The sequence below is a fragment of the Paraburkholderia sp. UCT2 genome (assembly GCF_014397665.1).
In the GTDB taxonomy this organism is placed as follows: domain Bacteria; phylum Pseudomonadota; class Gammaproteobacteria; order Burkholderiales; family Burkholderiaceae; genus Paraburkholderia; species Paraburkholderia tuberum.
Map to the genome: position 1 here is coordinate 1 of NZ_VZQO01000012.1, position 112382 is coordinate 112382.

General features: G+C 63.0%; 118 protein-coding genes, 5 tRNA genes, 1 pseudogene and 1 riboswitch (1 of these 125 running past the window's edge). Of the genes and pseudogenes, 106 read left to right on the top strand and 18 right to left on the bottom strand.

The features are described from left to right. Positions 1-180 precede the first annotated feature (180 nt). From F6X39_RS12040 to dsbD, 49 genes are all read left to right on the top strand, one after another. Positions 181-266: transfer RNA gene (locus F6X39_RS12040), tRNA-Tyr, on the top strand. 39 nt (positions 267-305) lie between these two features. Next, positions 306-379 (top strand) — tRNA-Gly (locus F6X39_RS12045). Positions 380-395: 16 nt separating this feature from the next. Beyond that, a tRNA-Thr gene (locus tag F6X39_RS12050) sits at positions 396-470 on the top strand. A 62-nt stretch (positions 471-532) separates the two neighbouring features. Next, entirely contained in the window at positions 533-1723 is a 1191-nt protein-coding gene (gene tuf / locus F6X39_RS12055) for an elongation factor Tu (RefSeq protein ID WP_090802167.1), read from the top strand. 64 nt (positions 1724-1787) lie between these two features. Continuing rightward, positions 1788-1863, top strand: a tRNA-Trp gene (locus tag F6X39_RS12060). A 34-nt stretch (positions 1864-1897) separates the two neighbouring features. After that, on the top strand, positions 1898-2278 hold the full coding sequence (gene secE, locus F6X39_RS12065; RefSeq protein ID WP_187616808.1) for a preprotein translocase subunit SecE: 381 nt from the start codon (positions 1898-1900) through the stop codon (positions 2276-2278). 1 nt (position 2279) lies between these two features. After that, positions 2280-2837, top strand: coding sequence for a transcription termination/antitermination protein NusG (nusG, locus tag F6X39_RS12070; protein ID WP_075303275.1), 558 nt, complete (start codon positions 2280-2282; stop codon positions 2835-2837). Between the two features lie 161 nt (positions 2838-2998). Next, complete coding sequence (rplK, locus tag F6X39_RS12075; protein ID WP_008922976.1) at positions 2999-3430, top strand: 50S ribosomal protein L11; 432 nt, start codon at positions 2999-3001, stop codon at positions 3428-3430. Continuing rightward, entirely contained in the window at positions 3431-4129 is a 699-nt protein-coding gene (rplA, locus tag F6X39_RS12080) for a 50S ribosomal protein L1 (protein WP_184065453.1), read from the top strand. It begins immediately after the preceding gene. Between the two features lie 304 nt (positions 4130-4433). Continuing rightward, complete coding sequence (rplJ, locus tag F6X39_RS12085; RefSeq protein WP_062129470.1) at positions 4434-4937, top strand: 50S ribosomal protein L10; 504 nt, start codon at positions 4434-4436, stop codon at positions 4935-4937. 63 nt (positions 4938-5000) lie between these two features. Further along, a complete protein-coding gene (gene rplL, locus F6X39_RS12090; protein WP_018420143.1) occupies positions 5001-5378 on the top strand; it encodes a 50S ribosomal protein L7/L12 in 378 nt (125 codons plus the stop codon). Between the two features lie 369 nt (positions 5379-5747). After that, positions 5748-9854 carry a DNA-directed RNA polymerase subunit beta gene (gene rpoB, locus F6X39_RS12095; protein ID WP_184040838.1) on the top strand — a complete coding sequence of 1369 codons (4107 nt, stop codon included), beginning with the start codon at positions 5748-5750 and terminating at the stop codon, positions 9852-9854. 21 nt (positions 9855-9875) lie between these two features. Next, the gene (gene rpoC / locus F6X39_RS12100) at positions 9876-14114 is read left to right on the top strand and encodes a DNA-directed RNA polymerase subunit beta' (RefSeq protein ID WP_187616809.1); all 4239 of its coding nucleotides are present in this window, start codon (positions 9876-9878) and stop codon (positions 14112-14114) included. A gap of 230 nt (positions 14115-14344) precedes the next feature. Continuing rightward, positions 14345-16192, top strand: a complete 1848-nt coding sequence (gene recQ / locus F6X39_RS12105; RefSeq protein ID WP_187616810.1) for a DNA helicase RecQ — start codon at positions 14345-14347, stop codon at positions 16190-16192. A 218-nt stretch (positions 16193-16410) separates the two neighbouring features. After that, positions 16411-16791 carry a 30S ribosomal protein S12 gene (gene rpsL / locus F6X39_RS12110; RefSeq protein WP_006053290.1) on the top strand — a complete coding sequence of 127 codons (381 nt, stop codon included), beginning with the start codon at positions 16411-16413 and terminating at the stop codon, positions 16789-16791. A gap of 181 nt (positions 16792-16972) precedes the next feature. Beyond that, complete coding sequence (gene rpsG / locus F6X39_RS12115) at positions 16973-17443, top strand: 30S ribosomal protein S7 (RefSeq protein WP_006053291.1); 471 nt, start codon at positions 16973-16975, stop codon at positions 17441-17443. 131 nt (positions 17444-17574) lie between these two features. After that, complete coding sequence (fusA, locus tag F6X39_RS12120) at positions 17575-19677, top strand: elongation factor G (protein WP_184065462.1); 2103 nt, start codon at positions 17575-17577, stop codon at positions 19675-19677. A 48-nt stretch (positions 19678-19725) separates the two neighbouring features. Then, positions 19726-20916 (top strand): elongation factor Tu, encoded by a 1191-nt coding sequence (gene tuf / locus F6X39_RS12125; protein WP_090802167.1) that lies wholly within the window; start codon positions 19726-19728, stop codon positions 20914-20916. 127 nt (positions 20917-21043) lie between these two features. After that, a complete protein-coding gene (gene rpsJ, locus F6X39_RS12130) occupies positions 21044-21355 on the top strand; it encodes a 30S ribosomal protein S10 (protein WP_006998489.1) in 312 nt (103 codons plus the stop codon). 201 nt (positions 21356-21556) lie between these two features. Continuing rightward, on the top strand, positions 21557-22216 hold the full coding sequence (gene rplC / locus F6X39_RS12135) for a 50S ribosomal protein L3 (protein ID WP_090805499.1): 660 nt from the start codon (positions 21557-21559) through the stop codon (positions 22214-22216). Beyond that, positions 22216-22836 (top strand): 50S ribosomal protein L4, encoded by a 621-nt coding sequence (rplD, locus tag F6X39_RS12140; protein ID WP_090802165.1) that lies wholly within the window; start codon positions 22216-22218, stop codon positions 22834-22836. The genes rplC and rplD overlap by 1 nt, the downstream gene beginning before the upstream one ends. Continuing rightward, positions 22833-23147, top strand: coding sequence for a 50S ribosomal protein L23 (gene rplW, locus F6X39_RS12145; RefSeq protein WP_008923345.1), 315 nt, complete (start codon positions 22833-22835; stop codon positions 23145-23147). Before rplD ends, rplW begins: the two co-directional genes overlap by 4 nt. Before the next feature lie 2 nt (positions 23148-23149). After that, a complete protein-coding gene (gene rplB, locus F6X39_RS12150; protein WP_184065465.1) occupies positions 23150-23977 on the top strand; it encodes a 50S ribosomal protein L2 in 828 nt (275 codons plus the stop codon). Between the two features lie 10 nt (positions 23978-23987). Next, positions 23988-24263: a 30S ribosomal protein S19 gene (rpsS, locus tag F6X39_RS12155; protein ID WP_006998484.1), complete on the top strand. Its 276-nt coding sequence runs from the start codon at positions 23988-23990 to the stop codon at positions 24261-24263. 12 nt (positions 24264-24275) lie between these two features. Beyond that, positions 24276-24605, top strand: coding sequence for a 50S ribosomal protein L22 (rplV, locus tag F6X39_RS12160; protein ID WP_004199272.1), 330 nt, complete (start codon positions 24276-24278; stop codon positions 24603-24605). Positions 24606-24616: 11 nt separating this feature from the next. After that, complete coding sequence (rpsC, locus tag F6X39_RS12165; protein WP_012434570.1) at positions 24617-25423, top strand: 30S ribosomal protein S3; 807 nt, start codon at positions 24617-24619, stop codon at positions 25421-25423. Positions 25424-25425: 2 nt separating this feature from the next. Continuing rightward, a complete protein-coding gene (rplP, locus tag F6X39_RS12170; protein ID WP_008923342.1) occupies positions 25426-25842 on the top strand; it encodes a 50S ribosomal protein L16 in 417 nt (138 codons plus the stop codon). A 10-nt stretch (positions 25843-25852) separates the two neighbouring features. Next, entirely contained in the window at positions 25853-26047 is a 195-nt protein-coding gene (gene rpmC / locus F6X39_RS12175) for a 50S ribosomal protein L29 (RefSeq protein ID WP_007180130.1), read from the top strand. Then, positions 26044-26316 carry a 30S ribosomal protein S17 gene (gene rpsQ, locus F6X39_RS12180; RefSeq protein ID WP_007180129.1) on the top strand — a complete coding sequence of 91 codons (273 nt, stop codon included), beginning with the start codon at positions 26044-26046 and terminating at the stop codon, positions 26314-26316. Before rpmC ends, rpsQ begins: the two co-directional genes overlap by 4 nt. A 290-nt stretch (positions 26317-26606) precedes the next feature. Then, positions 26607-26975 (top strand): 50S ribosomal protein L14, encoded by a 369-nt coding sequence (gene rplN, locus F6X39_RS12185; RefSeq protein ID WP_006998478.1) that lies wholly within the window; start codon positions 26607-26609, stop codon positions 26973-26975. Positions 26976-26984: 9 nt separating this feature from the next. Then, positions 26985-27293 (top strand): 50S ribosomal protein L24, encoded by a 309-nt coding sequence (rplX, locus tag F6X39_RS12190; RefSeq protein WP_184035555.1) that lies wholly within the window; start codon positions 26985-26987, stop codon positions 27291-27293. Positions 27294-27309: 16 nt separating this feature from the next. After that, the gene (rplE, locus tag F6X39_RS12195) at positions 27310-27849 is read left to right on the top strand and encodes a 50S ribosomal protein L5 (protein ID WP_090802163.1); all 540 of its coding nucleotides are present in this window, start codon (positions 27310-27312) and stop codon (positions 27847-27849) included. Between the two features lie 7 nt (positions 27850-27856). Next, on the top strand, positions 27857-28162 hold the full coding sequence (rpsN, locus tag F6X39_RS12200; protein WP_090802162.1) for a 30S ribosomal protein S14: 306 nt from the start codon (positions 27857-27859) through the stop codon (positions 28160-28162). Between the two features lie 14 nt (positions 28163-28176). Further along, positions 28177-28572 (top strand): 30S ribosomal protein S8, encoded by a 396-nt coding sequence (rpsH, locus tag F6X39_RS12205; RefSeq protein WP_006052216.1) that lies wholly within the window; start codon positions 28177-28179, stop codon positions 28570-28572. An 18-nt stretch (positions 28573-28590) separates the two neighbouring features. Next, positions 28591-29121: a 50S ribosomal protein L6 gene (gene rplF, locus F6X39_RS12210; RefSeq protein ID WP_018420154.1), complete on the top strand. Its 531-nt coding sequence runs from the start codon at positions 28591-28593 to the stop codon at positions 29119-29121. Positions 29122-29133: 12 nt separating this feature from the next. Further along, a complete protein-coding gene (gene rplR / locus F6X39_RS12215; RefSeq protein WP_134169729.1) occupies positions 29134-29499 on the top strand; it encodes a 50S ribosomal protein L18 in 366 nt (121 codons plus the stop codon). A gap of 14 nt (positions 29500-29513) precedes the next feature. Then, on the top strand, positions 29514-30032 hold the full coding sequence (gene rpsE / locus F6X39_RS12220) for a 30S ribosomal protein S5 (protein WP_184065468.1): 519 nt from the start codon (positions 29514-29516) through the stop codon (positions 30030-30032). An 11-nt stretch (positions 30033-30043) separates the two neighbouring features. Beyond that, the gene (gene rpmD, locus F6X39_RS12225) at positions 30044-30226 is read left to right on the top strand and encodes a 50S ribosomal protein L30 (RefSeq protein ID WP_008923335.1); all 183 of its coding nucleotides are present in this window, start codon (positions 30044-30046) and stop codon (positions 30224-30226) included. A 29-nt stretch (positions 30227-30255) separates the two neighbouring features. Beyond that, a complete protein-coding gene (rplO, locus tag F6X39_RS12230) occupies positions 30256-30690 on the top strand; it encodes a 50S ribosomal protein L15 (RefSeq protein WP_075303261.1) in 435 nt (144 codons plus the stop codon). Positions 30691-30736: 46 nt separating this feature from the next. Then, positions 30737-32083, top strand: coding sequence for a preprotein translocase subunit SecY (gene secY / locus F6X39_RS12235; RefSeq protein WP_090802158.1), 1347 nt, complete (start codon positions 30737-30739; stop codon positions 32081-32083). 8 nt (positions 32084-32091) lie between these two features. Then, complete coding sequence (gene infA / locus F6X39_RS12240) at positions 32092-32310, top strand: translation initiation factor IF-1 (RefSeq protein ID WP_004521905.1); 219 nt, start codon at positions 32092-32094, stop codon at positions 32308-32310. A gap of 20 nt (positions 32311-32330) precedes the next feature. After that, complete coding sequence (gene rpmJ / locus F6X39_RS12245) at positions 32331-32447, top strand: 50S ribosomal protein L36 (RefSeq protein ID WP_004199844.1); 117 nt, start codon at positions 32331-32333, stop codon at positions 32445-32447. A 41-nt stretch (positions 32448-32488) separates the two neighbouring features. Then, positions 32489-32854 carry a 30S ribosomal protein S13 gene (gene rpsM, locus F6X39_RS12250; protein ID WP_013589830.1) on the top strand — a complete coding sequence of 122 codons (366 nt, stop codon included), beginning with the start codon at positions 32489-32491 and terminating at the stop codon, positions 32852-32854. A gap of 28 nt (positions 32855-32882) precedes the next feature. Further along, entirely contained in the window at positions 32883-33287 is a 405-nt protein-coding gene (rpsK, locus tag F6X39_RS12255) for a 30S ribosomal protein S11 (RefSeq protein WP_006052224.1), read from the top strand. Positions 33288-33434: 147 nt separating this feature from the next. Continuing rightward, positions 33435-34058, top strand: a complete 624-nt coding sequence (gene rpsD, locus F6X39_RS12260) for a 30S ribosomal protein S4 (protein WP_013090752.1) — start codon at positions 33435-33437, stop codon at positions 34056-34058. Between the two features lie 124 nt (positions 34059-34182). Continuing rightward, positions 34183-35160 carry a DNA-directed RNA polymerase subunit alpha gene (locus F6X39_RS12265; protein WP_007730697.1) on the top strand — a complete coding sequence of 326 codons (978 nt, stop codon included), beginning with the start codon at positions 34183-34185 and terminating at the stop codon, positions 35158-35160. 192 nt (positions 35161-35352) lie between these two features. Further along, positions 35353-35745 (top strand): 50S ribosomal protein L17, encoded by a 393-nt coding sequence (rplQ, locus tag F6X39_RS12270; RefSeq protein WP_013090750.1) that lies wholly within the window; start codon positions 35353-35355, stop codon positions 35743-35745. A 189-nt stretch (positions 35746-35934) separates the two neighbouring features. Then, positions 35935-36267, top strand: coding sequence for a divalent-cation tolerance protein CutA (gene cutA / locus F6X39_RS12275; protein WP_410450093.1), 333 nt, complete (start codon positions 35935-35937; stop codon positions 36265-36267). Beyond that, complete coding sequence (gene dsbD, locus F6X39_RS12280) at positions 36260-38140, top strand: protein-disulfide reductase DsbD (RefSeq protein WP_187616811.1); 1881 nt, start codon at positions 36260-36262, stop codon at positions 38138-38140. Before cutA ends, dsbD begins: the two co-directional genes overlap by 8 nt. A 121-nt stretch (positions 38141-38261) precedes the next feature. Here the strand turns inward: dsbD and hemB are convergent, their stop codons facing one another. After that, the gene (gene hemB / locus F6X39_RS12285) at positions 38262-39260 is read right to left on the bottom strand and encodes a porphobilinogen synthase (protein WP_184065475.1); all 999 of its coding nucleotides are present in this window, start codon (positions 39258-39260) and stop codon (positions 38262-38264) included. Between the two features lie 278 nt (positions 39261-39538). Then, on the bottom strand, positions 39539-40201 hold the full coding sequence (yihA, locus tag F6X39_RS12290; RefSeq protein ID WP_018420165.1) for a ribosome biogenesis GTP-binding protein YihA/YsxC: 663 nt from the start codon (positions 40199-40201) through the stop codon (positions 39539-39541). Positions 40202-40421: 220 nt separating this feature from the next. Here yihA and F6X39_RS12295 point away from each other — a divergent pair, with 220 nt between their 5' ends. The 5 genes from F6X39_RS12295 to msrQ all read left to right on the top strand — a co-directional run bounded on the left by F6X39_RS12295 (position 40422) and on the right by msrQ (position 46531). After that, positions 40422-41075 (top strand): c-type cytochrome, encoded by a 654-nt coding sequence (locus F6X39_RS12295; protein ID WP_184036008.1) that lies wholly within the window; start codon positions 40422-40424, stop codon positions 41073-41075. Between the two features lie 118 nt (positions 41076-41193). Then, a complete protein-coding gene (locus F6X39_RS12300) occupies positions 41194-43404 on the top strand; it encodes a cytochrome c biogenesis protein ResB (protein WP_187616812.1) in 2211 nt (736 codons plus the stop codon). A 4-nt stretch (positions 43405-43408) separates the two neighbouring features. Beyond that, positions 43409-44617 (top strand): c-type cytochrome biogenesis protein CcsB, encoded by a 1209-nt coding sequence (gene ccsB / locus F6X39_RS12305; RefSeq protein WP_187616813.1) that lies wholly within the window; start codon positions 43409-43411, stop codon positions 44615-44617. Between the two features lie 206 nt (positions 44618-44823). Further along, entirely contained in the window at positions 44824-45819 is a 996-nt protein-coding gene (msrP, locus tag F6X39_RS12310) for a protein-methionine-sulfoxide reductase catalytic subunit MsrP (protein ID WP_187616814.1), read from the top strand. Between the two features lie 10 nt (positions 45820-45829). Then, positions 45830-46531, top strand: a complete 702-nt coding sequence (msrQ, locus tag F6X39_RS12315) for a protein-methionine-sulfoxide reductase heme-binding subunit MsrQ (protein WP_187616815.1) — start codon at positions 45830-45832, stop codon at positions 46529-46531. A 111-nt stretch (positions 46532-46642) separates the two neighbouring features. On the opposite strand, the gene lysA is transcribed toward msrQ, so the two are convergent. Together lysA and lptM are read right to left on the bottom strand one after the other, a co-directional pair. Beyond that, positions 46643-47905, bottom strand: coding sequence for a diaminopimelate decarboxylase (gene lysA, locus F6X39_RS12320; protein ID WP_187616816.1), 1263 nt, complete (start codon positions 47903-47905; stop codon positions 46643-46645). A gap of 9 nt (positions 47906-47914) precedes the next feature. Then, entirely contained in the window at positions 47915-48259 is a 345-nt protein-coding gene (gene lptM, locus F6X39_RS12325) for an LPS translocon maturation chaperone LptM (RefSeq protein ID WP_184035642.1), read from the bottom strand. 35 nt (positions 48260-48294) lie between these two features. Here lptM and cyaY point away from each other — a divergent pair, with 35 nt between their 5' ends. Beyond that, a complete protein-coding gene (gene cyaY / locus F6X39_RS12330) occupies positions 48295-48615 on the top strand; it encodes an iron donor protein CyaY (protein ID WP_090802140.1) in 321 nt (106 codons plus the stop codon). Positions 48616-48709: 94 nt separating this feature from the next. Here the strand turns inward: cyaY and F6X39_RS12335 are convergent, their stop codons facing one another. Then, a complete protein-coding gene (locus tag F6X39_RS12335; RefSeq protein WP_187616817.1) occupies positions 48710-51106 on the bottom strand; it encodes a penicillin-binding protein 1A in 2397 nt (798 codons plus the stop codon). A 270-nt stretch (positions 51107-51376) separates the two neighbouring features. On the opposite strand from F6X39_RS12335, the gene pilM reads away from it, so the two are divergent. The 7 genes and pseudogenes from pilM (at position 51377) to F6X39_RS12370 (ending at position 58805) form a co-directional block, all read left to right on the top strand. Then, on the top strand, positions 51377-52366 hold the full coding sequence (gene pilM, locus F6X39_RS12340; RefSeq protein ID WP_187616818.1) for a pilus assembly protein PilM: 990 nt from the start codon (positions 51377-51379) through the stop codon (positions 52364-52366). Then, positions 52363-53049, top strand: a complete 687-nt coding sequence (locus F6X39_RS12345) for a fimbrial assembly protein (RefSeq protein WP_187616819.1) — start codon at positions 52363-52365, stop codon at positions 53047-53049. Before pilM ends, F6X39_RS12345 begins: the two co-directional genes overlap by 4 nt. Then, positions 53046-53977, top strand: a pseudogene (locus F6X39_RS12350) (hypothetical protein). The gene F6X39_RS12345 and the pseudogene F6X39_RS12350 overlap by 4 nt, the downstream one beginning before the upstream one ends. Further along, on the top strand, positions 53974-55707 hold the full coding sequence (gene pilQ, locus F6X39_RS12355; RefSeq protein ID WP_187616820.1) for a type IV pilus secretin PilQ: 1734 nt from the start codon (positions 53974-53976) through the stop codon (positions 55705-55707). The pseudogene F6X39_RS12350 and the gene pilQ overlap by 4 nt, the downstream one beginning before the upstream one ends. 114 nt (positions 55708-55821) lie before the next feature. After that, a complete protein-coding gene (locus tag F6X39_RS12360) occupies positions 55822-56373 on the top strand; it encodes a shikimate kinase (protein ID WP_090802131.1) in 552 nt (183 codons plus the stop codon). Beyond that, the gene (gene aroB, locus F6X39_RS12365; protein ID WP_187616821.1) at positions 56373-57458 is read left to right on the top strand and encodes a 3-dehydroquinate synthase; all 1086 of its coding nucleotides are present in this window, start codon (positions 56373-56375) and stop codon (positions 57456-57458) included. Before F6X39_RS12360 ends, aroB begins: the two co-directional genes overlap by 1 nt. 144 nt (positions 57459-57602) lie before the next feature. Beyond that, a complete protein-coding gene (locus tag F6X39_RS12370; RefSeq protein ID WP_316251682.1) occupies positions 57603-58805 on the top strand; it encodes a deoxyguanosinetriphosphate triphosphohydrolase in 1203 nt (400 codons plus the stop codon). A 102-nt stretch (positions 58806-58907) separates the two neighbouring features. Here F6X39_RS12370 and F6X39_RS12375 read toward each other — a convergent pair whose 3' ends face one another. Both F6X39_RS12375 and F6X39_RS12380 read right to left on the bottom strand, forming a co-directional pair. Then, on the bottom strand, positions 58908-59288 hold the full coding sequence (locus tag F6X39_RS12375; protein ID WP_013090729.1) for a YqjD family protein: 381 nt from the start codon (positions 59286-59288) through the stop codon (positions 58908-58910). A gap of 367 nt (positions 59289-59655) precedes the next feature. Continuing rightward, the gene (locus F6X39_RS12380; RefSeq protein ID WP_187616823.1) at positions 59656-60381 is read right to left on the bottom strand and encodes an OmpW/AlkL family protein; all 726 of its coding nucleotides are present in this window, start codon (positions 60379-60381) and stop codon (positions 59656-59658) included. A gap of 187 nt (positions 60382-60568) precedes the next feature. On the opposite strand from F6X39_RS12380, the gene F6X39_RS12385 reads away from it, so the two are divergent. The 3 genes from F6X39_RS12385 to F6X39_RS12395 all read left to right on the top strand — a co-directional run bounded on the left by F6X39_RS12385 (position 60569) and on the right by F6X39_RS12395 (position 67906). After that, entirely contained in the window at positions 60569-61276 is a 708-nt protein-coding gene (locus F6X39_RS12385; RefSeq protein WP_013090727.1) for a transposase, read from the top strand. Positions 61277-61628: 352 nt separating this feature from the next. Continuing rightward, positions 61629-66332: a glutamate synthase-related protein gene (locus F6X39_RS12390; protein ID WP_187616824.1), complete on the top strand. Its 4704-nt coding sequence runs from the start codon at positions 61629-61631 to the stop codon at positions 66330-66332. Between the two features lie 104 nt (positions 66333-66436). Then, positions 66437-67906: a glutamate synthase subunit beta gene (locus F6X39_RS12395; RefSeq protein WP_184035664.1), complete on the top strand. Its 1470-nt coding sequence runs from the start codon at positions 66437-66439 to the stop codon at positions 67904-67906. A 196-nt stretch (positions 67907-68102) separates the two neighbouring features. Here the strand turns inward: F6X39_RS12395 and F6X39_RS12400 are convergent, their stop codons facing one another. Together F6X39_RS12400 and F6X39_RS12405 are read right to left on the bottom strand one after the other, a co-directional pair. Further along, the gene (locus F6X39_RS12400; protein WP_187616825.1) at positions 68103-69368 is read right to left on the bottom strand and encodes a D-amino acid dehydrogenase; all 1266 of its coding nucleotides are present in this window, start codon (positions 69366-69368) and stop codon (positions 68103-68105) included. 27 nt (positions 69369-69395) lie between these two features. Further along, a complete protein-coding gene (locus F6X39_RS12405; RefSeq protein ID WP_187616826.1) occupies positions 69396-70655 on the bottom strand; it encodes an MFS transporter in 1260 nt (419 codons plus the stop codon). 353 nt (positions 70656-71008) lie between these two features. On the opposite strand from F6X39_RS12405, the gene F6X39_RS12410 reads away from it, so the two are divergent. Continuing rightward, positions 71009-71884 (top strand): tyrosine-protein phosphatase, encoded by an 876-nt coding sequence (locus tag F6X39_RS12410; protein ID WP_187616827.1) that lies wholly within the window; start codon positions 71009-71011, stop codon positions 71882-71884. A 191-nt stretch (positions 71885-72075) separates the two neighbouring features. Here the strand turns inward: F6X39_RS12410 and F6X39_RS12415 are convergent, their stop codons facing one another. Then, the gene (locus tag F6X39_RS12415; protein ID WP_187616828.1) at positions 72076-73383 is read right to left on the bottom strand and encodes an ATP-binding protein; all 1308 of its coding nucleotides are present in this window, start codon (positions 73381-73383) and stop codon (positions 72076-72078) included. After that, a complete protein-coding gene (locus F6X39_RS12420) occupies positions 73380-74120 on the bottom strand; it encodes a response regulator (RefSeq protein WP_018420192.1) in 741 nt (246 codons plus the stop codon). The genes F6X39_RS12415 and F6X39_RS12420 overlap by 4 nt, the downstream gene beginning before the upstream one ends. A gap of 392 nt (positions 74121-74512) precedes the next feature. Between F6X39_RS12420 and F6X39_RS12425 the strand changes: the two genes are divergently transcribed. From F6X39_RS12425 to F6X39_RS12440, 4 genes are all read left to right on the top strand, one after another. Beyond that, positions 74513-74704, top strand: a complete 192-nt coding sequence (locus tag F6X39_RS12425; protein ID WP_262414690.1) for a hypothetical protein — start codon at positions 74513-74515, stop codon at positions 74702-74704. Between the two features lie 54 nt (positions 74705-74758). Continuing rightward, positions 74759-74917, top strand: coding sequence for a DUF6726 family protein (locus tag F6X39_RS12430; protein ID WP_187616830.1), 159 nt, complete (start codon positions 74759-74761; stop codon positions 74915-74917). Between the two features lie 3 nt (positions 74918-74920). Then, positions 74921-75634 (top strand): hypothetical protein, encoded by a 714-nt coding sequence (locus F6X39_RS12435; protein WP_187616831.1) that lies wholly within the window; start codon positions 74921-74923, stop codon positions 75632-75634. A 121-nt stretch (positions 75635-75755) separates the two neighbouring features. Next, complete coding sequence (locus F6X39_RS12440) at positions 75756-76427, top strand: flagellar basal body L-ring protein FlgH (protein ID WP_187616832.1); 672 nt, start codon at positions 75756-75758, stop codon at positions 76425-76427. 94 nt (positions 76428-76521) lie between these two features. On the opposite strand, the gene F6X39_RS12445 is transcribed toward F6X39_RS12440, so the two are convergent. The 5 genes from F6X39_RS12445 to F6X39_RS12465 all read right to left on the bottom strand — a co-directional run bounded on the left by F6X39_RS12445 (position 76522) and on the right by F6X39_RS12465 (position 81330). Beyond that, positions 76522-77265 carry a response regulator gene (locus tag F6X39_RS12445; protein WP_187616833.1) on the bottom strand — a complete coding sequence of 248 codons (744 nt, stop codon included), beginning with the start codon at positions 77263-77265 and terminating at the stop codon, positions 76522-76524. A 101-nt stretch (positions 77266-77366) separates the two neighbouring features. Next, on the bottom strand, positions 77367-78035 hold the full coding sequence (locus F6X39_RS12450; protein ID WP_187616834.1) for a hypothetical protein: 669 nt from the start codon (positions 78033-78035) through the stop codon (positions 77367-77369). A gap of 64 nt (positions 78036-78099) precedes the next feature. Then, the gene (locus F6X39_RS12455) at positions 78100-78573 is read right to left on the bottom strand and encodes a hypothetical protein (protein WP_187616835.1); all 474 of its coding nucleotides are present in this window, start codon (positions 78571-78573) and stop codon (positions 78100-78102) included. 205 nt (positions 78574-78778) lie between these two features. Then, positions 78779-79582, bottom strand: coding sequence for an SDR family NAD(P)-dependent oxidoreductase (locus tag F6X39_RS12460; RefSeq protein ID WP_090802109.1), 804 nt, complete (start codon positions 79580-79582; stop codon positions 78779-78781). Continuing rightward, on the bottom strand, positions 79579-81330 hold the full coding sequence (locus F6X39_RS12465) for an ABC transporter ATP-binding protein/permease (protein WP_187616836.1): 1752 nt from the start codon (positions 81328-81330) through the stop codon (positions 79579-79581). The genes F6X39_RS12460 and F6X39_RS12465 overlap by 4 nt, the downstream gene beginning before the upstream one ends. A 431-nt stretch (positions 81331-81761) precedes the next feature. Next, positions 81762-81885: riboswitch (TPP riboswitch) on the top strand. Positions 81886-82106: 221 nt separating this feature from the next. On the opposite strand from F6X39_RS12465, the gene F6X39_RS12470 reads away from it, so the two are divergent. From F6X39_RS12470 to tatC, 28 genes are all read left to right on the top strand, one after another. Continuing rightward, a complete protein-coding gene (locus F6X39_RS12470; RefSeq protein WP_184035725.1) occupies positions 82107-83243 on the top strand; it encodes an FAD-dependent oxidoreductase in 1137 nt (378 codons plus the stop codon). Positions 83244-83302: 59 nt separating this feature from the next. After that, a complete protein-coding gene (gene thiS, locus F6X39_RS12475; protein WP_026225709.1) occupies positions 83303-83500 on the top strand; it encodes a sulfur carrier protein ThiS in 198 nt (65 codons plus the stop codon). A gap of 107 nt (positions 83501-83607) precedes the next feature. Continuing rightward, entirely contained in the window at positions 83608-84423 is an 816-nt protein-coding gene (locus F6X39_RS12480) for a thiazole synthase (protein ID WP_184052290.1), read from the top strand. Next, positions 84420-85523: a thiamine phosphate synthase gene (thiE, locus tag F6X39_RS12485; protein WP_184065558.1), complete on the top strand. Its 1104-nt coding sequence runs from the start codon at positions 84420-84422 to the stop codon at positions 85521-85523. Before F6X39_RS12480 ends, thiE begins: the two co-directional genes overlap by 4 nt. A gap of 91 nt (positions 85524-85614) precedes the next feature. After that, positions 85615-86439 carry an ABC transporter ATP-binding protein gene (locus F6X39_RS12490; RefSeq protein ID WP_222945202.1) on the top strand — a complete coding sequence of 275 codons (825 nt, stop codon included), beginning with the start codon at positions 85615-85617 and terminating at the stop codon, positions 86437-86439. Next, a complete protein-coding gene (mlaE, locus tag F6X39_RS12495) occupies positions 86436-87203 on the top strand; it encodes a lipid asymmetry maintenance ABC transporter permease subunit MlaE (RefSeq protein WP_018420057.1) in 768 nt (255 codons plus the stop codon). Before F6X39_RS12490 ends, mlaE begins: the two co-directional genes overlap by 4 nt. Before the next feature lie 90 nt (positions 87204-87293). Beyond that, on the top strand, positions 87294-87824 hold the full coding sequence (gene mlaD, locus F6X39_RS12500) for an outer membrane lipid asymmetry maintenance protein MlaD (RefSeq protein ID WP_187612918.1): 531 nt from the start codon (positions 87294-87296) through the stop codon (positions 87822-87824). A gap of 19 nt (positions 87825-87843) precedes the next feature. Further along, entirely contained in the window at positions 87844-88824 is a 981-nt protein-coding gene (locus tag F6X39_RS12505) for a VacJ family lipoprotein (RefSeq protein ID WP_187616838.1), read from the top strand. A 114-nt stretch (positions 88825-88938) separates the two neighbouring features. Then, the gene (locus tag F6X39_RS12510) at positions 88939-89571 is read left to right on the top strand and encodes a phospholipid-binding protein MlaC (RefSeq protein ID WP_187616839.1); all 633 of its coding nucleotides are present in this window, start codon (positions 88939-88941) and stop codon (positions 89569-89571) included. Continuing rightward, on the top strand, positions 89568-89888 hold the full coding sequence (locus F6X39_RS12515) for a lipid asymmetry maintenance protein MlaB (RefSeq protein ID WP_184035744.1): 321 nt from the start codon (positions 89568-89570) through the stop codon (positions 89886-89888). The genes F6X39_RS12510 and F6X39_RS12515 overlap by 4 nt, the downstream gene beginning before the upstream one ends. 190 nt (positions 89889-90078) lie before the next feature. Continuing rightward, on the top strand, positions 90079-91011 hold the full coding sequence (locus tag F6X39_RS12520) for an ABC transporter ATP-binding protein (RefSeq protein WP_187616840.1): 933 nt from the start codon (positions 90079-90081) through the stop codon (positions 91009-91011). After that, positions 91008-91772 carry an ABC transporter permease gene (locus F6X39_RS12525; protein ID WP_187616841.1) on the top strand — a complete coding sequence of 255 codons (765 nt, stop codon included), beginning with the start codon at positions 91008-91010 and terminating at the stop codon, positions 91770-91772. Before F6X39_RS12520 ends, F6X39_RS12525 begins: the two co-directional genes overlap by 4 nt. A 15-nt stretch (positions 91773-91787) precedes the next feature. Further along, complete coding sequence (locus F6X39_RS12530; protein ID WP_008918725.1) at positions 91788-92027, top strand: BolA family protein; 240 nt, start codon at positions 91788-91790, stop codon at positions 92025-92027. A 111-nt stretch (positions 92028-92138) separates the two neighbouring features. Further along, the gene (gene murA / locus F6X39_RS12535) at positions 92139-93401 is read left to right on the top strand and encodes a UDP-N-acetylglucosamine 1-carboxyvinyltransferase (RefSeq protein WP_187616842.1); all 1263 of its coding nucleotides are present in this window, start codon (positions 92139-92141) and stop codon (positions 93399-93401) included. Continuing rightward, positions 93398-94099, top strand: a complete 702-nt coding sequence (gene hisG, locus F6X39_RS12540; protein ID WP_187616843.1) for an ATP phosphoribosyltransferase — start codon at positions 93398-93400, stop codon at positions 94097-94099. Before murA ends, hisG begins: the two co-directional genes overlap by 4 nt. 58 nt (positions 94100-94157) lie before the next feature. Beyond that, positions 94158-95492: a histidinol dehydrogenase gene (gene hisD, locus F6X39_RS12545; protein WP_187616844.1), complete on the top strand. Its 1335-nt coding sequence runs from the start codon at positions 94158-94160 to the stop codon at positions 95490-95492. A gap of 243 nt (positions 95493-95735) precedes the next feature. Further along, the gene (gene hisC / locus F6X39_RS12550; RefSeq protein ID WP_187616845.1) at positions 95736-96806 is read left to right on the top strand and encodes a histidinol-phosphate transaminase; all 1071 of its coding nucleotides are present in this window, start codon (positions 95736-95738) and stop codon (positions 96804-96806) included. Positions 96807-96921: 115 nt separating this feature from the next. After that, positions 96922-97509, top strand: coding sequence for an imidazoleglycerol-phosphate dehydratase HisB (gene hisB, locus F6X39_RS12555; protein ID WP_013090696.1), 588 nt, complete (start codon positions 96922-96924; stop codon positions 97507-97509). A gap of 161 nt (positions 97510-97670) precedes the next feature. Next, complete coding sequence (hisH, locus tag F6X39_RS12560; RefSeq protein ID WP_184035773.1) at positions 97671-98312, top strand: imidazole glycerol phosphate synthase subunit HisH; 642 nt, start codon at positions 97671-97673, stop codon at positions 98310-98312. 181 nt (positions 98313-98493) lie between these two features. Further along, a complete protein-coding gene (gene hisA / locus F6X39_RS12565) occupies positions 98494-99246 on the top strand; it encodes a 1-(5-phosphoribosyl)-5-[(5-phosphoribosylamino)methylideneamino]imidazole-4-carboxamide isomerase (RefSeq protein ID WP_090802089.1) in 753 nt (250 codons plus the stop codon). A gap of 245 nt (positions 99247-99491) precedes the next feature. Continuing rightward, positions 99492-100265 carry an imidazole glycerol phosphate synthase subunit HisF gene (gene hisF / locus F6X39_RS12570; protein ID WP_090802088.1) on the top strand — a complete coding sequence of 258 codons (774 nt, stop codon included), beginning with the start codon at positions 99492-99494 and terminating at the stop codon, positions 100263-100265. A gap of 1 nt (position 100266) precedes the next feature. Beyond that, the gene (gene hisI, locus F6X39_RS12575) at positions 100267-100677 is read left to right on the top strand and encodes a phosphoribosyl-AMP cyclohydrolase (protein ID WP_090802086.1); all 411 of its coding nucleotides are present in this window, start codon (positions 100267-100269) and stop codon (positions 100675-100677) included. Next, entirely contained in the window at positions 100674-101069 is a 396-nt protein-coding gene (locus tag F6X39_RS12580; protein ID WP_187616846.1) for a phosphoribosyl-ATP diphosphatase, read from the top strand. The genes hisI and F6X39_RS12580 overlap by 4 nt, the downstream gene beginning before the upstream one ends. A 90-nt stretch (positions 101070-101159) precedes the next feature. Next, a complete protein-coding gene (locus F6X39_RS12585) occupies positions 101160-101555 on the top strand; it encodes a DUF4870 family protein (protein WP_184035804.1) in 396 nt (131 codons plus the stop codon). 93 nt (positions 101556-101648) lie between these two features. Beyond that, positions 101649-102014: a histidine triad nucleotide-binding protein gene (locus F6X39_RS12590; protein ID WP_184035806.1), complete on the top strand. Its 366-nt coding sequence runs from the start codon at positions 101649-101651 to the stop codon at positions 102012-102014. Between the two features lie 268 nt (positions 102015-102282). After that, a complete protein-coding gene (tatA, locus tag F6X39_RS12595) occupies positions 102283-102528 on the top strand; it encodes a Sec-independent protein translocase subunit TatA (RefSeq protein ID WP_187616847.1) in 246 nt (81 codons plus the stop codon). A 48-nt stretch (positions 102529-102576) separates the two neighbouring features. Then, positions 102577-103119 (top strand): Sec-independent protein translocase protein TatB, encoded by a 543-nt coding sequence (gene tatB / locus F6X39_RS12600; RefSeq protein ID WP_184070590.1) that lies wholly within the window; start codon positions 102577-102579, stop codon positions 103117-103119. A 34-nt stretch (positions 103120-103153) separates the two neighbouring features. After that, positions 103154-103939, top strand: a complete 786-nt coding sequence (gene tatC / locus F6X39_RS12605; RefSeq protein WP_184035812.1) for a twin-arginine translocase subunit TatC — start codon at positions 103154-103156, stop codon at positions 103937-103939. A 90-nt stretch (positions 103940-104029) separates the two neighbouring features. On the opposite strand, the gene F6X39_RS12610 is transcribed toward tatC, so the two are convergent. Beyond that, on the bottom strand, positions 104030-105250 hold the full coding sequence (locus F6X39_RS12610; RefSeq protein WP_187616848.1) for a Do family serine endopeptidase: 1221 nt from the start codon (positions 105248-105250) through the stop codon (positions 104030-104032). Positions 105251-105269: 19 nt separating this feature from the next. On the opposite strand from F6X39_RS12610, the gene F6X39_RS12615 reads away from it, so the two are divergent. From F6X39_RS12615 to F6X39_RS12650, 8 genes are all read left to right on the top strand, one after another. Further along, the gene (locus tag F6X39_RS12615) at positions 105270-106016 is read left to right on the top strand and encodes a Nif3-like dinuclear metal center hexameric protein (RefSeq protein ID WP_187616849.1); all 747 of its coding nucleotides are present in this window, start codon (positions 105270-105272) and stop codon (positions 106014-106016) included. Between the two features lie 220 nt (positions 106017-106236). Continuing rightward, the gene (gene petA, locus F6X39_RS12620; RefSeq protein WP_187616884.1) at positions 106237-106857 is read left to right on the top strand and encodes a ubiquinol-cytochrome c reductase iron-sulfur subunit; all 621 of its coding nucleotides are present in this window, start codon (positions 106237-106239) and stop codon (positions 106855-106857) included. Further along, positions 106857-108236, top strand: coding sequence for a cytochrome b (locus F6X39_RS12625; RefSeq protein ID WP_187616850.1), 1380 nt, complete (start codon positions 106857-106859; stop codon positions 108234-108236). Before petA ends, F6X39_RS12625 begins: the two co-directional genes overlap by 1 nt. Positions 108237-108259: 23 nt before the next feature. Further along, positions 108260-109015 carry a cytochrome c1 gene (locus F6X39_RS12630; RefSeq protein WP_187616851.1) on the top strand — a complete coding sequence of 252 codons (756 nt, stop codon included), beginning with the start codon at positions 108260-108262 and terminating at the stop codon, positions 109013-109015. A 95-nt stretch (positions 109016-109110) separates the two neighbouring features. Beyond that, positions 109111-109722 carry a glutathione S-transferase N-terminal domain-containing protein gene (locus F6X39_RS12635; RefSeq protein ID WP_006052302.1) on the top strand — a complete coding sequence of 204 codons (612 nt, stop codon included), beginning with the start codon at positions 109111-109113 and terminating at the stop codon, positions 109720-109722. A gap of 66 nt (positions 109723-109788) precedes the next feature. After that, positions 109789-110286, top strand: coding sequence for a ClpXP protease specificity-enhancing factor (locus tag F6X39_RS12640; protein WP_187612902.1), 498 nt, complete (start codon positions 109789-109791; stop codon positions 110284-110286). 19 nt (positions 110287-110305) lie between these two features. Further along, positions 110306-110381, top strand: a tRNA-Thr gene (locus F6X39_RS12645). A 429-nt stretch (positions 110382-110810) separates the two neighbouring features. Next, positions 110811-111935: a methyltransferase gene (locus F6X39_RS12650; protein ID WP_187616852.1), complete on the top strand. Its 1125-nt coding sequence runs from the start codon at positions 110811-110813 to the stop codon at positions 111933-111935. Positions 111936-111950: 15 nt separating this feature from the next. Here F6X39_RS12650 and F6X39_RS12655 read toward each other — a convergent pair whose 3' ends face one another. Continuing rightward, positions 111951-112382, bottom strand: the final stretch of a protein-coding gene (locus F6X39_RS12655) for a TIGR03862 family flavoprotein (protein WP_187616853.1). It continues 840 nt past the right edge of the window; the window shows 432 of its 1272 coding nt (coding positions 841-1272); the start codon falls outside the window, past its right edge; it ends in the stop codon at positions 111951-111953.

Consider the following 112382-nt stretch of genomic DNA (forward strand, 5'->3'; position numbering starts at 1 on the left):
TGTGAAAGTAGGTAATCGTCAGGCTCCCCCCCAGTCAGAAACCCCACCCGCCGCGGTGGGGTTTTTGCGTTTACGGACGGCTAACAGTCAATCACTATATAAATGAGAGCGTTGGGATCGGAACGGTCAAGCAGCCCTTGACAAAGAGACATTGTTCCCCCATAATCGTCAGTTCTCTGCGGAGGGGTGCCCGAGTGGCTAAAGGGGGCAGACTGTAAATCTGTTGGCTTACGCCTACGTTGGTTCGAATCCAACCTCCTCCACCAGAATGCAAGATGTAGCAGTTGTTGGGAATCCATGATCCTGCGGGTGTAGCTCAATGGTAGAGCAGAAGCCTTCCAAGCTTACGACGAGGGTTCGATTCCCTTCACCCGCTCCAGCAACACAGAGGTAGCGCCCATGTGGCTCAGTGGTAGAGCACTCCCTTGGTAAGGGAGAGGTCGGCAGTTCGATCCTGCCCATGGGCACCAGAAGTAATCGGTGATTGTTTGCGCCCGGCGCAACGTACGGAAAATCCTCTTAGGAGTCGAAAATGGCCAAGGGTAAGTTTGAGCGGACCAAGCCGCACGTGAACGTGGGCACGATCGGTCACGTTGACCACGGCAAGACCACGCTGACGGCAGCGATCACGACGGTCCTGACGCAGAAGTTTGGCGGCGAAGCGAAGGCGTACGACCAGATCGACGCGGCGCCGGAAGAAAAGGCGCGTGGCATTACCATCAACACCGCGCACGTCGAGTACGAAACGGCTAACCGCCACTACGCACACGTCGACTGCCCGGGCCACGCAGACTACGTGAAGAACATGATCACGGGCGCGGCGCAGATGGACGGCGCAATCCTGGTGTGCTCGGCTGCCGACGGCCCGATGCCGCAAACGCGTGAGCACATCCTGCTGGCGCGTCAGGTTGGCGTTCCGTACATCATCGTGTTCCTGAACAAGTGCGACATGGTGGACGACGCCGAGCTGCTGGAACTTGTCGAGATGGAAGTTCGCGAACTTCTGTCGAAGTACGACTTCCCGGGCGACGAGACGCCGATCATCAAGGGTTCGGCCAAGCTGGCGCTGGAAGGCGACAAGGGCGAGCTGGGCGAGGTAGCGATCATGAACCTGGCCGATGCGCTGGACACGTACATCCCGACGCCGGAGCGCGCGGTTGACGGTGCGTTCCTGATGCCGGTGGAAGACGTGTTCTCGATCTCGGGTCGCGGCACGGTGGTGACGGGTCGCGTCGAGCGCGGCGTCATCAAGGTTGGCGAGGAAATCGAGATCGTCGGTATCCGCGCAACGGCCAAGACGACCTGCACGGGCGTGGAAATGTTCCGCAAGCTGCTCGACCAGGGTCAGGCAGGCGACAACGTTGGTATCCTGCTGCGCGGCACGAAGCGTGAAGACGTGGAGCGTGGTCAGGTTCTGGCCAAGCCGGGTTCGATCAACCCGCACACGCACTTCACGGCTGAAGTATACGTGCTGAGCAAGGACGAAGGCGGCCGTCACACGCCGTTCTTCAACAACTACCGTCCGCAGTTCTACTTCCGTACGACGGACGTGACGGGCTCGATCGAGCTGCCGAAGGACAAGGAAATGGTGATGCCGGGCGACAACGTGTCGATCACGGTGAAACTGATCAACCCGATCGCGATGGAAGAAGGTCTGCGCTTCGCAATTCGCGAAGGGGGCCGTACGGTCGGCGCTGGTGTCGTCGCCAAGATCATCGAGTAACGCCAGAGAGTTCTCGATAATCGGTTGTATCGGGGTTGGCGGTGTCGTCAACCCCAAATGGTTTAGGGGTATAGCTCAACTGGCAGAGCGTCGGTCTCCAAAACCGAAGGTTGGGGGTTCGATTCCCTCTGCCCCTGCCAACTATCGCGCCGTAGTGGCGCTTGTTAAGGTGTTATGGCGAATCCTTCCGTCGAAACTGTAAATGCATCCGGCGACAAGTTGATGTTGATCGCAGGTGTGTTGCTGGTCTTGGCCGGGTTCGTGGGGTTCTTCTGGCTTAATGGCCAGGAATGGTACATCCGCGGAGCCGCCTTGGCTGTTGGTGCGATCGCGGGTGTCGCAGTCGGTCTTCTCTCGGCGCCTGGCAAGGGTTTCATCGCTTTCGCCAATGACTCATACAAAGAGGTCCGCAAGGTAGTTTGGCCGAGTCGCAAAGAGGCGACCCAAACAACACTCGTGGTCTTCGGCTTCGTAGTCGTGATGGCTATCTTCCTCTGGGTTTGTGATAAATCCATTGAGTGGGCGATTTTCTCGGCGATTCTGGGTTGGAAATGATATGAGTGATACTCCGGCATCCCCGAGCGGCAAACGTTGGTACGTAGTGCACGCATATTCCGGTATGGAGAAGAGCGTGCAACGAGCGCTTCAGGAGCGCATCGAGCGGGCTGGTATGCAGGATCAGTTCGGCCAGATCCTCGTTCCAACGGAAGAGGTTGTTGAGGTAAAGGGCGGTCACAAATCAGTAACCGAACGTCGTTTCTTCCCGGGCTATGTTTTAGTCGAAATGGAAATGACAGACGAAACGTGGCATCTCGTGAAAAATACGGCGAAGGTGACCGGCTTCGTCGGCGGGGCGCGTAATCGGCCGAGCCCGATCTCCCCTAGGGAAGTTGAAAAGATCATGTCGCAGATGCAGGAGGGCGTGGAGAAGCCGCGTCCGAAGACCCTGTTTGAGGTAGGCGAGATGGTGCGCGTGAAAGAAGGCCCGTTCACAGATTTCAACGGCAGCGTCGAAGAAGTGAACTACGAAAAGTCGCGAGTCCGTGTTTCCGTTACAATCTTCGGCCGCGCAACGCCGGTCGAGTTGGAATTCGGCCAAGTCGAAAAGTTGTAGTCTAGATTTTATGGAACGCACGGCTAGGTGCGTTCCGTATTTCGCGCTTACGGTCCGCGTAATGGCCGTTGAGGAGCGTAACTAGCCAGTTTGTCGGCGAACACGCGCTACTACTCACTGAGCGTCCGCCCGTAAGGCGGCGTTCCACAAAGGTTCTCGAAATGGCAAAGAAAATTATCGGCTTTATCAAGCTGCAGATTCCTGCAGGTAAAGCCAATCCGTCGCCGCCGGTTGGTCCGGCGCTGGGTCAGCGCGGCCTGAACATCATGGAGTTCTGCAAGGCGTTCAACGCGCAGACTCAAGCGATGGAACCGGGTCTGCCGATTCCTGTCGTGATCACGGCATTCGCGGACAAGAGCTTCACGTTCGTTCTGAAGACGCCGCCGGCTACGGTTCTGATCAAGAAGGCAGCGAAGCTCGACAAGGGTTCGAGCAAGCCGCATACCGACAAGGTCGGCAAGATCACCCGCGCTCAAGCTGAAGATATCGCCAAGACCAAGATGCCCGATCTGACGGCTGCTGATCTGGACGCAGCGGTTCGTACGATCGCTGGTAGCGCCCGCTCGATGGGCATCACCGTGGAGGGCGTGTAAATGGCTAAGCTTTCGAAGCGTCTGCAAGCATTTGCAGCCAAAGTGGATCGTCAGAAGCTGTACCCGATCGAAGACGCTCTGTCGCTCGTGAAGGAATGCGCAAGCGCGAAGTTCGACGAGTCGATCGACGTCGCCGTGCAACTCGGCATTGACGCAAAGAAGTCGGATCAAGTGGTTCGCGGCTCGGTCGTGCTGCCCGCTGGTACCGGTAAGTCGGTCCGCGTCGCTGTGTTCGCGCAGGGCGAAAAGGCTGAGCAGGCTCGTGCCGCTGGTGCTGACGTCGTCGGTATGGAAGACCTGGCCGAACAGGTCAAGGCCGGGAACCTGAACTTCGACATCGTGATCGCTTCGCCGGACACGATGCGTATCGTCGGTACGCTCGGGCAGATTCTCGGCCCGCGTGGCCTGATGCCGAACCCGAAGGTTGGCACGGTCACGCCGGACGTCGCGACCGCGGTCAAGAACGCCAAGGCTGGTCAGGTGCAATTCCGTGTCGACAAGGCCGGCATTATCCACGCAACGATCGGCCGCGCTTCGTTTGAACCGGTAGCACTGCGCAACAACCTGAATGCGCTGATCGAAGCGCTGCAGAAGGCGAAGCCGGCAACGAGCAAGGGCGTGTATCTGCGCAAGGTCGCCCTGTCGAGCACGATGGGTGTTGGTGTTCGTGTCGACCAGACGTCGATCGCTGCCCAGTAATGAATTTTCGCCGCTCCGGCGCGAGTTGGGGCGGCTTTTAAGGGCTTTGGGCGGTTGCGAGGTGGCAGTCTGCATCGCGCGACCGGTTGTCAAAGACCGTTGGTGGGCACGCAGCAAGTAGGCGGGCCCTTAATGTAAAGCCAACGCAGATGGCGAACCCGAAAAGGTTTTGTAGTGATGAAGCCGTTGGATGTCTGTAGCGATACGGATTTTTGACGGTCGAAATACTCCTGACTGGTCGGACGCCGTTATTGAATGCGGTACACAAGGCGCACGCTGCGTGTATCGAATCTGGAGGTTAACCGTGCCACTAAACAAAGAAAGCAAGCAGGCCGTCGTCGCTGAGGTTGCCGCGCAAGTCGCGAAAGCTCAGACCGTGGTTCTGGCTGAGTATCGTGGAATCGCGGTTGGCGATCTGACCAAGCTGCGCGCGAAAGCGCGTGAGCAACAGGTTTACCTTCGCGTGTTGAAGAACACGCTGGCGCGTCGCGCCGTCGAGGGTACCCCGTTTGCTCCGCTGGCAGAGCAGATGACTGGCCCCCTGATCTACGGCATCTCGGAAGATGCGATTGCTGCTGCTAAGGTCGTCAATGACTTCAGCAAGAGCAATGACAAGTTGGTCATCAAGGCTGGTTCCTACGAAGGCAAGGTGATGGACAAGGCTGGCGTGCAAGCGCTGGCAAGCATCCCGAGCCGCGAAGAACTGCTCTCCAAGCTGTTGTACGTTATGCAGGCACCTGTTTCTGGCTTCGCGCGCGCTCTGGCCGCGCTGGCAGAAAAGAAGCAAGGCGAAGAAGCCGCTGCGTAATGCACTTCAGTCGAGCGTGATTGATCGCTGGCTGTATCCGAATTCAATTTAGGAGTATTTCAAATGGCAATCGCAAAAGAAGACATCCTCGAAGCCGTAGGCTCGATGTCGGTTCTGGAACTGAACGAGCTGGTCAAGGCATTCGAAGAAAAGTTTGGCGTCTCGGCAGCTGCTGTTGCAGTGGCTGGCCCGGCAGGTGCAGCCGGCGGCGCTGCTGCTGCTGAAGAGCAGACCGAATTCACGGTCATCTTGGCTGAAACCGGTGCAAACAAGGTTTCGGTCATTAAGGCTGTTCGCGAACTGACGGGTCTCGGCCTGAAGGAAGCGAAGGATCTGGTCGACGGTGCACCGAAGCCCGTTAAGGAAGCGGTGCCCAAGGCTGCTGCTGAAGAAGCCAAGAAGAAGTTGGAAGAAGCCGGCGCGAAGGTTGAAATCAAGTAAGCTTCAACGCGCTGTGCGAAGGCTGGCGGTTTTTCACCGCCGGCCTTTTTGTGCTTTGTGGAGGACGCGTTTTTGCGGGCGTATGCCGGCAGGAATGTGATTCCCAGAAGCCAAAGAAAAACGCCCACGGTAATTTTGACCGGCATTTCTCTTTGTCTTCTGAAGCGACTGCAGAAGGCAAGTTTGGTCGGGTAGCGGGCAACACAGGCATCCGCTGCCGTCAGCCAGCGGTTGGTAGCGGCCAACCACCAAGCTTCTAGGCTCGTTCAAGCCATCGGACGGCCATCGGGTCTCAGTCGGTGAACACTCGGGTTGTCTCATCAAGGTATCCTGCCTCGACAACTATGCCCGCCGTGATTCGGAGATCGTATGCAATATTCCTTCACCGAGAAGAAGCGTATTCGCAAGAGTTTTGCGAAGCGCCCCATCGTTCACCAAGTACCTTTCCTGCTGGCAACCCAGCTTGAATCATTCAGCACGTTTCTGCAAGCAGATACGTCATCTACGCAACGCAAGCCGGAAGGCTTGCAGGCCGCGTTTACTTCCGTTTTTCCGATCGTTTCGCACAACGGCTTCGCGCGCCTTGAGTTCGTCAGCTACATGCTGTCGCCGCCGGCATTCAACATCAAGGAATGCCAGCAGCGCGGTCTGACGTACTGCTCGGCGCTGCGCGCCAAGGTGCGTCTGGTGCTGCTCGACAAAGAATCACCGAGCAAGCCGGTCGTCAAAGAAGTGAAGGAACAGGAAGTGTACATGGGCGAAATCCCGCTCATGACGCCGACCGGTTCGTTCGTCATCAACGGCACGGAACGTGTGATCGTTTCGCAGCTGCACCGTTCGCCGGGTGTTTTCTTCGAACACGACAAGGGCAAGACGCACAGCTCGGGCAAGCTGCTGTTTTCGGCACGTATCATTCCCTACCGTGGCTCGTGGCTCGACTTCGAGTTCGACCCGAAGGACGTGCTGTACTTCCGCGTCGACCGTCGTCGTAAGATGCCGGTCACGATCCTGCTAAAGGCCATCGGCCTGACGCCGGAACAGATCCTCGCAAACTTCTTCGTGTTCGACAATTTCACGCTGATGCCGGAAGGCGCGCAGATGGAATTCGTGCCGGAGCGTTTGCGCGGTGAAGTCGCGCGCTTCGATATCACGGACCGCGATGGCAACGTGATCGTCCAGAAGGACAAGCGGATCAACGCAAAGCACATTCGCGACCTCGATAACGCGAAGACCAAGTTCATCTCGGTGCCGGAAGATTATCTGCTCGGCCGCGTGCTCGCGAAGAACGTGATCGACGGCGATACGGGTGAAGTCATCGCGAACGCCAACGACGAAATTACCGAATCCGTGCTCGAAAAGCTGCGCGAAGCGAAGATCAAGGACATCCAGACGCTCTACACGAACGATCTGGACCAGGGTCCGTACATCTCGTCGACGCTGCGTATCGACGAAACGGCCGACAAGATGGCCGCACGTATCGCGATCTACCGCATGATGCGTCCGGGCGAGCCGCCGACCGAAGAAGCGGTCGAGGCACTGTTCAACCGTCTGTTCTACAGCGAAGAAGCGTACGACCTGTCGAAGGTGGGTCGTATGAAGTTCAACCGGCGCGTCGGCCGTGATGAAATCGTCGGTCCGATGACGCTGCAGGACGACGACATTCTCGCGACGATCAAGATCCTCGTCGAGCTGCGCAACGGCAAGGGCGAAGTGGACGACATCGACCACCTCGGCAACCGTCGTGTGCGCTGCGTCGGCGAACTCGCTGAGAACCAGTTCCGCGCGGGCCTCGTGCGTGTCGAACGTGCTGTGAAGGAACGCCTCGGCCAGGCCGAAAGCGAAAACTTGATGCCGCACGACCTGATCAACTCGAAGCCGATCTCGTCGGCGATTCGCGAGTTCTTCGGGTCGTCGCAGCTGTCGCAGTTCATGGACCAGACCAATCCGCTGTCGGAAATCACGCACAAGCGTCGTGTTTCTGCACTAGGCCCGGGCGGTCTGACTCGTGAGCGCGCAGGCTTCGAAGTCCGCGACGTGCACCCAACTCACTACGGCCGTGTGTGCCCGATTGAAACGCCGGAAGGTCCGAACATCGGTCTGATCAACTCGCTCGCTCTGTACGCGCACCTGAACGAATACGGCTTCCTCGAAACGCCGTATCGCAAGGTGGCGGACGGCAAGGTGACCGACCAGATTGACTATCTGTCGGCGATCGAAGAAGGCCGTTACGTGATCGCTCAGGCGAACGCGGCGGTGGCCGACGACCGCACGCTGACCGACGAACTCGTGTCGTCGCGTGAAGCGGGCGAAACGCTGATGGTCACGCCGGACCGCATTCAGTACATGGACGTGGCGCCGTCGCAGATCGTGTCGGTCGCAGCTTCGCTGATTCCGTTCCTCGAGCACGACGACGCGAACCGCGCATTGATGGGCTCGAACATGCAGCGTCAGGCCGTCCCGTGTCTGCGTCCGGAAAAGCCGGTCGTCGGTACGGGCATCGAACGCACCGTGGCGGTCGACTCGGGCACGACGGTTCAGGCACTGCGTGGCGGTGTGGTCGATTACGTCGACGCAGGCCGTATCGTGATTCGCGTGAACGACGACGAAGCGGTCGCGGGTGAAGTCGGCGTCGACATCTACAATCTGATCAAGTACACGCGTTCGAACCAGAACACGAACATCAACCAGCGTCCGATCGTGAAGATGGGCGACAAGGTTGCGCGCGGCGACGTGCTGGCTGACGGCGCATCGACCGATCTGGGCGAGCTCGCGCTCGGCCAGAACATGCTGATCGCGTTCATGCCATGGAACGGCTACAACTTCGAAGACTCCATCCTGATTTCGGAGAAGGTCGTTGCGGACGACCGTTACACGTCGATTCACATCGAAGAACTGAACGTCGTTGCACGCGACACGAAGCTCGGACCGGAAGAAATCACGCGCGACATCTCGAATCTCGCCGAAGTGCAGCTTGGCCGTCTCGACGAGTCGGGCATCGTGTACATCGGCGCGGAAGTCGAAGCGGGCGACGTGCTGGTCGGCAAGGTCACGCCGAAGGGCGAAACGCAACTGACGCCGGAAGAAAAGCTGCTGCGCGCGATCTTCGGTGAGAAGGCGTCGGACGTGAAGGACACGTCGCTGCGCGTGCCGTCGGGCATGAGCGGCACCGTGATCGACGTGCAGGTATTCACGCGTGAAGGCATCCAGCGCGACAAGCGCGCGCAACAGATCATCGACGATGAACTGAAGCGCTATCGTCTCGACCTGAACGACCAGCTGCGTATCGTCGAAGGTGATGCGTTCCAGCGTCTCGCGCGCATGCTCGAAGGCAAGGTCGCGAATGGCGGTCCGAAGAAGCTCGCGAAGGGCACGAAGATTGAGCGCGCTTACCTCGAAGATCTGGACCACTACCACTGGTTCGACATCCGGCTCGCGGATGAAGAAGCAGCGGCACAGCTCGAAGCGATCAAGAACTCGATCGAAGAGAAGCGTCACCAGTTCGACCTCGCGTTCGAAGAGAAGCGCAAGAAGCTCACGCAAGGCGACGAACTGCCGCCGGGCGTGCTGAAGATGGTCAAGGTGTATCTGGCGGTGAAGCGCCGTCTGCAGCCTGGCGACAAGATGGCAGGCCGTCACGGTAACAAGGGTGTCGTGTCGAAGATCGTGCCGATCGAAGACATGCCGTACATGGCCGACGGCCGTCCGGCTGACGTTGTTCTGAACCCGCTCGGCGTGCCGTCGCGGATGAACGTGGGTCAGGTTCTCGAAGTGCATCTGGGTTGGGCCGCGAAGGGTCTCGGCTGGCGTATCGGCGAAATGCTGCAGCGTCAGGCGAAGATCGCTGAACTGCGCGAATTCCTGATCAAGATCTACAACGAATCGGGCCGCGCCGAAGAGCTGGACAGCTTCAGCGACGACGAAATCCTCGAACTGGCGAAGAACCTGCGCGAAGGCGTGCCGTTCGCAACGCCGGTGTTCGACGGTGCGACGGAAGAAGAAATGTCCCGCGCGCTGGATCTGGCGTTCCCGGACGACATCGCTGAAAACCTCGGCATGACGCCGTCGAAGAACCAGGTGCGGCTGTTCGACGGTCGCACGGGCGAGATGTTCGAACGTACGGTGACGGTCGGCTACATGCACTACCTGAAGCTGCACCACCTGGTCGACGACAAGATGCACGCGCGTTCCACGGGCCCGTACTCGCTCGTCACGCAGCAGCCGTTGGGCGGTAAGGCGCAGTTCGGTGGCCAGCGTTTCGGTGAAATGGAAGTGTGGGCGCTCGAAGCGTACGGCGCATCGTACGTGCTGCAGGAAATGCTGACGGTGAAGTCGGACGACGTGACGGGCCGGACCAAGGTTTACGAGAACCTGGTCAAGGGCGATCACGTGATCGATGCCGGCATGCCTGAGTCGTTCAACGTGTTGGTGAAGGAAATCCGGTCGCTCGGTATCGATATCGACCTGGACCGGAACTAATCGGACTACTGGAGAGAAGCGATGAAAGCTTTGCTCGATCTATTCAAGCAAGTCCAACAACCTGAAGTTTTCGACGCGATCAAGATCGGTCTGGCCTCGCCGGACAAGATCCGTTCGTGGTCGTTCGGTGAAGTCAAGAAGCCGGAAACCATCAACTACCGCACGTTCAAGCCGGAGCGCGATGGTCTGTTCTGCGCGAAGATTTTCGGTCCGATCAAGGACTACGAATGCCTTTGCGGCAAGTACAAGCGCCTGAAGCACCGCGGCGTGATCTGCGAGAAGTGCGGCGTCGAAGTGACGCTCGCGAAGGTGCGTCGTGAGCGAATGGGCCACATTGAGCTGGCCTCGCCGGTCGCGCACATCTGGTTCCTGAAGTCGCTGCCGTCGCGTCTGGGCATGGTGCTCGACATGACGCTGCGCGACATCGAGCGCGTGCTGTACTTCGAAGCATACGTCGTGATCGATCCGGGCATGACGCCGCTCAAAGCGCGGCAGATCATGACCGAAGAGGATTACTACAACAAGGTCGAGGAATACGGCGACGAATTCCGTGCCGAGATGGGCGCGGAAGGTATTCGCGAACTGCTGCGCGCGATCAACATCGACGAGCAGGTCGAGCTGCTGCGCACGGAGCTCAAGAACACCGGCTCGGAAGCGAAGATCAAGAAGTACGCGAAGCGCCTGAAAGTGCTCGAGGCGTTCCAGCGTTCGGGCATCAAGCCGGACTGGATGGTCCTCGAAGTGCTGCCGGTGCTGCCGCCGGAACTGCGTCCGCTCGTCCCGCTCGACGGCGGCCGTTTCGCGACGTCGGACCTGAACGACCTGTATCGCCGCGTGATCAACCGTAACAACCGGTTGAAGCGCTTGCTCGAGCTGAAGGCGCCTGAAATCATCGTCCGCAACGAAAAGCGGATGCTGCAGGAAGCCGTCGACTCGCTGCTCGACAACGGCCGTCGCGGCAAGGCGATGACCGGTGCGAACAAGCGTCCGCTGAAGTCGCTCGCGGACATGATCAAGGGTAAGGGCGGTCGCTTCCGTCAGAACCTGCTCGGTAAGCGTGTCGACTACTCGGGCCGTTCGGTGATCGTGGTCGGCCCGACGCTGAAGCTGCATCAGTGCGGTCTGCCGAAGCTGATGGCGCTCGAACTGTTCAAGCCGTTCATCTTCAACAAGCTCGAAGTGATGGGTGTCGCTACCACCATCAAGGCTGCGAAGAAGGAGGTCGAGAACCAGACACCGGTGGTGTGGGACATCCTCGAAGAGGTGATCCGCGAACATCCGGTCATGCTGAACCGTGCGCCGACGCTGCACCGTCTCGGCATCCAGGCTTTCGAGCCGGTGCTGATCGAAGGTAAGGCAATCCAGCTGCATCCGCTCGTTTGCGCGGCGTTCAACGCCGACTTCGACGGTGACCAGATGGCCGTTCACGTGCCGCTGTCGCTCGAAGCGCAGATGGAGGCGCGCACGCTGATGCTCGCCTCGAACAACGTACTGTTCCCGGCTAACGGCGATCCGTCGATCGTGCCGTCGCAGGATATCGTGCTCGGCCTGTACTACGCGACGCGTGAAGCGGTGAACGGCAAGGGCGAAGGCCTGACGTTCACGGGCGTGTCGGAAGTGCTGCGCGCGTACGAGAACAAGGAAGTCGAACTGGCCTCGCGCGTCAACGTGCGGATCACCGAAATGGTCCACAACGAAGACAAGTCGGAAGGCGCGCCGACGTTCGTGCCGAAGATCACGCTGTATGCGACCACGGTTGGCCGCTCGATCCTGTCGGAAATCCTGCCGCCGGGTCTGCCGTTCTCGGTGCTGAACAAGCCGCTGAAGAAGAAGGAAATCTCGCGTCTGATCAACACCGCGTTCCGCAAGTGCGGTCTGCGTGAGACGGTGATTTTCGCCGACCAACTGATGCAGTCGGGCTTCCGTCTGGCAACGCGCGCTGGTATTTCGATTTGCGTCGACGACATGCTCGTACCGCCGCAGAAGGAAACCATCGTTGGCGACGCCGCGAAGAAGGTGAAGGAATACGACCGTCAGTACATGTCGGGTCTCGTCACTGCGCAGGAGCGCTACAACAACGTGGTCGACATCTGGTCGGCGACGTCGGAAGCGGTCGGCAAGGCAATGATGGAGCAGCTGTCGACGGAACCGGTCACGGACCGCGACGGCAACCAGACGCGTCAGGAGTCGTTCAACTCCATCTACATGATGGCGGACTCAGGCGCTCGTGGTTCCGCGGTTCAGATCCGTCAGCTGGCCGGTATGCGCGGTCTGATGGCGAAGCCGGACGGCTCGATCATCGAGACGCCGATTACGGCGAACTTCCGCGAAGGTCTGAACGTGTTGCAGTACTTCATCTCGACCCACGGTGCACGTAAGGGTCTGGCTGATACGGCACTGAAGACCGCGAACTCGGGTTACCTGACGCGTCGTCTCGTCGACGTGACGCAGGATCTGGTCGTCGTCGAGGAAGATTGCGGCACGTCGAACGGCGTGGCGATGAAGGCGCTCGTGGAAGGCGGTGAAGTGGTCGAAGCGCTGCGTGACCGTATCCTGGGTCGCGTCGCCGTGGCTGACATCGTCAACCCGGAATCGCAGGAAACGCTGTTCGAAGCGGGCACACTGCTCGACGAAGACGCGGTCGAAGACATCGAACGCCTCGGCATCGACGAAGTGCGCGTGCGCACGCCGCTGACCTGCGAAACGCGCTACGGTCTGTGCGCGGCCTGCTACGGTCGCGACCTCGGCCGCGGCTCGCTGGTGAACGTCGGCGAAGCGGTCGGCGTGATCGCGGCGCAGTCAATCGGTGAACCGGGCACGCAGCTCACGATGCGTACGTTCCACATCGGTGGCGCGGCGTCGCGTGCGGCGGTGGCATCGTCGGTCGAAGCGAAGTCGAACGGTACGGTGCGTTTCACGTCGACCATGCGTTACGTCACGAATGCGAAGGGCGAGCAGATCGTCATCTCGCGTTCGGGTGAAGCGATGATCACCGACGATCACGGCCGCGAGCGCGAGCGTCACAAGGTGCCGTACGGCGCCACGCTGCTGCAGCTCGACGGTGCGCAGATCAAGGCTGGCACGCAACTGGCCACGTGGGATCCGATGACGCGTCCGATCATCACCGAGTACGGTGGTACGGTGAAGTTCGAGAACGTCGAGGAAGGCGTGACGGTCGCGAAACAGATCGACGACGTGACGGGTCTGTCCACGCTCGTCGTGATCGACGTGAAGCGTCGTGGTTCGCAGGCGTCGAAGACGGTGCGTCCGCAGGTCAAGCTGCTAGATGCGAACGGCGAGGAAGTGAAGATCCCGAACACCGAGCACTCGGTGCAGATCGGCTTCCAGGTCGGCGCGCTGATCACCGTGAAGGACGGTCAGCAGGTGCAGGTCGGCGAAGTGCTCGCACGTATCCCGACCGAATCGCAGAAGACGCGTGACATTACCGGTGGTCTGCCGCGTGTGGCGGAACTGTTCGAAGCACGTTCGCCGAAGGACGCGGGTATCCTGGCGGAAGTCACGGGTACGACGTCGTTCGGTAAGGACACGAAGGGCAAGCAGCGTCTCGTTATCACGGACCTCGAGGGCAACCAGCACGAGTTCCTGATCGCGAAGGAAAAGCAGGTTCTGGTGCACGATGGTCAGGTCGTCAACAAGGGCGAAATGATCGTCGACGGACCGGCGGATCCGCACGACATCCTGCGTCTGCAGGGCGTCGAGGCGCTGTCGCGCTACATCGTGGACGAAGTGCAGGACGTGTACCGTCTGCAAGGCGTGAAGATCAACGACAAGCACATCGAAGTGATCGTGCGCCAGATGCTGCGCCGCGTGCAGATTTCGGACAACGGCGACACGCGTTTCATCCCGGGCGAACAGGTCGAGCGGTCGGACATGCTCGACGAGAACGACCGTATGATCGCGGAAGACAAGCGTCCGGCAACGTACGAAAACGTGCTGCTCGGTATCACGAAGGCGTCGCTGTCGACCGATTCGTTCATCTCCGCGGCGTCGTTCCAGGAAACGACCCGCGTGCTGACCGAAGCGGCGATCATGGGCAAGCGCGACGACCTGCGTGGCCTGAAGGAAAACGTGATCGTCGGCCGCCTGATTCCGGCCGGTACGGGTCTCGCGTTCCACAAGGCGCGCAAGAGCAAGGAACTGGCCGACCGCGAGCGTTTCGATCAGATCGCAGCGGAAGAGTCGTTCGAATTCGGTACGCCCGAAACGCCGGCTGCCGAACAGCAACACTCGGGCGAGTAAGTGCTGGCGGCGCAAGCCGCCTTGCCTCACGAGCCACGAAAAAAAGGCCGCTCAGTTTCGACTGAGCGGTTTTTTTTTGCTCTTTTTTGCGCGTGCATGGGTGCGACGTGCCGGAGCAGTCCTAGGCCCGATGGCTAACGTTGTCGCAAAGCGCGGGCGCGGCACGAATGGGTTGGTAAAATTCGTCTCACCGCCTGCGTGCCGTTCCTTTCGCCGTCTCTCTCAAATACATGTCCCGACCGCTCGAAATCCTCAATGAAGTCTTTGGTTATCCCGCGTTCAGAGGGCAGCAGGGCGAAATTGTCGAGCACGTCGCCGACGGTGGCGATTGCCTTGTGCTGATGCCGACGGGCGGCGGCAAATCGCTGTGCTATCAGATCCCGTCGCTGGTGCGGCGCGAATGCGGCTTTGGCACCGGCATCGTGGTGTCGCCACTGATCGCGCTGATGCAGGATCAGGTGGCCGCGCTGACCGAAGTCGGCGTGCGGGCCGCGTACTTGAACTCAACGTTGTCGAGCGCGGAGGCGGTGGCCACCGAGCGGGCGCTCCGCGACGGCGACATCGATCTGCTCTACGTCGCACCGGAGCGGCTGATGACGCCGCGCTTCCAGGAACTGCTCGAACGCACGCGCATCGGTCTTTTCGCGATCGACGAAGCGCACTGCGTGTCGCAATGGGGACACGATTTCCGGCCCGAATATATTCAGCTGTCGGTGCTGCACGAGCGCTTTCCGAATGTCCCGCGCATCGCGCTGACGGCGACCGCCGACGCGATCACGCGCGACGAAATCATCCACCGTCTCGCGCTCGAAGATGCGCGCGTGTTCGTGTCGAGTTTCGATCGGCCGAACATCCGCTATCGCATCGCCGAAAAAGACAACGCGCGCACGCAACTGCTCGACTTCATCCGCGCCGAGCATACGAAAGCCGACGGTACGACCGACGCGGGCGTCGTTTATTGCCTGTCGCGCCGCAAGGTCGAGGAAACCGCGGAGTGGCTGAAGGAAAAGGGCATGCGCGCGCTGCCATACCACGCCGGCATGGAGTTCGAGGTGCGCCAGAAACATCAGGAGATGTTCCAGCGCGAGGAAGGCATCGTGATGTGCGCGACGATTGCGTTCGGCATGGGCATCGACAAACCCGACGTGCGGTTCGTCGCGCATCTGGATTTGCCCAAGAGCGTGGAAGGGTACTACCAGGAGACCGGCCGCGCGGGCCGCGACGGACTGCCGTCGAACGCGTGGATGGCCTACGGGCTCGGCGACGTCGTGCAGCAGCGCAAGATGATCGACGAATCCGAAGCAGACGACGCGCACAAGCGGGTCCAGACCGGCAAGCTCGACGCGCTGCTCGGTTTGTGCGAAACGGCGACTTGCCGGCGGGTGCGCCTGCTCGCGTACTTCGGCGAAACGAGCCAGCCGTGCGGCAACTGCGACAACTGCCTCGAGCCGCCGCCGACCTGGGATGCAACGCGCGAGGCTCAGATGGCGCTGTCGTGCGTGTTTCGCGCGCAGCGTGCGAGCGGCTTTCATTTCGGAGCCGGACACCTGATAGATATTTTGCGTGGCAACCGCAGCGAAAAAATCCTGCAGCGCGGCCACGAGAAGCTGACCACGTTCGGTATCGGCGCGGCGCTCGGTGAGCCGGAGTGGCGTGCGATCTTTCGCCAACTCGTCGCGTTCGGTTACCTGACGGTCGACCACGAGGGCTTCGGTTCGCTCGTGCTGACGGAGGCGAGCAAGCCGGTGCTCAAGGGCGAGCAGAAGGTGACGATGCGTCGCTACGTCAAGCCGACACGCACGCGTCAATCGTCGGGTCGTACGAGCGAGCGCGCCGATCCGACCATTGGCATGGGCCCTCGCGAGCGGGCCCGCTGGGAGCGTCTACGCATGTGGCGCACAGAAACCGCGAAGAGCGACGGAGTGCCGGCTTATGTGATTTTCCATGACGCGACGCTCGCGGAAATCGCCCGTCTCGGCCCCAATTCAATCGACGATCTGCGCGGGATTCCGGGCATGGGGGCGCGTAAACTGGACCGTTTCGGCTACGAATTGCTGCACGTCGTAGCGGCAGACTGACGTCGTCTGGCTGTTTAGCCGGATTGACAGGGGCGAAACACCGCAACCTGTTGACTCCCTTAGTATTTTCGGAATATTATGTTAGGTTCCGGTTCTTGGAATGCCTACGCGCAACTTCAGTTCGTGCGTGAGCGGGCCAGCCGGAAGTTCGATGCGCGGGCGTTTCTGCTTTGCCCGGAAACCGATGCGTCGATTTTGTTCAATTTCAGGAATAATCAATGCCAACCATCAATCAACTGGTTCGCAAAGGCCGCACGTCGGAAACGACGAAGAGCAAGAGCCCGGCTTTGCAGGACTGCCCCCAGCGTCGCGGCGTGTGCACCCGTGTGTACACCACGACACCGAAGAAGCCGAACTCGGCACTCCGTAAGGTCGCCAAGGTTCGTCTGACGAACGGCTTCGAAGTCATTTCGTACATTGGTGGCGAAGGCCACAACCTGCAGGAACACTCGGTCGTGCTGATTCGCGGCGGCCGTGTGAAGGACTTGCCGGGTGTGCGTTACCACATGGTTCGCGGCTCGCTGGATACCCAGGGCGTCAAGGATCGTAAGCAGGCTCGCTCGAAGTACGGTGCGAAGCGTGCCAAGGCTGGCAAGTAATTTAGCCGGTCGATCGTAGTTTCAGGTCGCCTGCAAAGGCGGTAATAGCGATGGTGCCGGAATCGCCGGTGCTATCGAGTAAGTGGTCACCCGACCAGGCTGGTTAGTCTTACGGATGAATCGGGTTAGTTGGTGGCCGCGGGGCTGTAAACAGCTCCAACTGAAAAGTAAAGGAAGAAACATGCCGCGTCGTCGCGAAGTCCCCAAGCGGGAAGTGTTGCCGGATCCGAAGTTTGGCAACGTTGATGTAGCAAAATTCATGAACGTGCTGATGCTCTCCGGCAAGAAGTCGGTTGCCGAGCGTATCGTGTACGGCGCTTTCGAACAGATCCAGACCAAGGGTGGCAAGGACCCGCTGGAAGTGTTCACGGTGGCGCTCAACAACGTCAAGCCGGTGGTCGAAGTGAAGAGCCGCCGCGTTGGTGGTGCGAACTATCAGGTTCCGGTCGAAGTGCGCCCGTCGCGTCGTATGGCATTGGCGATGCGTTGGCTGCGTGAAGCCGCGAAGAAGCGCAGCGAGAAGTCGATGGCCCTGCGTCTGGCAGGTGAGCTCTCCGAAGCGGCCGAAGGCCGTGGCGGCGCGATGAAGAAGCGCGACGAAGTTCACCGGATGGCAGAAGCCAACAAGGCGTTCTCGCACTTCCGTTTCTAAGCTTCCCCACCCCGGGTTTAGCGGAAAACGGAAAGAAATTCCGGGCGGGTGCGCTTCAAAGGCGCCTCGCCCGTTTGTGTTACAGCGCGATGGGCATCTCTCGCATCGCGTCATCCCAATAGAGGATCAAAGTGGCTCGCAAGACTCCTATCGAGCGCTACCGTAACATCGGTATTAGCGCTCACATCGACGCCGGCAAAACGACGACGACCGAGCGCATTCTGTTCTACACGGGCGTGAACCACAAGATTGGTGAAGTTCACGACGGCGCTGCCACCATGGACTGGATGGAGCAGGAACAGGAGCGCGGCATCACGATTACTTCCGCTGCTACCACGGCGTTCTGGAAGGGCATGGCGGGCGACCGCGCCGAACACCGCATCAACATCATCGACACCCCGGGTCACGTCGACTTCACGATTGAAGTCGAGCGCTCGATGCGCGTGCTCGACGGCGCGTGCATGGTGTACTGCGCTGTGGGCGGCGTGCAGCCCCAGTCGGAAACCGTGTGGCGTCAGGCTAACAAGTACAAGGTTCCCCGTCTCGCGTTTATCAACAAGATGGACCGTACCGGCGCGAACTTCTTCAAGGTCTACGACCAGCTCAAGCTGCGTCTGAAGGCGAACCCGGTTCCGGTCGTCGTGCCTATCGGCGCGGAAGAGAACTTCACGGGCGTCGTCGATCTGATGAAGATGAAGGCGATCATTTGGGACGACGCGTCCCAAGGCACCAAGTTCTCGTACGAAGACATCCCGGCAGAGCTCGTCGACACATGCAACGAATGGCGTGAAAAGATGGTCGAAGCCGCGGCGGAAGCGAACGAAGACATGATGAACAAGTACCTCGAGTCGGGTGAGCTGACCGAAGAGGAAATCATCAAGGGTCTGCGCGACCGTACGATCGCCTGCGAAATCCAGCCGATGCTGTGCGGCACCGCGTTCAAGAACAAGGGGGTGCAGCGCATGCTGGACGCCGTGCTCGACTTCCTGCCGTCGCCGGTCGACATCCCGCCGGTTACCGGCGAGCTGGAAAACGGTGAAAAGGGTGAGCGCCGCGCTGCTGACGACGAAAAGTTCTCGGCACTGGCATTCAAGATCATGACCGACCCGTTCGTCGGCCAACTGATCTTCTTCCGTGTCTACTCAGGCGTTGTGAATTCGGGCGACACCCTGCTGAACGCGACCAAGGACAAGAAGGAACGTCTGGGCCGTATTCTGCAGATGCACGCGAACCAGCGCGAAGAAATCAAGGAAGTGCGCGCAGGCGACATCGCCGCTGCGGTCGGCCTGAAGGACGCGACCACGGGCGACACGCTGTGCGATCCGACGAGCCCGATCGTGCTCGAGCGCATGGTTTTCCCGGAACCCGTGATTTCGCAGGCTGTTGAGCCGAAGACGAAGCCGGACCAGGAAAAGATGGGTCTGGCCCTGAACCGTCTGGCGCAGGAAGATCCGTCGTTCCGCGTTCAAACGGACGAAGAATCGGGTCAAACCATTATTTCGGGCATGGGCGAGCTCCACCTGGAAATTCTGGTCGACCGGATGAAGCGTGAGTTCGGCGTCGAAGCAACGGTTGGCAAGCCGCAGGTGGCTTACCGCGAAACGATTCGCGGCAAGGCGGAAGACGTTGACGGCAAGTTCGTCAAGCAGTCGGGTGGTCGCGGCCAGTACGGTCACGCGGTCATCACGCTCGAGCCGAACGAGCAAGGCAAGGGCTACGAGTTCCTGGACGAGATCAAGGGCGGTGTGATTCCGCGTGAATACATCCCGGCAGTCGACAAGGGTATCCAGGAAACGCTGAAGGCCGGCGTGCTGGCGGGCTTCCCGGTCGTGGACGTGAAGGTTCACCTGACGTTCGGTTCCTACCACGATGTCGACTCGAACGAAAACGCGTTCCGCATGGCCGGTTCGATGGCGTTCAAGGAAGCGATGCGCAAGGCACAGCCGGTCATCCTCGAACCGATGATGGCTGTCGAAGTCGAAACGCCGGAAGACTACATGGGCAACGTGATGGGTGACCTCTCTGGCCGTCGCGGTATTGTTCAGGGCATGGATGACATGGTTGGCGGCGGCAAGATCGTTCGCGCCGAAGTGCCGCTGTCGGAAATGTTCGGCTACTCGACGTCTCTGCGTTCGCTGACGCAAGGCCGTGCAACGTACACGATGGAGTTCAAGCACTACGCTGAAGCTCCGCGTAACGTGTCGGAAGCGATCATCAACGCGAAGTCGAAGTAATCGCGCGGCAAAGTCATTCAACGATTAACTTTCTGAAAGAAGAGAAACATGGCTAAAGGTAAATTCGAGCGGACCAAGCCGCACGTGAACGTGGGCACGATCGGTCACGTTGACCACGGCAAGACCACGCTGACGGCAGCGATCACGACGGTCCTGACGCAGAAGTTTGGCGGCGAAGCGAAGGCGTACGACCAGATCGACGCGGCGCCGGAAGAAAAGGCGCGTGGCATTACCATCAACACCGCGCACGTCGAGTACGAAACGGCTAACCGCCACTACGCACACGTCGACTGCCCGGGCCACGCAGACTACGTGAAGAACATGATCACGGGCGCGGCGCAGATGGACGGCGCAATCCTGGTGTGCTCGGCTGCCGACGGCCCGATGCCGCAAACGCGTGAGCACATCCTGCTGGCGCGTCAGGTTGGCGTTCCGTACATCATCGTGTTCCTGAACAAGTGCGACATGGTGGACGACGCCGAGCTGCTGGAACTTGTCGAGATGGAAGTTCGCGAACTTCTGTCGAAGTACGACTTCCCGGGCGACGAGACGCCGATCATCAAGGGTTCGGCCAAGCTGGCGCTGGAAGGCGACAAGGGCGAGCTGGGCGAGGTAGCGATCATGAACCTGGCCGATGCGCTGGACACGTACATCCCGACGCCGGAGCGCGCGGTTGACGGTGCGTTCCTGATGCCGGTGGAAGACGTGTTCTCGATCTCGGGTCGCGGCACGGTGGTGACGGGTCGCGTCGAGCGCGGCGTCATCAAGGTTGGCGAGGAAATCGAGATCGTCGGTATCCGCGCAACGGCCAAGACGACCTGCACGGGCGTGGAAATGTTCCGCAAGCTGCTCGACCAGGGTCAGGCAGGCGACAACGTTGGTATCCTGCTGCGCGGCACGAAGCGTGAAGACGTGGAGCGTGGTCAGGTTCTGGCCAAGCCGGGTTCGATCAACCCGCACACGCACTTCACGGCTGAAGTATACGTGCTGAGCAAGGACGAAGGCGGCCGTCACACGCCGTTCTTCAACAACTACCGTCCGCAGTTCTACTTCCGTACGACGGACGTGACGGGCTCGATCGAGCTGCCGAAGGACAAGGAAATGGTGATGCCGGGCGACAACGTGTCGATCACGGTGAAACTGATCAACCCGATCGCGATGGAAGAAGGTCTGCGCTTCGCAATTCGCGAAGGGGGCCGTACGGTCGGCGCTGGTGTCGTCGCCAAGATCATCGAGTAACATCGACGATTGCTGTAGCAGTCTGTAGCGCCCGGGCTCGGGCACTCGCTCTGCGCGAGCGTCCGAGCCTACGTTCTTTTTCTAATCGGCGGTGCAATATCGCCTCGCTCTTTTCAAGGAATTTGTCATGCAGAACCAGAAAATCCGCATTCGCCTGAAGGCTTTCGACTATCGCCTGATCGACCAATCGGCAGCTGAAATCGTCGATACGGCAAAGCGGACTGGCGCGATTGTTCGTGGTCCCGTACCCCTGCCGACCCGCATTCAACGCTTCGATATCCTGCGTTCGCCGCACGTCAACAAGACCTCGCGTGACCAGCTCGAAATCCGCACCCACCAGCGTCTGATGGACATCGTTGACCCGACGGACAAGACCGTCGACGCGCTCATGAAGCTGGATCTCCCGGCTGGCGTGGACGTTGAAATCAAGCTGCAGTAAGGCTTCCAGCCCTTGCCCGGCCACCCGGGCAACGCTAAGTCATTGATTGCTTGCGGAAAACGAAAAGGCTCGCTATACTGTTGAGCTTTTCGCGCATTTGCGTAAAAAAGTCGGCGTCCTGCAGCATGGTTTCATGCCCGAAGCGGTGCCGGCATTTTGTAAATTAGCCCCGACCAATCGCAGTCGGGAATGGAGAAAACGATGAGCCTTGGACTCGTAGGTCGCAAGGTTGGTATGACCCGTATCTTCACGGCTGAAGGGGATTCAATTCCCGTCACCGTGCTGGACGTGTCCGACAACCGCGTGACGCAGATCAAGACTGTTGAAACCGACGGCTACACGGCCGTGCAGGTTGCCTTCGGTACGCGCCGTGCATCCCGCGTGACGAAGCCGTTGGCAGGTCATCTCGCCAAAGCCGGTGTTCAAGCCGGTGAAATCCTCAAAGAATTCCAGATCGATGCCGCTAAGGCTGCCGAACTGTCGAGCGGCGCCGTGGTTGGTCCCGAGCTGTTCGAAGTGGGCCAGAAGGTCGACGTGCAAGGCGTGTCAATCGGTAAAGGCTACGCCGGTACCATCAAGCGTTATAACTTCTCGTCTGGCCGTGCATCACACGGTAACTCGCGCTCGCACAATGTGCCGGGCTCGATCGGTATGGCGCAGGATCCGGGTCGTGTTTTCCCGGGTAAGCGCATGACCGGTCACATGGGTGATGAGAAGGTAACGGTGCAAAACCTCGAAATCGCTCGTATCGATGCTGACCGCAAGTTGCTGCTGGTCAAGGGCGCCGTTCCGGGTGCGAAGGGTGGCAAGGTATTCGTTACGCCGGCCGTGAAGACGCGTGCCGTGAAAGGAGCGAAATAATGGAACTTAAGCTCCTGAATGCCAATGGTCAGGAAAGTGCAGGCGTTAGCGCGTCGGACGTCGTGTTCGGCCGCGACTACAACGAAGCCCTGATTCACCAGGTGGTGGTTGCGTACCAGGCGAATGCCCGTAGCGGCAACCGCGCGCAGAAGGATCGTGAGCAGGTCAAACACACGACCAAGAAGCCGTGGCGCCAGAAGGGTACGGGCCGCGCCCGTGCCGGTATGTCGTCGAGCCCGCTGTGGCGCGGCGGTGGCCGTATTTTCCCGAATTCGCCGGAAGAAAACTTTTCGCACAAGGTCAACAAGAAGATGCATCGTGCAGGTCTCTGCTCGATCTTCTCGCAGCTGGCCCGCGAAGGCCGCATCTCGGTGGTCGATGAGTTGACGCTCGAAGCGCCGAAGACGAAGCTGCTGGCCGAAAAATTCAAGGCGATGGGTCTCGATTCCGTGCTGGTGATTACCGACACGGTTGACGAAAACCTGTACCTCGCGTCGCGCAACCTCGCCCACGTGGCGGTTGTGGAGCCGCGTTACGCCGACCCGCTGTCGCTGATCTACTTCAAGAAGATCCTGATCACGAAGGCTGCGGTCGCCCAGATCGAGGAGTTGCTGTCATGAGCGAGATTCGCAAGAACGATCATCGTTTGATGCAGGTCCTGCTCGCGCCGGTGGTCTCCGAAAAGGCGACGCTGGTGGCCGACAAGAACGAACAGGTTGTGTTCGAAGTCGCGCCGGATGCCACGAAGCAGGAAGTGAAAGCTGCAGTCGAGCTGCTGTTCAAGGTGGAAGTCGATTCCGTCAACGTGCTGGTCGCGAAGGGCAAAGCCAAGCGCTTTGGTCGCTTCATGGGCAAGCGCAAGGACGTGAAGAAGGCGTACGTCTGCCTGAAGCCCGGCCAGGAAATCAACTTTGAAGCGGAGGCCAAGTAATCATGGCAATCGTGAAAGTTAAGCCGACTTCGCCGGGTCGCCGCGCGATGGTCAAGGTGGTCAACAAGGAACTGCACAAGGGCAAGCCGTTCGCAGCGCTGCTCGACACGCAGTCGTCGACCGCCGGCCGTAACAACAACGGTCACATCACCACGCGTCACAAGGGTGGTGGTCACAAGCATCACTATCGTGTCGTCGACTTCCGTCGCACGAAGGATGGTATTCCCGCAAAGGTCGAGCGTCTCGAGTACGACCCGAACCGTAGCGCGAACATCGCGCTGGTTCTGTACGCAGACGGCGAGCGCCGCTACATCATCGCTCCGAAGGGTATTGCCGTCGGTCAACAGCTGATGTCGGGTTCGGAGGCGCCGATCCGCGCAGGTAACACGCTGCCGATCCGCAACATCCCGGTCGGTACGACGATTCACTGCATCGAAATGCTGCCGGGCAAGGGCGCGCAAATGGCGCGTTCGGCGGGTACGTCGGCGATGCTGCTGGCTCGCGAAGGCATCTACGCGCAGGTTCGTCTGCGTTCGGGCGAAATCCGCCGCGTTCACGTTGAATGCCGCGCAACGATCGGTGAAGTAGGCAACGAAGAGCATAGCCTCCGTCAAATCGGTAAGGCTGGTGCGAACCGCTGGCGCGGTATCCGCCCGACGGTGCGTGGCGTTGCAATGAACCCGGTCGACCACCCGCACGGTGGTGGCGAGGGCAAGACTGCGGCAGGCCGCGATCCGGTGAGCCCGTGGGGCACGCCGACGAAGGGCTATCGCACCCGCAGCAACAAGCGCACGACGAGCATGATCGTCCAGCGCCGTCACAAGCGTTAAGGAGTAGGCAATGGCACGTTCTATTAAGAAAGGTCCGTTCTGCGACGCCCATTTGCTGAAGAAGGTTGAGGCGGCTGCAGCATCGCGTGACAAGAAACCGATCAAGACCTGGTCGCGTCGCTCGACGATCCTGCCGGACTTCATCGGCCTGACGATCGCCGTTCACAACGGCCGTCAACACGTTCCGGTGTATGTCACGGAAAACATGGTCGGCCACAAGCTTGGCGAGTTCGCACTGACCCGTACGTTCAAGGGACACGCGGCCGACAAGAAGGCCAAGAAATAAGGGGCAATCAAGATGGAAGTGAAAGCAATTCATCGCGGTGCCCGCATCTCGGCGCAGAAAACGCGCCTTGTGGCTGACCAGATCCGCGGTTTGCCGGTCGACAAGGCGCTGAACGTTCTGACGTTCTCGCCGAAGAAGGCTGCGGGGATCGTGAAAAAGGTCGTGCTGTCGGCGATCGCGAATGCGGAGCACAATGAAGGCGCCGATATCGACGAGCTCAAGATCAAGAGCATCTACGTCGACAAGGCAGCATCGCTGAAGCGTTTCACCGCGCGCGCTAAAGGCCGCGGTAACCGCATCGAGAAGCAATCCTGTCACATCACTGTGACGGTCGGGAATTAAGGGGTCATACGATGGGACAGAAGATTCATCCGACTGGCTTCCGTTTGGCCGTCAGCCGCAATTGGGCTTCGCGTTGGTACGCGAACAACAACAATTTCGCGGCGATGTTGCAGGAAGACATCGGTGTTCGTGAATACCTGAAGAAGAAGCTGAAGAACGCGTCCGTCGGCCGCGTTGTGATCGAGCGTCCTGCAAAGAACGCGCGTATCACGATTTTCAGCTCGCGTCCGGGTGTCGTGATCGGCAAGAAGGGTGAAGACATCGAACTGCTGAAGTCCGAGCTGCAAAAGCGCATGGGCGTTCCGGTTCACGTCAACATCGAAGAAATCCGCAAGCCGGAAACGGACGCGCAACTGATCGCTGATTCGATCACGCAACAGCTCGAGCGCCGGATCATGTTCCGCCGCGCGATGAAGCGTGCGATGCAGAACGCGATGCGTCTGGGTGCTCAAGGCATCAAGATCATGAGCGCTGGCCGTCTGAACGGTATCGAAATCGCCCGTACGGAATGGTATCGCGAAGGTCGCGTGCCGCTTCATACGCTGCGTGCGGATATCGACTACGCAACGTCGGAAGCAAAGACGACGTACGGCATCATCGGCGTGAAGGTGTGGGTCTACAAGGGCGACACGCTCGGCCGCAACGACGCACCGGTGGTCGAAGAAGTCGCCGAAGAAAAGCGTCCGCGCCGCAATGCACGTCCGGGTGGCGATCGCCGTCCGCGTCGTGATGGCGAAGGTGGTGGCCCGGCAGGTGCACGCCGTGGCGCTCCCCGACGTGCTGGCGGTGCCGGCGGCGACGGGAAGACTGGAGAATAACGATGCTGCAACCGAAACGCAGAAAGTATCGCAAAGAGCAGAAAGGTCGTAACACCGGCGTTGCTACCCGCGGCAACGCGGTGTCGTTCGGTGAGTTCGGCCTGAAGGCTGTCGGTCGTGGCCGTCTGACCGCGCGCCAGATTGAAGCGGCGCGTCGTGCAATGACGCGTCACATCAAGCGCGGTGGCCGCATCTGGATCCGGATCTTCCCGGACAAGCCGATCTCGACCAAGCCGGCGGAAGTGCGTATGGGTAACGGTAAGGGTAACCCGGAGTACTACGTCGCTGAGATTCAACCGGGCAAGATGCTGTACGAAATGGACGGCGTAACCGAAGAACTGGCGCGCGAAGCGTTCCGTCTGGCTGCAGCGAAGCTGCCGCTGAAGACGACGTTTATCGTGCGTCAGCTCGGCGCCTAAGGAGCAAATGATGAAGGCTTCCGAACTTCACCAGAAAGATCAGGCCGCGCTCAACAAGGAGCTGTCGGACCTGTTGAAGGCGCAATTCGGCCTGCGCATGCAACTCGCGACCCAGCAGCTCACGAACACGAGCCAGCTGAAGAAGGTCCGTCGCGACATCGCGCGTGTGCGGACCGTCCTGACTGAGAAGGCGAACCAGAAATGAACGATAGCGTAAAAACCTCGCTCAAGCGGACGCTGGTCGGCAAGGTCGTCAGCAACAAGATGGACAAGACGGTTACCGTGCTGGTCGAGCACCGCGTGAAGCACCCGATCTACGGCAAGTACGTCGTGCGGTCGAAGAAGTACCACGCGCATGACGACGCGAACACCTACAACGAGGGTGACCTCGTTGAAATCCAGGAAACTCGTCCGATTTCGAAGACGAAGGCTTGGGTTGTGGCTCGCCTGGTCGAGGCTGCTCGCGTCATCTAATGTCGCAAAGCTGTAGAAGTAGTTGAAATCGCAGTAAGTTTCGCTTGCAAGACCGAGATTATTTGATATAATTTCGGTCTTCCCTCTTTGTGGGAGCCCCGTCGCGGGCGAAGTTGGTGGGGGAAGCGGTTCGGGCGCCAGCCCAGACCGAAGGATTCACCGGATTGCGATGGCGGGTTTCGTTTGCCGTCGCTGCTGTTCTAACCCAAGCAGCCGATCGGCTGACGGGACCAAGACTGACCGGGAAGCGCCATGGTGGCGTGACCGGATTAAGTTGGGAAAGATAAACCATGATCCAGACCGAAACTCGGCTTGAAGTGGCCGACAACACGGGTGCACGTGAAGTCATGTGCATCAAGGTGCTCGGCGGCTCGAAGCGTCGTTATGCCAGCATTGGCGACATCATCAAGGTGACTGTCAAAGAGGCAACGCCGCGCGGGCGCGTGAAGAAAGGCGAAATCTACAACGCCGTGGTGGTTCGCACCGCCAAGGGCGTGCGTCGTCAGGACGGCTCGCTGATCAAGTTCGACGGCAACGCGGCTGTGTTGCTCAATACCAAGCTCGAACCGATCGGTACCCGTATTTTTGGGCCTGTCACGCGCGAGTTGCGTAGCGAACGATTCATGAAGATCGTTTCGCTGGCGCCTGAAGTGCTGTAAGGAGTCGCGATGAACAAGATTCGCAAGAGTGACGAAGTTATCGTCATCACCGGCAAAGATAAGGGCAAGCGTGGCGTGGTGCTGGCCGTTCACGGCGAGACCGTGACTGTCGAGGGCATCAACCTCGTCAAGAAGCACGTCAAGCCGAACCCGATGAAGGGTACGACGGGCGGCGTGGAAGCCAAGACGATGCCGCTGCAAATTTCGAACGTCGCATTGGTGGACGCGAATGGCAAGCCATCGCGTGTAGGCATCAAGGTCGAAGGGGGCAAGAAGGTCCGTTTCCTGAAGACGACCGGTGCCGTACTGAGCGCCTGACGCTGCGGAGTAAAAAATGGCTCGTTTGCAAGAGTTTTACAAAGAGAAGGTTGTACCCGGCCTCATCGAGAAGTTCGGTTACAAGTCCGTGATGGAAGTGCCGCGCATCACCAAGATCACCCTGAACATGGGCCTTGGCGAAGCCGTTGCTGACAAGAAGATCATCGAAAACGCCGTTGGCGATCTGACGAAGATCGCGGGCCAGAAGCCGGTGATCACGAAGGCACGCAAGGCAATCGCTGGCTTCAAGATCCGTCAGGGCTATCCGATCGGTGCAATGGTCACGCTGCGTGGCCAGGCAATGTACGAATTCCTGGACCGTTTCGTGACGGTTGCGCTCCCCCGTGTGCGCGACTTCCGTGGCGTGTCGGGCAAGGCGTTCGATGGTCGCGGCAACTACAACGTCGGTGTGAAAGAGCAGATCATTTTCCCCGAAATCGACTACGACAAGATCGACGCACTGCGTGGGCTGAACATCAGCATCACGACGACTGCGAAGACTGACGACGAAGCAAAGGCTCTGCTCGCCAGCTTCAAGTTCCCGTTCAGAAACTGAGGTTACCGTGGCTAAACTGGCACTGATCGAACGTGAAAAGAAGCGTGCTCGCCTCGCCGCCAAGTACGCTCCCAAGCGTGCAGCATTGAAGGCAATCATTGGCGATACGAGCAAGTCGGAAGAAGAGCATTACGCAGCACGCCTGGAACTGCAGCAACTGCCGCGAAACTCTAACCCGACCCGTAAGCGCAACCGTTGCGCAATTACCGGTCGTCCGCGCGGCACGTTCCGTAAATTCGGGCTGGCGCGTAACAAGATTCGCGAAATCGCGTTCCGCGGCGAGATCCCTGGCCTGACCAAGGCGAGCTGGTAATAGGAGAAACATAAATGAGCATGAGTGATCCTATCGCCGATATGCTGACTCGCATCCGCAATGCGCAGATGGTCGAGAAGGTTTCGGTGACTATGCCCTCGTCGAAAGTCAAGGTTGCGATTGCGCAGGTCCTGAAGGACGAAGGTTATATCGACGATTTCGCAGTGAAGTCCGAAGGTGCGAAGTCGGAATTGAACATCGTGTTGAAGTATTACGCTGGCCGTCCGGTCATCGAGCGCATTGAACGCGTCTCGAAGCCTGGTCTGCGTGTGTACCGCGGCCGTAACGACATCCCCGTGGTCATGAATGGCTTGGGCGTGGCAATCGTGTCGACGCCGAAGGGCGTGATGACGGACCGCAAGGCACGTGCAACGGGCGTTGGCGGCGAAGTCATCTGCTATGTCGCTTAAGGCCGAAAGGAGAGAAACATGTCTCGAGTAGGTAAGAGCCCAATCGCGCTGCAAGGCGCGGAAGTGGCCCTGAGCGCCGACAGCATTACTGTCAAGGGTCCGCTGGGTACGATTTCGCAGGCTGCCAACAGCCTCGTGAAGGTAGTGAACGACAGCGGCACGCTGAAGTTCGAGCCGGTCGATGAAAGTCGCGAGGCGAATGCGATGTCGGGCACGATGCGCGCGCTGGTTGCGAACATGGTGCACGGCGTGACGAAGGGTTTCGAGCGCAAGCTGACGCTGGTCGGCGTCGGTTACCGCGCACAAGCGCAAGGCGACAAGCTGAACCTGTCGCTGGGTTTCTCGCACCCGGTGGTGCACCAGATGCCGGCTGGCGTCAAGGCAGAAACCCCGTCGCAAACCGAAATCGTGATCAAGGGGATCAACAAGCAACAAGTCGGTCAAGTCGCTGCAGAAGTGCGCGGCTACCGCCCGCCGGAGCCCTACAAGGGCAAGGGCGTGCGTTACGCCGATGAGGTTGTGATCCTCAAAGAAACGAAGAAGAAGTAAGGGTGCGCAATCATGGATAAGACTCAATCTCGCCTGCGCCGCGCTCGTCAGACGCGTATCAAGATCGCTGAGCTGCAGGTCGCGCGTCTCGCCGTGCATCGCACGAACACGCACATCTATGCGCAAGTGTTCTCGCCGTGCGGCACCAAGGTGCTCGCTAGCGCGTCGACGCTCGAAGCCGAAGTGCGTGCGCAACTGGCCGATCAATCGGGAAAGGGCGGCAACGTTGCTGCTGCAACCCTGATCGGCAAGCGCATTGCAGAAAAGGCTAAGGCTGTCGGCATCGAATCCGTCGCCTTCGACCGTTCGGGTTTCCGTTACCACGGCCGCGTGAAAGCGCTGGCTGACGCGGCGCGCGAAGCCGGACTCAAGTTCTAAGGGAAGAATTCGTCATGGCAAAGATGCAAGCTAAAGTTCAGGCTGACGAACGCGACGACGGCCTTCGTGAAAAAATGATCGCGGTTAACCGCGTGACCAAAGTCGTGAAGGGTGGCCGTATTCTCGGCTTCGCTGCACTGACCGTGGTTGGCGACGGTGATGGCCGCGTCGGTATGGGCAAGGGCAAGGCGAAGGAAGTGCCGGTCGCTGTCCAGAAGGCGATGGAACAGGCTCGCCGCAACATGTTCAAGGTGCCGTTGAAGAACGGTACTTTGCAACACGAAGTGCACGGTAAGCACGGCGCATCGATGGTCCTCCTCGCTCCGGCGAAGGACGGTACCGGCGTCATCGCAGGCGGCCCGATGCGCGCCGTGTTCGACGTGATGGGCGTGCAGAACGTTGTGGCCAAGAGCCACGGCTCGACGAACCCGTACAACCTCGTTCGTGCGACGCTCGATGGTCTGCGCAAGCAGTCCACGCCGGCCGACATCGCTGCGAAGCGTGGCAAGTCCGTCGAAGAAATTCTGGGCTAAAGGTGGACACCATGTCTGATAAAACTGTCAAGGTCCAGCTCGTCAAGAGCCTGATCGGCACCCGTGAATCGCACCGTGCAACGGTGCGTGGCCTGGGCCTGCGCCGACTCAACTCGGTTAGCGAGTTGCAGGATACGCCGGCTGTGCGCGGCATGATCAACAAGGTTTCGTACCTCGTTAAGGTCATCAGCTAAGCGGCTGACCAGGACTCAAGGAGTTGATAATGGAATTGAATAACCTGAAGCCGGCCGAAGGCGCGAAGCACGCAAAGCGCCGCGTTGGTCGCGGCATCGGCTCCGGCCTCGGCAAGACCGCTGGCCGTGGTCACAAGGGTCAGAAGTCGCGTTCGGGCGGCTTTCACAAGGTTGGCTTTGAAGGCGGTCAAATGCCGCTGCAACGTCGCCTGCCGAAGCGTGGCTTCACCTCGCTGACGAAGGAATTCGTCGGTGAAGTACGTCTCTCGGATCTGGAGAAGCTGCCGGTCGACGAAATCGATCTGCTGGCTCTCAAGCAAGCCGGCCTCGTCGGCGAGCTGATCCGTAGCGCCAAGATCATTGCAACGGGCGAGCTCAAGCGCAAGGTCGTTGTGAAAGGTCTGGGTGCGACGAAGGGCGCACGTGCTGCTATCGAGGCAGCCGGTGGCTCTTTTGCCGAGTAACGCGCGAGTTAATTGCCGTCACTAGCACTTGCATCGGAGAAGGTACTTGGCTAACAGCCCGAGTCTCGCAAAACCCGGTCGCAGCGCGGCGAAGTTTGGCGATTTGCGCCGGCGAGCAGTGTTCCTGCTGCTGGCGCTAGTCGTCTACCGTATCGGCGCGCATATTCCGGTGCCGGGTATCGACCCGGACCAACTGGCGAAACTGTTCCAAAGCCAGTCGGGCGGCATCCTTGGCATGTTTAACATGTTCTCGGGTGGCGCACTTTCGCGGTTCACGATTTTCGCGCTGGGGATCATGCCGTACATTTCGGCGTCGATCATCATGCAGTTGCTGGCGATTGTTTCGCCGCAGCTCGAAGCGCTGAAAAAGGAAGGGCAGGCAGGTCAGCGAAAGATTACGCAGTACACGCGGATCTTCACGGTTGTGCTGGCGACGTTCCAGGCGTTCGGTATTGCCGTCGCTCTGGAAAATCAGCCGGGCCTCGTGATCGATCCGGGGATGGTATTCCGCTTGACGACGGTCGTGACGCTGGTGACCGGCACGATGTTCCTGATGTGGCTGGGTGAGCAGATCACGGAGCGCGGGCTTGGCAACGGTATCTCGATCATCATATTCGGCGGTATTGCGGCGGGTTTCCCGAACGCAATCGGTGGTCTCTTTGAACTGGTGCGAACCGGCTCGATGAGCATCATCTCGGCGATTATCGTCGTCGCGCTGATTGCTGCTGTGACCTATGTGGTGGTGTTCATCGAACGCGGCCAGCGCAAGATACTTGTGAATTATGCGAAGCGGCAGGTGGGCAACAAGATTTACGGCGGCCAGTCTTCGCATTTGCCGCTGAAGCTGAATATGTCGGGCGTGATTCCACCGATCTTCGCATCGTCGATCATTCTCTTCCCGGCAACTATCCTGAACTGGTTCAGTTCGGGTTCGCGTACCAGCTGGTTCGCAGACACGTTGCACAACGTTGCCGAAGCCCTGAAGCCCGGTCAACCGGTGTACGTGTTGCTGTACGCGTTGGCGATCGTCTTCTTCTGCTTCTTTTACACTGCACTGGTGTTTAACAGCAGGGAAACGGCCGACAACCTGAAAAAGAGCGGCGCTTTCGTCCCAGGTATCCGCCCGGGCGATCAGACGGCGCGATATATCGACCGCATCCTCACGCGTTTGACGCTTGCCGGTGCGATCTACATCGTGTTCGTTTGCCTGCTGCCTGAATTTCTGGTGCTACGCTGGAACGTGCCGTTTTATTTTGGTGGAACGTCGCTGCTGATCATTGTCGTCGTCACAATGGATTTCATGGCGCAGGTGCAGTCGTACGTTATGTCGCAACAGTATGAATCGCTGCTGAAGAAAGCTAATTTCAAAGGCGGCGGCGTCCCGATGCGTTGAAAGGACTTATGGCCAAAGACGATGTTATCCAGATGCAGGGCGAAGTAATCGAGAACCTGCCTAATGCTACCTTCAGGGTGAAGCTGGAAAACGGCCATGTCGTGTTGGGACACATATCCGGCAAAATGCGGATGCACTACATCCGGATCTTGCCGGGCGACAAGGTGACGGTTGAATTGACGCCTTACGATCTGTCGCGTGCGCGGATCGTGTTCCGGGCGAAGTGATTTGAAAAAAGGGTAATATCATGAAAGTGATGGCATCGGTTAAGCGCATTTGCCGCAATTGCAAGATTATCAAGCGCAAAGGCGTTGTGCGCGTGATTTGCAGTTCTGATCCGCGCCACAAACAGCGTCAAGGCTGAACGCCGCGCTTTTGCTTGCGCTTTTTGTTTGAGGAAAAACAATGGCTCGTATCGCAGGGGTTAACATCCCGAATCACCAGCATACTGAAATCGGCCTGACGGCTATTTACGGTGTCGGTCGCACGCGCTCGCGCGACATTTGCGTCGCTGCTGGTGTGGCATTTTCGAAGAAGGTCAAAGACCTGACTGACGCAGACCTCGAAAAGCTGCGTGAAGAAGTCGGCAAGTTCATCGTTGAAGGCGATCTGCGCCGTGAAACGACGATGAACATCAAGCGCCTGATGGATCTCGGCTGCTATCGTGGCGTGCGGCATCGTAAGGGTCTGCCCCTGCGCGGCCAGCGTACGCGTACGAATGCCCGTACGCGCAAGGGTCCGCGTCGTGCAGCGCAATCGCTGAAGAAGTAAGCGGAACTGACAGTTACAGGAAAACGTAATGGCTAAGGCTTCGAACAACTCCGCGGCGCAACGCGTTCGCAAGAAGGTCAAGAAGAACGTCGCCGAGGGCGTGGTTCACGTTCACGCGTCGTTCAACAACACCATCATCACGATCACCGACCGTCAAGGCAACGCGCTTGCCTGGGCAACGTCGGGCGGTCAGGGCTTCAAGGGTTCGCGTAAGTCGACTCCGTTTGCAGCTCAGGTCGCAGCTGAATCAGCTGGCCGCGTGGCGATGGAATACGGCGTGAAGAACCTCGAAGTGCGGATCAAGGGCCCCGGTCCTGGCCGGGAATCGGCGGTGCGCGCGCTGCATGGTCTTGGCATCAAGATCACCGCGATCTCCGACGTGACGCCGGTCCCGCATAACGGCTGCCGTCCGCCGAAGCGTCGTCGTATCTAAGACGCTGGTATTTCGAGCGCCTGTTCCCGCCTTGCGCGGTGGCGGGCTGCGCGTGTTATTGAATTGACTAAGCCCACCGTTCGACTCAAAGGGTTCGGACTAGCGCGAGTGGAAGCATTCGCGTGATAAATCACAGAAGGAATCAACGTGGCACGTTATATCGGCCCCAAGGCCAAGCTGTCCCGCCGGGAAGGCACTGACCTCTTCCTGAAGAGCGCGCGCCGTTCGCTCGCTGACAAGTGCAAGCTTGACAGCAAGCCCGGCCAGCACGGCCGTACCTCGGGCGCACGTACGTCCGACTATGGCACTCAGCTGCGCGAGAAGCAAAAAGTAAAGCGTATCTACGGTGTCCTCGAGCGCCAGTTCCGTCGCTACTTCGCTGAAGCAGACCGCCTGAAGGGCAACACGGGTGAGAACCTGCTGCAACTGCTCGAATCGCGTCTGGACAACGTCGTGTATCGCATGGGCTTTGGCTCGACGCGCGCTGAAGCACGTCAGCTCGTTGGCCACAAGGCAATCACGGTGAACGGCGTCGTAACGAACATCCCGTCGATGCAGGTGAAGGCTGGGGACGTCGTCGCCGTGCGCGAACAGAAGCGCAAGCAGGCTCGCATCATTGAGGCGCTGTCGCTCGCTGAGCAAGGCGGCATGCCGAGCTGGGTCGCGGTCGACGCGAAGAAGTTCGAAGGTACCTTCAAGCAGAAGCCGGAACGCAGCGACATCGCTGGCGACATCAACGAAAGCCTGATCGTCGAATTGTATTCGCGGTAATCGGATTGACGGCCGGGGCGCCCTGATTGCGTTGCGCAAGGGGGCGTCTCGGCTGTTTATTTTCAGGTTGTTACCGGTCAGCCTTATCGGTGTAACGAGCCGAGGGTATTGAAAAGGAAAACCTATGCAAACCAGTTTGTTGAAGCCCAAGATTATTGCAGTTGAATCGCTTGGCGAAAGCCACGCGAAAGTGGTCATGGAGCCGTTTGAACGCGGTTATGGCCACACCTTGGGCAACGCGCTTCGGCGCGTGCTGTTGTCGTCGATGGTGGGCTATGCCCCGACCGAGGTGACGATTGCAGGCGTCGTGCACGAGTATTCGACGCTCGACGGTGTACAAGAGGATGTGGTCAACCTGTTGTTGAACCTGAAGGGCGTCGTCTTCAAGCTGCATAATCGTGACGAAGTGACGGTTACGCTGCGGAAGGAAGGCGAAGGCGTGGTCACGGCCGGCGATATCGAACTCGCACACGATTGCGAAGTCATCAATCCCGATCACGTGATTGCGCATCTGTCGAAGGGCGGCAAGCTCGACGTGCAGATCAAGGTCGAAAAGGGCCGCGGCTATGTGCCGGGCAATGTGCGTCGTTACGGTGAAGAGTCGGCCAAGATCATCGGCCGGATCGTGCTGGACGCCTCGTTTTCGCCGGTTCGTCGCGTGAGCTACGCGGTCGAAAGCGCTCGCGTCGAGCAGCGCACCGACCTCGACAAGCTCGTGATGAACATCGAGACCAACGGTGTGATTTCGCCGGAAGAAGCGATCCGACAATCGGCGCGCATTCTGGTCGATCAGTTGTCGGTGTTCGCGGCGCTGGAAGGTACCGAAGCAGCGGCGGAAGCGCCGTCGCGCGCACCGCAGATCGATCCGATCCTGCTGCGTCCGGTCGACGATCTCGAACTGACGGTTCGTTCCGCGAACTGCCTGAAGGCCGAGAACATCTACTACATCGGCGACCTGATCCAGCGTACCGAGAACGAACTGCTCAAGACTCCGAATCTGGGTCGCAAGTCGCTGAACGAGATCAAGGAAGTTCTGGCATCGCGTGGGCTGACGCTCGGCATGAAGCTCGAAAACTGGCCGCCGGCTGGTCTCGACAAGTAAGCGGACAACTCGGTCGGGTGTGGACCCGCGAATTGCACCGCTGTACTGTACTGGCAAAGGCGCGGATTTTCCTTTAAAATCCGCGTCTTGTCTTTTGTCACTACCGGCCCGTGCGCTCACTGTTTGTAGTCGATGCTGCAGAACGAGTGCGATAGAAGAGCTGGACCAAAACTTTGAACTGAAGGAATTAACATGCGTCACCGTCATGGTCTGCGGAAACTGAACCGCACGAGCAGCCACCGTTTGGCAATGCTCCGTAACATGTCCAACTCGCTGATCGAGCACGAAGTCATCAAGACCACGCTGCCGAAGGCCAAGGAACTTCGTAAAGTCGTCGAGCCGCTGATCACGCTCGGCAAGAAGCCGTCGCTCGCAAACCGTCGTCTGGCGTTCAACCGCCTGCGCGATCGTGACTCGGTCACGAAGCTGTTCGACGTGCTCGGCCCGCGCTACGCAAACCGTCCGGGCGGCTACCTGCGCGTGCTGAAGTTCGGCTTCCGCGTTGGTGACAACGCGCCGATGGCACTGGTCGAACTGCTCGACCGTCCGGAAGTTGAAGAAACGGAAGTGCAAGAAGCTGAGTAAGCTTTCTGCTTCGACAAAAAGCCAGGCGCATCGCCTGGCTTTTTTGTTTTCTGCGGCGGATTTTTCATTGATAGCGAAAGCTGCTTCGCAGTGACCAAATGTCGCGGCCGCACCGCGTGGCGCCCTGCAGGGCGACAGGGCCAGGTGATACGATATCGGGATCGAAATCCTGCGCCGCCGGAGCTTGGTGTGAGTGTGAATGTGACCTTGATGCTGACAACGGTGCCGGATGCGGCCGGCGCTCAAAAGCTCGCAGCCGACGCGCTCGCCGCTCGCCTTTGCGCGTGCGTCACCCAGCTAGGCAGCGTGCAGTCGAGCTATCACTGGCAGGGCGCGATCGAAACCGCGCAGGAAATCCAGCTGCTGTTCAAGACCAGCGCCGCTCGCGCGCTCGAACTGGAGCAATACATTCAGGCTCACCATCCCTACGGCACGCCGGAAATCCTCTCATGGCAAGCGACGGCCTCCGCCGCCTACGGCCAGTGGATCACTGCTGAAACCCAACGCCCTGTTCATGTTTAACGGTCTCGACCGGCGCGCGCGCGCTGCGCTGCGCACTGCATTCTTTCTGCTCGGCTGTGTGTTCCTCGCGCAAGTCGCCACGCTCGCGCGCGCCGCGGACGACTTCCTCGACCCGTCCGTCGCGTTCCGGTTCAGCGCGACCGAGGCCCCCGGCCAAGTCGTCGTCACCTACAAGATTGCGGACGGCTACTACATGTACCGCGAGCGCTTCGCGTTCGCGACCCGCAACGGCACGGCGACGCTTGGCGAGCCTGAACTGCCAGGCGGTCATGTGAAGTTCGATCAGACATTCAACAAGAATGTCGAGACGTATCGCAACGAGCTGACGATTCGTATTCCGGTCAAGCAGGCTGCCGGACCGTTCGATCTTGCGGTGACGTCGCAGGGCTGCGCCGACGCGGGCATCTGCTACCCCCCGATGGAGCGCGTGTACCACGTGAGCAGCGAGGCGCTGCAGCTGGCTGGCAGCGGGGCGGCGACCCCAACCGCGCAACAGTCCGCCGCCACTGACGACGAACCTTGGTACGAACGCGCCACCAGCGCCGATTACGCGCAGTCGCTGCTGCAGCGTGGCGGTTTTTTTGCGATCGTCGGGCTTTATTTCGTTGCCGGCGCCATTCTGAGCTTGCTGCCGTGCTCGTATCCGATGATTCCGATTCTGTCGGCGATCATCATCGGTGAGGGAGCGCGCGTCACGCGCAGGCGTGGCTTCGCGCTGTCGTTCGCGTATGTAGTCGGGATGGCGCTCGTGTACACGGTGCTGGGTGTCGTGGCGGCACTCGTCGGGCAGAGTCTCGGCGCATGGCTGCAGAACCCGTGGGTGCTCGGCGCGTTCGGCGGCCTTCTGACGATTTTCGCGCTGCTGCTGATCGCCGGTGTGGATCTCGAACTGCCGCCGCGCTGGCGCGATCGCATGTCGAGCGCGTCAGCGGGACGCTCGGGTGGCAAATTTGCCGCGGTCGCCGTGATGGGCGCGCTGTCGGCGCTGGTGGTCGGCGCCTGCATGACCGCGCCGCTTTTTGCGGTGCTCGCGTTCATCGCGCATACCGGCAACGCCGTGCTCGGTGGCGCGGCACTGTTCTCGATGGGCATCGGGCTCGGGCTGCCGCTGCTGATCATTGGCCTCGGCGCGGGTACACTGCTGCCGCGCGCGGGCAAGTGGATGGACAGCGTAAAAGTGTTCTTTGGCGTCGTTCTGCTGGCCGCGGCGCTGTGGATTGTTTGGCCGGTGCTCGGCGGGGCGGCGTCGATGCTGTTGAGCGCCCTCTGGCTGCTGATCGCCGCGGTTGCGCTCGGCCTGTTTTCCAAGTCGGTTGCGGGCGCCTCGATATGGCACCGGCTTGGGCGGGCGGTCGGCGTCGTGATGACGGTTTGGGCAGCCGCGCTTCTAGTTGGCCTCGCGGCGGGATCGTTGGATCCGCTGCGACCGCTGGCGGTGCTCGCGGCTCGCGTCGGCAATCAGGCGAGCATCGCGAAGGATGGCTCCAGCGCGGCCGCGCCGGCGCCGCAAAGCGATTTGACGTTCGCGCCGGTACGTTCATCGGATCAGCTCGACCAGGCCGTCAAAACGGCGGCGCAGCCAGCCATGCTCGATTTTTACGCGGACTGGTGCGTGAGCTGCAAGGAGATGGAAAAACTCACCTTCAGAGACCCGCGCGTTCAGGCGAAGCTGAAGCAGATGAATCTGCTGCGCGCCGACGTCACTGCGAACAATACCGACGACCAGGCGCTGCTCAAGCGCTTCAATCTGTTCGGGCCGCCGGGGATTATTTTTTTCGATCAGGGTGGCAAGGAAGTGTTGCGGGTGGTCGGCTACGAATCGGCGGATAAATTCCTGCGCACACTGGATCGGGTGAGTGCGTCGGGGGTGTAATAAGGCCACGGGGCATTGCAAGACCGCCGCTTCGCAAACGGCAGCACAAAAAAACGGAGGCGAAACCCTAAGGTTCGCCTCCGTTTGTTTCTCGACGGCCGCGCGCTAAACCGCGCCTGGCTTACTTCTGCGAACGCAGGATCTTCGCGGCATCCAGCGCGAAATACGTCAGCACGCCGTCCGCGCCTGCACGCTTGAACGCGAGCAGCGATTCCATCATCACCTTGTCGTGATCGAGCCAGCCATTCTGCGCGGCGGCCTTCAGCATGGCGTATTCGCCGCTTACCTGGTACACGTAGGTGGGGAACTGGAACTCGTCCTTCACGCGACGCACGATGTCCAGATACGGCATGCCCGGCTTGACCATCACCATGTCCGCGCCTTCGTTGATGTCGGCCTGCACTTCGCGCAGCGCCTCGTTGGAATTTGCCGGGTCCATCTGGTAGGTCATCTTGTTGCTCTTGCCGAGGTTCGTCGCGGAACCGACGGCATCGCGGAACGGGCCGTAGAACGCCGAAGCGTACTTCGCCGCGTACGCCATGATGCGCGTGTGGATGTGGTCCTCGCTCTCGAGCATTTCGCGGATCGCACCAATGCGTCCGTCCATCATGTCCGACGGCGCGACGATGTCGACGCCGGCTTCCGCCTGCGCACGAGCCTGCTCGACGAGGATCTCGACGGTTTCGTCGTTGATCACGTAGCCGGCTTCGTCGAGCACGCCGTCCTGACCATGGCTCGTATACGGATCGAGCGCCACGTCGGTGAGCACGCCGAGCTCCGGAAAATTCTTCTTCAACTCACGCACCGCGCGCGGGATCAGGCCCGCCGGGTTGGCCGCTTCACGGCCTTCGGGTGTTTTCAGCGAGGGCTCGATCGCGGGAAACAGAGACAACACCGGCACGCCCAGTTCGACGCACTGCCCGGCGACGCCCATCAGCAGATCGACCGACACACGCTCGACGCCCGGCATCGACGGCACGGCTTGCCGCACGTTGGTTCCCTCGACGATGAACACGGGGTAAATCAGATCGTTGGTCGTGAGGATGTTTTCGCGCATCATGCGACGCGAGAAGTCGTCGCGGCGCATGCGGCGCGGACGGTAGTGAGGGTAGAAGCTCATATCGAATCGAAGATCGTGGATAGGTGGAGTGGACAAACAGCACCTGGCTCCGCTCCCGGAAACTTTTCGAGACAATGGTATATCATACCGATCGAGCAAGGCGCCTAGCGCTGACCTCCCCGCTTCTCCTCCCTGAGCGGGTGCCTGTCGTTTTTCGATTAGGCTGTTTGACCCGCCGTTCAAGCGGCGGGTTTTTTTATGCGCGGCCGCAAACGCGCTCTGACGCGGGTTTTACAGGCATATCACGCGTGCCGCGGGATTCCTGCATTGATATGCGTTCAGCCCGCGGCCGGCGTTTCGCCTGTTTCGCCCGCTGCCTCCGGGATCAGCCAGCTCTCGATCAGCTCATGCGCTTCATCGAGCCCCGTTCGCTTGAGCGCCGAAAACAGTTGCGCGGTGAGTTCGCCGCGATAGCCCGCAGCCCGATATTCGGCCAGTCCCTTCTGCGCGGTGCGCAACGCGTTCGTGCTTTCCTGGCGCGTCAATTTGTCGCATTTGGTGAGCAGCGTGTGGATCGGCTTGCCGGTCGGCGCGAACCACTCGATCATGCGCCGATCGAGATCCGTCAGAGGGCGGCGCGAATCCATCATGAGGATCATGCCGCGCAGTTGCGAGCGTGATTGCAGATACGTGGACAGCAGCGCTTCCCAGTGCGCCTTCGCCGCACCCGGCACTTCCGCATAACCGTAGCCCGGCAGGTCGACCAGATAGGCGGTCGGCTCATCCGCCTTGCCAACCGAAAAATAATTGATGTGCTGCGTGCGGCCAGGCGTCTTACTTGCGAATGCAAGTCGCTTCTGATTGCAGAGCACGTTGATCGCGGTCGATTTGCCCGCGTTCGAGCGTCCCGCGAAAGCGATCTCGGGCTGCGCGGTGGCCGGCAGGTCGCGCAGATGATTGACGGTGGTATAGAAGCGGGATTCGTGGAGCAGGAAGGGCATGGTGGAAGCCAGATTGGAGAAGCTGCGGAGCCCGCAGCGGGAACGGGGTCAAGCCCGACTGGCGTCTAAGCGATTAGCGAGTTATTGTACAATACGATGGTTTACTGAAAACCTTAGGAGGCCGCCCCACGTGCCTTGGCGGCTCCTGGCGGTCACTCGGTCGCCGTCGTCGTACTTTGCAGAACATCTAAAATCCCACAAGACGAGACAGGGTGTGCGAATGAATCGACTGTGCAAGACTCTGATGGTGCTTCATGTAACGGCAGGTCTTTCAGGTTTGGCAATTCAGGCACGAGCAGCAGATCCGGCAAAGCCGGACATCAATCGGGGGCAGGCAATCGCGGTACAGGTATGCGCGTCATGTCACGGCGCAGACGGCAACAGTGCCGGCGGCGCATACCCGAAACTGGCGGGCCAGCATCCTGAGTACCTCGTCAAGCAGCTCAGAGATTTCAAGGCGCAGCCGGGCGCCAAACAGGCCGCGCGCAACAATGCGATCATGGCGGGCATGGCCGCCGCGCTTTCCGATCAGGACATGATCAACGTCGCGGCTTACTTCTCGACGCAGACGCCCAAGCCAGGCTATGCGCACAACAAGAAGACCGTCGCGGTGGGGCAGCAGATCTATCGCGGTGGGATTGCCGACCGCGGGGTGCCGGCCTGCGCGGCCTGTCACGGGCCCACGGGGCAGGGTATTCCGATCCAGTATCCACGCCTGTCGGGGCAGTGGGCCGAGTACTCGGTGACGCAATTGACCGCGTTCACGCAAGGTCCGGGCGCTCGAAATAACAACGACGCGATGCATGCGATAGCATCGCGTCTGTCGGACAACGAAATCAAAGCGGTTGCCGACTACATCGCGGGCCTGCATTAAGCGCTTCGTCCGCGCAAATCCAACCGGCCCGGCGAGGCCGGTGAAAAACAAGAAAAGGGTGAGGGTGTCGTCGCTACGACAGCCCTTCACCCTTTTTTGCTGTTCAGTCGGAGTTTGAATGAGCGTCACCACGTCGGGTCTGCAGTCGAAGTCGGGCAATCGCGTCATGCGCAGCGCCATCGAGCTCCTGAGTTCGATGCGTTTCGCCATTGCGCTGCTCGTCATTCTGTCGATCGCCAGCATCATCGGTACCGTCCTCACGCAGGACGATCCGTATCCCAACTACGTCAACCAGTTCGGTCCGTTCTGGGCGGACATCTTCCGCGCGCTGAGCCTCTACACGGTGTACAGCTCGTGGTGGTTCATGCTGATTCTCGGCTTCCTGATGGTGTCTGTGTCGCTCTGCGTGATCCGAAATGCGCCGAAGATGGTCGCCGACGCGAAGAGCTGGAAGGACAAGGTTCGAGAAGGCAGCCTGCGCGCGTTCCATCACAAGGGTGAGTTCGCGGTGCACGGCACGCGCGCGCAGTCGGCGGCGGTGCTCGCAAGGTTGTCGGCGAAGCTCGGCTACAAGTTCGTCACGCGCGAGTCGGACGGCGCGACGTTGATCGCCGCGAAGCGTGGCGCGTTGACGAAGTTCGGCTACATCTCCGCGCACCTCGCGATCGTCGTGATCTGCCTCGGCGGCCTGCTCGACAGCAATCTGCCGATCAAGCTGCAAATGTGGCTGTTCGACAAGTCGCCGATCAACTCGAACACGGTGATCAACGAGATTTCGCCCGAGCATCGGCTGTCGCAATCGAACCCGACGTTCCGCGGCTACGCGTGGGTACCCGAAGGGCAGCACGTGTCGACCGCGATCCTGAATCAGCCCAATGGTTCGCTGATCCAGGACCTGCCGTTTTCGATCGAGCTCAACAAGTTCATCGTCGATTACTACTCGACCGGCATGCCGAAGCTGTTCGCGAGCGACATCGTCGTGATCGATCACAAGACCGGCGCGCGCGTGCCGGCGCGCGTCGAGGTCAACAAGCCGTTCGAATACGACGGCGTGTCGATTTATCAATCGAGCTTCCAGGACGGCGGCTCGCAGATGCAGATGACTGCCTTCCCGATGTCCGGCCCGAGTGCAAAGCCCGCGCCGTTTGGCGGCACGATCGGCGGCAGCGCGCCGTTGAGCTCGGCCACGCCGCTGGCCGATGGCCAGAGCGTCGAATTCACCGACTTCCGCGCGATCAACGTCGAAAACATCTCGAACGGCAACGGGCAGAACGATGCGCGCGGGGTTGTCGCGCAGCACTCGCTGAAGGAAGCGTTCGACGAGCGCCTCGGCTCCGGCGCGAAGACGTCGAAGCCGCTCGATCTGCACAACGTCGGCCCGTCGGTGCAGTACAAGATTCGCGGCAAGGATGGCCAGGCGCGCGAATACAACAACTACATGCTGCCCGTCGACGTGAACGGCGAGAAAATGTTCCTCGCCGGCATGCGCTTGAATCCCGACGACCCGTTCCGCTATCTGCGAATTCCCGCCGATAGCGGCGGCACGCTCAAGGAATGGATGAATCTGCGCGCCACGCTGGAAGACCCGAACCAACGGGCCATCGCCGCTCATCAATTCGCGCAGCGTTCGGTGCCGGGTTCAAATGCGGAGTTGCAGCAACATCTGGAGGAAAGCGCCTTGCGGGTGCTGACCCTTTTTGCGGGCGCCGACAGCAGCATGAAGATGCCGAATGGCGAAACGCTCGGCGGCTTCCAGGCGGTCGCTGGGTTTATCGACCGCTCGGTACCGAAGGGCGAGCAGGAAAAGGCCGCGGGCCTGCTGCTTCGCATGCTCGAAGGCGTGACGTGGGACTTGTGGCAACTGTCGCGCCAGCGGCTCGGCGAGCCCGCCGCGCCGGCCGATGCGGACACGAGCCGCTTCATCCAGAGCTCGCTTAATGCGATTTCCGACAGCTTTCTGTATGGATCGCCGGTCTATTTGCAGCTTGACTCATTCAAGCAGGTGCAAGCTTCGGTATTTCAGTTGACGCGCGCGCCGGGCAAAAAAGTCGTGTATCTTGGCAGCCTGCTTCTCGTATTGGGCATCTTCTCGATGTTCTACGTTCGCGAACGGCGTCTGTGGTTCTGGCTCAAGGACACGGACCACGGCACGAGCGTCGTCATGGCGATGTCGAGCGCGCGTAAGACGCTCGACTTCGAGAAAGAGTTCGTCCAGACGCGGGCCGCCGTGAGCGCCGCATTGGGCGCGAAACTCATCGAAGCAGCCGATGCCAGCCCGGCCGGTCAGGCCGCCGCTGCGTCGGCAAGCTCACAGGATTCGACCCGGTAAGATCATGGACTTGACTCAGGTTTCCTCCTCTTCTTCTGCTTCACGCGCCGACAAGGCGTTTGCGAGCAGCACGCCCGAACTCCCGAACTTCGACGAACGGCCGTTCCTGAAACGCCTGGGTATCGTCGACTGGCTGTTCGCGCTCGCGCTCGTCGGGGGCGCCGGGTTCGCGCTGTCGCGCTATTACCCGTTCATGAACTACTACGACAAACTGGTGCTGATGTGCTCGGTGCCGGTTTTCGTCGTGCTCGGCTGGCGCTGGAAGCCGGTGCGTCCGCTGATGGTCGGAATCGCCGCGCTGTCGCTGCTCGCAATCCAGATCTACCACGGCGATCTGAGCCGCGCCGACAACGCTTTCTTCCTCAAGTATTTCCTGTCGAGCCAGTCCGCGATCCTGTGGATGAGCGCGCTCTTCGTATTCGCGACCGGGTTCTACTGGATCGCGCTGCTGTCGCGCTCGCCGACCGGCGCCGCGATCGGCTCGACGATGACGTGGGCGGCGGTGCTGATGGGCTTCGTCGGGATGATGGTGCGCTGGTACGAGTCGTATCTGATCGGCGCGGACGTCGGCCATATTCCGATTTCGAACCTCTATGAAGTGTTCGTGTTGTTCAGCCTGATCACCGCGCTGTTCTATCTGTACTACGAGCAGCACTACAACACGCGCGCGCTCGGCGCGTTCGTGTTGCTCGTGATCAGCGCAGCCGTCGGCTTCCTGATGTGGTACTCGGTCGCGCGCGACGCGCAGCAGATCCAGCCGCTCGTGCCGGCGCTGCAAAGCTGGTGGATGAAGATTCACGTGCCGGCGAACTTCATCGGCTATGGCAGCTTCGCGCTGTCGGCGATGGTCGGTGTCGCATATCTGGCGAAGGAACGCGGCGTGCTCGCGGATCGTCTGCCGGCGCTCGACGTGCTCGACGACGTGATGTACAAGTCGATCGCGGTCGGCTTCGCGTTCTTCACGATCGCGACGATTCTCGGCGCGCTGTGGGCCGCCCAAGCCTGGGGCGGCTACTGGAGCTGGGACCCGAAGGAGACGTGGGCGCTGATCGTGTGGCTGAACTACGCGGCCTGGCTGCACATGCGTATGATGAAGGGCCTGCGCGGCGCGCTCGCCGCGTGGTGGGCGCTGACCGGGCTGCTGGTCACGAGCTTCGCGTTCCTCGGCGTGAACATGTTCCTGTCGGGCTTGCATAGCTACGGCAAGCTGTAAGATCCGCCGCGCTGAACCGACTAAGAACCGCCGCGTGCTTTCGCACCGGCGGTTTTTTTATGGCCGATGGAATATTCGTTGCTCCCCGGTGTTCGCCAGTCGAGCACCTGAGCAACTACCCGCGGATGACAGACGCCCCCAAAGGGGCGATCATCAATAAGGCTCCGCAACGCGCGCGACGCGGCGGGCCGGCAAGGAGTAGCACGATGTGGATCAAGCGAAGCGACAGAATTCAACTGACCGGCGATGACATCGCGCGCAGCGAAATCGCGCCGCGGCATGTGTTCGAGAACCGGCGACTCATCCTGCAGGCGGCGGGCGCGATGGCGCTTGGCAGCCTGCTCGGCGTGAGCGGCGAGGCGCTCGCGACCTACTCGTCGCCCGATCCGAAGGCGCAGAAGCTCGCGGCGAAAACCAACACCAGGTTCGTCGCGCTCGACAAGGTCACGCCGTACAAGGACATCACAACCTACAACAATTTCTACGAGTTCGGCACCGATAAATCCGACCCCTCGCAGCGCGCGGGCACGTTGCGGCCGCATCCGTGGAAGGTGAGCGTCGAGGGCGAGATCAAGAATCCGAAGGTGTACGACATCGACGATCTGCTGAAGCTCGCGCCGCTCGAGGAGCGTGTGTACCGGCATCGCTGCGTCGAAGGTTGGTCGATCGTGGTGCCGTGGATCGGCGTCTCGCTGTCGGAGCTGATCAAACGCGTCGAACCGACCGGCAATGCAAAGTACGTGCAGTTCATCACGCTCGCCGATCCGTCGCAGATGCCAGGGTTGTCGGCACCCATACTCGATTGGCCGTACTCCGAAGGCCTGCGGATGGACGAGGCGATGCATCCGCTGACGCTACTGACGATGGGCCTCTACGGCCAGGTGCTGCCGAATCAGAACGGCGCGCCGGTGCGCGTCGTGGTGCCGTGGAAGTACGGCTTCAAGAGCGCGAAGTCGCTCGTGAAAATCCGCTTCGTCGAGAAGCAGCCGCCGACGAGCTGGAACACGTACGCGTCGAACGAATATGGGTTTTATTCGAACGTGAATCCGAATGTCGATCATCCGCGCTGGAGTCAAGCCACTGAACGGCGCATCGGCGAAGACGGTTTTTTCACGCCGAAACGCAAGACGCTGATGTTCAACGGTTACGGCGATCAGGTCGCGTCGCTCTATCAGGGCATGGACCTGAAGAAGAACTTCTAGGGCGAGCGCGATGGTTTCCGATACGCAAACTGTCACCCGCACCGAGCCTGCGACGCGGCGGACGTCGTCGGGGTCGGCGGTGAAGCCGCGTTCCACCGGCGGCGCGCGCTGGGTCGTGCCCACCAAAGTCGCAGTCTTCATCGCGGCGCTCTATCCTCTCGCGCGCCTCGTGCTGTTCGGCCTGACCGACCGGCTCGGCGCGAATCCGATTGAATTCATCACACGCTCGACCGGCCTGTGGACGCTCGTGTTCCTGTGCATCACGCTTGCGGTGACGCCGCTACGCCGTCTGACCGGCGTCGCCGCGTTCGTGCGTTTCCGCCGCATGCTCGGGCTCTACACGTTCTTCTACGCGACGCTGCATTTCACCACGTACCTGTGGTTCGACAAGTGGTTCGATGTTGCGGAGATTCTGAAGGATATTGGCAAGCGGCCGTTCATCACGGTGGGCTTCGCCGCGTTCGTGCTGCTGATCGCGCTTGCGGTCACGTCGCCGCGCGCGATGGTGCGCAAGCTCGGACGTCGCTGGCAGACGCTGCATCGCGCGATCTATGCGATCGGCGTGCTCGCGATCCTGCATTTCTGGTGGATGAAGGCGGGCAAGCACGACCTGCTGCTGCCGAAGATCTACGGCGCGGTGATGATCGCGTTGCTGGGATGGCGGCTGGTGGTGTGGATACGTGAGCGGAGGATGGGAACGCGCCGACGATGATGGCGAGTTTATTGGCGTCACGCTGTTTCAAATAAAAATGGCGATGCCACCGTGGCATCGCCATTTTCGTTGCTGCGCTCGACCTTCGCGCTCTGCTGCAGGTACTGACGTTTACGCCGGCAGTATCGTTTCATCCGCAAACAGCTGCTTGACCTCTTCGCGCGCGCGAACCACATGCGCCTGTGTACCATCCACCATCACCTCGGCGGCGCGCGCACGGGTGTTGTAGTTCGAGCTCATCACGAAGCCGTACGCGCCGGCCGAGCGGATCGCGAGCAGATCGCCGGGTTCGACCGCGAGCAGCCGCTCGCGGCCGAGCCAGTCGCCGCTTTCGCAGACCGGGCCGACCACGTCGTACACATGCGCGGGGACGTCGCGCTTCACGACCGGCTCGATGGCATGATAGGCGTCGTACATCGCGGGGCGCGCGAGATCGGTCATCGCCGCGTCGACGATCGCGAAGTTCTTGTCCTCGCCCGGCTTCAGAAACTCGAGACGTGTGAGCAGCACGCCCGCATTGCCGACCAGCGAGCGGCCCGGCTCGAAATAGACTTCGCGGTGACCGTGGCCGCGCGCTTCGATGCGATCGAGCACCGTGCGCACGAACTCACCGATTTCCGGCGGCGTTTCGTCGTCATAGGTGATGCCGAGACCGCCGCCGACGTCGATATGGCGAATCGACACGCCGTCCTGCTCGATCTGCTCGACGAGTTCCAGCACCTTGTCGATCGCGTCGAGATAGGGCGCGACTTCGGTGATCTGCGAGCCAATATGGCAGTCGATGCCGATCACCTCGAGATTCGACATCGCCGCGGCCGCCTGGTAGGTGGCACGCGCATCTTCGAACGCGACGCCGAACTTGTTGGTCTTGAGTCCGGTGGAAATGTACGGATGCGTTTTCGCATCGACATCGGGATTCACGCGCAGCGACACCGGCGCTTTCTTGCCCATCTCGCCCGCCACCGCGTTGAGGCGGTCGAGTTCGGGAATCGATTCGACGTTGAAGCATTTGACGCCCGCCGCGAGCGCGTCGCGCATTTCGCTTGCCTGCTTGCCGACGCCTGAAAACACGGTGTTTTCCGCTTTGCCGCCAGCCGCGAGCACGCGCGCGAGCTCGCCGCCCGACACGATGTCGAAGCCCGCGCCGAGGCGCGCGAACACATTCAGCACCGCGAGATTGCTGTTGGCCTTGACGGCCACGTGCACGCTCGCGCGACGCCCCGCGCAGGCGCCCGCATAGGCGTTCCACGCAGCGGTGAGCGCGGCGCGTGAATAGACGTAGAGCGGCGTGCCGAACTGCTCGGCGAGGGAAACGGCGGACACGCCTTCGGCGTGCAATACGCCGTCGACGTAGTCAAATGCGGATCGAGTCATGCGAAAGTCTTATTGAACGGAAGGGACGGCAGAGGCGGGCAGCGGCACTGCGGGAGCCGATGCCGCCGAAGCGGGCGGCGCCGCGAGCTGGTCTTCGGGGGCGAGCGTGAGCGGCGTGCCCGAGGTGTCCGGGATCGAACCCGTGTCGGCCGCGCTGCCGCTAGCCGGTTGGCTTCGATCGGTCGATGGCGTTTGCGTGCGGTGAGCCGGCGGGGCAGGCATCGGCGGTACGGTCGGCAGATAGAGTGCACCGCGTTGGCCGCAGCCGGTAAGCGCACAACCTGCGAGAATGACTAAAACCGCTACAATCGCGCGGCCGGGCGCTGCCGCGCGCATCCGAGTTACGACTCGCATGACTGTCCCTGAATGAATAATCGATGGAGTTTAGCATGTCCGATAGTGATTACCTGACCCGTGCGGAAGCCGTGCTGGCCGCCATCGAGAGCGCGCTCGACGACATCGACGCCGACATCGAGCTCGAGCGCAGCGGCAACGTTTTGACGCTCGAATTCGAGAACCGCACGAAGATCATCGTCAACCTTCAGCCGCCGATGAGCGAGATCTGGATCGCGGCGAAGGCCGGCGGTTTCCACTTCCGTTTCGTCGACGGTGAATGGCGCGACACGCGCAGCGGCGCGGAGTTTTTCGCGGCGCTGTCGCAGTATGCGACGCAGCAGGCTGGCGAGCCGGTGCGGATCGCCGCGCTATGAGCGCGGTGTAATAAGCGCGAGACGCTCTCAAAACAAAACCGCCGCGTAACGAACGCGGCGGTTTTTTCTTTTCTAGCGGGACATCGACGCAGCCTCAGTGCCCGCGGAACAGATTCATGATGTCCTGCTTTTCCTGTTCGCCGACCTGTTCCGGAGCGGCGGCTGCCGCGCTCGCCTCCGCATCGAGCGTCGCCTGACTGACGCCGACCGTCGCGATGAAACCGTGGCCCGGCGTGAACTCGTCGAAATAAAGCTCCGAGCCGATTTCGCTGACGTCGTCGGGGCGTGGCATCTTGTACTCGGGCACCCCCTTCAGCGCGCGTCCCATGTACTCGATCCACACCGGCAGCGCCAGGCCGCCGCCGGTTTCCTTGTCGCCGAGGCTGCGCGGGTTGTCGTAGCCGATCCACGCGATCGCGGTGAGCGTGTGCTGATAGCCGGCGAACCACGCGTCACGGGAATCGTTGGTCGTGCCGGTCTTGCCGGCGAGATCGGTGCGCTTGAGCACGTTGCTCTTCGCCCCGGTGCCGTGCTGCGCGACGCTTTGCAGCAGGCTGTTCATCACGTAGGCGTTGCGCGGTTGGATCGCGAACGGCGCGCTTTGCCCGGCCACGAGCGGCTGCGCGTGCGCGACGACGATGCCGCGCTGATCGGTGACCTCCGCGATCAGATACGGATTGATCCGGTAGCCGCCGTTGGCGAACACCGAGAACGCGCCGGCCATTTGCAGCGGCGTCACGAGGCCCGCGCCGAGCGCCATCGGCAGATAGGCGGGATGGCGGTCCGCGTCGAAGCCAAACCGCGTGATGTATTGCTGCGCGTACTTCGGGCCGATCTGGTTAAGGATGCGGATCGACACGAGGTTCTTCGATTTCTGCAGCGCGGTGCGCATCGTCATCGGACCGTCGAAGCCGCCGCCGTAGTTTTTCGGCTCCCACGCCTGGCCGCCGGTTTCGGCGGCGCTGAAGAAGAGCGGCGCGTCGTTGATGATCGTGGCGGGCCCGAGGCCCTTTTCGAGCGACGCCGAATAGATGAACGGCTTGAAGCTGGAGCCCGGCTGACGCCACGCCTGCGTCACGTGATTGAACTTGTTCTTGTTGAAGTCGAAGCCGCCGACCAGCGAGCGGATCGCACCGTCCTGCGGCACCAGCGAGATGAACGCGCCTTCCACCTGGGGCAATTGCGTGATCGACCAGTCGCCCTCGTCGTTCTTCACGAGCCGCACGATCGCGCCGGGCCGGATGCGCTGATTCGGCTGCGCGCGCGGGCCGAGCGCGAACTGCGCATAGCGCAGGCCGTCGCCCTGAATGGTCGCGACATTGCCGTCGATGAACGCCGCCTGGACCTGCTTCGGGCTCGCCGCCGTGACGACGGCCGCGATGATTTCGCCATTGTCGGGATGTTCGAGCAGCGCGTCGTCGATGGCCTGCTCGCGCTCGTCGGCGTCGGCCGGCAGATCGATGAACGCCTCCGGGCCGCGATAGCCGTGACGGCGCTCGTAGTCCATCAAGCCTTTGCGCACCGCGTGGTAGGCGACGTCCTGATCGGCCGAGTCGATCGTGGTCACGACGTTCAGGCCGCGCGTGTAGGCTTCCTCGCGATACTGCGCGTACATCATCTGCCGCACCATTTCCGCGACGTATTCCGCGTGTACGCTGTACTCCTTGCCCATGCCCTTCACGACGAGCCGCTGCCGGCTCGCCTCGTCGTACTGTTCCTGAGTGATGTAGTGCAATTCGTACATGCGCTGCAGGATGTACTCCTGGCGCACCTTCGCACGCTTCGGATTGACGACCGGGTTATACGCGGAGGGCGCCTTCGGCAGACCGGCGAGCATCGCCGATTCGGCGAGCGTCAGGTCCTTCAGATCCTTGCCGAAGTACACGCGCGCGGCACTCGCGAAACCGTACGCGCGCTGACCGAGATAGATCTGATTCATGTACACCTCGAGAATCTGATCCTTGCTCAGCTTCGACTCGATCTTGTACGCGAGCAGCATCTCGTAGATCTTGCGCGTGTACGTCTTCTCGCTGGACAGAAAGAAGTTGCGCGCGACCTGCATCGTGATCGTGCTCGCGCCTTGCGTCGCATGACCGTTGGTCAGCGCGACGAAGCCGGCTCGCGCGATGCCGGTGAGGTCGACGCCACCGTGCTCATAGAAGCGCGCGTCCTCGATCGCGAGGATCGCTTTCTTCAGGCTGTCGGGCACGTCCTGGATGTGCACGATGTCGCGCCGCTCCGCGCCGAATTCGCCGATCAGCACGTGATCGGCCGTATAGATTCGCAGCGGCACTTTGGGCTGATAGTCGGTCAATGCATCGAGTGACGGCAGGTTTGGCGTCGCGACGACGAGCGCATAGCCGAGCACCAGCGCCACGCATACGATGCCCGCCACGATCAACCCGACAAAGCCAAGGATCAGCTTCAGCCATAACGGACGTTTGCGCTTTTTCGGCGCGGGCGGTGGGGACGCAGGAGACGTGGCTTGCATAGGAGTACCGGAAAAACAGTCCCGCGATTATAGCCGCCAGGGTTTTTCTGCTTTCGACAAGCTTACGAATAACGTGCAATCGGCACACGCCAGGCGGCGCGGGAATGACTTCGCCGTGGTCCCAACTGTAGTCGCTTTGATGTCGCTCGGGGCGGCTTCGCATCCGCGTTAGCCATTCGGCTGAATGTCGTTAGGACGTGCGTCTGCCGACAATGATCCCTCGTTACTCGCGTTCGAATGGTTCGTCGCGTGAGTCAGAGGGAGGGCGGTATGGCCTATAAAAATTCGTGGCTTCAGGCGGTGCGGGAGGGCCGGCAGCGTTTCGCCGCCGGCATCGATGTCGGTTCGCAAAACGTGCGTCTCGTCGTGGTGAGTCAACGCGCCCGGGGTGCGCTGCATCTCGAACATATGAGCACGGTGCCGTTCGCGGCCGGCACCATGGCGGGCGCCGAGATCGTCGATCGGCAGGCCGTCGCGCGGGCGTTGCGCGATGCGTTCGCCGGTTTGCCGCGCGTATGCGCGACGCACGCGCTGCGCTGCGCGATGGCCGTGCCTTCGTCGGCCACGCTGACGACGACAGTGCCGCTCGCGCGGCTCGCCGCTCAGAGCGACTGCGAGGCGGAGGACGGCGGCGTTGCGCTCGCCGGACTTGCGCCCGCGGTGATGGGAGAGGCGGAGCGCATCGCCGGCCTCGAGCGTCATGCGCTCGCGGTCGACTGGTACGTCGACGAGACGCCGTCGCCGGTGCGCTCGGTGAAGATCGCCGCGACCGCGCGTCAGCATCTCGAAGCGCGGATCGAATGCGCCGCGACCGCAGGGATTTCGCTGTCCGCGATCGATGGCGAACCGCACGCGGCATTGCGCGCGCTGCGCCACGCGGCCAGTCGCGAGCTCGACCCGAACGAGCCGTACGCGGCGGTGTGGGTCGGTACGGACGGCGTGTACGGCTGGAGCGTCGTCGATGGCGCGAGCGTCGGCGAGATGCGCTACCCGGCGCCCGAGCATGCCGATCTCGCCGACGCGTTGCGCGATCTCACGCACGGGCCGGAGTTCGACTGCGCGCTGATTGGCGGCGAAATCGATCTGCTCGACGGCGTCGGCTTTTCACTCGCCGATATTGGCGACGTGCTCGGCTGCTCGGCGCTGCCGTTCGAATGTGCGCTGCTCGGCAGCCACGCGCGGCCGCTCGACGACGCCTTGCTGCACGAGCCGGCTGGCGCGGTCGCGTTTGGGCTCGCGTTGCGCGGGGTGCTGGAATGAGGGCCGTTCTGTCGTTTTCGTCCGGCGTCGCCGCGAGTGCGGATCAGCGCGCCGCTGTACCGTGGCTGGGCGGCTTCAATCTGCTGCCGTATCGCCAACGCAACGCGCGACTCGCGCGGCGCCGCTGTATGCGCGACTGGGCTGTGGCCGCTTGTGTCGGTGCCGCGGGTGTGTTGCTCGTCGCCGGTTGGCAGAGCTTCGCCGCAGCGCGGCTCGATGCGCGGCGCGCGGCGGCCGGGCAGGCGCTGACTCCGCTCGCCGTGCCGCTCGCGGAGCACGCGAAGCTGTCGCGGGCCGAACAGGATGAGCGCGAAGCCGCGGCGCGCGCCGCGAGTCTCGCGAGGCCGCTCGCACATCTGCGCGATCTGCTCGACGCGCTGAGCTTCGAACCCGGCGATCGCGTCGTGTTGCGGCAGTTGCGCCAGCGCGAGTACGAGACTGAATTGCTGGCGACTTCGAGTGGCCATAGCGCGTCGGCTGAGTGGCTCAAGCGGCTCGGCGCGATCCACGGCGTGCAGGGCGCGGAGATGCGCGATCTGCATCGGCCGACGGGGAAGGGCGGCGCGTCGACGGAACAGGCGATAGGCGGACCCGTGGAGTTCGATGCGCGCCTGCGCTGGGGCGATCCGCCGCACAAGCCGGCACGCGCCCTGAAGGCCGCACGAACGGGAGGTGCGCGATGAGCACGACCTTTTTCGAGGCGGGTGGTGCGGCGCATGGGTCCGCGGGTTTTTCGCGCTGGGTCAAGCGGGCGCGTGTGCCGCTCGAGGCGTGGAGCCGGCGCCGTCGCTGGCTCGTCGCGGCGACGCTTGCCGCGCTCGTGTTCGGCGTCGGCGCGTACGGCTGGAACGCGGCTGATCTCGCCGGACTGGAAGCGAGCCGCGCGGCGCTCGCGCTCAGCACGCAGCGTCTCGCGGAGGCGCGGCACACGCTCGCACAGCTGCCGTCGCTGCGCCGTGCAGCCGCGGCGATGCCGGCCACGGCGTCGAGCGCCGTGTCGTGGAACTCCGCCGACGACGTGCGCATCGTCTCCGAACTGGCCACGCAAAGCGGCGTCGCGCTGCTTGCGGTGGAACCGGGCGCGGCGAGCGGCGAGGGCGTCGAGCGGATGCGCGTGCTGCAGCTCACCGCGCGCACCGACTTCGTTCACCTGATGGCGTTTTCCACGGGCTCGCGCAACTGCCGGTGCTGATCGTTCCCGTCGACGTGACCGTCAAGCAGGACGGCAAAGGGCTCGCGGTGGCCGCGACGCTGCAGGTGTACGCCGCGCTGCGACCTGTGCCCGACACCCCGGCTGCGAGCGCCGAGGCGAGCCCTGACGCCGACGAGGCTGCCGACGATGACGACGAAGGCCTCGTGTTCTTCGATCCGTTTGCGAAGTCGCAGATCTCCGCGAGCGGCGAGCTGGGCGATGCTTCTGAGTTGCGCCTTGTCGGTTTGCTGCGCGATCGTACCCGCGGGCTCGCGCTGCTCGACACGCCAGACGGCACGACGACGGTCGCGGCCGGGCAACGACTGGGCGTCGAGCGGGTCACACAGCTCGACGCGCTTGGCATTACGCTCGCGAACGGCGGCGCGACGCGCACGCTGACGCTGACGGAGACGTCATGATGCGCCCGCTCAAGCGATGGAGCGTCGCGACGCTGGGTGTCGGACGCGAGGTCCGCGTCGTCTCCGGACGGTGTTTCGGGCTCTACGTCGCCGCAACGCTGGGTGCCGGCGTCGCACAGGCAGCGACGCCACTGCTGCTGCCGCCGTTGCCGACTTACGCGGCGCTCGACGACCCGGCCGTATCGGCCAACACCGCCTACGAGACGGCGCCGCTGCCGAGCGGCGGCATCGGCCAGGCGGCCAATCCGTTCGGCGACGTTTCCACGCCAGGCGCGGCCCAGGAGCCGGACACGCTCCAGCCGGCCGCGCGTTCCGCGATAGCGCCCGACGCCTCCCCGGACGACGTCGCCAACGGCCCGATGCCGCCGCCTTCGGCACGACAACCCGCCACCCCGGCTCGCGACGACAGTGCCGGCACGCCTGGTCTCGAAGGCCCGCCGGTCCCGCTGCCGCCGCGGCCGCGCCTCGCCGACGCATCGGCGAGTGCGGACTCGGGCCTTCCCGCGGGCAACGAGCCGATCTCGCTGAACTTTCAGCGTGCGCAACTTGGCGCGGTCCTGAAAGCGTTCGCCGAGTTCACCGGCCTGAACATCGTCGCCAGCGACAAAGTGCGCGGCGCCGTGTCGATACGTCTCGACAAGGTGCCGTGGCGCACCGCGTTCGACACCTTGCTCGACGTCAACAATCTGGCGATGGAGCGCCACGGCAACGTAATCTGGGTCGCGCCTGCCGCCGAGCTCGCCGCGCGCGAACGTCAGCGCTTCGAAGCCCACGCGCGCGCCGCGGACCTCGAGCCGCTCGCGAGCCGCACGTTCGAGCTGCACTACGCGCACGCCGAGGACGTGCGTCGCCTGCTGACCGGTTCCGGCACGCAGCGCGTGCTGTCCAAACGTGGCGCCGTCACCGCTGATCCGCGCACCAACCTGCTGTTCGTCACCGATCTCGCGGGGCGGCTCGAGCAGATCGCGGCGCTGATCGCTTCCGTCGACCGGCCGACTCGCCAGGTGCTGATCGAGGCTCAGATCGTCGAAGGCGACCAGGGCTTTTCGCGCAATCTCGGGGTTCGGCTGTCGCTCGCCGGCACCAGCGCGGATGGTACGTCGAGAGGGCTGACGGGTGGAACGGACGGCTCCGTGTACGATCTGTCGGCCCGACCGATCTCCGGATTCGATGCCGCGACCGCCGGCCTCACGCTGTTCGCGGCTCACGCGACCCGGCTGCTGAATATCGAACTCTCGGCGCTCGAGTCCGAAGGGCATGGGAAAATCGTGTCGAGCCCACGGGTCGTCACCGCGGACCGGATGAAGGCGATCGTCGAGCAGGGCACCGAGCTGCCGTATCAGGCGAAGGTCGGCCAGGGCGTATCGGGCGTGCAGTTTCGCCGGGCGACGCTCAAACTGGAGGTCGAGCCGCAGATCATGCCGGATGGCCGCGTGGTGCTCGATCTCGACGTCGCGAAGGACAGCGTCGGCGAGCAGACCGACGCCGGGCCCGCGATCAACACCAAGCACGTGCAAACGCGCGTCGAGGTCGAGGATGGCGGTACGGTGTCGATCGGCGGAATTTACGAGACCGACGACCGTGACGACGTCGAGCGGGTGCCCCTCCTCGGCAAAATACCGGTTCTGGGCGCATTGTTCCGCCATCGGACTCATCGCGACACGCGTAGCGAACTGGCGGTTTTCATCACGCCGCGCGTGGTGCGGGAAAGCGTGGTGCGGGAAAATTAGGGCATATAGGGCACGCATGCACCGCCGTCCGCCGGCGGCGCGCAGGCTCGACAAGGCAGCCGCTTTGCCAGTAAGCTGCGGCACGAACTACACCGGATTAGCCAGAGGACACCGTTGCAAGCGCGGGACGCACACGCCAATGTTTTTTTCGTAGGGCTCATGGGGGCAGGAAAAACCACTGTGGGTCGGGCGGTTGCGCGCCGTCTCGAGCGCCCGTTCTTCGATTCCGACCATGAAATCGAGGCGCGCACGGGCGCGCGCATTCCCGTGATCTTCGAGCTCGAGGGCGAAGCGGGCTTTCGCGATCGCGAAGCGAGCGTGATCTCCGAGCTGACCGGGCGCGACAATATCGTGCTCGCGACCGGCGGCGGTGCAGTCCTGCGGCCGGAAAACCGCGAAGCGTTGAAAAGCCGTGGCCTCGTGATCTATCTGCGCGCCAATCCGCATGACCTGTGGCTGCGCACGCGGCGCGACAAGAATCGCCCGCTGCTGCAAACGGAAGACCCCAAGGCGCGCCTCGAAGCGCTCTATGAAGTGCGCGACCCGCTGTACCGCGAATGCGCGCACTTCGTGATCGAAACCGGCCGGCCCTCGGTCAACGGACTCGTCAACATGGTTCTGATGCAGCTCGAGATGGCCGGCGTCGCCAAACATCCTGCTTCATAATGGACCGTATGATTACCGTCAACGTCGAACTGGGCGAGCGCGCCTACCCCATCCATATCGGTGCCGGCCTGATCGGCCAGACCGCGCTGTTCGCGCCGCATATCGCCGGCAACTCGGTCACGATCGTCACCAATAGCACCGTCGATCCGCTCTACGGCGACAAGCTGCGCGCAGCGCTTGCGCCGCTGAACAAGCAGGTGTCCACGGTGGTTTTGCCGGACGGCGAAGCACACAAGAATCTGCAGACGCTGAACCTGATCTTCGACGCGCTGCTCGGCTCGCGCGCCGACCGCAAGACCACGCTGATCGCGCTCGGTGGCGGTGTGATCGGCGACATGACCGGGTTTGCCGCCGCCTGCTACATGCGCGGCGTGCCGTTCATCCAGGTGCCGACCACGTTGCTGTCGCAGGTGGATTCGTCGGTCGGCGGCAAGACCGGCATCAATCATCCGCTGGGCAAGAATATGATCGGCGCGTTCTACCAGCCTCGGGCGGTGATCGCTGACATCGGCGCATTGCGTACGTTGCCCGAACGCGAACTCGCGGCGGGCATCGCCGAGGTCATCAAGACCGGCGCAATCGCCGACGCCGGATTCTTCAGCTGGATCGAGGCCAATATCGAGGCTTTGAACCGCTGCGAACCGGCGGCGTTGACCGAGGCAGTCAAACGCTCGTGCGAGATCAAGGCGTCGGTGGTGGCGCAGGACGAGCGCGAAGGTGGTCTGCGCGCGATCCTCAACTTCGGTCACACGTTCGGCCACGCGATCGAAGCCGGACTCGGCTATGGCGAGTGGCTGCACGGCGAGGCGGTCGGCTGCGGAATGGTGATGGCGGCGGATCTGTCGGTGAGGCTCGGCCATCTCGATGAAGCGTCGCGCAAGCGGCTCGTCGACGTCGTGCTTGCCGCGCATCTGCCCACTCGTGCTCCCGCGCTCGGCGCGGATCGTTACATCGAGCTGATGCAGATCGACAAGAAGGCGGAAGCCGGCGCGATCAAGTTCATTCTGCTGAAGCGTTTCGGTGAGACACTGATCACCCGCGCGCCCGACGCCGACGTGCATGCGACGCTGGCCGCCGCCGTCTAGATTCAACACGGCCCTGCAGCCACGCTTCACGCACCCGCGTCACGAGGCGCCGCCCATGTTTCGGAGGACCCGGTGACTGACAGGCGCAGCGACGATATCCAGCATGACACGACGAGCGCGCGCGCTGGCGCCGGGAACGGCGTCATCACCGCCACGGTCAGCACCGGGGATGCCGCTGCCGCGGTTGCCACACCCGCCGTCCCCGCGCCGACCCAGCAGGCGCTCGAAGCGCATCTCGCGCCGTACGCGGCGCATTCGAGCCAGTCGCGTGGGCGTCGCTATGCGGAAACCGCGCCGAGCGCGCGTACCGAGTTTCAGCGCGACCGCGACCGCATCGTCCACTCGACCGCATTCCGGCGGCTCGAATACAAGACTCAGGTATTCGTCAACCACGAGGGCGACCTGTTTCGCACGCGCCTCACCCATAGCCTCGAAGTTGCACAGATCGCGCGCTCGGTTGCGCGCAACCTGCGCGTCAATGAAGATCTCGTCGAAGCGATTTCGCTGGCGCACGATCTCGGCCATACGCCGTTCGGCCATGCCGGCCAGGATGCGTTGAACGAATGCATGCGCGAGCATGGCGGCTTCGAGCACAACCTGCAGAGCCTCACGGTCGTCGACGAACTTGAAGAGCACTACGGAGCGTTCAATGGGTTGAACCTGTGCTTCGAGACGCGCGAGGGCATTCTCAAGCATTGCTCGCGCGACAACGCGCGCCGGCTCGGGACATTGGGCGAGCGCTTTCTCGAAGGGCGGCAACCGTCGCTCGAAGCGCAGATCGCCAACGTCGCCGACGAAATCGCTTACAACAATCACGACGTCGACGACGGTCTGCGCTCCGGTCTGCTGTCGCTCGAGCAGCTCGCCGAAGTGGAACTCTGGCAGACGCATTGCGAGGCGGCGCGCGGCGACTATCCGCAGATCGAGGGGCGTCGGCTGATTCACGAGACGGTGCGGCGCGTGATCAATACGCTGATCGTCGATCTGATCGAAACGACGCGGGCCAATCTCGCGCGCTACGCGCCGGCGTCACTCGACGACGTGCGCGCGGCGCCCCCGCTCGTCGCGCACAGTGATGCGATCGCCGCGCAGGCCGCGGCGCTCAAGCGCTTCCTGTTCAGAAACATGTACCGTCACTATCGCGTGATGCGCATGGCCAACAAGGCACGCCGCGTCGTGGTCGGCCTGTTCGACGCGTTCACCGACGACCCGCGGCTGCTGCCGCCGGACTATCAGTCGGCCGATGCGACGCGTCAGCCGCGTTTGATCGCGCATTACATCGCGGGGATGACCGATCGTTACGCGCTGAAGGAGTATCGGCGGCTGTTCGTGATCGACGATAACTAGCCGCTAGCGGCTGGGCGCGGCAAGGGGTGTACGTTCAGCGTTGCCGCATCGAAGCGGCCGTCGCGCCCCCTTGCCAGCACCGTCAAACCGCGCAAGCCAGCGTCATCGCGAACGGGACGCGAACAGCGCCCCCGCCACCAGCGCAAGCCCGCCGACGATCGCAATCGTCTGCCACGGATTTTCATGCACGTAGTGATCGGCGTCCGAGATCGCGACGCCCGCCCGATCGCGCATCGCGTCGCGCGTGTCGTTCAGCCGCTCGCGCGCGGCGTCCAACTGTTTGCGCAGCCTGCCGCGCAGGGCCACGGCGTCGGCCTGCGTGCCGTCGGCCAAGGTCGATTCGAGTTCCGACAGCAGGGTGCGCAACTCGACCGCGATATCTTCGGCCGCGTGGCGGCTGTGGCGAGCGATGCGCCGCGCGCGGCGACTCGCGCTGGTCCAGGATTCGCCGAGGGCGTCTCGCGTATTTGGAAGTGCTGTCATGGTCGCTCCGTCGATGAGTTGAAAGGCCCCGCGCATCGTCGCGCGGACACGCAATGCGCAGACGCAGCATCACGTCGTCGCATAGGAAACGCCATCTAAACGCAACTTCGATGCCAAGCGCTGCATTGCCGGCACCGCTGCACGCGTGCGGCTCGCGACAGGATGGGGCGTGCCCGTATCGTCGCCGGATTTTGCACATGGACGCGCCGAATTCGCGTCAAATTTACAAACGCTGATGCCGGATGACGCTGCCATCCCGATGCAACAGAGTCGCCAAATGCAAACGCCGTGATCGGTTCGATGACGGCGTTCCCCACGTCGCGAAAATTCGACTACCCTAATTCAAGCTACCCGCTCTAGCGAAGCGTTAGAAACGGTAACCGACGTTGACGTAAGTGACGATCGGGTTCAGCTTGATCTTGGTTTGCGATTGCACGGTCAGCGTGCCGACCGGCGTGGCCGATGCCGAAGTGAGCTTTGCGGTCGTGCTGAGCGGCAGGTACGAGATCGACACGCCGGCGAACCAATGCTGATTGAAGGCGTACGTGAAGCCCGCATTAAACACAGGTTCCCACGAACTATCCGTCGACACACTGGTCGGACCATGCAGAACGTTGGCTTCGAATGCGCTGTTGGAAATGTGTTCGTCGGTGAACCAGATGCGGCTCACACCGAGACCGAGATACGGGCGGAACGAAGCAGTCGGCGCGTTGAAGTAGTACTTGAACAGCAGCGTCGGGCTCCACTGTTTGGCCTGCCCGAGCTTGCCGAACTGCGCGAAGCTGCCCGTGCCGAACAGATCGAAAGTAGGGGGGACGCCAATGACGAATTCGGTTGCGATATGGTCGGTGACGAAGTAGCCGGCGGTGAAACCGATGGTATCGGCCGAACTCAGCGAGGCGCCGGTGTTGGCTTCGGTGATGTTGGTTGGGCTACCGCCAATGCTGGTCACGGTCAGTGGATCGCTGCTCGATTGGGGCGCAAGATGGAACCAGCCCGTCGAGAAGTAGATGGTGCCGGCCGATTGTGCGTGCGCTGCCGTGCTCATGCAGGCTAGCACTGCCATCCCCGTTGCGGCCTGTTTTAATTTCATATGTGCTCCTCCAAAAAAGGCCCGCTCATTATGACTACAACGTTTGAAACAAACCATACGCGGCGGTTAGAGTTTTCTCCCTAAGCACCACGTGGTTTCTGGCTTGGCCGCATGGCGCCGAACCTTGCGCCCATGCGGCTCTTCGGACCTTCGGGTATATACCAACGCGACTATTGGACACTCCAGCATGGCACGGCTTGCACGTCTTTATGTCCCCGACCAGCCGCAGCACGTCATCCTCCGCGGGCTCGACCAGCAGCCCGCCTTCGTCGACGACCAGGACTACGAGCTTTTCATCGACTGTCTGAAGGCGGCCTCCCGGGACCATCACCTTTCGATCCACGCTTACGCCTTGATGCCGGGCGCCGTGCAACTGCTCGTCACGCCCACCGAGGAGTCGAGCCTGCCCAAGGCGATGCAGGCCGTCGGGCGGCGCTATGTCGCGCACTTCAACCGGCGCTATGCGCGTCGCGGCACCTTGTGGGAAGGCCGTTACCGGGCCACCGTGATCGAGGGTGAGCGCTACTTCCTGCTTGCGAGCCGGGTCGTGGAAATGTGTCCGGTGCGCTTGCAACTGGTCAACGCGGCCGAGGATTATCGCTGGTCGAGCTACCGTCATCACATCGGCCTTACCCTCGACAGTCTGATCACGGATCACCCCCTTTACTGGTCGCTCGGCAATACGCCGTTCGAGCGACAGCGTGCTTATCGCGAACTGTGCGAGCAGCCGCTCGACGAGCGCGAGGCAAGTCAGCTCCAGCAAGCCACGCTGAAGGGCTGGGTGCTCGGCAGCGACACGTACCGCGAATGGGCGGCGCGCGCCGCCAACCGACGTGTGTCACCCCTACCGCGTGGCCGGCCACGCAAGGTGCGCGAGACGCCGCATACGCAGTGAGGCGGCGGCAGGGCGATACCCCGGCGGCGCCGATAGAGCCGCTTTAAATCCGATTAAAGTGTTTTGCATCAAGGGACTGCATGAAGACGGCACGTCGGATGCCGTTTTCTTTTGCCCCAAGTTGATGTGGCACCAATAAAAAACACCCGCACTGCACCAATTTGATAATCGGGGGCTGATCATTAGGTTTTATTTGCTATTTCCTTGATTCGTCGCGTATATTCCGATTTCCGACGCTTTTCGTCCCGCGCAGTCTTGCTGCGAGAAGAGCGCCGTCGTGGTCGCGAAGCGCACTGCGGCAAAAACACAATGGTTTAACGGCCTGTCCGGCCTCCTCACAGACGGTGTCCCCATGAACGATCACCAGCAACCGATTCACCCGGTTCCCGCCGCCCAAGGTCTGTACGACCCGCAAAACGAGCATGATGCCTGCGGCGTCGGCTTCGTCGCCCATATCAAGGGCCACAAGAGTCACGAAATCATCCAGCAGGGCCTGAAGATTCTCGAGAACCTCGATCACCGGGGCGCCGTCGGCGCCGATCCGCTGATGGGCGACGGCGCGGGCATCCTGATCCAGATTCCGGACGGCTTCTATCGCGAAGAGATGGCCCGGCAGGGCGTGACGCTGCCGCCGGCTGGCGAATACGGCGTCGGCATGATTTTCCTGCCGAAGGAGCACGCGTCGCGCATCGCCTGCGAACAGGAGCTCGAGCGCACGGTGAAGGCCGAGGGTCAGGTCGTGCTCGGCTGGCGCGACGTGCCGGTCGACCACGCCATGCCGATCTCGCCGACCGTGAAGGCGAGCGAGCCGCTGATCCGCCAGATCTTTATCGGCCGCGGCAAGGACATCATGGTGACCGACGCGCTCGAGCGGAAGCTGTACATCATCCGCAAGACCGCGAGCCATCGCATCCAGGCGCTGAAGCTCAAGCACGGCAAGGAATACTTCGTGCCGTCGATGTCGGCGCGCACGGTCGTCTACAAGGGTCTGCTGCTGGCGGGCCAGGTCGGCGTGTACTACCGCGACCTGCAGGACGACCGCACCATCTCGGCGCTCGCACTCGTGCACCAGCGCTTCTCGACCAACACGTTCCCGGCGTGGGAACTGGCTCACCCGTACCGCATGATCGCCCACAACGGCGAAATCAACACGGTGAAGGGCAACGTCAACTGGCTGAACGCGCGTACCGGCGCGATCGCCTCGCACGTACTCGGCGACGATCTGCCGAAGCTGTGGCCGCTGATCTATCCGGGCCAATCGGATACGGCATCGTTCGACAACTGTCTCGAACTGCTGGTGATGGCCGGCTACCCGCTCGTCCACGCGATGATGATGATGATTCCGGAAGCCTGGGAACAGCACACGCTGATGGACGAAAATCGCCGCGCGTTCTACGAATACCACGCCGCCATGATGGAGCCGTGGGACGGCCCCGCCGCCATCGCGTTCACCGACGGCCGCCAGATCGGCGCGACGCTCGACCGTAACGGTCTGCGCCCGGCGCGCTACATCGTCACCGACGACGACCTCGTCATCATGGCGTCGGAAGCCGGCACGTTGCCTATTTCCGAGTCGAAAATCGTCAAGAAGTGGCGTCTGCAGCCGGGCAAGATGTTCCTGATCGACATGGAGCACGGCCGCATCATCGACGACAAGGAACTGAAGGACAACCTCGCGAACGCCAAGCCGTACAAGAGCTGGATCGACGCCGTGCGCATCAAGCTCGACGAGATCGAGGCGAAGGCCGAAGACGTCGTGACGGAACGCCGCGAAGCTGCTGCGCTGCTGGATCGCCAGCAGGCGTTCGGCTACACCCAGGAAGACCTGAAGTTCCTGATGGCGCCGATGGCGCAAGCGGGCGAGGAAGCGGTCGGCTCGATGGGCAACGACTCGCCGCTCGCGGTCATGTCCAACAAGAACAAGACGCTCTATCACTACTTCAAGCAGCTGTTCGCGCAGGTCACGAACCCGCCGATCGACCCGATCCGTGAAAACATGGTGATGTCGCTCGTGTCGTTCATCGGCCCGAAGCCCAACCTGCTCGACACGAACAACATCAACCCGCCGATGCGTCTCGAAGTGTCGCAGCCGGTGCTCGACTTCAAGGACATCGCGAAGATCCGCGCGATCGATCAGTACACGGGCGGCAAGTTCAGCTCGTACGAACTGAACATCTGCTATCCGGTCGCCTGGGGCAAGGAAGGCATCGAGGCACGCCTTGCGTCGCTGTGCGCGGAAGCAGTCGATGCGGTCAAGTCCGGCTACAACATGCTGATCGTGTCGGACCGCAAGACCGACCGCGACAACGTCGCGATTCCGGCGCTGCTCGCTACGGCCGCGATCCACACGCACCTCGTGCAGCAGGGTCTGCGCACGAGCACGGGTCTCGTCGTCGAAACCGGTTCGGCGCGTGAAACGCACCACTTCGCGCTGCTCGCGGGCTATGGCGCGGAAGCCGTGCACCCGTACCTCGCGATGGAAACGCTGAGCCAGCTCGCGGCCGGCCTGAAGGGCGACCTGTCGGCGGAGAAGGCGGTCTACAACTTCACGAAGGCAGTCGGCAAGGGCCTGCAGAAGGTCATGTCGAAGATGGGTATTTCGACCTACATGTCGTACACCGGCGCGCAGATTTTCGAAGCGGTCGGTCTCGCCGCTGATCTGGTGTCGAAGTACTTTCACGGCACGTCGTCGAAAGTCGGCGGCATTGGTCTGTTCGACGTCGCGGAAGAAGCGATCCGTCTGCATCGCGAAGCATTCGGCGACGACCCGGTCCTCGCGAACATGCTTGACGCGGGCGGCGAGTACGCGTACCGCGTGCGCGGCGAAGAACACATGTGGACGCCGGATGCGATCGCCAAGCTGCAGCACTCGGCGCGCAGCAACTCGTACCAGACGTACAAGGAATACGCGCATCTGATCAACGATCAGACCAGGCGCCACATGACCTTCCGCGGCCTGTTCGAGTTCAAGTTCGATCCGACCAAGGCGATCCCGCTCGACGAAGTCGAACCGGCGAAGGAAATCGTCAAGCGTTTCGCGACCGGTGCAATGTCGATGGGCTCGATCAGCACCGAAGCGCACGCCACGCTCGCCGTCGCGATGAACCGCATCGGCGGCAAGTCGAACACCGGTGAAGGCGGTGAAGACGCGAACCGTTATCGCAACGAACTGCGCGGCATTCCGATCAGGAACGGCGACACGATGAAGTCCGTGATCGGCGACGAAGTGGTCGTCGACATTCCGTTGAAGGAAGGCGATTCGCTGCGCTCGCGCATCAAGCAGGTCGCGTCGGGCCGCTTCGGCGTGACGGCGGAGTACCTCGCGTCGGCCGACCAGATCCAGATCAAGATGGCGCAGGGCGCGAAGCCGGGCGAAGGCGGTCAGCTGCCGGGTCACAAGGTGTCGGACTACATCGGCAAGCTGCGTTACTCGGTGCCGGGCGTCGGCCTGATTTCGCCGCCGCCGCACCACGACATCTACTCGATCGAAGATCTGGCGCAGCTGATTCACGATCTGAAGAACGTGAACGCGTCGTCGAGCATCTCGGTGAAGCTCGTGTCGGAGTCGGGCGTCGGTACGGTTGCCGCGGGTGTCGCGAAGGCGAAGGCCGACCACGTCGTGATCGCCGGTCATGACGGCGGCACGGGTGCATCGCCGCTGTCGTCGATCAAGCATGCGGGCACGCCGTGGGAACTGGGTCTCGCCGAAACGCAGCAGACGCTGGTGCTGAACCAGCTGCGCGGCCGTATCCGCGTGCAGGCCGACGGTCAGATGAAGACCGGCCGCGACGTCGTGATCGGCGCGCTGCTCGGCGCTGACGAGTTCGGCTTCGCGACGGCGCCGCTCGTCGTCGAAGGCTGCATCATGATGCGCAAGTGCCATCTGAACACGTGCCCGGTCGGCGTCGCGACGCAAGATCCGGTGCTGCGCGCGAAGTTCCAGGGCCAGCCGGAACACGTCGTGAACTTCTTCTTCTTCATTGCGGAAGAGGCGCGCGAAATCATGGCGCAACTCGGTATCCGCAAGTTCGACGACCTGATCGGTCGCGCGGAACTGCTCGACACGAAGAAGGGTATCGAGCACTGGAAGGCGAAGGGCCTCGACTTCTCGCGTGTGTTCTACCAGCCGCAAGTGCCGGCTGAAGTCGCGCGCAAGCACGTCGACGTGCAGGATCACGGCCTCGACCGCGCGCTCGACCACACGCTGATCGAGAAGGCGAAGGCAGCGATCGAGAAAGGCGAGCACGTGTCGTTCATCCAGCCGGTGCGCAACGTGAACCGCACGGTCGGCGCGATGCTGTCGGGCACGATCGCGAAGAAGTACGGCCACGAAGGACTCGCGGACGACGCGATCCACATCCAGTTGAAGGGCACCGCGGGTCAGAGCTTCGGCGCGTTCCTCGCGAAGGGCATCACGCTGGATCTGGTCGGCGACGGCAACGACTACGTGGGCAAGGGCCTGTCGGGCGGCCGCATCATCATCCGTCCGACCAACGATTTCCGCGGCAAGTCGGAAGAGAACATCATCTGCGGCAACACGGTGATGTACGGCGCGATCGAAGGCGAAGCCTTCTTCCGCGGCGTGGCCGGCGAGCGATTCTGCGTGCGTAACTCGGGCGCGACAGCGGTCGTCGAAGGCACGGGCGACCACGGTTGCGAATACATGACGGGCGGCACGGTCGTCGTGCTCGGCGAGACGGGCCGTAACTTCGCGGCCGGTATGTCGGGCGGCATCGCGTACGTGTTCGATCCGGACGGCATGTTCGCGAGCAAGTGCAACAAGTCGATGGTCGCGCTCGAACCGGTGCTGCAACAGGCCGAACAGGAGCGCACGGTCGATCAGGGCGTGTGGCATCGCGGCACGACCGACGAAGCGCTGCTCAAGGGGCTCATCGAGCGTCACTTCCAGTTCACGGGCTCTCCGCGCGCGAAGGCGCTGCTCGAAAACTGGGACGCGGCACGCCGTCAGTTCGTGAAGGTGTTCCCGACCGAATACAAGCGCGCGCTCGGCGAACTCGCCGCGAAGAAGGCGAACAGCGAAGTGCTCGCCGCCTGAGCTGCCTTCACGGAAGTCAACTTTAGACGTACCCGCCGCGTTCCGACCAATCGACGCGCGGCGGGTCCAGATTACCCCTAGATACAGATAGAGAAGAGAACCACATGGGCAAGGCAACCGGTTTTCTCGAGTTCGAACGTCGCCACGAGACGTACGAGGCTCCGCTCACGCGTGTGAAGCACTACAAGGAATTCGTCGCGGCACTGACCGACGACGAAGCGAAGATTCAAGGCGCGCGTTGCATGGACTGCGGCATTCCGTTCTGCAACAGCGGCTGCCCGGTCAACAACATCATCCCGGACTTCAACGACCTGGTGTTCCGTCAGGACTGGAAGAACGCGATCGAAGTGCTGCATTCGACCAACAACTTCCCCGAGTTCACGGGCCGCATCTGCCCGGCACCGTGCGAAGCTGCGTGCACGCTCGGCATCAACGACGACCCGGTCGGCATCAAGTCGATCGAGCACGCGATCATCGACAAAGCCTGGACCGAAGGCTGGGTCGCGCCGCAAACGCCGAAGCACAAGACCGGCAAGAAGGTCGCCGTGGTCGGCTCGGGCCCCGCGGGTCTCGCGGCCGCGCAGCAGCTCGCGCGCGCCGGTCATGACGTGACCGTGTTCGAGAAGAACGACCGGATCGGCGGTCTGCTGCGTTATGGCATCCCCGACTTCAAACTGGAGAAGTGGCAGATCGACCGCCGCATGCGCCAGATGGAAGGCGAAGGCGTGACGTTCCGCACCAACGTGTTCATCGGCAAGCCGGACTCGCTGCCGGCGCACATTGGCAACACGGCGAAGGAAACCATCACGCCGGCCGAGCTGAACGAACAGTTCGACGCGGTCGTGATCGCCGGTGGTTCCGAAACGCCGCGCGATCTGCCGGTGCCGGGCCGCGAGCTCGAAGGCGTGTACTACGCGATGGAATTCCTGCCGCAGCAGAACAAGGTCAACGCCGGCGACAAAGTGCCGAACCAGCTCGTCGCGAAGGGCAAGCACGTCGTCGTGATCGGCGGCGGCGATACCGGTTCCGACTGCGTGGGCACGTCGAACCGTCACGGCGCGAAGAGCGTCACGCAGTTCGAGCTGCTGCCGCAGCCGCCGGAAGAAGAGAACAAGCCGCTCGTATGGCCGTACTGGCCGATCAAGCTGCGCACGTCGTCGTCGCATGAGGAAGGCTGCGAGCGCGACTGGGCGGTCGCGACCAAGCGTCTCGAAGGCAAGAACGGCAAGGTCGAGAAGCTGATCGCCGCGCGCGTCGAATGGAAGGACGGCAAGATGGTCGAAGTGCCGAACTCCGAATTCGAAATGAAGGCCGACCTCGTGCTGCTCGCGATGGGCTTCACGCAGCCGGTGTCGCCGGTGCTCGAAGCGTTCGGCGTCGACAAGGATGCGCGCGGCAACGTGCGCGCCACGACCGAGGGCGACAAGGCGTACTACACGTCGGTGAACAAGGTGTTCACGGCAGGCGACATGCGCCGTGGCCAGTCGCTCGTGGTGTGGGCGATTCGCGAAGGCCGTCAGTGCGCACGTTCGGTCGATGCGTTCCTGATGGGGCATTCGGAACTGCCGCGTTAAGCGTCTTCAGCCGGTGTGCGTGCCTGGAGTTCCATGCCGCGCGCGCCGGCCACGATTTGCAGGAAGACGTGGAGACGACAAGGCGCCCCATGAAGGGCACCTGTAGCGGGAAAGCAATGCAGTAAAAAAAAACCGGGCTCGCCTGAAAGGGGGAGCCCGGTTTTCTTTTGCCTCGGCGCGGTGCGTTATGTCCGCCTCATTGGCGATAGCGCGCGAGCGTCAGACCGTCGAGATCGATCTCCGGTTTGCGCTGCGCGATCAGATCCGCGACCACGCGCGCCGAGCCCATCGACATCGCCCAGCCCGTCGAGCCGTGCCCGAGGTTCAGCCATAAGTTGTCGATGTTGCACGGGCCGAGCAGCGGCGCGCCATCGGGCGTCATCGGCCGGCGGCCGACCCAGAAGTGCGCGGAAGTCGGATTGGCCGCGTGCGGAAACCAGTCGCGCAGCACCGTGAGCAGCGTTTGCAGCGCCTGCTCGCGCAACGTCGTCTGGCGATTGCCGAGCTCCGCCGTACCCGCGATGCGCAGGTTGTTGCCGAAGCGCGTGATCGCCGTCTTCAGCGATTCGTCCATTAGTGCCGCCCGTGGCGCTTTTTCCTCGTCGGTCACAGGCAAGGTGGCCGAATAGCCCTTCACCGGATAGAGCGGCACCTTCACGCCGAGCGGCGCGAGCAACGCCGCGCTATCGACGCCGAGCGCGACGACCACCGCGTCGGCCGGCAGCGTCTGCGCGCCCTGCTCGCTTTGAATATGCACGCCGCGCACCGTCGCTCCCTCGACATCGAGCGACGTGACGCGCGTGTCGAAGCGAAAGCTCACGCCATTGCGTTCACAGATCGCGCGCAGTTCGCGGGTGAAGCGCGCGCAGTCGCCGGCTTCGTCGTCGGGCAGATAGAGGCCCGAGAACGGCGCCTGACGCGCCCAGTGCAGACCCGGCTCGATCTCCGCGCACTGCGCGGCGCTGACTTCCCGATGCACGATGCCCGCATCGCGCAGCACCGCGAGCGCCGGCTGCGCGAGTTCGACGTCGTACTCGCTGCGAAACAGTTGCAGATAGCCCTGGCTGCGGCCGTAGTCGAACGGATGACGGCCGCGAAATTCGTACAGGCAAGCGCGGCTGTAGTACGCGATGCGCTGCATACGCTGCTTGTTCACGCGAAAGCGGTCGAGGTCGCACTCGCGCAGCCAGCGCGCGATCCAGCGCCATTGGGCCGGATCGAGCGTCGGCCGGAAGATCAGCGGCGAGGCCGGCTTGAACAGGTACTTGAGGATTTTCGCCGGCATGCCGGGCGCGGCCCATGGCGTCACGTAGCCCGGCGCGATCACGCCGGCGTTGCCGAAACTCGTGGACAGGGCGACGTCGGGTTCGCGCTCGATCACCGTCACGCCGCAGCCTTGCTGGCACAGATAAAAAGCAGTGGCGACACCGATGACGCCGCCGCCGAGTACGATCGTTTTCATGATTGGGAACTGCGGTGTCAGACGATCTCAAGCGGCGGAGCCGGCCGCCCCTAGCACCTTGCCCTTCGTTTCCGGCAGGCACAACGCGGCGACGATCACGAGCAGATACCCCGCGCCCGCGACGATGCCCATCGCCTTCACGAGCGTCATCGTCTGCGCGAAGGTACCGACGAGTATCGGAAAGAACGAGCCGAGCCCGCGCCCGAGGTTGTAGCAGAAGCCTTGCCCCGAGCCGCGGATTTCGTTCGGATACAGCTCCGACAGATACGCGCCGATGCCCGCGAAAATCCCCTGCACGACGATGCCGAGCGGAAAGCCGAGCGCGAGCATCATCGTGTCGGTGATCGGCAGCATCGTGTAGACCATGCCGAGCACGAACGAGCCGACCGCGAACAGCACGAACGACGCGCGCCGGCCGATCCTGTCGCACAGAATCGCGCCGACGATATAGCCGGCGAACGAACCGACGATCAGCACGATCAGATAGCCGCTCGTATTGAACACCGACAGATGGCGCTCCGTCTTCAGATAGGTGGGCAGCCACGTCGTGATCGCGTAGTAGCCGCCGAGCATGCCGGTGCACAGCGCGCTGCCGAGCATAGTTGTCTTCAGATGCGCGGCTGAGAAGATCTGCATGAAGTGCGACGTGTTGATGCCGCTTTCGCGCTCGCGACGCGTCGCGACAAAGATGTCGGGGTCGCTAACGTTGCGGCGGATATAGATGATCCACGCGGCGGGCAGCAGGCCAACCCAGAAGCACGCGCGCCACGCGTACTGTTCCGGCAGCAGCGCGAAAGCCGCCCAGTAGACGATCGCCGCGGCCGCCCAGCCGAACGACCAGCTGCTCTGCACGGTGCCGACCGCCTTTGCGCGATGCTGTGGCGAGCGGATCGTCTCGGCCATCATGATCGTCACGACCGACCACTCACCGCCGAAGCCGATGCCCTGCAGCGTACGCGTGGCGAGCAACTGCCAGAACGACTGCGTGAAGCCAGACAGGAACGTGAAGATCGCGAAGGTGGCGATCGTCCATTGCAATACACGGATGCGGCCGTGGCGATCGGCAAGAATGCCGGCGAGCCAGCCGCCGATCGCCGACGAAATCAGCGAGCTGGTGGCGATCATGCCTGCTTCGCTTCTGCTCATGCCCCACGTCGCGATCAGCGTCGGGATGAGGAACGAGTAGATCATGAAGTCGAACGCGTCGATCGCGTATCCGCCGAAACCGGCGAATAGCGTGCGACGCTCGCGCGGGGTCAGCTCGGTGAACCATTGGAGAGAAGACATGTTTTGTTGTGGTCTCCAGGTTTCTTGTGCCTGCGGGGGCCGGATGGGAGGGTGTCCGTATTCTACGGGGATGCGGCGTCGTGAGGCCAGTTGAGGTCAAAAAGGGCGTGCGCGAGGTAACGGCCGATAAGGCACCGCAAGGGAACGGAAATCAGTGGGCCAACCGTCCCTCTTTTTTCTTACTAACCCCTACGATGTAACGCAAAACTTTCTGGTCAACGTTAAACTGCGTCTGCAGCCCCGGCTGCCCCACGCAATCCTCCTATACACCTGTCGCCCCGATGTCCGTTACCGCGAAAAACCGTTCGCCTTTCCGCGCCTTTGCGAGCACGACCGTGCCCGTGGAGCGCGGCATGCCCGGCGAAGCGTCGGCGGCGCGGCGACGCTTTCTGAGGGGCTCGGCCGGTGCGATGCTGGCCGCGGGTTTCGGCAGCACGCTGCTGTCCGCCTGCGGCGGTAGTCTCGAAGCCGATCAGCCGGCTACGCCGCGGCTCGTGTCGGTCAGCAACTTCCGCGATGTCGGCGGCGCGGGTGCCGGCTATCTGACCGTCGACGGCAAACAGATGCGGCGCGGCGTGTTCTATCGCGCGAACGCGCTGACGCTGAGCGGCACCGACACGGCGACGCTCGACAAGCTCGGTATCGTGTCGGTCTACGACCTGCGCACACCCGCCGAAATCGCACGCACCGCCGACGTGCTGCCGAGCGGCGCGACATCCTCGACGCTGAACGTGCTCGGCACGAACGACTTCGTCGCGCCCCCGGTCGATTCTCCCGTCGACGCCGTCGCGTTCATGCAGGCGCAGGCGCGCGCGTATGTGACCGGCGGCCCGCAGCGAGCCGCCTATGGCGCGCTGCTCGGCGCGCTCGCCGACGGCACGGGCGCGCAGCTATTCCACTCGAACGCGGGCAAGGATCGCGCGGGCTGGGTCGCGGCGCTGCTGCTCAGCATCGCCAACGTTCCGCTCGACGTGATCATGCAGGACTACCTGCTCAGCAACGTCTATCTCGCGCCATCGATCGCCGCGCAAACCACCACGCTGCGCGCGCAGGAAGGCGCGGCCATCGCGACGGCGAGAGCGCCGTTGCTCGACGTGGACGAGAACTATCTGCAGGCGGGCTTCGACCAGGTGCAGGCGAGCTACGGCACGATGGCGAGCTACCTGACGCAAGGCCTCGGTCTTTCCACGGCGACGGTCGACGCGCTGCGCAATCGGCTCGTGCATTGACGCGCTTCGCTGGCGCGCTTTGGTGGCCTTCCTACAGCGCAAAAAAAAAGTCCGCCGCAGAGGTGCGGGCGGACCGGGAAGGGCTGCATCGAGGTTGCCGGGGGCGACTATAAGGCCGCAACCCGCGCGACAGTCGATGCGGTAAGGGCAGGTAAGTGTCCGGTCCGCGCCGCGTTTGCCTGCGATCATCCTTACGTCAGCGCCGGCTCCACCGGCAATTCGATCCGCACTTCGAGCCCCCCCTGCGCGTGATTGCGCACGAGGCAGCGTCCACCGCGATCGTGCGCGAGCCGCGCGACGATCGCGAGACCGAGCCCGCAATGGCCTTCGCCGCCGCGCGCGGCGTCGAGCCGCACGAACGGCTTCATCGCCGCGGCAATGCGGTCGTCGGGAATGCCGGCGCCGTGGTCGCGCACGCTGATCGTCCAATGACGGTCGTTGCACGCGGTCGAGATTTCCACTGGCGGCACGCCGTGTTCGAGCGCGTTGTCGACGAGGTTCGTCACGAGCCGGTCGAGCAGCGTGCGCGGCAGCGTGAACGAGGGGCCGGCGCGCAGATCGAGCGCGAACAACGGGGTTTCGGCGGGGTCCGCCGCTTCGGCGGTTTCAGCGGCCTCCGCGTAATCGCCCGAGGAAAACTGCTCGCGCAAGAAATCGTCGACTTCGACGGGCGGTCCGGTGTCCGCCGATTGGCCCGCGAATTCGAGGAACTGCTGGACGATGTTGGTCAGGGAATCGACGTCGCGGATCAGGCCCGCGCGCTCGTTTTCGTCGACCAGCACGCTTGCGCGCAGCTTCAGGCGCGTGAGCGGCGCCTTCAGATCGTGCGCGACGCCGGCGAGCATCACCGCCTGGTCGTCGCCGGCTTCGTTCAGGCGCCGCATCATGTCGTTGAATGAGCCGATCAGGTCACGCAGCTCGCGCGGGCCCTGCACCGGCACGGGTTGGGGCCGGCCGCCCGAGCCGAACGCCCGCGACGCATCGGCCACGCGCGACAACGGCCGTTGCATCTGCCACACCGCGAACAACGACAGGATCAGCCCGGCGACCAGCATCGACACCGATTCGATCAGAAAGCGCGGCGGCGGCGGCAGGTCGACCGGCACGACGACCCAGTTCGACTTGCCCGGGACCAGCACCCACAGTTGCGGCGGACGCAGATCGTCGACGGCGATCTTCGTGCCGGCCGGCAGGTTCTCACGCAGGTGCCGGCTCAGTTCGACCACCATATGCTCGTGCGGCTCGCGCAGATGCACGCTGGTCGGCATGTTCCAGGTGGGCACCAGATGCACGCGCATCGCCGGCGCGAGCGCGGCGCCCTTGATCGGCTCGCCGTTGATCGCCTGCAGCACGAGCAGGATGCCGCGCGCGAAGCCGTCGATTTCGTGGCGCGGCGGCTGCATCGTCACCAGCACGAACCAGCTCGCCTGAATCGCGAACAGCACCGCAGCCGACAGCAACGCCATTCTGCCGAACAGCGTGTTCAGCGGATTTCTCATGCGCTCGGGGCGGCCCCGTCCTCGAAGGGTGTGCCGTTGGCGTCGGGCACGAACACGTAGCCCTTGCCGCGCACCGTTTGCACGTAGCACGGGTTCGACGGGTCGTCCTCGATCACGCGGCGCAGGCGCCAGATCGGTACGTCGAGGCTACGGTCGCGGAACGCGAGGTTGTCGCGATGCACGAGATCGTGAATCAGCACGCGCGACAGCACCTTGTACGGATTGTTGACGAAGATCTTCAGCAGCGCGAATTCGCTGTCGCGCAGCGGCAGCTTGGCGTCGTCGCGGCTCAGCGAGCGCGTGGCGAAGTCCAGTTCGAATGGACCGAAGCGATAGCGCTTGCGTGCTTCGGGCGCGCTCGTGGTGGACGGCCCGCGCCGGCGCAACACGGTCTGGATCCGCACGAGCAGTTCGCGCGGATCGAACGGCTTGGTCAGATAGTCGTCCGCGCCGAGCGACAGGCCGACGATGCGGTCGGCCACCGTGCCGCGCGCGGTCACGAAGATCACCGGGATGTCGTCGCCGGCGGCGCGCAACGCGGTGAGCGCGCGCAGGCCGTCGGTGTTCGGCATCATGATGTCGAGCACGACGACCGACGGCCGCTCACGCTCGAGACGACGCTGCAAATGGGTGCCGTCATGCAGCACGGACGCATCGAAGCCGTTCGACTGCAGAAACTTGCAAAGCAGATCGCGTACGACCGGATCGTCGTCGACGATAAGGACCTGTGGATTCATGGCGAAATTCTAGACTGGCCCGTCCGACGCGCGACCGGGCATTTCCTTACCAACGCTTACTGTGCGCCGCCCGGTGCTGGCGGGCTCGCGCCGGGGCGGATCAGCGAAGGTGCAGCGCTTACTTTAGCACTGCCTGATCCGGCTCTGCGCGACGACAGGCACGCGATGACAACAGTTGGCAAGCACTCGAAAGCTCTCGCAAGCCCACGGAACGGATCGTAACAACCGCGCGAAAGCGTGCTTTGCTTCGCCCATCGTCGGCACCCGCGCGGCGCGATGATTCGTTCCGCAGCAAGTCGCGCCGCACGCCGAACGAGGCCCGCTGCCTCGGACGACGGCGCGCGGCGTTCAACCGACACCGGTGCGCAATGCGCGCCTTCGCGAGGTCCATCATGACGATCCAAAATACGCTCAGTTCCACGCCTTTCTCCTCGCTGGCGAATAAGCCGGCCACGGAGAAGTCCGCCAGTTCAAGCTCCACGGGCGCAGCGGCGAAATCGCAGCAGAGCGCCGGGCTCGGGCAGCCTGCACTGCCTGCGCCGGGCACGGGGCTCATCGGCCATCTGGTCAACACGACTGCGTGAATCGGCGAGGTCCGCGTGCCGTTATCCAGAACTACTGAGCAGCGGCGGCGCGCCGTGGCGTGGCTCGTTGCCGGCGCGCTGCTGATGCCGCTCGGCGGCTGCGGCGCCGCGGCACTGCCGTGCCGGGTCACGGCGGCGACCCTGAAAGTGCTGCCGGTCGTCGGCCATGCGGCGGCGACGCCGTTCGACATGTGCGCTTCCGCGATCGATTGAATCATGACGCTCACCCGGATGGTTGGTGCACTGATATTGCTCGGCGGCGTGCTGTCGTGCGCCGCGCATGCACAGCTCGTCGCGCGCAGTGCGAAGGCGGCCAGCGCGGCATCGAATAGCGTCGTCACCGACACGCGGCGGCGCTCGCCGGACGCGCCGTTTTCGTTTCGCGGCGTCGCGCTCGGCATCACGATGGACGAATTCCGCGCGGGCTCGACCGTGCGCGCGACGCCGGTCGGCAGCGTGCCGATCTGCGAGACGGACGTGCAGGCCGGAGCGCTCGGCATGCGGCTGAAGTCGCACGATAGCCTGAGCGTCGCGTGCCGCTGGGCGCATCGCGATGATGAACGCTGGGCGGTGTCGCAGGCCGTGGTCGATGGTGCGCCGGCGCTCGAACACGTGATGCGCTTCGCGCGCATCGACGGGCAGGGCGCGCTGCGTCTCTACGAGATGTCGTTCGTGATCGACGAGCTGACCGCGGAGGATCTGCGCGACGCGCTCGAGGATCGTTACGGGCCGCCGCGTCTCGCGACGCGCAACGCGGCGGCGCCGGGCGCGATGCCGATGTACGTATGGGAGAACGCGGTGAGTTCGATCACGCTGTGCTTTCTGCCCGGCAGCCGCAACGGCACGCTCACGTATCTGCTGAAGGGCTCGGATGCGTGGATGAAAGCGCTCGTGCGGCAATGGCAGGCGAGCGGCGCCGATGCGGGCTGACGCGGGCTGACGTTTGCCAGGCAACCCTGATTACCGGTGCGATCCCAACGCCGAAACCGGGCGGTGTCCGGATAGGCCGCCTCACTTCGACTCCTTTCATCCTTTCCGCCACGGAGCCAGCATGACCGCGCTACGTCTCACCCTCGTGCTCGGCGCCGCGAGCTGTCTCGCGGCCTGTTCGAGCGCGCAGACCAGGTCGATCGTCGAAACGCCGATGGCGCCGCCGCTCGCGTCCGCGCCGTTGAACGTCAACACGCAAGGCGCGATCTATCAGGCCGGCGCGCCGCTGCTGCTGTATGAGACGCCGCGCGCGCAGCACGTCGGCGACGTGCTGACGATCCGGCTGTCGGAATCGTATAGCGGCAACAACAGCGCAAGCGCGTCGGCGAACCGCACGAGCAGCATCACCGCGACTGCCGCGGATCAATCGACGAATGCCGTCGCGCGACTCGCCAAACTGTTCAACATCGGCTCTGCCAGCACCGACTACAAAGGGCAGGGCAATCTGAGCGACATCAGCGACATGACGGGCACGCTAGCCGTGACCGTGATCGCCACGGTGTCGGGCGGCAATCTCGTCGTGTCAGGCGAGAAGGTGATCGCGATGAGCGGGACCCGCGACCGTCTTCGACTCTCGGGCATCGTCAATCCCAAGGACATCGAAGCAGGCAATTACGTCACGTCGAGCAAGGTCGCGAATGCGCGCATCGAGCAGGCGGGCCTCGGCATGGTCAACGATGCGACGACGATGGGCTGGCTGCAGAGGATGTTTCTGAGTGTGCTGACGTTTTGACCGTCAGCCGGGTCAGCGCGGTGCGCGCGACACCGCGCTGCGCGTTACGTGCGACGCGTGGGCCGCATCAACCGGCTTCGACCATCAGGCGCCGCTAACCGAGCGGCGGCGCAAGCCCGCGTTCGGCCGCGCCGATCTCGCCGTCCGGCACGAACACGTAGCCGCGTCCCCACACCGTCTGCACGTAGCGCGGTTCCGACGGGTCCACTTCGATCAATCGACGCAAGCGCCAGATCGAAACGTCGAGACTGCGGTTGCGATGCGCTTCGCTATTGCCGTGCAGTTTTTCGAGCAGCTGCGCACGCGTGAGCACAATCATCGCATGCGTGACGAACACCTTCAGCATCGCGAATTCGCTCGAACGCAGCGTGATGCGTTCGCCGTCGCGGCGCAGTTCGCGCGCGGGGAAGTTCACTTCGAAGCGGCCGAAATGATAGGGCGCGCGCTGTTCGGGCGCGCCCGGCGCGATCGAGCCGCGACGCCGCAGCACGGTGCGAATCCGCGCGACGAGCTCGCTCGGTTCGAAAGGCTTGCCGAGATAATCGTCGGCGCCGAGTTCGAGGCCGATCACGCGATCGATCGGATCGGCGCGCGCGGTCAGCAGGATCACGGGAATGTCGTCGCCGGCGACACGCAAGGCGCGCAGCGCGCTGATGCCGTCGAGCTCCGGCATCATGATGTCGAGCACGACGAGCGCGGGACGCTCCTGCTGCAATCTGCGCTGCAACGCCAAGCCATTTTCCAGCGTGGCGACCTTGAAGCCGCGGCCGTGCAGATATTCGCTGACGAGCTCGCGTACGACGGGATCGTCATCGACGATCAGGATGGTCTGGTTCATTCAGGTCATCTTAGTGATGCGCACGGGCCGCGCAAAGCGTATACCGCTTTCCAATCCTTTCCCGTGTAAGGCGCCGCAAGCGAAAGCAAAGCCGCGAGCACTCAGTGGGGCGACGGGAAGGCCTGCGAGGCTTGCAGGGTCTGCTGTTGCTGCGCTTGACGCGGGAAATCGGTCCGATCGACCACCATCCGCTCAATCAGTCCGCCGAGCTTGACCGAGGCCGACGAAAAACGGTCGGTGTTCAGGCCGCCGGTCTGATAGCGCGCGGTGACCAGAATGCGGCCGCTCTGGATCAGCGTCAGATCGATGATCGACAGGTACTGGATCGATTCGTCGCTGAACGAGCGGCGGCCATAGTCGATCGCGGCGTTGTAGACGAGCCGCGCTTCGCAGCCGGCCGGCGAGGTGCCCGGATTGTAGACGTCCGAACGAATACCGCGCCGCTCGAGCGCGAGCTGCAGCGCCGGCACGAAATCGCCGACCGACACCGTCGGGTTCACTTCGATGCAGAGGTGCTGCAAATCCGCGGGCCGCCCGTTGACGAAGGTCGGCGACGAGTAGTTCGACGCGATCGCGTAGCCGGCCTGGATGACGGAGCCGGTGGCGTCGGCGGCCTGGATCAGCGTCCAGGCGCAGCCGTCGAGCGCGAGCGTCAGCGTCACGGCGAAGGCGGCGAGGGCGCAACGACGCCGGCATATCAGCGAGGCGACCAGACACAGGCGCGAATGCCTGGTCGCCGCTGGCACGCGCACGGTCGGCGACGAGGTCATGAGGCAGCGCCCGATCCCGGTCACGAAATGCGATGGAGCATCAATAGCAGCGACGGCCGCGCGCTCAGCGCGTCACGCGCAGTCGCAGTTCGTTCTGACCTTGCACGCTCGCGGTGACGTTCACGCGACGGGCGTCGGTGGTCACGACGAAATGCTGGCGCACGGGTGTGTTGACGTCGTGCACGACGCGCGGAAAGCAGGCGGCGATGTCGGCGCCGAGTTCTTCGAGCGGATCGTTGATGACGCCGTCGGCTTGCCAGTGCGCGCGCCAGTGGCAGTCGTACGAGCGCAGGCTGGCGCGGCAATCGTCCGTATTGGAGACGCCCGGCAGTTGCGCGGCGGTCTCGTTTGGCAGTCGCCGGAAATCGCTCGCATCGACGATGTGCGTGAGCGCCGCGCAGATATCGGCGGGTTGGTTCGGCTCGGTCGTTTGCGCGGCATCGACGGCGTTAGTGAGCAGCAGCGCCGCGCCGCAGGCGAGCGCGATGCGCGGGAGCAAAGACGGGAGCAAAGGTGAAACACGGCGAGCGAATGACATGGGCGAGGAGTCCGAAGAGCGGTTGCGATGAAAGACGTGACTGACATCAACGACGGCCGGCGCATGGCGCGGCCCGTACGACTATCGTCGCTGCTCGCAGGCATTTTCAAAGCGCGGAACAGCTTGCGCGCTCCGCAAATGCTTTCGAATTCTTCTCGTGTCTTTCCGGATGTTGCGCCCGGAGGTGCCGGCGCGCAGGCGAGGCTTAACCGAGCGTCAAGCCGCCATCGATGTGAATCACCTGGCCGGTGATGTGGCGTGCCGCGTCGGACAGCAGGAATGCGATCAGCGCGGCGACGTCGTCCGGTTCGGCAACATGACCGAGCGGCGTGGCTTCGGCGGCGTGCGCCCACACGGCCGCGTTGTCGGCGCTTGGGCCGCGATCCTTGCGCGTGTAGCCCGGCGCCACGCAATTGACGGTCACGCCGAGCGGCGCGAGCTCCGCGGCCGCCGTTTTCGCAAGCGCTTCGAGTGCCGCTTTCGCGGCCGCCGTCGCGGCGAATGGCGCATCCGCGCGATAGCGATGCGCGACGAACGAACTCAAGGCGACCACGCGACCGCGCTTCGATGTTTCGAGCGCGGGCATCGCGCGCCGCACGAGCGCGGCGAAGGCGGCTGGCATCGCGGCGAAGGCGGCGCCGAAGGTGTCGGGATCGAGCGCGGCCAGCGTTTGGCGCTGCGCATGGCCGGCGTTCGCGACCAGTTGATCGAGTGCGCCGAAGCTCGCCAGCGTCTGATGGATCACGTGCTCCGCCGCGCCGCGCTCGGCGAGGTCGCCGAACACGGTCGCGCAGCGTGCGCCGCTTGCCGTGCAGTCGGCGGCAACCTGCACGAGCCGTCGACGGGAGGCGTCGTCTGCGCCGCGCGCGTGCAGCATCAACGACGTATGCGGCGCCGCGAGGCGCCGTGCGAGCGCCGCGCCGATGCCGGAACCGGCGCCGGTGATCAGCACGACGCGAGCGGCGGTGCCGTGCGCTTCGCTGACGTGAGCGCCGCTCGCGTCGCTCACGCCGCTACCGCTTCGACAGAACGCTCGACGTCGAGCGTTTCGTCATGGAACGCTGCGAGCGATTCGCGATGCGCGACGCTGACGATCGCAGCCTTCGGCAACCGCTCGGTGAACAGCCGATAGAGCCGCGACTCGTTTTCCGCGTCGAGCGCGCTGGTCGCTTCGTCGAGGAACAGGTAGTCCGGCTTGTGCAGCAGCACGCGCGCGGCGGCGAAGCGCTGCTGCTCACCCGGCGACAGCACGCGAGTCCAGTGCGCCGTTTCCTGCAGACGGTCCGCGTATTCCGACAGATGGCAGGTGATGAGCGCGTCGCGGCATTCGTCGTCGCCATAGGTGTCCGCCGCCGACGGATACGCGAGCGCCGCCTTCAGCGTGCCGATCGGCATGTAGCTGACCTGCGGGATGAACATCATGCGCGCGTTGACCGGTGCGTCGATCGAGCCGTCGCCGAACGGCCACAGGCCCGCGAGCGCGCGCATCAGCGTGCTCTTGCCGGCGCCCGACGGACCGCGCACGAGCCAGCGCGAGCCCGGCCGGATCGCGATATCGCGGATGCGCGACAGTGGGTTGCCATTGGGCAGCGCGAGCTGGAGGCTGTCGGTGGTAAGCGTGTTGCTGTCGACGAAATGCAGATTGATGCCGCCATGTTCCGTGGCAGGCGACACCGATTCCTTCAGACGCGGCGAATGCACGACGCGCTTGAATTCGCGCAACCGGTTCACGGTCGCGCGCCATTCGACGAGGCTCGTATAACTGTTGATGAACCACGAGAACGAATCGCTGACCGTGCCGAACGCGCTCGAAATCTGCATCAGCACGCCGAACGTGAACGCGCCCGCGAAGTAGCGCGGCGAGGCGACGACGATCGGGAAAATGATCGCGATCTGGCCGTAGAAGCTCAGCACGAAGGTGAGGCGCTTCGTGTACTTCATCACCTGCCACCAGTTGTCGCGGATGCGGCCGAACAGCGTGCGCGCGTTCGTCTTCTCGGTTTCCATGCCGTTGTAGAACGCGATCTGCTCGGCATTCTCACGCAGCCGGATCAAGCCGAAACGGAAATCGGCCTCGACTTTCTGCGCCTGATAGTTGATCGACACGAGCGGATGGCCGACCTTCTGCGTGATGAGCGAGCCGACCACCGCATACAGCGCGGCGGCCCACACCATGTAGCCGGGGATCTGCAGCGGCATGCCGCCGAGCGAGATGCTCAACGCGCCCGCGAGCGACCACAGGATCGTGATGAACGACACGAGCGTGACGACGGTCGACAGCAGATCGAGCGTTAGCGACAGCGTGGTGGTCGCGAACGACTGCAGGTCGTCGCTGATCCGCTGGTCGGGGTTGTCGGCGAGGCGGTCGCGCTCGATGCGGTAGAACGCGCTGTCGTTGAGCCACTCGTTCAGGTAGCGGGTGGTCAGCCACTGGCGCCAGCGGAAGCCGAGCATCTGGCGCAGATAGCGTCCGTACACGGCGAGGATGATGAAACCGAACGCGAGTCCGGTAAAGATCATCAGCAGGTGCGGGAAGTCGTGGACGTTCTTCGCCTGCAGCGCGTTGTAGAAGTCCCTGCTCCAGCTATTCAGGCGCACGTTGATCCAGACGACGAGCAGGTTCATCACGATGATCGTGACGAGCAGCCCCCACGCGATGCCTCGTTCCTCGGAAACCCAGTAGGGCTTGATCAGGGTCCACGCGGAGACCTTTTCGTCGGGCGGCAGCGCGGGGCTGGCGGAAGTATGTGGTGTCATGAGCGTCCTGATGAAGTGCTGACCCGAAGTGCCATTCCGGCGTACGGGTCCAATCTGGTTGACCCATGTCGGGCGATCCCGCGAACTGCAGGCCCCTTTGCGAGGGCGTGGCTGCCGCGGGTCTGCGATACCTGGCCGGGCATCGCACCATCACGCTCGATGAACGCGCGTCCGGACTGGCGCCCGATTCTGGCGTGACGCCCTTAAGCGAAAATTAATTTTCGGGGCCGGCATCCGCTGGGGTGCCGCCGCCACGCATGCGGCCACGAGCGCCGCGCGCGCCGCGTTTTTGCGGCACCGGTCACGGCATTGTGCCAGAGCGCCGGGCCGCTTCGCACCGGCATCTCGATAGACGGTGCCAGATCAAAATTGGGGTGGCGACCGTGGAGCGCTGGTTTGCGGGCGCCGCGCCTTTTATGGTCTAATGACCTTCGACGAAACAGGGGTGCTTCGCCCACAGGCGGCATGACTTTCATGCCGGGGCGGCGAGGCTGAGAGAGACCCTTTGCACCCGATCCGGGTAATACCGGCGCGGGAAGTTTCCGGAAGCAACCGTCTTCCATTCCCCGCCGGGCGGCGAGCGCAGCTCACATGTGCGCGTCGCGACCGGCCGGCTTCACCCGCCGGTTTCGTCCTGGGTACGTGCGTTTTTGGCCGTACGGAAAGGACTCGATGACCGCCTATTCTTCAGACATGCATTTTTCCCTTCGTCACGCCGCCTCGGGCGAGCCGTGCCGTTCTGGTTTTGCCCACCGCAGTCGAACGGAGCGCGCGCGATGAACCGTCCCGCCCGACCCGATTTCGCCGTGCTCGGCGGCGGCCTGTGCGGCCGGCTGGTCGCGTGGCGCCTCGCTGGCGACGGGCATCGCGTGGCGCTCTACGAGCGCGGCGATGCCACCGGTTCGCAGGCTGCCGCGTGGGTCGCCGCCGCGATGCTCGCGCCGCTGGCAGAGGCCGCGAGCGCCGAGCTGCTGATCACGCGGCTTGGCGCGAGTTCGCTCGAAAGCTGGCCGCGCGTGCTTGCCGAACTGCCGGAGCCGGTGTTTTTCCAGCGCAACGGCACGCTCGTCGTCTGGCATCACGCGGATCGCACCGAGGCGCCGCTATTCGAGCGGCGCGTGCGTGCGAACGCGCCGGCCGAGTTGCTCGACGGCGGCTTCGTCGCGTTGGCGGGTGCGCAGCTCGGCGCCGCCGAACCCGCGTTGGCCGGCCGCTTCAGCCAAGGCTGGCTGCTGCCGCGAGAAGGCCAGCTCGACAACCGCCAGGTGCTGTCCGCGCTCGCGGCCGGGCTTGCCGAGCGCGGCGTCGACACGCACTGGAACACGCCGATCGACGACGCGTCGCTGCCCGAGGCCGGCGTCACCATCGATTGCCGCGGGCTCGGCGCGAAGCCGGTGCTGCCGACGCTGCGCGGCATCCGCGGCGAAGTTGCGCGCGTGCATGCGCCTCACCTGCAGCTGACGCGCCCGGTGCGGCTACTGCATCCGCGTTACCCGCTGTATATCGCGCCGAAGCAGAACGGCCTCTACGTGATCGGCGCGACCGAGGTGGAGGGCGAGGACATGTCGCCCGTCAGCGTGCGTTCGGCGCTCGAGTTGCTGAGCGCGGCGTTTTCGGTGCACCCGGGCTTCGGCGAGGCGCGCATTCTCGAGCTGAATTCGCAGTGCCGGCCGACCTTGCCCGATCATCGTCCTGCGCTGCTGTGGGACGGCGCGCGCACGCTGCGCGTGAACGGCCTGTACCGGCACGGCTACATGATCGCGCCCGAAGTCGCCGACGAAGCCGTGCGCTTCGCGAGCGCGCTGCTCGACGGCCGCGTCGGTGATGCCGACGCATTCGCCGGCTGGCGGCGCGACTCACGCTGGAGCGAGCTGTTCCAGCAGCATTTCGCGCGCGAGCCGGCCCGAGCGTAGCGGCCAACGTGCCGCGCGCGATGCCGCTTGCGCCATCGATTGAACCGTATTCGAACACCATGGACATTCATATCAATCAGAAGCCGTTGTCGCTGCCCGAGGGCGCGACTGTCGCCGATGCGCTCGCCGCCTTTGGCGCGCGTCCGCCGTTCGCGGTCGCGCTCAACGGCGATTTCGTCGCGCGTGCGCAGCATGCGGCGCGCGCGTTGCAAACGGGCGACCGGCTCGACGTCGTGCAGCCGGTCGCGGGCGGCTGAGCGCGACCGCGCCAGCCTGTCGCTTACCGAACGCAACAACCGTCGCCGAAAACCCATTGCCGCAACGCGGTCGGTTCTAGCCGCGAGGGCAAACCAGGATGATGCAAATGACTTCTCACGAGACCGCCGACGCGCTGACGCTATACGGTCAAACTTTTGCAAGCCGCGTGCTGCTCGGCACATCGCGCTATCCGTCGCTGCAATCGCTGTCCGATTCGATCGACGCCGCGCGCCCCGGCATGGTGACGGTCGCGCTGCGCCGTCAGATGAACGAGGGCCACGCCGAAGCCGGCTTCTTCGATCTGCTCAAGCGCCATGGCGTGCCGCTCTTGCCGAACACGGCGGGTTGCCTGAGCGTCGGTGAAGCGGTGACAACCGCGCACATGGCGCGCGAAATCTTCGAGACCGAGTGGATCAAGCTCGAACTGATCGGCGACGACTACACACTGCAGCCCGACCCGGTCGGCCTGATCGAAGCCGCCGCGCGGCTCGTCAAGGATGGCTTCAAGGTGCTGCCGTACTGCACCGAAGATCTGGTGATCGGCCGCCGTCTGCTCGACGCCGGCTGCGAGGCGCTGATGCCGTGGGGCGCGCCGATCGGCACCGGCAAGGGCGTGATCAATCCATACGGGCTGCGCGTGTTGCGCGAGCGGCTGCCGGACGTGCCGCTGATCGTCGACGCCGGGCTCGGCGTGCCGTCGCATGCGGCCCAGGTGATGGAGTGGGGCTTCGACGGCGTGCTGCTGAACACGGCCGTGTCGCAGGCGACGCACCCCGACGCGATGGCGCGCGCGTTCGCGCTGGGCGTCGAGGCGGGTCGGCAAGCGTATCTCGCGGGCCCGATGGCCGAGCGCGAGAGCGCGCACGCGAGCACGCCGGTGATCGGCATGCCGTTCTGGCATCAGGATGGAGGTGCCGCATGACTCAGTCGTTGACGCTGAAGGACCGCGATCTGTTCTGGCCGACGGCCGACGAACTCATCGAAGCCGCCGAGCGCATCCGCGCGCGTCTCGGCGACTGGCCGCCGACGCACGCGCCGTGGCGCATCTGCCTGATCGCACCCGACGAACCGAACGGTGGCGACCTGATCGTGACCGCCGACGCACAGCAGCACGGCGAGCAAATCGCGCGCTGGCTGACGCGGGGTGCGGGCGTGATCGTCGCCGCGGAAAACCGCGCGACGCTGCATCTGGGCGGCGAGAAGTATGGCCTCGAAGGCCATCTGGCGGAAGACTGGATTCCCGCGCTTGCCGCGTTCCTCGACTGCGGTTTCGATCCGCACGACGCGCTGGTGCTCGCGCTCGCGTGGCGCGATGGCGACGAGACCCGCGCCGACGATGCTTTCCCGGCCGACCTCGCTCGCTTTCCGCGCCTTACCGACCTGCCGGCGGCACCCGCCAAGGCGTTCCCGCGCTGCCCGGCAAGGCTCGGCCTGTATCCGGTGTTGCCGACCGCGGACTGGGTCGAACGGGTGGTCGGCTTTGGCGTGAAGACGGTGCAGTTGCGCCGCAAGTCGGCCGAACCCGCCGACGAGCTGAAACGCGAAATCGCGCGCTGCGTGGCGGCCGGCCGCGCGCACGACGCGCAGGTGTTCATCAACGATCACTGGCTGGCGGCGCTCGAGGCGGGCGCATACGGCGTGCACCTCGGCCAGGAAGACGTGCATACCGCGGATCTGTCCGCGCTGGCCGACGCGGGCATCCGCCTGGGCCTGTCCACTCACGGCTTCTACGAGATGCTGAAGGCGCTGCATTTCCGGCCGAGCTACATTGCATTGGGCGCCGTGTTCCCGACCACGACCAAGGTCATGCCGACCGCGCCGCAGGGCTTGCGCCGCCTCGCACGCTATGTGCGGCTGCTCGACGGTGTGGTGCCGCTCGTCGCGATCGGCGGGATCGATCTGCAGGTGCTGCCTGACGTGCTCGCGACCGGTGTCGGCTGCGCGGCCGTGGTGCGCGCGGTGACGGAAGCGGCCGACCCGGCCGCCGCCGTTTCTGCACTGCAACACACGTTTACGCAATAATCGTCAGGCATAGTCAAGGAACGGGGCACCTCACGGCAGCTTTTGCACGATGGCCCTATAATTCGGCCTTCCCTGTAAAAGGATCGTCAGTTTGGTGCCTTCCTATCCCGAGACCTTACTTGAGCTGCGCGACGTCGACTTCGGTTACGGCGACCGGCTCGTCCTGTCGAATCTGAATCTGCGCTTTCGTCGCGGTCAGGTCGTCGCGGTCATGGGCGGCTCGGGTTGCGGCAAGACCACGGTGCTGCGGCTGATCGGCGGCCTCGTGCGCGCCCACCGCGGCCAGGTGCTGTTCCATGGCGAGGACATCGGCGAGCAGACGCGCGAAGGCCTTTACGCGCTGCGCCGCAAGATGGGCATGCTGTTCCAGTTCGGCGCGCTGTTCACCGACATGTCGGTGTTCGAAAACGTTGCCTTCTCGCTGCGCGAGCACACCGATCTCCCCGAAGAACTGCTGCGCGACCTCGTGCTGATGAAGCTCAACGCGGTCGGCCTGCGCGGCGCGCGCGACCTGCTGCCGTCCGAGATTTCCGGCGGCATGGCGCGACGCGTGGCGCTCGCGCGCGCAATCGCGCTCGACCCCGAACTGATGATGTACGACGAGCCGTTCGCCGGTCTCGACCCGATCTCGCTCGGCATCACCGCGAACCTGATCCGCACGCTGAACCGGGCGCTCGGCGCCACGTCGATTCTCGTCACGCACGACGTGCCGGAATCATTCGCGATCGCCGACTACGTGTACTTCCTGTCCAACGGCGGTGTGCTTGCCGAGGGCACGCCCGACGAACTGCGCGCGTCGACCGATCCGACCGTGCGGCAGTTCATCGACGGCGCGCCGGACGGCCCGTTCAGATTCCACTATCCGGCGCAGACGCCGCTCGAGGCGGACTTCGGCATGGGCGGAGGCCAGTCATGATCAGTACGATCGGGCGCTCGGTCATCACCGGGCTCGGCACCGCCGGCTACGCGACGCGCTTCTTCCTGCGGCTCGTGCTCGAATTTTTCCCGCTGCTGCGCCGCCCGCGTCTTGTCACGAAGCAGATCCACTTCGTCGGTAATTATTCGCTCGTGATCATCGCGGTGTCGGGGCTATTCGTCGGCTTCGTGCTCGGGCTGCAGGGCTATTACACGCTGAACCGTTATGGCTCCGAGCAGGCGCTCGGGTTGCTGGTCGCGCTGTCGCTCGTGCGCGAGCTCGGGCCGGTCGTGACCGCGCTGCTGTTCGCCGGGCGCGCGGGCACGTCGCTGACCGCCGAAATCGGCCTGATGAAGGCGGGCGAGCAGCTCACCGCGATGGAAATGATGGCCGTCGATCCGGTCAAGGTCGTGATCGCGCCGCGCCTGTGGGCCGGCATCGTGTCGATGCCGATCCTCGCCGCGATCTTCAGCGCGGTGGGCGTTCTGGGCGGTTACGTGGTGGGCGTGCTGCTGATCGGCGTCGATGCCGGCGCGTTCTGGTCGCAGATGCAAAGCGGCGTCGACGTGTGGCGCGATGTCGGCGCCGGGGTCGTCAAGAGTGTGGTGTTCGGCCTCGCGGTGACCTTCGTCGCGCTGTTTCAGGGCTACGAGGCGAAGCCGACGCCGGAGGGCGTGTCGCGCGCGACGACCCGCACGGTCGTGTACGCATCGCTCGCGGTGCTCGGGCTCGATTTCCTGCTGACCGCACTAATGTTCAGCTAAGACCGCGCAGCATGCCGGCTGCCGGCGGTGCATGTGCGCCGCGCACGGCGGGAGGTGGCGGCGGCGCGGCGGATTCACTTTGGGATGACGATGAAAAAGAATGTTCTCGACTTCTGGGTCGGCCTGTTCGTGGTGCTGGGTTTCGTGGCGTTGCTGTTTCTTGCGCTGAAGGCCGGCAATATGAGCTCGTTGTCGTTCCAGGCAACCTACCCGGTCAAGCTGAAGTTCGACAACATCGGCGGGCTGAAGCCACGCGCGCCGGTGAAGAGTGCCGGCGTGACGGTCGGCCGGGTCGCGTCGATCGGCTTCGACAGCAACACTTACCAGGCGCTCGTCACGATCGATATCGACAAGCAATATCAGTTTCCGAGGGACACTTCGGCGAAGATCCTGACCTCGGGTCTGCTCGGCGAGCAGTACATCGGGCTCGAGCCGGGGGGCGACTCGGAAATGCTGAAGGCCGGCGATACGATCTCGATGACGCAATCGGCGATCGTGCTGGAAAACCTGATCGGCCAGTTCCTGTATAGCAAGGCCGCGGATTCCGGCGCGGCGAAGCCCGCCGCATCCGCCCCTGCACCGGCGCCGGGCGCGCCGGCCTCCGGCGCTGCCGGCCAGTAAGGCCAACAAGGAGAATTAGATGCAGACGACACTGCAGACCGCGCGCCGCGGCGCGCGCGTCCTACAGTTCGGCAAGGTCGCCGTGGCGGCTGCGCTGCTCGCCGGTTGCACGACCGTACAGACGCCTACCAAGGGCGACCCGTTCGAAGGGCTGAACCGTACGATCTTCACCGTCAACGACAAGATCGACCAGTACGCGCTGAAGCCGGTTGCGCAGGGCTACGTTCGGGTCACGCCGCAGCCGGTTCGCGACAGCGTGACGAACTTTTTCTCGAACATCGGCGACGTCTATATCGCGGCGAACAACCTGCTGCAGCTGCGCATCGCCGACGGCGTGTCCGACATCATGCGGATCGTGATCAACACGTTGTTCGGCGTCGGCGGCCTGTTCGACGTCGCGACGCTCGCGAAGCTCCCGAAGCACGACAACGACCTCGGTCTGACGCTCGGCCACTACGGCGTGCCGGCGGGCCCCTATCTGGTGCTGCCGCTGTTCGGGCCGAGCACGGTGCGCGATGCGGTGGGCTCGCTCGGCAACTACTACGTGAACCCGATCAGCTACGTCGACCCGCCGGGCCTGAGCTGGGCGCTGTATGGCCTGAACATCGTCAACACGCGCGCGAACCTGCTCGGAGCGAGCAACCTGCTGGAAGGCGCGGCGCTCGACAAATACTCGTTCGTGCGCAACGCGTATCTGCAGCGCCGGCAGTATCTGTTGTCGGATAACCGCCGGCGTCCGCAGGAACTGCCGAGCTACGACGAGGAAGCGCCGCTGCCGAAGTACGACGAAGGCGAGACGGGCGCGGCAGGTGCGCCGGCCAAGCCGGCTCCCGCATCCGGCGCGGCCGTGGGCACGCCGCAAGGCGCGTCGGCACCGGAGGCCGCGTCGGGCGCCGAAACACCGCCTCTCGACCTGAAAGGCGGCCCGGAAACGCAAATTCCGGCCGGTCAGTTGGTGCCGCCCACGCGCTTTAACTTCCCGTCCTTAAGATTGCATTGAACGTGCAGCCGTAACAGATCGATACGACTCTCGCAGTTTGCGCATGGATTGCCGTCGAACTCGCGTGATAAGGTCGGTTCAAACTGTTGCATTATTTTTGAGGCAAAGCTCGATATGAAAAAATTCTTCCTGATCCCGTTGTTTGCCGCGTTGTTTTCGTTCATCAGCGCGGGCGCATCGGCGCAAACCGTCGACACCAGCGCGCCCGACGGGCTGATCAAGACCGTCACCCAGCAGGTGATGGACGCGATTCGGGGCGACAAGTCGATCCAGCAGGGCGACATCACGCGCATCACGGCGCTCGTCAACGAAAAGATCTTGCCGTACACCGATTTCCGCCGCACCACCCAGCTCGCGATGGGCCGTAACTGGCGCACCGCGACGCCCGAACAGCAGAACCAGGTGGTCGAGCAGTTCAAGATGCTGCTGATCCGCACGTACGCGGGCGCGCTCGCGCAGGTGCGCGACCAGCAGATCCAGTACAAGCCGTTCCGCATGAACCCGGACGACACCGACACGGTGGTGCGCTCGGTCGTGATGAACAACGGCCAGCCGATCGAACTCGACTACCGCCTGTACAAGACGGCGCAGGGCTGGCGCGTGTATGACATCAACGTGCTCGGCGCGTGGCTGATCCAGGCGTATCAGCAGCAGTTCAACGAGCAGATCCAGCAGAAGGGCGTGGACGGACTGATCCAGTTCCTCACGCAGCGCAATCAGCAACTCGCCGCGGGCAAGCAGTCGTGAGCGACGTGCTGAACCCGGTTGCGAACCGCTTCGACAGCGGCACGACGCTGACCCACGAGAGCGCGAAGGCCGCGCTCGCGGCAGGTCTGCAACGCATCGCGGCGGGTGCGGGCGGCGTCGATTGCGCGCCGCTCACGCAATTCGATTCGTCGGCGCTCGCCGTCCTGCTCGCGTGGGTGCGGGGCGCGGCGGCGCGCGGCGGCAAGTTCGAAATCGTCAATCTGCCGGCTGGGCTCGCCAGTCTCGCGCAGGCCTACGGTGTCGATACACTTCTCTCTTCTGGCGCCTCTAGCATGGTTGCGTCAGCGCGACATTGACGCTCCTCTAGCGTCGTCTCCCCCCTTCCGGCCTGGCCGGGGGTGTCAGTTTTTGCCCTATAATCAAACGTTTTTTTGGGGCGTTGAACTGGCCCCCTAATCGGCCCCGGTTCCCGTTTCTTCCAGCATTTGCGCGTCCCCAAGCTCCATGGGGCTACTTCAGGCGCCGCGACGCACGCGGCCCATAGTCATGTCAGCCATAGAAATTCGTAACGTCAAGAAGCGCTACAAGGACTTGCAGGCGCTCAAGGGCGTCAGCCTCACGGTCGAAGAAGGCGAGTTCTTCGGACTGCTCGGTCCGAACGGCGCGGGCAAGACGACGCTCATCAGCATACTCGCGGGTCTCGCGCGCGCCGACGAAGGCAGCATCGCGGTGCGCGGTCACGACGTCGTCGGCGATTTCCGCAACGCGCGCCGCGCGCTCGGCGTGGTGCCGCAGGAGCTCGTGTTCGATCCGTTCTTCACGGTGCGCGAAACCTTGCGCATCCAGTCCGGCTACTACGGGCTGCGCAACAACGACGCGTGGATCGACGAGATCATGGCCAATCTCGATCTCACCGAAAAGGCCGATGCCAACATGCGCGCGCTGTCGGGCGGCATGAAGCGCCGCGTGCTGGTCGCGCAGGCGCTCGTGCACCGCCCGCCGGTGATCGTGCTCGACGAGCCGACCGCGGGTGTCGACGTCGAGTTGCGCCAGACGCTGTGGAAGTTCATCTCGCGCCTGAATCGCGAAGGCCACACGATCGTGCTGACCACGCACTATCTGGAAGAAGCCGAATCGTTGTGCGACCGCATCGCGATGCTGCGCCGTGGCGAGGTCGTTGCGCTCGATCGCACCAGCACACTGCTGCAGCGTTTCGCCGGCATGCAACTGTTCGTTCGCTTCGCGCAGGGCGTGCTGCCCGCCGATCTGCGTCCGCTCGAGGCGGAAAGCGGCGCCGGCAACGGCAATGGCCGCCAGCATCTGCTGCGCCTGACGAGCTACGACGACGTCGAGCGCATCCTCGCGCAATGCCGCGCGGCCGGTTGTACATTCGAAGAAATCGAGGTCCGCAAGGCCGACCTCGAAGACGTATTCGTTCAGGTGATGAACGGTCCAGAAGTGATCGAGGGGCTTGCATGAGCGGGTACAGTGGATTTAGCACGCTGTTTTACAAAGAACTGCTGCGCTTCTGGAAGGTGTCTTTCCAGACCGTGCTCGCGCCGGTCATCACCGCGCTGCTTTACCTGACCATCTTCGGCCACGCGCTGCGCGGCCACGTGCAGGTCTATCCGGGCGTCGAATACACGAGCTTCCTGATTCCGGGCCTCGTGATGATGAGCGTGCTGCAGAACGCGTTCGCGAATAGTTCTTCGTCGCTGATTCAATCGAAGATCACCGGCAACCTCGTGTTCGTGCTGCTGCCGCCGCTGTCGCACCAGGAGATGTTCGCGGCCTACGTGCTCGCGGCCGTGGCGCGCGGGCTGTGTGTCGGCTTCGGCGTGTTCATCGTGACGATCTGGTTCGTGCCGCTCGCCTTCACCGCGCCGCTCTATATCATCGTGTTCGCGATGTTCGGCTCGGCGATTCTCGGCACGCTGGGTCTGATCGCCGGCATTTGGGCCGAGAAGTTCGACCAGCTCGCCGCGTTCCAGAACTTTCTGATCATGCCGCTCACGTTCCTGTCAGGCGTGTTCTACTCGACGCATACGCTGCCGCCCGGATGGCGCGAAGTATCGCGGCTCAATCCGTTTTTCTACATGATCGACGGCTTTCGCTATGGTTTTTTCGGCGTGTCGGATATCGACCCGCTGGTGAGCCTCGCGATCGTCGCCGGTTTCTTCGTGGTGCTGGCCGCCGTGGCGATGCGCATGCTTGCTACCGGCTACAAGCTGCGCCACTGACGAGGAGCTTCTCTCATGTTGCCGACTCCCGAACAGGTCAAACAGTACATTGCAGCTGGACTCGCGTGCGAGCATCTCGAAGTCGAAGGCGACGGTCAGCATTTCTTTGCGACGATCGTCTCGCCGAACTTCGAAGGCAAGCGCCTGATCCAGCGTCACCAACTCGTGTATGCGGCGCTCGGCGACCGCATGCGCGAAGAAATCCACGCGCTCAGCATGAAGACGCTGACGCCCGCCGAATGGCAGAACGCGTAATCTGGAAATTTAGTGCGAATTACTCAGGAAGGGCGCGACACCGCTAGCGGCGCGCCGAACACAGACAAAGCAGGTCCGGACGCGAACCGGGCCGATCAGGAACCGACAGGCATGGATAAACTCATCATTGAAGGTGGCTACCCGCTCTCCGGTGAAGTTGTCGTCTCGGGTGCGAAAAACGCGGCATTGCCGATCCTGTGCGCGGGTCTGCTGAGCGCCGATCCGGTGCATCTGGAGAACGTGCCCGATCTGCAGGACGTGCGCACGATGCTCAAGCTGCTCGGCCAGATGGGCGTGCGTATCGAAGCCGGCGAAGGGCGCGTGGCGCTCGACGCGTCGAAGGTCGACAACCTCGTCGCGCCGTACGAAATGGTGAAGACGATGCGCGCGTCGATTCTCGTGCTCGGTCCGCTCGTCGCGCGCTTCGGGCATGCGCGCGTGTCGCTGCCGGGCGGCTGCGCGATCGGCGCGCGTCCGGTCGATCAGCACATCAAGGGTCTGCAGGCGATGGGCGCCGAGATCACGATCGAGCACGGCTTCATCGAAGCGCGCGCGAAGCGTCTGAAGGGCGCGCGCATCGTCACCGACATGATCACCGTGACCGGTACCGAGAACCTGCTGATGGCGGCGGTGCTCGCCGAAGGCGAGACGGTCATCGAGAACGCCGCGCGCGAACCCGAAGTGGTCGACCTCGCGCGTCTGCTCGTCGCGATGGGCGCGAAGATCGAAGGCATCGGCACCGACCGTCTGGTGATCCATGGCGTCGACAAGCTGCACGGTGCGAAGCACACGGTGATTCCGGACCGCATCGAAGCGGGCACTTTCCTGTGCGCGGTCGCGACGGCCGGCGGCGACGTCATGCTGCGCAAGATGCGTCCGCTGCTGCTCGAAGCCGTCACCGAAAAGCTGCGCGAAGCGGGCGTCACGGTCGAGGAAGGCGACGACTGGATGCGCGTGCGCATGGACAAGCGCCCGAGCGCGGTCACGTTCCGCACCTCCGAATACCCGGCGTTTCCGACCGACATGCAGGCGCAGTTCATGGCGCTCAACACGATCGCGGACGGTACGTCGCAAGTCGTGGAGACGATCTTCGAAAACCGTTTCATGCACGTCCAGGAGCTGAACCGTCTCGGCGCGAGCATCACGATCGACGGCAACACCGCGCTCGTAACCGGCGTCGAAAAACTGTCCGGCGCGAAGGTGATGGCCACCGATCTGCGCGCGTCCGCGAGTCTTGTGATCGCCGCGCTGCGCGCCGAGGGCGAGACGCTGATCGACCGCATCTATCACCTCGATCGCGGCTACGACCGCATGGAAGCGAAGCTCAACGCGATCGGCGCGAAGGTGCGCCGGGTTTCCGGGAGCGGGGCATGAGTTCGATGCCGCAAACGTCGTCGTCGCCGGCGGTCAGCGCGCCGCTCACGCTCGCGTTGTCGAAAGGGCGTATCTTCGAGGAAACGCTGCCGCTGCTCGCGGCGGCCGGCATCGAGGTAGCGGAAGATCCGGAGAGCTCGCGCAAGCTGATTCTGCCGACCTCCGACCCGAACCTGCGCGTGATCGTCGTGCGCGCGACCGACGTGCCGACCTATGTCGAGTATGGCGCGGCCGACTTCGGCGTGGCCGGCAAGGACGTGCTGCTCGAGCATGGCGGCAGCGGCCTGTATCAGCCGGTGGATCTGGACATTGCGCGTTGCCGCATGTCGGTCGCGGTCGAGGCCGGTTTCGATTATGCGAACGCGGTGCGCCAGGGCGCGCGTCTGCGGGTCGCCACCAAGTATGTTGAAACCGCTCGTGAGCATTTTGCCGCCAAGGGCGTTCACGTCGATCTGATCAAGCTGTACGGTTCGATGGAACTCGCTCCGCTGGTTGGACTCGCCGACGCGATCGTCGACCTGGTCAGCTCGGGCAATACGCTGCGCGCGAACAATCTGGTCGAGGTGGAGGAGATCATGCAGATTTCGTCGCGTCTCGTCGTGAACCAGGCAGCGCTGAAGCTCAAACGCGCCGCGTTGCGGCCGATTCTCGACGCGTTTGCCAATGCTTCGTCGAAAACCGCCGCCCCGGCGCCCTGACTGACGATGGCAATGTGACGTTGCACTGATAGCGCGCCTTACCGAAACGGATACCTGTATGTCTACCAAGATTCGCAAACTCGATTCCACCGCTCGCGACTTCCACAAGTCGCTGCATGCGGTGCTCGCGTTCGAGGCGAGCGAAGACGAAGCCATCGAGCGTGCGGTCGCGCAGATTCTGAACGACGTGAAGGCGCGCGGCGACGAGGCGGTGCTCGAGTACACGAATCGCTTCGATCGCGTCGATGCGAAAAGCGTGGCCGAGCTCGAACTGCCGATGGCCGAGCTCGAGGCGGCGCTCGAAAGTCTCGAGCCGAAGCGGCGCGCGTCGCTCGAAGCGGCGGCGGCACGCGTGCGCGGTTATCACGAGAAGCAGAAGATCGAGTGCGGCAGCCATAGCTGGCAGTACACCGAAGCCGACGGCACCGTGCTCGGCCAGAAGGTCACGCCGCTCGATCGCGCGGGGATCTACGTGCCGGGTGGCAAGGCCGCGTATCCGTCGTCGGTGCTGATGAACGCGATACCGGCGCGGGTGGCCGGCGTGCGCGAAATCGTGATGGTCGTGCCGACGCCGGAAGGCGTGAAGAATCCGCTCGTGCTCGCGGCGGCTCTGCTGGGTGGCGTCGATCGCGTGTTCACGATCGGCGGCGCGCAGGCGGTAGCTGCGCTCGCGTACGGCACGCCGACCGTGCCCGCGGTCGACAAGATCTGCGGCCCCGGCAACGCGTACGTCGCGTCGGCCAAGCGTCGCGTGTTCGGCACGGTCGGCATCGACATGATCGCCGGGCCGTCGGAAATCCTCGTGTTGTGCGACGGCACGACCGACCCGCGCTGGGTCGCGATGGACCTGTTTTCGCAAGCCGAGCACGACGAGCTCGCGCAATCGATCCTGCTGTGCCCCGACGACGCGTTCATCACGCGCGTGCAGGAAGCGATCGACGAACTGCTGCCCACCCTGCCGCGCCGCGAAGTGATCCGCACGTCGCTCGAAAACCGCGGCGCGCTGATCAAGGTGCGCGACATGGCCGAGGCCTGCGCGATCGCCAACGACATCGCGCCGGAGCACCTTGAAATTTCGGCGCTGGAGCCGCATCAGTGGGCGCAACAGATCCGTCACGCAGGCGCGATCTTCCTTGGCCGTTACACGAGCGAGAGCCTCGGCGACTACTGCGCGGGCCCGAATCATGTGCTGCCGACGTCGCGTACCGCACGGTTTTCGTCGCCGCTCGGCGTCTATGATTTCTTCAAGCGTTCGAGCCTAATCGAGGTTAGCGCGGAAGGTGCGCAGACGCTCGGCGAGATTGCCGCGGAACTGGCATACGGCGAAGGTCTGCAAGCGCACGCACGCAGCGCCGAATACCGGATGCGGCAGAACAACAACGAACGCGGCTGAGGCGGAGCGCTGATCGCGCTGGCGCGCGGCGGAACTCAAGCAGGCGTAAGCGGGAGCAGGAGAAGCGGCGAGGGCGGCAACCGCCGCCGCATCGACCGGCTTCCATGTTTTCCGGCTTCCACCCGCTCGAGCGACGGCTCGAGCCCACCCGCCCCATTTAATAACGACGACAGAGACCAACCCGAGCGCCCCATGCCGACGACGCCGACCCGGCGTGTTTAGCGCGGCCCGGCCCCCGAACCTATGACGACACCTCAAGACATCATCCGCAGCGACGTGCTCGCAATGACGAGCTATCCGGTTCCGGACGCCACCGGCTTCATCAAGCTCGACGCGATGGAAAACCCGTTTCCGCTGCCGCCGGAACTTGCCGCGCATCTCGGCGAGCGTCTGGCCGGCGTCGCGCTGAACCGTTATCCGGCGCCGCGCCCCGAGCAGTTGATCGAGCGCATTCGTCACGTGATGGGCGTGCCGGCGGGGTGCGACGTGCTGCTCGGCAACGGCTCGGATGAAATCATCAGCATCATGTCGGTCGCGTGCGCGAAGCCGGGCGCGAAGGTGCTCGCGCCGGTGCCGGGCTTCGTCATGTATCAGATGTCGGCGAAGCTGGCGAATCTCGAATTCGTCGGCGTGCCGCTCAAAGCCGACTTCACGCTCGATACCGCCGCGATGCTCGCGGCGATCGCCGAGCATGAACCGGCGATCATCTATCTCGCGTATCCGAACAACCCGACCGGCACGCTGTTCGATGACGCCGAAATCGAGCGCATCATCGCCGCGGCGGGCAAGAGCCTCGTCGTGATCGACGAGGCGTATCAGCCGTTCGCGCAGAAGAGCTGGCTGCCGCGCGCCGACCAGTTCGACAACGTCGTCGTGATGCGCACGGTGTCGAAGCTGGGCCTCGCCGGCATTCGCCTCGGTTACCTGGTCGGCAAGCCCGCGTGGCTGACCGAGTTCGACAAGGTCCGCCCGCCGTACAACACCAACGTGCTGACGCAGGCCGCTGCTGATTTCCTGCTCGACCACATCGGCGTGCTCGATGCGCAGGCCGCGCAATTGCGCGACGAACGCGAGAAACTCGCACAGGCGGTGGCCGCGCTGCCGGGCGCCGAAGTGTTCACTAGCGCGGGCAACTTCCTGCTCGTGCGGGTGCCCGATGCGTCGGTATTGTTCGAAACCCTGCTAACGGCGCGGATTCTGATCAAAAACGTGAGTAAAATGCATCCATTGCTGGCCAATTGCGTGCGTTTGACCGTCGGTTCGCCGAACGAGAACGCCCAGTTGCTCGCCGGCCTGAAACTCGTGTTGCGGTAACCCGCCGCATCGAGCGGCGGCACTGAGCCGCTGCGTTGAACGGCTGCACTGAGCAGCCCGCCAGTTTGTCCATCCCACATTACTAGCGCTTTTAAGCCAGATTCGAGGAATTGCCATGCGCCTTGCGGAAGTCGTTCGCAACACCAGCGAAACGCAGATCCGTGTGAAGATCAACCTGGACGGCACCGGCCAGCAGAAGCTGGCCACCGGTGTGCCGTTCCTGGACCACATGCTCGACCAGATCGCCCGCCACGGGTTGTTCGACCTCGAGATCGAAGCGCATGGCGACCTGCATATCGACGATCATCACACGGTCGAAGACACCGGCATCACGCTCGGCCAGGCCGTCGCGAAGGCGATCGGCGATCGCAAGGGCATCCGCCGCTACGGCCATTCCTACGTGCCGCTCGACGAAGCGCTGTCGCGCGTCGTGATCGATTTTTCCGGCCGTCCGGGCCTCGAATTTCACGTGCCGTTCACGCGCGCGCGCATCGGCACGTTCGACGTCGACCTGTCGATCGAATTCTTCCGCGGCTTCGTGAACCATGCCGGCGTGACGCTGCACATCGACAACCTGCGTGGCATCAACGCGCACCATCAGCTCGAAACGGTGTTCAAGGCATTCGGGCGTGCGCTGCGCATGGCCGTCGAACTCGACGAGCGCGCGGCCGGACAGATTCCGTCGACCAAGGGCAGCCTCTAACGTAACGGCCGTAGCAGGCTTTAACACGGGTTTCACCGCCTCCAACGTCTTCAGGCCACTCACCTTCAAGCGATTCATCGGGCAGGACCGCATTTGCCGGCACGTCGTTTGACGCCGCGCGGCGGCATCGATGGATCGAGGGCAGAGCGGCCAAACTTGAAATGAAAACTTCGATAGCGATTGTGGATTACGGAATGGGCAACCTGCGCTCGGTTGCCCAGGCACTGCGTAAAGCGGCGCCGGAAGCGGACGTGGCGATCGTCGATCGTCCGGAAGCGATCCGCTCGGCCGACCGCGTGGTGCTGCCGGGCCAGGGTGCGATGCCCGACTGCATGCGCAGTCTCGGCGCGTCCGGTTTGCAGGAAGCGGTCGTCGAGGCGTCGCGCAGCAAGCCGCTGATGGGCGTGTGCGTCGGCGAGCAGATGCTGTTCGACTGGAGCGCCGAGGGCGACACGCCGGGTCTGGGTCTGTTGCCCGGCAAGGCGGTACGCTTCGAGCTCGAAGGCCAGGTGCAGGACGACGGCTCGCGCTTCAAGGTCCCGCAGATGGGCTGGAACCGCGTGCGTCAGGCGCAGCCGCATCCGCTGTGGGACGGTGTCGCCGACAACGCGTTCTTCTACTTCGTGCACAGCTACTACGTGGTTCCGGACAACCCGGCGCATACGTCGGGCGAAACGGTCTACGGCGTGCCCTTTACCTCGGCGGTAGCGCGGGATAACATCTTTGCCACCCAATTCCACCCTGAAAAGAGCGCCGAGGCGGGTTTGCGCGTGTATCGCAACTTCGTGCACTGGAACCCGTGAACGCCTTTTTTCATCCCGTTGCTGCGCGCGCGTCGCGCGGTGCCGCGGTCCCGTATCCGACCGGCGCCCCACTGGAGCGCCGAACGAGTTGTACTAAACTAGCGAGACGGTATTGCGGCGGGCTGACTCGCCAGCCGCTGCCGCCGACCTTCAATCCACTCCCAGATAACACCCGATTGCTATGCTGCTGATTCCCGCCATCGACCTGAAAGACGGTCAGTGTGTACGCCTCAAACAGGGCGATATGGACCAGGCGACGATTTTCTCCGAGGAACCGGCGGCAATGGCCCGACATTGGGTCGACCGCGGCGCGCGTCGTCTGCATCTCGTCGATCTGAATGGCGCGTTCGCCGGCAAGCCGAAGAACGGCGATGCAATCCGAGCGATCATCGATGAAGTGGGCGGCGCGATTCCGGTTCAGCTGGGCGGTGGCATCCGCGACCTGAACACAATCGAGCGCTATCTGGACGACGGTTTGTCGTACGTGATCATCGGCACGGCCGCGGTGAAGAACCCCGGCTTTCTGCAGGACGCGTGCACCGCGTTCGGCGGTCACATCATCGTCGGTCTCGACGCGAAAGACGGCAAGGTCGCCACCGACGGCTGGAGCAAGCTGACCGGTCACGAAGTGGCCGACCTCGCGCGCAAGTTCGAGGACTACGGCTGCGAGTCGATCATCTACACCGACATCGGCCGTGACGGCATGCTGCAAGGCATCAACATCGAAGCGACGGTGCGCCTTGCGCGCGCGGTCAAGATTCCGGTGATCGCGAGCGGCGGTCTGTCGAACCTCGCGGACATCGAATCGCTGTGCGAAGTCGAAGGCGAGGGCATCGAGGGCGTAATCTGCGGCCGCGCGATCTATTCGGGCGACCTCGACTTCGCGGCCGCGCAGACGCTCGCGGACAAGCTGCGCGAAGCGGACGACGCTTAAGCACGGCGTCGCTGCGCGTGCTGGGCAGGTTGCGCGGGCGGCCGGCGTTGCGCTCGTGTCGGCTTGCGGCGCTCGTTCGAACGATGGCTTGCCTGTAACGCGCGTCGCACGATTAAGCGCCCGGAACCTCGCCAGCTTCCGGCCGGCACCTCACTCGCGGCGCGACGCAACCGCTCGCGCCGGCACCGTGCCGCTTGCCCGCAAGCGAGCGGCCCCATCAGCGGTATTGGCAGAATTGCACGATCATGGCTCTAGCTAAACGCATCATCCCCTGTCTCGACGTCACCGCGGGCCGCGTGGTCAAGGGCGTCAACTTCGTCGAACTGCGCGACGCGGGCGACCCGGTCGAAATCGCGCGCCGTTACGACGATCAGGGCGCCGACGAACTGACGTTCCTCGACATCACCGCGACCTCGGATCAGCGCGACCTGATTCTGCCGATCATCGAGGCGGTCGCTTCGCAGGTGTTCATTCCGCTGACGGTCGGCGGCGGCGTGCGCGCGGTCGAAGACGTGCGGCGCCTGCTGAACGCGGGCGCCGACAAGATCAGCATGAACTCGTCGGCGGTAGCGAATCCGCAACTCGTGAAGGACGCGACCGACAAATACGGCTCGCAGTGCATCGTCGTCGCGATCGACGCGAAGCGCGTGTCGGCCGACGGCGAAACGCCGCGCTGGGAAGTGTTCACGCACGGCGGCCGCAAGGCCACCGGTCTCGATGCGGTCGAGTGGGCGCGCAAGATGGCCGAGTTGGGCGCGGGCGAAATCCTGTTGACAAGCATGGATCGCGACGGCACCAGGAGCGGCTTCGACCTCGCGCTGACTCGCGCGGTGTCGGACGCGGTGCCGGTGCCGGTGATCGCCTCGGGCGGCGTCGGCAATCTGCAGCATCTCGCCGACGGCATCAAGAGCGGTCATGCGGACGCGGTGCTCGCCGCGAGCATCTTCCACTATGGCGAACACACGGTCGGCGAGGCCAAGCGCTTCATGGCCGATCAGGGCATTTCGGTGAGGTTGTGACGTGACGAATCCTTCGGCAGTGAACTGGCTCGACAAGGTCAAGTGGGATGCGAACGGCCTCGTGCCGGTGATTGCGCAGGAAGCGTCGACGAACGACGTGCTGATGTTCGCGTGGATGAACCGCGAGGCCCTCGCGAAGACCGTCGAGACCGGCCGCGCGGTGTATTTCTCGCGCTCGCGCCAGCGCCTGTGGTTCAAGGGTGAGGAGTCGGGCCACGTGCAGCATGTGCATGAAGTGCGACTCGATTGCGACGAAGACGTCGTGCTGCTGAAAGTCGAGCAGGTATCGGGCATCGCGTGCCATACAGGCCGCCACTCGTGCTTTTTCCAGAAATTCGAAGGCTCGGTGGACGATGGCGACTGGCAGGCCGTCGATCCCGTGCTGAAAGACCCCGAACACATCTACAAATGACGCAATCCACGCAAAACCCGTCGGCCGCCACGGCTTCCACGCTCGACACGCTGCGGCGCCTCGCGGCGGTGATCGACAGCCGCAAGGGCGGCGATCCGGACATCTCGTATGTATCGCGCCTGTTCCACAAGGGCGACGACGCGGTCCTGAAAAAGATCGGTGAAGAAGCCACCGAAGTCGTGCTGGCCGCGAAGGACGTGCGCCAGGGCGGCGCACCGAAGGCGCTGGTCGGCGAGGTTGCGGACCTGTGGTTCCACTGCCTCGTGATGCTGTCGCATTTCGATCTGAGCCCCGCCGACGTGATCGCCGAACTCGAGCGTCGCGAAGGCCTGTCGGGCATCGAGGAAAAGGCGCTGCGCAAGAGCCGCGAGCGCGAGGAAAACGGCGACTGAGCAGCCGGAGCGGAAATCTGGCGTTTCCGCTTGAAGTCGCGCGCGCCGGCACCAACATAGCGGTAACCGCACCTCCGGGAGGACGCAAGCATGGAACAGCCGCAAGGAAGCTATCCGCCGCCGGTCTACCGCCACGCGATGGAGCCTGAGCGCGAGCGCAGCCTGCGCACGCTCACGCACGTGCTGTACGCGCTGTATGCGGTCCATTGGCTGACCGGCGGGCTCACCATTCTGGTCGCGATCATCATCAACTACGTCAAACGGTCGGATGTGGCCGGCACGCCGTACGAAGCGCACTTCGAATGGCAGATCCGCACGTTCTGGCTGGGCCTCGTCGGTTACGCGATCGGCGCGTTGCTGCTGCTCGTCGTGATCGGCATTCCGGTGCTGTGGGCAGTCAGCATATGGATGTTGTACCGTATTATCAAAGGCTGGCTGTATCTGTACGATAACAAGCCGTTCGCGAATCCGGCCAGTTGGGTCTGAACGCTAGCCGGTCCGTATGGGCGGGCCGGCTTTCGGATCGAACCTCGGCGCGGGCGGCTTCGCTCGCCCAAGTCATACCGCGTCAGGAATACGATGAGTCACGATCCGAACTGCCTTTTCTGCAAGATTGCCGCTGGCGAAATCCCGTCGACCAGGGTCCACGAAGACGACGAGTTCGTCGCCTTCCGCGACATCCGTCCGGCGGCCGAAACGCATGTGCTGGTGATTCCTCGCAAGCACATTGCAACGCTGTCGAACTGCACGGAAAGCGACGCGCCTCTGCTTGGTAGAATGCTTGTCCTGGCCGCGCGACTGGCCGAACAATTGGGGGTCGCCTATAACGGCGGCGAAACGGGCTTTCGCACGGTAATCAATACCGGTCCGGGCGGTGGTCAGGAGGTGTATCACCTGCACGCGCACATTCTCGCGGGACCGCGTCCCTGGCAACGCATGGGCTGAGCGCCGGTTCGCGCGTCAGGCGCGCTGCGTGGCAAGTGCGCACCGCCGCGAGTTTTGGTCGAGGACAATAGCGCCGTCGTTGTTTTTACCGCTGTGTAATAACGTCGACGCGATCGTGTGGCCACAATGACAGGCGTAAATGGCCGCATTGCGAGCGAGGCGGCGCAGCCTGAGGTAACGTAGAGATATATCGAGACGAAGCGCACGCGCTTCAGGTTATGCAAATTGGCCGCATCGAGATGCGGCGCCGGGGTTAAGGAGAGTAGTCATGGGTTCGTTGAGTATTTGGCATTGGTTGATCGTTCTGTTGATCGTCGCGCTCGTGTTCGGCACGAAGAAGCTACGCAACATCGGCAGCGATCTGGGCGGCGCCGTGAAGGGCTTCAAGGAAGGCATGAAGGAAGCCGATTCGTCGTCGGCCGACGCGCAAGAGCAGCAGCGCGAGCTGCCGCGCAACGGCGCGGTGGACGTCGAAGCGAAGGAAAAGACGCAGCAATCGAGCGATTACCGCTAAGCCGCGGCCTTCGCGCCGTTCCCGCGTTTCTGACGGACATTCCACTTCATGCTGGACCTCGGTCTAACCAAGATGGCGCTGATCGGCGTCGTCGCGCTGGTCGTCCTCGGGCCTGAGCGCCTGCCGCGTGTCGCTCGCACGGCCGGCGCGCTGTTCGGCCGCGCACAGCGGTACATCAACGACGTTAAGGCCGAAGTCACGCGCGAAATCGAGCTCGACGAATTGCGGCGCATGAAGACCGAGTTCGAGAAGGCCGCGAGCAATGTCCAAACGGCGGTTCAGGACAATGTGCGCAAGCACGAGAATGAACTGAACGAAGCATGGAATAGCGGTACGTCGGTATCGCCGAGCATCGCCGGCGGCGCGCTCGAAGACGCCGGCAGCGGGGCCAGCGGCAGCGCGGGTGCCACCTCGTGGCCCGTCAGTACGCCGGCCGCCGCGCCCAAACGCAAGACCTGGCGCGTTCAGCAGAGCGCCACGCCCACCTGGTACAAGCGAGCGAGCCTGCGGCGCACGCGCGTGCAGTCGGGCGCCGCGCGCGTTGCGCGGCACACACCTGCCAACCTGCGTCGTCCGACGCGGTTTTTCTGATGTTCAGATCGACAATCCCCAACCGAGGGCCGGTGTGAGCGACCCCCAGCAATCCCAGAACGAAGGCACTGAAGAGACCTTCATTTCCCACCTCGTCGAACTGCGTGACCGCATCATCCGTGCGGGGCTCTCCGTCGTCGTCGTGTTCATCGGGCTCGTGTACTGGGCGCCGGACATCTTCAAACTGCTCGCCCGTCCGCTGATGATGAATCTGCCGAAGGACGGCAAGATGATCGTCACCGACGTCACCGGCTCGTTCTTCGTGCCGATGAAGGTGACGATGCTGGTCGCCTTCGTGATCGCGCTGCCGGTCGTGCTGTACCAGATCTGGGCGTTCGTCGCGCCTGGGCTCTATCAGCACGAGAAGAAGCTCGTCGCGCCGCTCGTCGCGAGCAGCTACACGCTGTTCCTGTGCGGCATGGCGTTCGCGTACTTCGTCGTGTTTCCGACCATCTTCCGCGTGATGGCCCACTACAATGCGCCGCTTGGCGCGGAGATGACAACCGATATCAACAATTACCTGAGCTTCGTGCTGACGATGTTCATCGCGTTCGGCGTCACGTTCGAGGTACCGATCGTCGTCGTGCTGCTGGTGCGGATGAACGTGGTGACGCTGAAGAAGCTGAAGGAGATCCGGCCGTATGTGATCGTCGGCGCGTTCGTGGTGTCGGCCGTCGTAACGCCGCCGGACGTGTTTTCGCAGCTGATCCTCGCGGTTCCGCTGATTCTGCTGTACGAAGCTGGCATCGTCGCGGCGCGGTTGATCGTCGGCAAGCAGCCGGTGGTCGTGGAGGATGCGAGTCCGCCGCCGTCCAGTTGAGGTGTCGCGAGTCAGTGCCGGGCGTCAAATGAAAAAGGGCAGTTCATTGCGGACTGCCCTTATTCATTGCGTGGAATCGCGGCATTAGCTTCAGCCGCCTTCGTCATCCGGCCGATCGCCGCCGTTGTCGTCTTCCGTCTGTTTCGGCGGCGGCGGGCGTTTGCCGATCTTCACGTCGAGATCGATCTGATGACCTTTGCGCACCAGATGCACTTTCGCCGCCGTACCGGGCTTGATCTGCGCGATCACGTTCAACAGACGCGTGGTATCGGTGATCGCCTGGCCGTTTACGCTCGTCAGGATGTCGCCGGGCTTGATGCCCGCACGGTCGGCCGGGCCGCTTTTCAGCACGCCCGCGACAATAGCGCCCGACTTCTGATCGAGCCCGAACGACTCCGCGATTTCCGGCGTGACGTCCTGCGGTTCGACGCCGATCCAGCCGCGCGTGACCGTGCCGGTCGTAATGATGCTCTCGAGCACGCTGCGCGCGGTCGACACCGGAATCGCGAAGCCGATGCCGAGCGAGCCGCCCGAGCGCGAGTAGATTGCGGTGTTGATGCCGAGCAGGTTGCCGTTCACGTCGACGAGCGCACCGCCCGAGTTGCCGGGGTTGATCGGGGCGTCGGTCTGGATGAAGTTTTCGAACGTATTGATGCCGAGATGATTGCGGCCGAGCGCGCTGACGATGCCCATCGTTACGGTCTGCCCGACGCCGAACGGATTGCCGATCGCGAGCACGACGTCGCCGACGCGGGTCTGGTCCATCCGGCCGAGCGTGATGGTGGGCAGATCGGTCATATTGACCTTTAGCACGGCCAGATCGGTTTCGGGGTCGATGCCGATGACCTTCGCGCTGGCGGTGCGGCCATCGGCGAGCGCGATTTCGATCTGATCGGCGCCGTCGACGACGTGCTGGTTCGTTAGAATGTAACCTTCCGAACTCACTATCACGCCTGAGCCGAGATTCGAGGCAGGCTGCTCCTGCTGCTTGCGATTGTTCCTGTCGCCGAAGAAGTAGCGGAACAGCGGGTCTTTGGCGCGCGGGTCGGGAGGCAGCGAGCCATCCTTGCTGGAGAACACGTTGACGACCGCGGGCATGGCCTTTTGCGCCGCTTCGGCATAGGACGTTTCGGCATGGCCAGTGCCGATGCCCGGCGCCACTTCCCGTAGCGCGACGATCGGTTCGGCGAGTTGTCTGCCGAATTGTCCTTGACGCTGCAGCCACTGCGGTTTGAGGGTCGCAATGATGAACATCAGCGCCAACAGCACCGTCACCGCTTGGGCAAATAACAGCCAGAAGCGTCTAAGCATCTGAAGACTAGAGGTCTATATGGATCGGATTGAACTTGAATTGTACTTGAACAATCTCCTTGAAACCGCGCGCTTCAAGGACTATTGCCCGAACGGATTGCAGGTCGAAGGACGCCGCCGGATCAACAAACTCGCGACCGGCGTTACCGCGTCGGTGGCCTTCCTGGAGGCCGCGCTCGACTGGGGCGCGGACGCCGTGCTGGTCCATCACGGCTACTTCTGGCGCAACGAGGCACCGCAGATCACCGGCCGCAAACATGCTCGTTTGAAGCTGCTGCTCGCCAACGACCTGAACCTGTTCGCCTACCATCTGCCGCTCGACGATCATCCCGAGTTCGGCAACAACGCGCAGATCGGCGAGAAGATGGGCTGGATCAGCGACGCGCGTTTCGGCGAGAACGATCTCGGCTGGCTCGCCACGCTGCCGATGCCGATCACGCTGTCGCACCTCACCGCGGAGATCGCGCAGACACTGGGCCGCACGCCGCTCGTGTTCGGCGATCCGGATATGGAGCTGCGCCGCGTCGGCTGGTGCACGGGCGCCGCGCAAGGCATGTTCGACGCGGCGATCAACGCGGGTGTCGACGTCTACGTGACCGGCGAGGTATCGGAGTCGGTGATGCATACGGCGGCGGAAAGCGGCGTCGCGTTTCTGGCAGCTGGCCACCACGCGACCGAGCGCTTCGGCGTGCAGGCGGTGGGCAAGCATCTGTCCGAATCGTTCGATATCGAACATCTGTTTATCGATATTCCCAATCCCGTTTGAATTGCGAATTGCATTAACGAAGAACAAAGCAGGAATACCGCAGAAGGCACTTAAAAGGAGGTGCGAAAAAGTTTGCGATCGGTACGGACAAACCCTGAGTTATCAAGGGCTTCGCACGGTTTTTGGCAATCGGCCCTTGTAAATGGCGACTCCATTCGAGCAAACTAGCGGCGGTAGAAGCGACGTGAAGGAAAAATCCAACTCAGAAGTGGGGCGTGTGATGCGAGACAAAGAAGAGGAACGCGTCGATGGCAGCCGCCGTAACTGGCTGGTAGCGACGACCGTAGCAGGCGGCATAGGAGGTGTTGCCGTTGTCGTACCCTTTGTTAGTTCCTTTGCACCATCCGAAAAGGCCAAGGCCGCAGGTGCCCCGGTCGAAGTCGATATCAGTGGTCTGAAGCCCGGCGACATGATGACGGTCGCCTGGCGCGGCAAGCCGGTGTGGATCATCAACCGCACGGACCGCATGCTCGTCGATGTTCAAAAAGCCGACAGCCAGGTAGCGGACCCCCACTCGCTGAATCCGTTTTCGATGCCGCTGCCGGACTACTGCAACAACGAATTCCGTTCACGCGCCGAGAACAAGCATCTGCTGGTTGCCGTCGCCGTTTGCACGCATCTGGGCTGCACGCCGACGCCGCGCTTCCAGGAAGGCCCGCAGCCGAATCTCCCCGACGACTGGCCCGGCGGCTTCCTGTGCCCGTGCCACGGCTCGACCTACGACATGGCCGGCCGCGTCTTCAAGAACAAACCCGCTCCGCAGAACCTCGACATCCCGCGCTTCATGTTCACGTCGGCGACGGCCCTTGTGATCGGGAAGGACGAAAAAGGAGAAGCGTAATGGCGAGCGAACACGAAGTAGAGACGACCGGGCTGGCTGGTTGGATCGACCAGCGCTTCCCGATGACTGCCACGTGGAAGAAGCACGTTTCCGAGTACTACGCGCCGAAGAACTTCAACTTCTGGTACTTCTTCGGTTCGCTTGCGTTACTGGTGCTGGTCAACCAGATCGTCACCGGCATTTTCCTGACGATGAACTACAAGCCCGACGCGACGCTCGCGTTCTCGTCGGTCGAGTACATCATGCGCGAGGTGCCGTGGGGCTGGCTGATCCGCTACATGCACTCGACGGGTGCGTCGATGTTTTTCGTCGTCGTGTATCTGCACATGTTCCGCGGGCTCCTGTACGGCTCGTACCGCAAGCCGCGCGAACTCGTGTGGATTTTCGGCTGCCTGATTTTCCTGAGCCTGATGGCCGAGGCGTTCTTCGGCTACCTCCTGCCGTGGGGCCAGATGTCGTTCTGGGGCGCGCAGGTGATCGTGAACCTGTTCTCGGCGATTCCGTTCATCGGGCCGGACCTGTCGCTGTGGATTCGCGGCGACTACGTGGTCTCCGACGTCACGCTGAACCGCTTCTTCGCGTTCCACGTGATCGCGATTCCGCTGGTGCTGATCGGCCTCGTGATCGCGCACCTCGTCGCGCTACACGAAGTCGGCTCGAACAATCCGGACGGCATTGAGATCAAGGCCAAGAAGGGCCCGGATGGCGTGCCGCTCGACGGCATTCCGTTCCACCCGTACTACTCGGTGCACGACTTCATGGGCGTGGCGATCTTCCTGCTGATCTTCGCCGCGATCATCTTCTTCGCGCCGGAAATGGGTGGGTACTTCCTTGAAGCCAACAACTTCATCCCCGCGAATCCACTGCAGACGCCGCCGGAAATTGCGCCTGTGTGGTACTTCACCGCTTTTTATGCGATGCTGCGCGCCACCACCGATCCATTCAAGATCGTGCTGATGATCGTCATCGCGCTACTCGGGTTGCTGGCGCTCGTGCGCGCGCGCGGCAAGTGGAAGCTCGGTCTGCCGGTGCTTGCGGTGCTGGTGATCGTCGCGATGGTGTTCACCGAATCGAAGTTCTGGGGCGTCGTGGTGATGGGCAGTGCGGTGATTTCGCTGTTCTTCCTGCCGTGGCTCGACCGGTCGCCGGTCAGGTCTATTCGCTACCGGCCGTTCTTCCACAAGGTTTTCTTCGGGATCTTCGTAATCGCGTTCCTGACGCTCGGCTTCCTCGGCACGCGACCGCCATCGCCGGCCGCGACGCTGATCGCCCAGATCTGCGCGCTGATCTACTTCGCGTTTTTCCTCGGCATGCCCTTCTGGACCCGGCTTGGCAAGTTCAAGCAGCCGCCCGAGCGGGTGCGGTTCAAGCCTCACTAATCGCGAGCCAGGAGAACATGAAGATGAAAAAACTGCTTTCGATGTGCGCGCTGGTCGGCGCGACCATGCTTGCGCTGTTGGCCGCTCCGGTTCACGCGGACGAGAATTTCCCGCTCGATCGCGCGCCGGACAACACGAACAATTTCGCTTCCTTGCAGCGCGGCGCGCAATTGTTTGTAAACTACTGCCTGAATTGCCACAGCGCGAACCTGATGCGCTACAACCGCCTGACCGATCTCGGCATCACGCCGAAGGAAATCCAGGCGAACCTGCTGTTCACCACCGACAAGGTCGGCAACACGATGACCGTGGCAATGCGCCCGGAGGACGCGAAAGCGTGGTTCGGGGCGACGCCGCCGGATCTGTCGGTGGAGGCGCGGGCGCGCGGCACGGACTGGTTGTACACGTACCTGCGGAGTTTTTACCGCGACGATACGCGGCCGACCGGCTGGAACAATCTGGTGTACCAAAACGTGAGCATGCCTCACGTGCTGTGGCAGCTTCAGGGGCAGCGTGCGGCGAAATTCGGCGACGAAACCGACGAAAGAACCGGCGAAAAAGTACACAAATTCCTCGGCTTCCAGCAACTGACTCCGGGGACGATGTCGCCGGTAGATTATGATTCTGCTGTGGCCGACCTCGTGTCGTACCTGTCATGGATGTCCGAACCGACGCAGCAAACCCGCAAGCAACTTGGCGTGTGGGTGCTGTTGTTCCTCGGTATCCTGAGCTTTTTCGCCTGGCGACTGAACGCCGCGTACTGGAAACATATCAAATAATCACGCCGCTACATGGCGTGGGGCCGGCGCCAGGAAAGACCTGCTGAACGGTTTTTCCGCGCGCTGGCCCTTCAGCTTTTTGAGGAAACGTAAACATGATGGTTCTGTATTCCGGCACTACTTGCCCGTTCTCCCAGCGTTGCCGGCTGGTGTTGTTCGAAAAGGGCATGGACTTCGAGATCCGCGACGTCGACCTGTTCAACAAGCCGGAAGACATCGCCGTGATGAATCCGTATGGTCAGGTGCCGATTCTCGTCGAACGGGACCTGATTCTGTACGAATCGAACATCATCAACGAGTACATCGACGAGCGCTTCCCGCACCCGCAGCTGATGCCGGCCGATCCGGTCCAGCGCGCGCGTGCCCGCCTGTTCCTGCTCAACTTCGAGAAAGAGCTGTTCGTCCACGTCGGCACGCTCGAAAACGAGAAGGGCAAGGCAGCGGAGAAGAATCACGAGAAGGCGCGCCTCGCGATCCGCGATCGCCTGACGCAGCTCGCGCCGATTTTCCTGAAGAACAAGTACATGCTCGGCGAAGAGTTCTCGATGCTCGACGTCGCGATCGCACCGCTGCTTTGGCGCCTTGACCACTACGGTATCGAGCTGTCGAAGAACGCCGCGCCGCTGATGAAGTACGCCGAGCGCATTTTCAGCCGCCCGGCTTATATCGAAGCGCTGACGCCGTCGGAAAAGGTGATGCGTCGTTGAGTTTGGCTTTGGAGCGCGGACGTCGCATCGCTTCGATGCGCGCCCGCGCCCGCAAGAGGACTGTTGATGCAAGAGATTTCCACGAAACCTTATCTGTTGCGCGCGCTCTACGAGTGGTGCACGGATAACGGCTACACACCGCATATCGCGGTCCGCGTCGACAATCAGACGCGCGTGCCACGTCAATTCGTGCGCGACAACGAGATCGTGTTGAACATCAGCTTCGAGGCGACCAGCCAGCTGCAGATGGGCAACGAGTGGATCGAGTTCAACGCGCGCTTCTCCGGCAAGTCCCACAAGATCGAAGTGCCGGTCGCCAATATTCTTGCGATCTACGCGCGCGAGAACGGCCAGGGTATGGCGTTCCCGGTCGAATCGGCGGGCGGCGAGGCTCAGGATTCGGGCGCGGATGCCGCGGACGAAGCTGACACGCCGGCGGCTCCGCGCGCCGTCGAAACCGCCCCCGCCGACCCTGCCGAGGCCACCGACGCCGACGACAAACCGCAGCCCGACGACGATGGCTCGAAAGGCGGCGGAAGGGCTCGCCTTAAGATCGTGAAATGAAGTAGAATCACGGCCTCATGCCGGCTTAGCTCATCAGGTAGAGCGCTTGACTTGTAATCATGAGGTGGCGGGTTCGAGTCCTGCAGCCGGCACCAGATTGCTTTATCAGCAGTAACTGGAAATGCTAGAAAACCCCGTCGAAGCACACGCTTTGGCGGGGTTTTTCTTTTTCGGTGGAAATTGCCCGGATCGTTGCTGATGCCGATCACCGAAGCCTTGGCCAGGCTTGTTTGCGACGAGGGTTTCACGCACGTCAAAACGTGCGAGGGCAGCGTGAGGTGAGCCGCGCGATGGCTCAAAAATCATGATATCTCTTTCACCTTGTCGATTGTAGACATTATTGTCTACTTTCGGTGCGTCCAGACTCACCTCATCACCGTCACCAATTCATGCCGCGCCGCGAATCCGCACGGCGGCGGTACGGTACTATTCGGGCGTCGCCCGGGATGGCCGGCAGCCGCCGGACGTCCGGTCCGCTGTCGCGGTCCACGTCGCCGGCGACGTCACATCGACTCCATTGCACCATGACCAGCCCCGCAACTCTCACCTGGCCAGAAGCCGACGGCCCGCGCACCGCACGCTGGCGTTCCGAAGCGGCCGTGCCGCCGCCGAAGCGCGTCGTCGTCGCCGACGACCGCACCACCGCTGATTCGGCCTACCGCCTCGCCTGCGAAGGCACCGCGCTGCTGTGGCGCGGCGACTTCCAGAACGCGCGCCAACTGCTGCAGGCCGTCATGCGCCGGCTCGAACGCAAGCCGCGCAAGCAGGGAGCGACACCGCTCGACGCGTTCAACCTGCATCGGCAGGCGCAGTCGCAGCGCGCGCGCACGCTCGGCATGATCCTGATTCCGCTCGATGCCGACTACACCATTCCGCTGCGTCGCGCGCCCGACGTGCGGCAGGCCTGCATCGAAGCTTATGGACCGGCGAGCGGTGACGCGTCGGTCGTGTCGTTGCGCGAGTTGCTCGGTTTGATCGGCGCGCACGAATGGCGCAAGAAGGGCGTCGAGATTACGGCGCTCGGCGAGCGCATCCATCCGCACTACGGTGTGTTCTCACCGGTGCGCGGCGAGTACGTCGATCTGGTCGCGCGCACGCCGCTACCGTCGCTGGACCTCGCGTTCGACATCGGCACCGGCACTGGCGTGCTGGCCGCGCTGCTGGCCAAACGCGGCGTGCGCAAGATCGTCGCGACGGACCAGGATGCGCGCGCGCTTGCGTGTGCTCGTGAAAATCTCGCGCGTCTTGGTTACGCCGAGCAGGTCGAGATCGTGCAGGCCGATCTGTTTCCGGACGGTCGGGCACCGCTTGTCGTCTGCAATCCGCCGTGGGTGCCGGCGCGGCCCGCGTCGCCGCTCGAATACGCGGTCTACGATCCGGACAGCCGCATGCTGGTCGGTTTCCTGAACGGCCTCGCCGATCATCTGATGCCGGGCGGCGAGGGCTGGCTGATCCTTTCGGATTTCGCCGAGCACCTTGGGCTGCGTACGCGCGAGTGGCTGCTCGCGGCGATCGAGCACGCGGGGCTCAGTGTCGTGGGACGCGAGGACATTCGTCCACGGCATCCGAAGGCCAGCGATCAGAACGATCCGTTGTATGTTGCGCGAGCGGCCGAGGTCACGTCGTTGTGGCGGCTCAAGGCGCGGTGACGGCGACTGCGCGCGTCACGCCGACTTGCCGTGCGCTTCCAGATACGCGCATGCGCCCCGGCCAGCGACCAGCCCGCTGGCAAAGCAGGCGGTTAACAGATAACCACCGGTCGGCGCCTCCCAATCGAGCATTTCGCCCGCGCAGAATGCGCCGGGCATCCGGTCGATCATCAGATGCGCGTCCAATGCCTCGAACGGGATTCCGCCCGCCGTACTGATCGCTTCCTCGATCGGTCGCGCGCGCAGCAGTCGCATCGGCACCGCCTTGATCGCGTGGGCGAGGCCGCGCGCATCGGCGAAGGCTTCTTTCGACAGAATCTCGTGCAACAACGCGAGCTTGACCCCGCCGATTCCGATTCGCCCGTGCAGATGACTCGCGATCGAGCGTGAGCCGCGCGGCCGCGTCACTTCCTCCACGACTCGCTCGAGCGGCAAGCCTGGCGCGAG

Bases quoted from the DNA above. Each gene is read 5' to 3' on its own strand.
- F6X39_RS12525 (WP_187616841.1), top strand. From the start codon at position 91,008: ATGAGCGGGTACAGTGGATTTAGCACGCTGTTTTACAAAGAACTGCTG.
- F6X39_RS12455 (WP_187616835.1), bottom strand. From the start codon at position 78,573: ATGTCATTCGCTCGCCGTGTTTCACCTTTGCTCCCGTCTTTGCTCCCG.
- hisD (WP_187616844.1), top strand. From the start codon at position 94,158: ATGTCTACCAAGATTCGCAAACTCGATTCCACCGCTCGCGACTTCCAC.
- rpsH (WP_006052216.1), top strand. From the start codon at position 28,177: ATGAGCATGAGTGATCCTATCGCCGATATGCTGACTCGCATCCGCAAT.
- F6X39_RS12470 (WP_184035725.1), top strand. From the start codon at position 82,107: ATGAACCGTCCCGCCCGACCCGATTTCGCCGTGCTCGGCGGCGGCCTG.
- F6X39_RS12625 (WP_187616850.1), top strand. From the start codon at position 106,857: ATGGCGAGCGAACACGAAGTAGAGACGACCGGGCTGGCTGGTTGGATC.
- F6X39_RS12580 (WP_187616846.1), top strand. From the start codon at position 100,674: ATGACGCAATCCACGCAAAACCCGTCGGCCGCCACGGCTTCCACGCTC.
- F6X39_RS12440 (WP_187616832.1), top strand. From the start codon at position 75,756: ATGACCGCGCTACGTCTCACCCTCGTGCTCGGCGCCGCGAGCTGTCTC.
- rpmC (WP_007180130.1), top strand. From the start codon at position 25,853: ATGAAGGCTTCCGAACTTCACCAGAAAGATCAGGCCGCGCTCAACAAG.
- tuf (WP_090802167.1), top strand. From the start codon at position 533: ATGGCCAAGGGTAAGTTTGAGCGGACCAAGCCGCACGTGAACGTGGGC.
- rpsQ (WP_007180129.1), top strand. From the start codon at position 26,044: ATGAACGATAGCGTAAAAACCTCGCTCAAGCGGACGCTGGTCGGCAAG.
- rplF (WP_018420154.1), top strand. From the start codon at position 28,591: ATGTCTCGAGTAGGTAAGAGCCCAATCGCGCTGCAAGGCGCGGAAGTG.
- F6X39_RS12295 (WP_184036008.1), top strand. From the start codon at position 40,422: ATGAATCGACTGTGCAAGACTCTGATGGTGCTTCATGTAACGGCAGGT.
- yihA (WP_018420165.1), bottom strand. From the start codon at position 40,201: ATGCCCTTCCTGCTCCACGAATCCCGCTTCTATACCACCGTCAATCAT.
- rplC (WP_090805499.1), top strand. From the start codon at position 21,557: ATGAGCCTTGGACTCGTAGGTCGCAAGGTTGGTATGACCCGTATCTTC.
- rpmJ (WP_004199844.1), top strand. From the start codon at position 32,331: ATGAAAGTGATGGCATCGGTTAAGCGCATTTGCCGCAATTGCAAGATT.
- F6X39_RS12450 (WP_187616834.1), bottom strand. From the start codon at position 78,035: ATGACCTCGTCGCCGACCGTGCGCGTGCCAGCGGCGACCAGGCATTCG.
- dsbD (WP_187616811.1), top strand. From the start codon at position 36,260: ATGTTTAACGGTCTCGACCGGCGCGCGCGCGCTGCGCTGCGCACTGCA.
- rpsK (WP_006052224.1), top strand. From the start codon at position 32,883: ATGGCTAAGGCTTCGAACAACTCCGCGGCGCAACGCGTTCGCAAGAAG.
- rplN (WP_006998478.1), top strand. From the start codon at position 26,607: ATGATCCAGACCGAAACTCGGCTTGAAGTGGCCGACAACACGGGTGCA.
- msrQ (WP_187616815.1), top strand. From the start codon at position 45,830: ATGGTTTCCGATACGCAAACTGTCACCCGCACCGAGCCTGCGACGCGG.
- F6X39_RS12505 (WP_187616838.1), top strand. From the start codon at position 87,844: ATGCAGACGACACTGCAGACCGCGCGCCGCGGCGCGCGCGTCCTACAG.
- hisA (WP_090802089.1), top strand. From the start codon at position 98,494: ATGCTGCTGATTCCCGCCATCGACCTGAAAGACGGTCAGTGTGTACGC.
- rplV (WP_004199272.1), top strand. From the start codon at position 24,276: ATGGAAGTGAAAGCAATTCATCGCGGTGCCCGCATCTCGGCGCAGAAA.
- pilQ (WP_187616820.1), top strand. From the start codon at position 53,974: ATGATGCGCCCGCTCAAGCGATGGAGCGTCGCGACGCTGGGTGTCGGA.
- rplW (WP_008923345.1), top strand. From the start codon at position 22,833: ATGAGCGAGATTCGCAAGAACGATCATCGTTTGATGCAGGTCCTGCTC.
- F6X39_RS12265 (WP_007730697.1), top strand. From the start codon at position 34,183: ATGCAAACCAGTTTGTTGAAGCCCAAGATTATTGCAGTTGAATCGCTT.
- F6X39_RS12435 (WP_187616831.1), top strand. From the start codon at position 74,921: ATGACGCTCACCCGGATGGTTGGTGCACTGATATTGCTCGGCGGCGTG.
- F6X39_RS12640 (WP_187612902.1), top strand. From the start codon at position 109,789: ATGCAAGAGATTTCCACGAAACCTTATCTGTTGCGCGCGCTCTACGAG.
- hisG (WP_187616843.1), top strand. From the start codon at position 93,398: ATGAGTTCGATGCCGCAAACGTCGTCGTCGCCGGCGGTCAGCGCGCCG.
- rplK (WP_008922976.1), top strand. From the start codon at position 2,999: ATGGCAAAGAAAATTATCGGCTTTATCAAGCTGCAGATTCCTGCAGGT.
- msrP (WP_187616814.1), top strand. From the start codon at position 44,824: ATGTGGATCAAGCGAAGCGACAGAATTCAACTGACCGGCGATGACATC.
- rplE (WP_090802163.1), top strand. From the start codon at position 27,310: ATGGCTCGTTTGCAAGAGTTTTACAAAGAGAAGGTTGTACCCGGCCTC.
- F6X39_RS12480 (WP_184052290.1), top strand. From the start codon at position 83,608: ATGACTTCTCACGAGACCGCCGACGCGCTGACGCTATACGGTCAAACT.
- F6X39_RS12345 (WP_187616819.1), top strand. From the start codon at position 52,363: ATGAGGGCCGTTCTGTCGTTTTCGTCCGGCGTCGCCGCGAGTGCGGAT.
- rpmD (WP_008923335.1), top strand. From the start codon at position 30,044: ATGTCTGATAAAACTGTCAAGGTCCAGCTCGTCAAGAGCCTGATCGGC.
- lysA (WP_187616816.1), bottom strand. From the start codon at position 47,905: ATGACTCGATCCGCATTTGACTACGTCGACGGCGTATTGCACGCCGAA.
- F6X39_RS12635 (WP_006052302.1), top strand. From the start codon at position 109,111: ATGATGGTTCTGTATTCCGGCACTACTTGCCCGTTCTCCCAGCGTTGC.
- thiE (WP_184065558.1), top strand. From the start codon at position 84,420: ATGACTCAGTCGTTGACGCTGAAGGACCGCGATCTGTTCTGGCCGACG.
- rpoC (WP_187616809.1), top strand. From the start codon at position 9,876: ATGAAAGCTTTGCTCGATCTATTCAAGCAAGTCCAACAACCTGAAGTT.
- murA (WP_187616842.1), top strand. From the start codon at position 92,139: ATGGATAAACTCATCATTGAAGGTGGCTACCCGCTCTCCGGTGAAGTT.
- petA (WP_187616884.1), top strand. From the start codon at position 106,237: ATGCGAGACAAAGAAGAGGAACGCGTCGATGGCAGCCGCCGTAACTGG.
- rplO (WP_075303261.1), top strand. From the start codon at position 30,256: ATGGAATTGAATAACCTGAAGCCGGCCGAAGGCGCGAAGCACGCAAAG.
- rplB (WP_184065465.1), top strand. From the start codon at position 23,150: ATGGCAATCGTGAAAGTTAAGCCGACTTCGCCGGGTCGCCGCGCGATG.
- rpsS (WP_006998484.1), top strand. From the start codon at position 23,988: ATGGCACGTTCTATTAAGAAAGGTCCGTTCTGCGACGCCCATTTGCTG.
- F6X39_RS12585 (WP_184035804.1), top strand. From the start codon at position 101,160: ATGGAACAGCCGCAAGGAAGCTATCCGCCGCCGGTCTACCGCCACGCG.
- infA (WP_004521905.1), top strand. From the start codon at position 32,092: ATGGCCAAAGACGATGTTATCCAGATGCAGGGCGAAGTAATCGAGAAC.
- F6X39_RS12300 (WP_187616812.1), top strand. From the start codon at position 41,194: ATGAGCGTCACCACGTCGGGTCTGCAGTCGAAGTCGGGCAATCGCGTC.
- tuf (WP_090802167.1), top strand. From the start codon at position 19,726: ATGGCTAAAGGTAAATTCGAGCGGACCAAGCCGCACGTGAACGTGGGC.
- F6X39_RS12400 (WP_187616825.1), bottom strand. From the start codon at position 69,368: ATGAAAACGATCGTACTCGGCGGCGGCGTCATCGGTGTCGCCACTGCT.
- nusG (WP_075303275.1), top strand. From the start codon at position 2,280: ATGAGTGATACTCCGGCATCCCCGAGCGGCAAACGTTGGTACGTAGTG.
- F6X39_RS12375 (WP_013090729.1), bottom strand. From the start codon at position 59,288: ATGACAGCACTTCCAAATACGCGAGACGCCCTCGGCGAATCCTGGACC.
- F6X39_RS12590 (WP_184035806.1), top strand. From the start codon at position 101,649: ATGAGTCACGATCCGAACTGCCTTTTCTGCAAGATTGCCGCTGGCGAA.
- rplA (WP_184065453.1), top strand. From the start codon at position 3,431: ATGGCTAAGCTTTCGAAGCGTCTGCAAGCATTTGCAGCCAAAGTGGAT.
- rplQ (WP_013090750.1), top strand. From the start codon at position 35,353: ATGCGTCACCGTCATGGTCTGCGGAAACTGAACCGCACGAGCAGCCAC.
- F6X39_RS12420 (WP_018420192.1), bottom strand. From the start codon at position 74,120: ATGAATCCACAGGTCCTTATCGTCGACGACGATCCGGTCGTACGCGAT.
- rpsL (WP_006053290.1), top strand. From the start codon at position 16,411: ATGCCAACCATCAATCAACTGGTTCGCAAAGGCCGCACGTCGGAAACG.
- hisH (WP_184035773.1), top strand. From the start codon at position 97,671: ATGAAAACTTCGATAGCGATTGTGGATTACGGAATGGGCAACCTGCGC.
- rpsG (WP_006053291.1), top strand. From the start codon at position 16,973: ATGCCGCGTCGTCGCGAAGTCCCCAAGCGGGAAGTGTTGCCGGATCCG.
- F6X39_RS12405 (WP_187616826.1), bottom strand. From the start codon at position 70,655: ATGTCTTCTCTCCAATGGTTCACCGAGCTGACCCCGCGCGAGCGTCGC.
- F6X39_RS12410 (WP_187616827.1), top strand. From the start codon at position 71,009: ATGCCCGGCGAAGCGTCGGCGGCGCGGCGACGCTTTCTGAGGGGCTCG.
- F6X39_RS12445 (WP_187616833.1), bottom strand. From the start codon at position 77,265: ATGAACCAGACCATCCTGATCGTCGATGACGATCCCGTCGTACGCGAG.
- rplR (WP_134169729.1), top strand. From the start codon at position 29,134: ATGGATAAGACTCAATCTCGCCTGCGCCGCGCTCGTCAGACGCGTATC.
- hisF (WP_090802088.1), top strand. From the start codon at position 99,492: ATGGCTCTAGCTAAACGCATCATCCCCTGTCTCGACGTCACCGCGGGC.
- rpsJ (WP_006998489.1), top strand. From the start codon at position 21,044: ATGCAGAACCAGAAAATCCGCATTCGCCTGAAGGCTTTCGACTATCGC.
- hemB (WP_184065475.1), bottom strand. From the start codon at position 39,260: ATGAGCTTCTACCCTCACTACCGTCCGCGCCGCATGCGCCGCGACGAC.
- rplP (WP_008923342.1), top strand. From the start codon at position 25,426: ATGCTGCAACCGAAACGCAGAAAGTATCGCAAAGAGCAGAAAGGTCGT.
- rpsC (WP_012434570.1), top strand. From the start codon at position 24,617: ATGGGACAGAAGATTCATCCGACTGGCTTCCGTTTGGCCGTCAGCCGC.
- F6X39_RS12395 (WP_184035664.1), top strand. From the start codon at position 66,437: ATGGGCAAGGCAACCGGTTTTCTCGAGTTCGAACGTCGCCACGAGACG.
- F6X39_RS12385 (WP_013090727.1), top strand. From the start codon at position 60,569: ATGGCACGGCTTGCACGTCTTTATGTCCCCGACCAGCCGCAGCACGTC.
- secE (WP_187616808.1), top strand. From the start codon at position 1,898: ATGGCGAATCCTTCCGTCGAAACTGTAAATGCATCCGGCGACAAGTTG.
- tatA (WP_187616847.1), top strand. From the start codon at position 102,283: ATGGGTTCGTTGAGTATTTGGCATTGGTTGATCGTTCTGTTGATCGTC.
- rplD (WP_090802165.1), top strand. From the start codon at position 22,216: ATGGAACTTAAGCTCCTGAATGCCAATGGTCAGGAAAGTGCAGGCGTT.
- F6X39_RS12615 (WP_187616849.1), top strand. From the start codon at position 105,270: ATGGATCGGATTGAACTTGAATTGTACTTGAACAATCTCCTTGAAACC.
- hisC (WP_187616845.1), top strand. From the start codon at position 95,736: ATGACGACACCTCAAGACATCATCCGCAGCGACGTGCTCGCAATGACG.
- mlaE (WP_018420057.1), top strand. From the start codon at position 86,436: ATGATCAGTACGATCGGGCGCTCGGTCATCACCGGGCTCGGCACCGCC.
- ccsB (WP_187616813.1), top strand. From the start codon at position 43,409: ATGGACTTGACTCAGGTTTCCTCCTCTTCTTCTGCTTCACGCGCCGAC.
- rpsM (WP_013589830.1), top strand. From the start codon at position 32,489: ATGGCTCGTATCGCAGGGGTTAACATCCCGAATCACCAGCATACTGAA.
- mlaD (WP_187612918.1), top strand. From the start codon at position 87,294: ATGAAAAAGAATGTTCTCGACTTCTGGGTCGGCCTGTTCGTGGTGCTG.
- recQ (WP_187616810.1), top strand. From the start codon at position 14,345: ATGTCCCGACCGCTCGAAATCCTCAATGAAGTCTTTGGTTATCCCGCG.
- F6X39_RS12610 (WP_187616848.1), bottom strand. From the start codon at position 105,250: ATGCTTAGACGCTTCTGGCTGTTATTTGCCCAAGCGGTGACGGTGCTG.
- rplX (WP_184035555.1), top strand. From the start codon at position 26,985: ATGAACAAGATTCGCAAGAGTGACGAAGTTATCGTCATCACCGGCAAA.
- F6X39_RS12380 (WP_187616823.1), bottom strand. From the start codon at position 60,381: ATGAAATTAAAACAGGCCGCAACGGGGATGGCAGTGCTAGCCTGCATG.
- F6X39_RS12465 (WP_187616836.1), bottom strand. From the start codon at position 81,330: ATGACACCACATACTTCCGCCAGCCCCGCGCTGCCGCCCGACGAAAAG.
- aroB (WP_187616821.1), top strand. From the start codon at position 56,373: ATGGACCGTATGATTACCGTCAACGTCGAACTGGGCGAGCGCGCCTAC.
- F6X39_RS12650 (WP_187616852.1), top strand. From the start codon at position 110,811: ATGACCAGCCCCGCAACTCTCACCTGGCCAGAAGCCGACGGCCCGCGC.
- pilM (WP_187616818.1), top strand. From the start codon at position 51,377: ATGGCCTATAAAAATTCGTGGCTTCAGGCGGTGCGGGAGGGCCGGCAG.
- rplL (WP_018420143.1), top strand. From the start codon at position 5,001: ATGGCAATCGCAAAAGAAGACATCCTCGAAGCCGTAGGCTCGATGTCG.
- F6X39_RS12415 (WP_187616828.1), bottom strand. From the start codon at position 73,383: ATGAGAAATCCGCTGAACACGCTGTTCGGCAGAATGGCGTTGCTGTCG.
- F6X39_RS12335 (WP_187616817.1), bottom strand. From the start codon at position 51,106: ATGCAAGCCACGTCTCCTGCGTCCCCACCGCCCGCGCCGAAAAAGCGC.
- hisB (WP_013090696.1), top strand. From the start codon at position 96,922: ATGCGCCTTGCGGAAGTCGTTCGCAACACCAGCGAAACGCAGATCCGT.
- rpoB (WP_184040838.1), top strand. From the start codon at position 5,748: ATGCAATATTCCTTCACCGAGAAGAAGCGTATTCGCAAGAGTTTTGCG.
- F6X39_RS12390 (WP_187616824.1), top strand. From the start codon at position 61,629: ATGAACGATCACCAGCAACCGATTCACCCGGTTCCCGCCGCCCAAGGT.
- F6X39_RS12520 (WP_187616840.1), top strand. From the start codon at position 90,079: ATGTCAGCCATAGAAATTCGTAACGTCAAGAAGCGCTACAAGGACTTG.
- F6X39_RS12630 (WP_187616851.1), top strand. From the start codon at position 108,260: ATGAAAAAACTGCTTTCGATGTGCGCGCTGGTCGGCGCGACCATGCTT.
- lptM (WP_184035642.1), bottom strand. From the start codon at position 48,259: ATGCGAGTCGTAACTCGGATGCGCGCGGCAGCGCCCGGCCGCGCGATT.
- F6X39_RS12530 (WP_008918725.1), top strand. From the start codon at position 91,788: ATGTTGCCGACTCCCGAACAGGTCAAACAGTACATTGCAGCTGGACTC.
- F6X39_RS12425 (WP_262414690.1), top strand. From the start codon at position 74,513: ATGACGATCCAAAATACGCTCAGTTCCACGCCTTTCTCCTCGCTGGCG.
- tatB (WP_184070590.1), top strand. From the start codon at position 102,577: ATGCTGGACCTCGGTCTAACCAAGATGGCGCTGATCGGCGTCGTCGCG.
- F6X39_RS12510 (WP_187616839.1), top strand. From the start codon at position 88,939: ATGAAAAAATTCTTCCTGATCCCGTTGTTTGCCGCGTTGTTTTCGTTC.
- thiS (WP_026225709.1), top strand. From the start codon at position 83,303: ATGGACATTCATATCAATCAGAAGCCGTTGTCGCTGCCCGAGGGCGCG.
- rpsE (WP_184065468.1), top strand. From the start codon at position 29,514: ATGGCAAAGATGCAAGCTAAAGTTCAGGCTGACGAACGCGACGACGGC.
- cyaY (WP_090802140.1), top strand. From the start codon at position 48,295: ATGTCCGATAGTGATTACCTGACCCGTGCGGAAGCCGTGCTGGCCGCC.